Below are 115,343 nucleotides of genomic sequence, written 5' to 3'. Positions count from 1 at the left end.
CATCTCCGGAGGAAAAGGCACGGCAGAAGAAAAAGTCAAAACGATGAACGCCTGCGGAATTGAAGTCGCGGAAACCCCTTCTGTAATGGGTGAAACGCTGATTAAGGTGTTAAAAGAAAAAGGCTTATTTGAAACGTGCAAAACGCACTGATCGAAGCAGGGGCAGCCGTAACGGCTGTTCCTGTTTTTGCTGAAAAAAGAGGAGGTTGCCAGATTTGGATCAAGCATCGCGCTGTTTAATGGTCTGCAGTATTAATCAAATTATTTCCCCGTCTCTTCTATTAAAATGGTGGAAAGCTGATCACTCTCTGTCTTTTTTACCGGATCCGCATCCATTAACTGCTTTATCAGAAGGGAAAACAGTGCCCGAAGCAATTTTTCGGGAAATAGAACGCAAGGATCCGGAACTTGATGAAGTTCTGTCCGATTACCGCCGCGAAGGCATTACTGTCATTCCGATTTCATCAACCCGCTATCCAACATGGCTTAAAGCGATTTATGATCCGCCGGCTGTCTTGTATGCAAAAGGGAACACGCCGCTTCTTGAAAAAGGCAGAAAAATCGGGATTGTAGGAACGCGGAAACCGACGGAAGACGGAATAAAAGCGGCTGGGCATCTTTCCGCCGAACTCTCAAAAAAAGGCTGGGTCATTGTAAGCGGGCTTGCATCCGGTATAGACGGATTGTCTCATAAGGCGAGCATCAGGGCAAAAGGGCTTACGATCGGCGTGATAGCCGGCGGATTCCATCACATCTATCCCCGGGAAAATCTCCTGTTAGCAGAATACATGGCTGAACACCATCTCCTACTCTCAGAACATCCTCCTGAAACAAAGCCGAAAAAATGGCATTTTCCGATGAGAAACCGCATAATCAGCGGACTAAGTGAAGGAATTGTGGTCGTACAGGGAAAAGAAAAAAGCGGTTCATTAATCACAGCTTACCAGGCCCTCGATCAAGGCAGAGAGGTATTTGCCGTTCCAGGTTCCATATTTAATCCATATTCCGGAGGACCTATAAAACTCATTCAAGAAGGGGCGAAAGCTGTATTATGCGCAGAGGATATTGACGGAGAGCTGACCGCCCGATGCGTTCAGTATACGGAACCCTTTTGAAATATCGTTTGACAAACGGTATTGTAATATTTAATAATAGTGAGGATTTAAAGTTGCATATTATTTTCATGTATAAAATGACGTTCATCATAAAGAATGAAATGTTGAAAGCCATAAAAAGGCAGCTCTAAAATGAATTGATACTTGAAAAGAGAGAGAACACCTCTTGAGGGGGATGAAAATGTCTGATTATCTAGTCATCGTGGAATCGCCGGCAAAGGCGAAAACGATTGAACGTTATTTAGGGAAGAAATATAAAGTCAAAGCTTCAATGGGACATGTCCGGGATCTTCCGAAAAGTCAAATGGGAGTTGACATCGAACAGAACTTTGAACCGAAATATATTACGATCCGCGGAAAAGGCCCTGTTTTAAAAGAATTAAAAACAGCGGCAAAGAAAGCAAAAAAAGTCTATCTCGCGGCCGACCCCGACAGAGAAGGGGAAGCGATTGCATGGCATCTCGCACACAGCCTTGATCTGGATCTCAGCTCGGACTGCCGGGTCGTCTTTAATGAAATAACGAAAGACGCCATTAAAGAATCATTTAAACATCCGCGCATGATTAATATGGATCTTGTCGATGCGCAGCAGGCGCGCCGCATACTAGACAGACTCGTCGGATACAAAATCAGCCCGATTCTTTGGAAAAAAGTAAAAAAAGGCCTCAGTGCGGGCCGTGTGCAATCCGTTGCGCTCCGTCTGATCATCGACCGGGAAAAGGAAATCAATGACTTTAAACCTGAAGAGTACTGGACGATTACCGGCTCATTTTTAAAGGGAAAAGAGACGTTTGAAGCCGGATTTTTCGGGAAAAACGGCAAAAAGCTTCCTTTAAAAAGCGAAGAAGACGTAAAAGCCGTCCTTGCTCAGCTGAAAGGCAATAAGTATACAGTTGACAAGGTGACGAAAAAAGAGCGCAAACGAAATCCAGCTCTGCCGTTTACAACGTCCACTCTGCAGCAGGAGGCTGCCAGGAAGCTGAATTTCAGAGCGAAGAAAACGATGATGATCGCTCAGCAATTATATGAAGGAATTGATCTCGGCAAAGAAGGGACAGTCGGACTCATCACGTATATGAGAACGGACTCAACGCGGATTTCCAATACAGCCGTTGAAGAGGCATCAGCTTTTATTGATCAGGCGTACGGAAAAGAGTACTTAGCGGGAAAACGGAAACCGGCAAAGAAAAATGAAAACGCTCAAGATGCCCACGAAGCGATCCGCCCGACTTCAGTACTCAGAAAACCTGCCGACTTAAAAGCGGTGCTTGGAAGAGACCAGCTCAGACTATACAAGCTGATTTGGGAGCGCTTTGTTGCAAGCCAGATGGCGCCTGCCGTACTTGATACGATGAGTGTCGATCTCAGCAACAACGGATTGACATTCCGGGCAAACGGAAGTAAAGTCAAATTCGCCGGCTTCATGAAAGTCTATGTAGAGGGTAAAGACGATCAGCTGGAAGAAAAAGACCGCATGCTTCCGGACCTTAAAGAGGGAGACACGGTTTTATCAAAAGATATTGAGCCTGAGCAGCACTTTACTCAGCCGCCTCCGCGTTATACAGAGGCGCGCCTGGTTAAAACGCTTGAAGAACTGGGGATCGGCCGTCCTTCGACATATGCGCCGACTCTTGACACCATCCAGCGCCGCGGTTACGTGGGATTAGACAATAAACGGTTTGTGCCGACTGAGCTTGGGCAGATCGTGCTGGATCTTATCATGGAGTTTTTCCCGGAAATCATCAACGTTGAATTCACGGCTAAAATGGAAAGAGACCTTGACCATGTTGAAGATGGCCAGACAGAATGGGTTCAAATCATTGACAGCTTCTATACCGATTTCGAAAAACGAGTGAAAAAAGCGGAAGCTGAAATGAAAGAAGTGGAAATTGAACCTGAATACGCAGATGAAGATTGTGAATTATGCGGCTCCCGGATGGTTTATAAAATGGGCCGATACGGTAAATTTATGGCGTGTTCCAACTTCCCTGACTGCCGGAATACAAAACCGATTGTCAAACAAATCGGCGTAAAATGTCCGAAGTGCCATGAAGGAAACATTGTCGAACGAAAATCAAAAAAGAAACGCGTCTTTTACGGCTGTGACCGTTATCCTGAATGCGACTTCGTATCTTGGGACAAACCGATTGAACGAAAATGCCCGAAATGTGAAAATATGCTCGTAGAGAAAAAGCTTAAAAAAGGCATACAAGTCCAATGCGTCGAATGCGATTATAAGGAAGAACCACAGAAGTAGCGGTGAGCAGAGCCTTGCTCACCTTCTTTGTGTGGAAGGGACAAACAACAGGAGATGAAAAGAAATGAACCAGCAAACAGTTAATGTAATCGGAGCAGGCCTTGCCGGAAGTGAAGCGGCATGGCAGCTTGCAAAACGAGGAATTCAAGTAAAACTATACGAAATGCGGCCCGTCAGGCAGACGGCAGCCCATCATACTGATAAATTCGCTGAACTGGTATGCAGCAACTCCCTCCGTTCAAATACACTCGCCAATGCGGTAGGCGTATTAAAAGAAGAAATGCGGGCGCTTGACTCAGCAATCATTCAATCTGCTGATAAATGCTCGGTTCCGGCAGGGGGAGCGCTTGCAGTTGACCGCCATGAATTTGCGCAAAGCGTGACGGATCTCGTGAAAAACCATCCGAACGTAACGGTTCTTACTGAGGAAGTAACAGAGATTCCGGAAGGCCCGACGGTTATCGCGACCGGACCGCTTACGTCAGAATCGCTTTCACAGCAGCTGAAAGAGCTCACGGGAGAAGAGTATCTGTATTTTTATGACGCGGCGGCGCCGATTGTCGAAAAAGACAGCCTTGATATGGAGAAAGTGTACTTAAAATCCCGTTATGACAAGGGAGAAGCGGCATACTTAAACTGCCCGATGACAGAGGAAGAGTTTGACCGTTTCTATGAAGCATTGACGACGGCTGAGACGGTTCCTTTAAAAGAATTCGAGAAAGAAATCTTCTTTGAAGGCTGTATGCCGATTGAAGTCATGGCGAAAAGAGGCAAGAAAACGATGCTGTTCGGACCGATGAAACCGGTCGGACTGGAAGATCCGAAAACAGGCAAGCGCCCTTATGCAGTCGTTCAGCTCAGACAGGATGACGCGGCGGGAACGCTTTATAATATTGTAGGTTTTCAGACACATTTAAAATGGGGAGACCAAAAAGAAGTGCTTAAACTGATCCCCGGCCTTGAAAATGTTGATATCGTCAGATACGGCGTCATGCACAGAAACACATTTATCAACTCGCCGAGCCTTTTGAACCCGACATATCAATTTAAACAGCGGAACGATCTGTTTTTCGCGGGCCAAATGACCGGTGTAGAGGGTTATGTTGAATCTGCCGCTTCAGGTCTTGTAGCGGGAATCAATGCCGCCAAACTTGTGCTCGGTCAGGATCTTGTGACATTCCCGCAGGAGACGGCGATCGGAAGCATGGCTCACTACATTACGACGACAAATCAGAAGAACTTCCAGCCGATGAATGCAAACTTCGGCCTCTTAAAAGAATTGCCTGTAAAAATTAAAAACAAAAAAGAACGAAATGAAGAATACGCTAAACGCGCAATTGAGACTATTCAAACTATTTCGAAAACGATATAGCTTTTCATTGCAACTTCGATGCATTATATGATACCATTTAAAAGCCCTTCGGAGAGGGAGGTCTTCATAATGACTGAGAATGTTAACTTTTTTTTAAAGTTATTCGTTGAATATTTACAAATTGAAAAAAATTATTCACAATATACTATTGTGAATTATGTTAATTCGATTGAAGAATTTGGGATGTTTCTGCATGCTCAAAATATAAATGGAATGAAAGAAGCTGCATATCATGATGTGAGAATATTTTTGACAGAGGCTTATGAAAAAGGCCTGTCAAGAAAAACAATCAGCAAGAAAATTTCAGCTTTGAGAAGCTTCTATAAATTTTTAATGAGGGAAAAGCTTGTTGAAGAGAATCCGTTTCAGCTTGTTCATCTGCCGAAACAAGAGAAACGGATTCCGAAGTTTCTTTATGAAAAAGAACTTGAGGAACTATTCGCTGTCTCAGACAGAAGTCAGCCGTCAGGGATGCGCGATCAGGCCCTGCTTGAGCTTCTTTATGCGACCGGAATGAGGGTCAGTGAGTGCTGTACGCTCACTGTCGGCGATCTTGACCTGTTCATGGATACGGTGCTCGTTCACGGGAAAGGCAAGAAGCAGCGCTATATCCCGTTCGGCTCATATGCCCGTGATGCGCTGGAGCTGTATATCAACAGCGGAAGGCAGTGCCTGCTTGAAAAAGCAAAAGAGCCTCATGATGTGCTGTTTGTCAATCAAAGAGGCGGCCCGCTGACCGCCAGAGGAATCCGGTATATTTTAAGCGGGCTTGTAAAAAAAGCATCCGGCACTTTACATATACACCCGCATATGCTTCGGCACACGTTTGCGACTCATCTGCTGAATGAAGGGGCTGATTTAAGAAGCGTCCAGGAGCTTTTGGGCCATTCCAATCTGTCTTCTACGCAGATATACACGCATGTATCGAAGGAAATGCTGAGAAACACATATATGTCCCACCACCCGAGAGCTTTTAAAGAAAATTAAAAGGAGGCCCTTCTCATGTCATCTTTTCATGCGACAACGATTTTTGCCGTCCAGCATAACGGGAAAAGCGCTATGTCAGGAGACGGCCAGGTCACATTCGGTCAGGCTGTAGTCATGAAACATACTGCGAGAAAAGTGAGAAAGCTGTTTAACGGAAAGGTTCTGGCCGGATTTGCGGGATCTGTTGCAGACGCTTTCACACTTTTTGAAATGTTTGAGGCGAAGCTTGAAGAATACAACGGCAATTTAAAACGTGCGTCGGTTGAGCTTGCGAAAGAATGGCGCAGCGATAAAGTGCTGCGCAAGCTGGAAGCCATGCTGATTGTCATGAACCAGGATACCTTGCTTCTCGTATCGGGAACAGGTGAAGTGATTGAGCCGGATGACGGCATTTTGGCAATCGGCTCCGGCGGAAACTACGCCCTGTCAGCAGGAAGAGCGCTGAAAACCTATGCCGGAGAGAATCTGTCCGCCAAAGATATTGCAAAAGCCGCTTTGAAAATCGCAGGCGAGATTTGTGTGTACACAAACGATCAGATCATTTTGGAAGAACTTGAATAGAAAGGACTTGAGGCGCATGGAAAACAAACCGTTAACACCGAGACAAATCGTAGATCGGTTGGATCAATACATTGTAGGACAGCAGGATGCGAAAAAAGCTGTCGCCGTGGCATTAAGAAACCGCTATCGCAGAAGTCTTCTTGATGAAAAACTGAGAGACGAGATCGTTCCCAAAAACATCCTGATGATGGGCCCGACCGGGGTGGGGAAAACAGAGATCGCCAGACGGATCGCCAAGCTTACCGGTGCGCCATTTATAAAAATTGAAGCGACAAAATTTACAGAAGTCGGCTATGTAGGCAGAGATGTCGAATCAATGGTCAGAGACCTTGTTGAGACATCCGTGCGGCTCATTAAAGAAGAAAAAATCAGCGAAGTGAAAGAACAGGCTGAAGAAAATGCAAACAAACGTATAGTTCGGCTTCTCGTTCCGGGAAAGAAAAAACAAGCGGGTGTGAAAAATCCGTTTGAAATGCTTTTCGGAGGAAGCCAGACGGCAAATGATGATGAAGCCGACCAGCAGGAAGAAGCAAGCCTTGAAGAAAAAAGAAAACGCATGGCGCATCAGCTCGCATTGGGAGAGCTCGAAGACCATTACGTCTCCGTAGAGGTGGAAGAGCAGCAGCCGTCGATGTTTGACATGCTGCAAGGCTCCGGGATGGAGCAGATGGGCATGAATATGCAGGATGCGCTGAGCAATCTGATGCCGAAAAAGAAAAAACGCCGCAAAATGACGGTCAGAGAAGCAAGGAAGGTTCTGACCAATGAAGAGGCAGGCAAATTAATCGATATGGATGAAGTCGGCCAAGAGGCCGTGTTAAGAGCTGAAGAGGGCGGCATTATCTTTATTGACGAAATAGATAAAATCGCAAAAAACGGAGGGGCTTCTTCCTCAGCAGATGTATCGAGAGAAGGCGTTCAAAGAGATATCCTTCCGATTGTCGAAGGATCTACCGTCGTCACGAAATACGGCTCCGTCAAAACAGATCACGTGCTGTTTATCGCAGCCGGGGCATTCCATATGGCCAAACCGTCTGATCTGATACCGGAGCTGCAGGGCCGCTTTCCGATTCGTGTAGAATTGAGCAAGCTGACGGTGGATGATTTTGTGAAGATTCTCGTCGAACCCGATAACGCGCTGTTAAAACAATATCAGGCTTTATTGCAGACAGAAGGTATATCTCTTGAATTTTCTGACGAAGCTATTCGTAAGATCGCCGAAGTGGCTTATCATGTGAATCAGGACACGGACAACATCGGAGCGAGAAGGCTTCACACGATATTGGAACGTCTCTTGGAAGACCTGTCGTTTGAAGCGCCGGACGTGACGATGGAAAAAGTCGCCATCACGCCGCAATACGTTGAAGAAAAGCTCGGAACGATTGCAAACAACAAAGATCTAAGTCAATTTATATTGTGAAAATTTAATAAGAGGAATTCTAGGAGGATTATTTATCATGGCTTTACTACAAAAAACACGAATTATTAACAGCATGCTGCAGGCTGCGGCAGGCAAACCCGTAAACTTTAAAGAAATGGCTGAAACGCTTCGTGACGTCATTGATTCTAATATTTTCGTCGTCAGCCGCAGAGGAAAGCTTTTGGGCTACTCTATTAATCAGCAGATTGAAAATGACCGCATGAAAAAAATGCTTGAAGACCGCCAGTTCCCGGAAGAGTACACGAGAAATCTGTTCAATGTTCCGGAGACGTCTTCAAACCTTGATATCAACAGCGAATACACGGCGTTTCCTGTGGAAAACAGAGACCTGTTCCAAGCGGGCTTAACAACGATCGTGCCGATCATCGGCGGAGGAGAGAGACTGGGCACGCTGATTCTGTCCCGTCTGCAGGATCAATTTGAAGATGATGATCTCATTCTTGCTGAATACGGGGCAACTGTTGTAGGAATGGAGATTTTAAGAGAAAAAGCGGAAGAAATCGAAGAAGAGGCGCGAAGCAAAGCGGTTGTTCAAATGGCGATCAGTTCTCTGTCTTACAGTGAACTTGAAGCGATTGAGCATATCTTTGAAGAGCTTGACGGAAACGAAGGCTTGCTTGTGGCAAGTAAGATTGCGGACCGTGTCGGCATTACGCGTTCAGTAATCGTTAACGCGCTGAGAAAGCTGGAAAGCGCAGGCGTCATTGAATCCAGATCACTGGGAATGAAGGGGACGTACATTAAAGTTCTGAACAACAAATTCCTTATTGAATTGGAAAACCTTAAATCTCATTAAGACAAAAGCAGGATCCCTGAAAATGGGGGTCCTGCTTTTTTTATGGACAATAGGTGAAAAGTTGCAGTTTAAAGTTGCTTATTGGAAGCTGATCTGAGATAATCCATCTTGCTGTGTGAAAAAAGGAGGAAGATACAGAAATTCTGCTATTTTCAGTCTTATATTAAACAAATGCTTGTAGTCCAAATACTCTAGGACTTAATACCTACATGCAAAATAGATATAATTGAGCACTTTTTTTTAGCCTAACTTCATAGACTTTAAGCCTGTTATTTCTTACAATAAGCATATGGTTTTACAATTCTCGACAAGGATTTTTAGGAGAAAAATATCTGAAATGGAGGTAAGTGGATTTGGACTTATTTTCTGGAACTATACAAAATCTTGAGAATGCCTTGGGGAGAGCGGACATTAAGCAAAAAGTCTTAACTAATAACATCGCCAATATAGATACACCGAACTATAAGGCAAAAAAAGTCTCTTTCCGAAATTTGTTAGATCAGGAAACATCCAATCTTGAGGCGGTAAAAACCGACTATCGGCACGTTGACTTTACGGGTTCAGGGGACGATTATTCTATCGTGTCCAGCAGTGATACATCGTACCAGCAAAACGGAAACAATGTCGATATCGACAAAGAAATGACAGATTTAGCCGAAAACCAAATTAATTATCAGGCTTTGGTTGAAAGAATGAGCGGCAAATTCAATTCTCTGAAAACCGTCTTGACAGGAGGAAAATAATGAGTGGCTTTCAAAGCTTAAATATTTCGGGCTCCGCTTTAACTGCACAGCGTGTCCGGATGGACGTCGTATCGTCCAACCTGGCCAATATGGATACAACGAGAGCGAAGCAGGTAAATGGCGAATGGGTGCCTTACAGAAGAAAGCTGGTATCTCTCCAATCGGGAGGCGAATCATTTTCGTCCCTTTTACATTCCAAGATGAACGGAACAGGAAGCGCTGGAAATGGCGTAAAGGTATCTGGCGTTACGGAAGACCCGTCCGCTTTTAATCTCGTTTATGATCCGGAGAATCCTGATGCGAATAAAGACGGATATGTGCAAAAACCAAATGTAGACCCATTAAAAGAAATGGTGGATCTTGTCAGCAGCACGAGATCATATGAAGCAAACGTAACTGCATTAAACGCCTCCAAAGGCATGCTTTTGAAGGCTTTAGAAATCGGAAAGTAAGGTGATGTAAGTGGTTAACGCTATTACTCCTTTTCAGCTTCAACAAACCCAAAACACTCAAAACGTAACGAATCAATTAAACCAAACTCAAAAAACTGATTCTTCAAACCAAACAAGCTTTTCGGAGCTTTTAAAAAACTCTATTGATTCGTTAAATGAGTCACAAGTAAAATCTGACCAAATAACGAACGAACTGGCTGCAGGAAAGGATGTAAACCTTGACGAGGTCATGATCGCTGCCCAAAAAGCAAATATCTCTCTGACGGCCGCTACCGAATTCCGCAATAAAGCCGTAGAAGCCTATCAGGAAATCATGAGAATGCAGATGTAGTGGTCAGATTGAAGAGAATGACTGGAATGACCGGGGGTTAACATGAATCGTACTCTAATGCAAATGAAAACCAAAACGGCAGCGTTTTGGAACAACAGATCAAAAACACAGAAGATACTCATGGTAAGCGGCTTGGCCGCATTCATTATTTTACTCATCGTCGTTATTATTTTTACTTCGTCTGAAAAGATGGTGCCTCTTTATAAAGATTTGTCCGCGGAAGAAGCGGGGAAGATTAAAGAAGAGCTCGATACGAAAAAGGTGTCTTCTGAACTTGCTGACGGCGGCACGGTCATTAAGGTTCCTGAGAGCCAAGTGGATTCGCTTAAAGTCCAGCTTGCCGCGGAAGGCCTGCCGAAAACGGGATCAATTGATTATTCGTTTTTCGGACAAAATGCGGGCTTCGGCCTGACAGATAATGAGTTTGACGTTTTAAAGGTTGAGGCGACTCAGACCGAATTGTCAAACCTGATAAATGAAATGGACGGTATTAAAAGCTCGAAGGTCATGATCAATATGCCGAAAGAAGCCGTGTTCGTCGGTGAAGATCAGCCGGCAGCGTCCGCATCTATCGTTTTGCAGATGAAACCGGGCTACTCGCTTGATCAAAACCAGATCAACGGGCTGTACCATCTCGTTTCTAAAAGTGTTCCGAACTTAAAAGAAGATAATATCGTCATAATGGATCAAAATTCTACATATTATGACAAAAGTGACAGCGGTGCAGGGTCCGTTTCTGACAGTTATGCATCTCAGCAAGGTATTAAGTCGCAGGTCGAAAAGGACATTCAAAAACATGTTCAGTCACTGCTCGGCACAATGATGGGGCAGGATAAGGTCGTTGTTTCCGTAACGGCGGATATTGACTTCACGAAGGAAAAACGCACTGAAGACACTGTCGAACCTGTCGATAAAGATAACATGGAAGGCATAGCGGTAAGCGCCGAAAAAGTTGCGGAAACGTATAAAGGCGACGGCGCAGCCAACGGCGGCACGGCCGGAACGGGAAGCAATGACACCGCGAACTATGCTGAGACAAACGGCGGTTCAAACAGCGGGGACTACGAAAAAAGCAGCAATAAAATCAACTATGAAGTCAACCGTATTCATAAAGAAATCGCGGAAAGCCCGTATAAAGTGCGTGATTTAGGCATTCAAGTCATGGTGGAGCCGCCTAATCCGAAAAATGCCGCTTCCTTATCAGCACAGAGACAGGCTGATATACAGAAGATTTTAGGAACGGTCGTCAGAACGTCTCTTGATAAAAACGAAACGCAAAATCAAAACCTGACAGACAATGATATCAACAATAAAATCGTTGTATCCGTTCAGCCGTTTGACGGAAAAACAAGCCTGAACACAGATTCGGCACAATCTTCAGGTCTTCCGATCTGGGTATACATTACAGGCGGCGTACTGCTTGCGGCCATTATTCTGCTTATTATTCTCCTCATCAGAAAGAAACGCTCACAAGAGGATGAATACGAAGAATATGAATATGAAACACCGCCGGAGCCGGTTCGATTGCCTGATATCAACGAAGAGAAAATTGAAACGGAAGAAACAGTCAGACGAAAACAGCTTGAAAAAATGGCTAAAGAAAAACCGGAAGACTTTGCTAAATTGCTTCGAAGCTGGCTGGACGAGGATTAGGGGGAATGGAAAATGGCGAAACGTGATCAGAACAAGCTTACAGGAAAACAAAAAGCAGCCATCCTCATGATTTCCTTAGGCCTTGATGTATCAGCTTCTGTGTACAAGCATTTGTCTGAAGAAGAAATTGAAAGATTGACTCTCGAGATTTCGGGAGTCAGAAGCGTCGATCATCAAAGAAAAGATGAAATCATTGAAGAATTTCATAATATCGCAATCGCTCAGGACTATATTTCACAAGGCGGTTTAAATTACGCCCGCCAAGTGCTTGAAAAAGCGCTCGGAGAAGACAAAGCGGTAAGCATTTTAAACAGGCTCACCTCTTCTTTGCAGGTAAAGCCGTTTGATTTTGCGAGAAAAGCGGAGCCCGAACAGATTTTAAATTTCATTCAGCAGGAACATCCGCAAACGATGGCGCTGATTTTATCCTACCTTGACCCGGTTCAGGCCGGACAGATTTTGTCTGAGCTGAACCCGGACGTTCAGGCTGAAGTGGCAAGAAGGATTGCGGTTATGGACAGAACGTCTCCCGAAATCATAAATGAAGTGGAGCGGGTCCTTGAACAAAAGCTGTCCTCCTCCTTTACGCAGGATTATACGCAGACCGGCGGCATAGAAGCCGTTGTTGAAGTGTTAAACGGCGTAGACAGAGGAACGGAAAAAACGATCCTTGATTCATTAGAAATCCAAGATCCTGAATTGGCGGATGAAATCAAAAAACGGATGTTTGTCTTTGAAGATATTGTCACCCTTGATAACCGTGCGATTCAGCGCGTGATCAGAGACGTTGAAAACGACGACCTCCTGCTTTCATTGAAGGTTGCGAGCGAGGAAGTCAAAGAGATCGTCTTCAGCAATATGTCACAGCGTATGGTTGAAACGTTTAAAGAGGAAATGGAAATTATGGGGCCTGTGCGTTTGCGTGATGTGGAAGAGGCGCAATCAAGAATCGTGGGCGTCGTCCGCAAGCTGGAAGAAGCCGGAGAAATTGTAATCGCGCGAGGCGGAGGAGACGATATTATTGTCTAATATCATTAAACAGCAATCATCATTTTCTCCTGAACAAAAACGGCGCAAGCTATCCTTGCAGGAAGTCAGGAAAACACATTCCCAGCCAGACCGGGAGGAACCTGAAAATCCGGAGGCTCTCATGGCCTTTGCCAAGGCCGAAGCCGACAGGGTGTCTGAAGAAGCGAAAAATCAATTGGATCACACTCTTCGGCAGATTGAAGAAGAGAAAAACCGCTGGGCGGAAGAAAAACAAAGATTGATGGAAGAAGCGAAGGCAGAAGGATATAAAGAAGGCATGGCATTGGGAAAAGCCGATGCTCAAGCTGAATATGCCAATCTCATCAGCCGGGCCAATGCCGTTATGGAAATGGCGAGACAGTCAGTCGAGGAAAAACTGGAAAGCGCTGAAGAAGAAATTATTGAGCTTTCCGTTGCGCTCGCTAAAAAAGTCTGGCGGCAAAAAAGTGACGATAAAGAGGCTTTCCTTCTACTGGTCAAACAGGTAGTAGCCGAAGTAAAAGATTATGATGACATCTCCATCTATGTGGACCCTGAATATTATGAGACGGTTCATCAGCATATGGACGAAATTCAGCAGCTGTTATACAAAGAATGCAGATTAAGCTTATATGCCGATGAAAAAGCCGCGAAGGGAACGTGCTCGATAGAAACTCCGTTCGGACGTGTTGATGCAGGCATAGACACCCAGCTGATGCAATTAAAGCAAAAACTTTTAACGGCGCTTGAGGCGGGAGCGGAGCAATGAAGACACAGTATTTAATAGACTCAATTGAAACAGCGGATCCGTACAAACGCTACGGCAAGGTTAAACGGGTCATCGGGCTGATGATTGAATCAAAAGGGCCCGAAAGCTCAATCGGAGATGTTTGTCTCATTTATCCGAAAGGCCATGCAAAAAAAGCGATTAAAGCTGAGGTTGTAGGCTTCCAGGATGAAAACATTCTGCTAATGCCTTATCTGGAAGCGGCCAGCATCGCGCCGGGCAGCATTGTGGAGGCCACTGGCGAGTCGCTCCGTATCAAAGTAGGGGCGGGGTTAATCGGACAAGTTGTCGACGCGTTCGGCGAACCTCTTGACGGCCGGGCGCTTCCGAAAGGTTTGTCCCCCGTTTCGACAGAACAGCAGCCGCCAAACCCGATGAAACGCCCGCCGATACGGGAAAAGATGGGTGTCGGCGTCAGATCGATTGACAGTCTGCTGACGGTAGGAAAAGGGCAGAGAATCGGGATTTTTGCCGGAAGCGGAGTCGGGAAAAGCACCTTGATGGGAATGATTGCGAAGCAGACTGAAGCTGATTTAAACATTATCGCACTTGTCGGTGAACGGGGGCGCGAGGTGCGTGAATTCATCGAGAAGGATTTAGGCGAAGAAGGCCTGAAACGCTCGATAGTCGTAGTCGCGACCTCTGATCAGCCTGCGTTAATGCGATTGAAAGCGGCGTATACGGCCACCGCCATTGCGGAGTATTTCCGCGATAAAGGCCGGAATGTGATGTTCATGATGGACTCCGTCACGAGGGTCGCGATGGCTCAGCGGGAAATCGGCCTGGCAGCGGGAGAACCGCCGACAACAAAGGGATATACACCTTCTGTGTTCGCTATTTTGCCTCGTTTGCTGGAAAGAACGGGCGCAAATGAACAAGGAACGATAACCGCTTTTTATACGGTTCTCGTTGACGGAGATGACATGAACGAACCGATTGCCGATACGGTGCGCGGAATATTAGACGGGCATATCGTTCTCGATCGGGCGCTTGCCAACAAAGGGCAGTTCCCGGCCGTGAACATCCTGAAAAGCATCAGCAGGGTCATGTCTAATATTTCAGACACAGCGCACATAGAGGCGGCCAACAAATTCCGCGATCTTCTGTCAACTTATCAAAACTCTGAAGATCTCATTAATATCGGAGCTTACAAAAGAGGGTCATCAAGAGAAATTGATGAAGCGATTCAGTTTTATCCGCAGCTTATTCAATTTTTAAAACAAGGAACGGAAGAACCTGCTCAATTGGAAGACAGCATTGCGGCATTGACGAGTCTGACAGGAAATGAGGAATAAACATCATGGCGTACCAATTCAGATTTCAAAAGCTGCTGGAATTAAAAGAAAATGAAAAAGACCAAACATTGACTGAATACAGACAATCGGTTTCTGAATTTGAGACAGTGGCTGAAAAACTATATGAAAATATGAGCAAAAAAGAATTGCTCGAAAAAGACAAAGAATCAAAGCTGAAATGCGGGATGAGCGTTCAGGAAATGAGACATTATCAGCAATTCGTTTCCAACCTTGAGAACACCATCTACCATTATCAAAAGCTTGTCATTATGAAACGAAATGAAATGAATGAGAAGCAGGAACAGCTCACCGAAAAAAACATTGAAGTAAAGAAATTTGAAAAAATGCGGGAAAAACAATTTAATATGTTCGCACTTGAAGATAAAGCTGCAGAGATGAGGGAAATGGACGACATTTCAATCAAGCAGTTTATGATTCAGGGGCATTAGGAGCGAATGAAATGGCCGATAAAGAAAAGAGATCTGGAAAGTTCGGTTCAATCCTGCTTTTTATCATGATCCCGCTGATTTTTCTGATCATCGTCGCAAGCATCATCCTTTGGGCTGCCGGCGTTGATGTGATGAAGCCGATTCAGGAAACAGCCGCTAAAACGCCTGTTTTAAAAGAATTGGTTCCCGAAACGAAAGAAATGAAAAGCGCGGCGGAAAAGCAGAAGGAAGACAGAACGGCTTCTCTTGAAAAGACCATAAAGGAACAAAAAAGTGAAATTAACATTTTGAATAAAGATTTAGACACAAGCAAGTCCGAAATCGATAATCTGAATCAGAAAATCCGTTCGCTGAAACAGGAAGCTGAACAGCAGCAGAAAACGAAGACGGATGAAACAAAAAAAGACGCTTCGGATTCAGCCGGAAAAGATAAAATGATCAACATCTATAAAAGTATGGACAGCGGTAAAGCGGCAAGCATTATCGTAAAGCTGAAAGAAAAAGAAGCCCTCGATATTTTAAATGGATTAAGTAAAAAGCAGCTTGCTGAAATCTTGACGAAAATGACTCCTGAACAAGCGGCTAAATATACAGAAAAACTATCCGCTGACGGAAATAAGGAGTGATGTAAGTTGAAGCTGCTTGAATTAACGGGTAATCGTACGCAGACTGCGCAAAACAGCAATGTGAAGATGAATGAAAACAGCTTAGGTCTATTTCAGAACTGGCTCCTGTCGGAAATCACTTCTCCCCGGCAGCCCGGAGATGAAACAAAAACAAGTGACGCAGAGCTGAATGATGCCCTATCGAAAATCGGTGATTGGCTGAAAGCCGGCCCGGAAGATAAAGAATTGCAGCTTAAACAGCTGCTTGAGGCGGTAAAAGCTCTTGAAGGAAAGCAGACGGCTGAAACAGCTCTTCCTTTATTGAAACAGCTTGCCGAATCCGTTGAAGACATGTTAGCGGGAAAACAGCAGGGGGCGAAGCCTGAAACGAATGAGCCGGATTCTTCCGCAAAAGACGGGGATTCCGTCAAGGATGCGCTTGAGAAGGGCTTGCTTTTCATTCAAGAAGCCGTATCCCAGCTCTTCACATCTCAGCAGGAACTGCCGGACAGCACGCAGGCAAAGGCGGTTTACCGGGAAGGCGCCCGTTTATTAGAGACATTGAAAAAACAAGGCGTTCCGGACCGCGTGATTCAAGACCTGCGGCAGACATTTTTTCCGAAAAACGAATCTGCATCTAAACTTTACGCCATGACAGCCGCTGAGCTGAAGAGCTTTCAAAGCGTCGCGGAGCAGCTTGCGGGCCTTTCTCAAAAGGGAACAAAGGAATGGGATATGGCTGAAACTGAGCTGAAAGCTTTTGTGTTATCTCAATCATCTGAATCATCCCAAGAGTCAGCCGGGAAAACGGAACAGCAAAACGGCGGCACGGTTTCTCACGCAAAGGCGCCTGACAGCAAATTGTCTGCACATATACTGTTTTCGGGAACGAGAAGCCTTGCCGGCATTCAGCAAGCGTCCGCAGGAGCTGAACAGCAGCCGGCAGAAAATAAACCGTTAACGGATCAGGTCATCAGCGGCTGGAAACAGATGAAATACACGCCTTTCGGGAAAGCAACCGGAAGCTTTACGATTCGTCTTAATCCCGAGAACCTCGGATTTGTCACAATTAAGGTGACAAACGAAAACGGGATGTTTCAAAGCAAAATAATCGCATCCAGCCAGTCCGCTAAAGAGCTGCTGGAACAGCATCTTCCTCAGCTGAAACAGTCGCTTCCGAATATGTCGGTCCAGGTCGACCGTTTTACAGTCCCGCTTCAAAGCGGGGATCAGCAGCCTGTTTACGGGCAGACGGCAGATCACAATAAACAGCAGCATCAGGGACAGAGAGAACAGAAGAACCAGCAGCAGTCAGGCGATTTCGGAGATATGCTGGAGGAGCTTTCTCTCAATGAAATGGAGGAAGAATAGTTGACATCAGTAAACTCGGATTATGCCGCGGCGGGCGCTTCAACCACTTCAAGCGCGAAGAGCACTTCCGCAGTAAACAGCAGTACGAATTTAGGGAAAGACGAATTTCTGAAGATCTTAATGACACAGGTTCAAAACCAGGACCCGCTCAATCCGGTTGATGACAAAGAATTCATCAGCCAGATGGCGACATTTTCTTCATTGGAGCAAATGATGAATATGAATACGACGATGACTAAATTTGTAGAAAATCAAGATCCGTTTACGATGTATGTGAACTGGATCGGCAAAAATGTCACATTCAGCGACAGCGACGGGAAGGATCAGACAAGCCCAGTCAATTCAGTCAAGCATTCAAACGGCAATTACGTGCTCGTGCTTGAAAATGGCAAAGAGGTCAGTCCGTGGAATGTCACGGCCGTCAGCGAAACATCTAAATAAAAAGAAACCCAGGGGGAATTTAACATGTTACGTTCATTATATTCCGGTATCAGCGGCATGAAAAACTTTCAGACAAAACTAGATGTAATCGGCAATAACATCGCCAACGTCAACACAGTGGGATTTAAGAAAAGCCGCGTTACATTTAAAGATATGATCAGCCAGACAGTCGCCGGCGGTTCAAACGTGACCAATTCAAAACAAATCGGCTTGGGTGCCGCGACTTCTTCCATTGATGTCGTTCATTCAACCGGCGCCCCGCAGGCTACACAGAATAAAACCGACCTAGCCATTGACGGAGACGGATACTTTCAGATTAATACAGGTTCGGGAATCGTTTACACACGTGCGGGGAATTTCGGAAAGGACAATCAAGGCAACCTTGTTACGACTGACGGGTACTACCTTGAAAAAATCGGCGGCGGCAAAATCAATATTCCGACTGATGCGAAAGATTACAGCATCGGTGCAGACGGAACCGTTACATACACTGATGCAGGGGATGCGGTTCATGATGCCGGACAAATCGGTCTGGTCACGTTCCCTAACAGCGCCGGTCTGGAAAAAATCGGAGGCAATCTTTACAGAGAATCATTAAGTTCAGGAGCTGCGAGCGCAGTCACCACTCCGGGCGAAAACGGAACGGGTAAGCTTTTGGCAGGCTATCTTGAAATGTCAAACGTAGATCTGACAGATGAATTTACCGAAATGATCGTTGCTCAGCGCGGTTTCCAATCAAACTCAAAAATCATTACGACTTCAGATGAAATCCTTCAGGAGCTGGTTAATCTGAAACGGTAAGGAGGGAGGAGAGGCGGTTAGGCCGCTTCTCCGGATTGCATGATTCAAGTCACCCGTTTAAACGGCCAGCCTTTTACGCTGAATGCGCTGTTTATCGAACAGATTGAGTGCTTCCCCGACACGACGATTACACTGTCCAACGGCAAAAAGTTCGTAGTGAAAGAACCGGAAGAAGCAGTTCTCAAAAAAGTCATATCGTTTTACCATAGCATACAAATATTTTCACTGGATCAGGGAATAGAGGAAGAAGAATGAAGAAAAAATTAGTCATCATTTTGCTGATTATTTTAATTGTCATCGCCGGCCTCGGAACGGCAGCATATTTTGTCGTCAGCGGACACTCCGGCAAAGATAAAAAGCCGACAATTGACGAAGTCGTTGCAGCCACTGTGTCTGTCGACGATATCACGACAAACTTAAAGTCTGACAGCATCATCCGTATCGGCATCAAGCTTGAAACCGACTCGGCTAAAGCGAAGGAAGAACTTGAAAAACGCGATTTTCAGGTGAAAGACAACATCATTTCCATTTTAGCTGACACAAGCGCCGGAGAGATTGAGGGAGATAAAGGAAGAGAAGCGTTTAAACAATCATTAAAAGAGAAAGTAAACAGCTATCTCCAAGAAGGAAAAGTTCAGAAAGTGTACATTACCTCCTTTAATCTGCAATAAAAACAAATTTGACAGAATACGGAGGTGAAGAAAATGTCAGGAGAAGTTCTCTCCCAAAATGAAATAGACGCACTGCTTTCCGCCATTTCCACGGGTGAGGCGGATGCGGAAGAGCTGAAAAAGGAAGTTAAAGAGAAAAAAGTAAAGGTATATGATTTTAAACGGGCTCTCAGATTCTCGAAAGATCAGATACGCAGTTTAACCCGGATACATGATAACTTTGCGAGGCTTCTCACAACACACTTTTCCGCCAAGCTCAGAACGTATATTCATATATCCGTCAGCTCAGTTGACCAGGTGCCGTATGAAGAATTTATCCGTTCCATACCGAACATGACGATTTTAAATTTATTCGATGTTCATCCGATGGAAGGCAGAATCATGATGGAGGTTAATCCCACCATCGCATACGCAATGCTGGACCGCGTCATGGGAGGCATCGGCATCACTCATAACAAAGCTGACAGCCTTACGGAAATTGAAACGAATATTATTTCTAACTTATTTGAAAATGCACTGGGCAACTACAAAGAAGCTTGGCAATCGATTGCTGATATTGACCCTGAAATGACTGAATTTGAAGTGAATCCTCAGTTTGTACAGATGGTTTCCCCAAATGAAACAGTCGTTGTCATTTCTCTCAATACACAGATAGGTGAAATCAGCGGTGTCATTAATCTTTGTATTCCCCATGTCGTACTTGAGCCGATTATCCCTAAGCTTTCCGTACATTATTGGATGCAATCAGACCGGAATGAAGCGAAGCCCGAAGAAACGAAGCTGCTTGAAAAGCGCATCATGACGGCTCAAATTCCCGTTGTGGCTCTCTTGGGCGCTTCTGAACTGACAATAGAAGAATTTTTAAGTTTGGAAGTCGGGGACTGTATAACTCTGGACAAATCAGTGACTGATCCTCTTACTGTATTGGTCGGAAACAAACCGAAGTTTTTAGGGCAGGCCGGCCGGGTGAATCGAAGACAGGCAGTGCAAATTTTAGATCACGACATAAGAGGTGAACAAGATGAACAATAGATTATCTCAAGATGAAATCGATGCTCTTCTTAACGGCACAAGCAGTCAGTCAGAGGATACAGAACAGCCTCAAGGGGCGAACTTGTCTGAACTTGAGCGCGATGCGATCGGAGAAATCGGGAATATTTCGTTCGGCAGCTCGGCTACGGCGCTGTCCACTCTTTTAAATCAAAAAGTGGACATTACGACGCCGAGTGTGACCGTCATTTCAAAAAGCAAAATCAGTGATGAATTTCCTCATCCGTATGTTGCCATTGAAGTGAACTACACAGAAGGCTTTGACGGCAGCAATTTGCTCGTCGTCGAACAAAGCGACGCGGCCATCATCGCGGATTTGATGATCGGCGGAGACGGCCGGGGCGCCGATCCGTCACTCGGTGAAATCCACCTGAGCGCCGTGCAGGAAGCAATGAATCAAATGATGGGCTCGGCTGCTACGTCAATGTCGACCGTATTCAGTAAAAAGATTGACATTTCTCCGCCAAGGGTTGAACTTCTGGATGTGACGGAAGAAAAAGGGACCGACAGAATACCTGAGGATGACCTGCTCGTAAAAGTGTCATTCCGTCTGAAAGTCGGTGAATTAATCGATTCGAGCATCATGCAGCTTTATCCGATTACGTTTGCGAAAGATCTAATCGCAGAACTGATGACTGCAGACCAGCATGAGTCAGAGGCCGCAGAAACCGTCTCAGAACCACAGGAAACATACGAAACGCCGCAGCCGGAACCTGCCATGCAGCCGGAGCCGCAGGCAAAACCTGAGCTTCCGAAGAGACAGGGAACCGCAAAAAAAGCTGCGCCTGTTCAAGTCGCTCCGGTAGAATTCCAGGCGTTTGATCATAACGAAGCGGCGCAAGGATCAAGGAATAACCTTGATATGCTGATGGATATTCCGCTTTCCGTTACGGTTGAGCTCGGCAGAACGAAGAGAAGCGTCAAAGAAATCCTTGAACTTTCTGCGGGAAGCATTATTGAGCTTGACAAGCTGGCTGGTGAACCTGTTGACATCCTGGTCAACCAGCGGATCGTGGCAAAGGGCGAGGTCGTTGTCATAGAAGAAAACTTCGGCGTGAGAGTCACTGATATTTTAAGTCAGGCAGACCGCCTTAACAATTTAAAATAAGCGAACATAGAGGAGAGAAACAGATTATGGCACACAGAATTTTAATTGTAGACGATGCAGCATTTATGAGAATGATGATCAAGGATATTTTAGTGAAGAACGGTTTTGACGTTGTAGCTGAAGCTTCAGACGGAGCGCAGGCAGTCGAAAAATTCAAAGAGCATTCCCCCGACCTAGTGACAATGGATATTACAATGCCTGAAATGGACGGGATTACAGCTCTAAAGGAAATTAAACAGATCGATCCGCAGGCGAAAATCATCATGTGTTCAGCTATGGGCCAGCAGTCAATGGTTATTGACGCCATTCAAGCCGGCGCAAAAGACTTTATCGTGAAACCATTCCAAGCGGACCGCGTGCTTGAAGCCATTAATAAAACATTAAGCTAAAGGGTGTACGACTGTTGAAAAAGAGTCATGGTTTACTAGCTTTGATTTGTTGTTTCGTTTTACTCAATGTACATCCGTTCCCTGCTTTTGCGGCGGAGTCTGACAATTCCACCGTCAACGAATGGTTTGACAAACAATCAACAAACAAAACAGAGAAAAAAAGCGATACATCGAAACAAACGGCTGATCAAGAGATAGGGGATGCTTCTGCATCTTCTGTCTCCGCTTTTGATTTTGTAAAGATGATCGGGGCGTTATTATTCGTCATTCTGCTGATCTATGGATTTGTCAAACTGATGAATAGAAGAAACCGTCTGCTGAAGCCGTTTCAATATGTAGAAAATATCGGCGGAACGTCAGTCGGCCAAAACCGTTCCGTGCAGCTGATTAAAGTGGGAAACAGCGTTCTCGTAGTCGGTGTGGGCGAAACGATACAGCTTTTAAAAGAAATTGAAGATGAAAAAGAGCGCGAGGCGATTCTGAGCCAATACGAAGAGTCGATGTCTTCAAAAGTGGAATGGACCAAGCTCGTAAATCCGCGTAAGGATGGAGAAAAAAAGCCGCAAACGATGCTTCCGTCGTTTTCAAAAGCGCTGAAAGAACAGCTGAACGAGCTGAAACAAAGCCGTTCTGAAGGAAAGAAGAAAGGCCCTTATCATCATGAATGAATTCGTTAATCTTTTTAATTCAAGCAGTCCGACCGAAGTCAGCTCCACTGTTAAATTACTGCTGCTTTTGACTGTCTTTTCAGTAGCGCCGGGGATTCTGATTTTGATGACCTGCTTTACGAGAATCGTCATCGTTCTGTCTTTTGTGAGAACCTCACTGGCGACGCAGAACATGCCTCCGAACCAGGTTTTAATCGGCCTTGCGCTGTTCTTGACGTTTTTTATTATGGCGCCGACTTTTTCAGAGATTAATAAGGAAGCCTTAACGCCGCTGATGGACAACAAAATCAGTCTCGATGAAGCATATACAAAAGCCGAGAAGCCGATTAAAGAGTATATGAGCAAGCATACAAGACAGAAGGATCTGGCGCTGTTTATGAACTATGCCAAAATGAAAAAACCTGAATCGATTCAGGATATTCCTTTGACGACGATGGTCCCCGCTTATGCGATATCAGAACTCAAAACCGCTTTTCAAATGGGCTTTATGATTTTTATTCCGTTTTTAATTATCGATATGGTCGTGGCGAGCGTCTTAATGTCAATGGGAATGATGATGCTTCCGCCGGTTATGATCTCTCTGCCCTTTAAAATATTGCTTTTCGTTTTGGTCGATGGATGGTATTTAATCGTGAAATCTTTGCTTGACAGCTTTTAGGGTAGGTGCTAATTGTGAGTTCAGAATTTGTAATTTCCATGGCGGAAAAAGCCGTATATGTAACACTAATGATCAGCGGGCCGCTGCTTGCGATCGCGCTGATCGTCGGTTTGCTCGTCAGTATCTTTCAAGCGACAACTCAAATCCAGGAACAGACGCTTGCGTTCATTCCGAAAATCGTGGCGGTGATGCTTGGACTGATCTTTTTCGGTCCTTGGATGCTGTCGACGATTCTTTCGTTCACAACTGATCTGTTCTCTCATCTGAACCGATTTGCAGGGTAGAATCAAATGAATTCCATCATTGATTTATTTCCCGCTTTTTTATTGGTCTTTATCAGAATCTCTGCTTTTTTTGTAACGGTGCCGGTGTTCGGACATCGGAATCTGCCGGCGGTTCACCGGATCGGCTTTGCTTTTTTTCTTTCGGTGATCTGCTTCAGCACGCTGAAACATGCGCCGGAAATAGAAATAGGGGAACAGTATATGCTGCTTGTCATAAAAGAGGCCGTTGTGGGCTTGAGCCTCGGGCTGATTGCTTTCATGATGATGACAGCCATTCAGATAGCGGGTTCCTTTATTGATTTTCAGATGGGCTTTTCCATCGCCAATGTTATTGATCCGCAATCAGGAACGCAAAGCCCGCTGATCGGACAATTCGTTTATACGCTGGCGCTGTTATTTATGCTCAGCGTAAACGCCCATTATCTTTTATTGGACGGGATTTATTACAGCTTTCAGTATATCCCGCTTGATCAGGCATTTCCGTCGTTTGGAAATGATCACTTTGGACTTTTTATCGCAAAAAGCTTCAATGCCATGTTCATTATCGCTTTTCAAATGTCTGCGCCGGTTGTGGCCAGTCTGTTTTTAGTTGATTTGGCGCTCGGTATTGTGGCGAGAACGGTGCCGCAGCTGAATGTTTTCGTTGTCGGGCTTCCTCTGAAAATAGCCGTGAGCTTTATTATGCTGATCGTTTGTATGGCGGTGATGTTTGTCGTCGTCCGCAACATCTTCAGCCTTACCGTTGAAACCATGCGGAATCTATTGGCATTGGTCGGTGTGACATGATGAGACTCAGACTGAATCTGCAATTCTTTGCCGGTGAAAAAACGGAGAAAGCCACTCCGAAAAAACGGAAGGATACAAGAAAGAAAGGACAGGTCGCGAAAAGTACGGATGTGAATACAGCCGTTTCTTTACTGATTATCTTTCTTTCGCTGATCGCGCTCGGTCCTTATATGCGGGACAGGCTGCTGTCCTTTATTAAAACGTTTTATACGAAATCGATATCATTACATCTGTCAGCATCTTCCGTGCATGAACTGTTCGTCGATACGGTGAAAGATATCAGCCTCATCCTCGCGCCGATTATGCTGGTCGCGCTTGTGGCAGGTGTCGTGAGCAATTATATGCAGGTGGGTTTTCTGTTTTCTGCGGAAGTCCTCAAGCCTGACTTGAATAAGCTCAGCCCGCTGAAAGGATTTAAGCGGATTTACAGCATGAGGGCGATTGTTGAACTGGTCAAATCCATTTTGAAGATTACTGTGGTCGGTTTTGCCGCCTTTATGGTGCTCTGGCTGCATTATGGCGATATTCTCCGCCTTCCGCTTTTAACGCCTGCGGAAGTGCTCACTTTCGTTTCTAAGCTCACGCTTTGGATGGGGCTTGCGGGATCAGGGGCTCTAATGCTGCTGGCCGGGCTTGATTACTTATATCAGCGTTTTGACTATGAGAAAAATATCAGAATGTCAAAGCAGGATATAAAAGATGAATACAAAAAATCGGAGGGTGATCCGATTATCAAGTCTAAAATTAAGCAGAAGCAGCGGGAAATGGCGATGAGGCGGATGATGCAGGAAGTGCCGAAAGCGGATGTCATCATTACCAACCCGACCCATTATGCGATTGCTTTAAAATATGATGAAAAGAAAATGGACGCCCCTTACATTGTTGCCAAAGGGGTCGACCATCTCGCATTAAAAATCAGGCAGATCGCCAAAGAACACGATGTCATGACGATTGAAAACAGGCCGCTCGCGCGTGCGTTATATGATCAGGTTGACATTGACCAGGCTGTGCCGGAAGAGTTTTTCAAAGTCATTGCGGAAATTTTGGCTTATGTATATAAAACGAAACAAAAAGTATAGTGAATTTCAGATTCAAAAGGAGAGAAAAACAGCATGTCAACAAGAGATTTATCGGTTTTAATAAGTGTTGTCCTCATTGTGGCAATGCTGGTGATTCCATTCCCTCCATGGTTGTTAAGTATTTTGATCATCATTAATATCTCTCTTGCGTTGATCGTGCTTCTCACCACAATGAATATGCAAGAACCGCTGCAATTCTCGATATTCCCGTCATTGCTGCTGTTATTGACGCTGTTTCGGCTTGCGCTCAATGTGTCGACGACACGTTCGATTCTTTCTCACGGAGAAGGGGGAAAGGTAGTTGAGACATTCGGGAATTTCGTTGTCGGCGGAAATGTGCTGGTAGGGCTTGTTGTTTTCATTATCTTGATTATTATTCAGTTTATCGTCATTACAAAAGGCGCCGAGCGGGTATCGGAAGTGGCGGCGAGATTTACGCTCGATGCGATGCCCGGAAAGCAAATGAGTATTGACGCGGATTTAAATGCCGGCATGATTACGGAGCAGGATGCAAAGCACAGACGTGAAAAAGTCGCCCGGGAAGCGGATTTTTACGGCGCCATGGACGGTGCGAGCAAATTCGTCAAAGGGGATGCCATCGCAGGGATCATCATCGTGATGATCAATATTATTTTCGGAATCGTAATCGGCATGCTGCAGCAGGGGATGAGCATACAAGAAGCTGCGTCTCACTTTACAATGCTGACGGTCGGTGACGGTATCGTTTCTCAAATGCCGGCCTTGCTCATTTCAACGGCTACGGGGATTGTCGTGACGAGAGCGGCATCTGAAGGAAACCTCGGTCACGATATTACAGGCCAGCTGTTTGCTTATCCGAAGCTCTTGTATGTAGCCGCGGGAACTGTACTTTTGCTCGGTCTGCTTACACCGATCGGCATTCTGCTGACGGGGCCGATCGCCGGTCTGCTTGCATTCGGCGCTTATATGCTGTCCAAAGCGGATAAGCCGAGCGAAGAAGAGGAAGAAATTCTTGAAGAAGAGGCTCAGGCGGATGAACTGAAAAGCTCGGAAAGCGTTGTGCAGCTTTTACATATTGATCCGATTGAATTTGAGTTCGGATACGGACTCGTGCCGCTTGCAGACGCGGGGCAGGGCGGTGATCTTCTTGACCGCATCGTCATGATCAGACGTCAGCTTGCGCTTGAATTGGGACTTGTCATTCCGGTTGTGCGCATCAGGGATAATATCGCGCTCCAGCCGAATGAATACAGATTGAAAATTAAAGGCAATGAAGTCGCTAAAGGAGAGCTCCTGCTAGATCATTACTTAGCGATGTCACCGACGCCTGAAGATGACGTCATTGAAGGCATTGAAACGATTGAACCGTCGTTCGGACTTCCCGCAAAATGGATCAGCGAAGCTGCAAAAGATGAAGCGGACATGCTGGGGTATACAGTTGTTGATCCGGCGTCAGTCGTATCTACGCATATTACAGAAAAAATTAAGCAGCATGCTCATGAACTGGTCGGCAGACAGGAAACAAAGCAGCTGATCGATCATCTGAAGGAAAATTATCCTGTGCTTGTTGAGGAAGTCACGCCAAACCCTCTTTCTGTCGGCGATATTCAAAAGGTGCTTGCCAAATTGCTGAGAGAAAAAGTTTCAATCAGAAACTTGGTGACCATTTTTGAAACTCTTGCCGATTACGGAAGATTAACGACAGATTCAGACCTTTTGACAGAATACGCGAGACAGTCGCTTGCCAAACAAATCACGGCACAATATGCGAGAGAGCATGAAACGCTGAAGGTCATCACATGCTCAGGACGGGTGGAAAAAGCGATTGCAGACGGGGTTCAGCAGACTGAACAGGGCAATTACCTGTCACTCGATCCTGAGGTTTCAGACAGCATCATCCGTTCTGTCGCTAAAGAGGCCGAGCAGCTTTCCATCCGTCAGGAGTCAGCGATTCTTCTTTGCTCGCCTGCTGTCAGAATGTATGTAAAACAGCTGTTAGAACGGTATTTCCCTGATCTTCCGGTTCTTTCTTATAATGAGCTGGAAGCAAATGTTGAAGTACAGAGCATTGGAGTGGTGGATATTTAATGAAAATAAAAAAATTTACAGCCGCTTCAATGCAGGATGCCGCGAAGCAAATCAAAAAGGAACTCGGCAATGATGCCGTTATTTTACATTCCAAACAAGTAAAGAAACGAAAATGGCTGGGGCTGCGGTCGCAGCAGGCCGTCGAAGTGATAGCGGTTTTAGATCGTGACGTCAGGGAAGCGAGAAAAACGCCGCCGGCTGCCGCTGGAGAAATGAAAAAGACGGAAACGGCGGAGAAAGCTGAGCCTGTTCAGCCGCCGCTTCTTCCGGATCAAAGTATTTCCGGCGAACTGGCGCATTTTAAAGAAGTGCTCCCTGAACCATTAAAAAAAGCCGAGAGACTATTGAAGCAAGCCGGGCTTCCTGATCATACGCAAAACGCCGTACTCAGTGAATTGCTCAGTTCTTCAATTGTTTCCGGAGATTTAACTGAAGATAATGTCAGCTCAAAACTGCAGGATTTGTTAGTGAAAAAACTCCCTTCGGCAGACAGGTGGCAGGAAGGGATTCAATCAAAATACGTCGTGCTTTTCGGTTCAACCGGGGCCGGCAAAACGACTACACTTGCGAAACTCGCGGCCTCATCAATGCTGACAGAGCATAAAAAAATTGCCTTTATGACGACGGATACTTACCGGATTGCCGCGGTCGAGCAGCTGAAGACATATGCGGAGCTGCTTCAGGCTCCTCTTGAAGTATGCTATTCAAAGGAAGAATGTCTGAAGGCACTGGAAAAATTCGCTGAATACGACCATGTTTTCATTGATACAGCCGGCAGAAACTTTAAAGAAGAGCAGTATATTACGGAATTACAAGAGATGATTCCGTTTGAATCAGGATTACAATCCTTTCTCGTATTATCGGCATCTGCAAAATATGAAGATATGAAACAGGTGCTGAAACAGTTTTCCGGTGTGCCGGTCAATCAATTCATTTTCACGAAAACGGATGAAACCGCCACACTCGGCTCCGTGTTTCAAGTGCTGTCGGAATCAAGAATCGGCGCCGCCTATTTGACAAATGGACAGGATGTGCCTGAAGACATCCTATCGGCTTCACCAAAAGAGTTTGTAAGGATGCTTTTGGCATGAAACCCGATCAGGCAGAGTCATTAAGAAGGAAAATGAGAGAGCGGCAAATGATCAAGCCGGAGCTTTATGAGAAAAAAGCGAAGACATTAGCCGTCATCAGCGGTAAAGGCGGCGTCGGAAAATCTAATTTAACATTAAACATGGCAGTTGCCCTGCAGGAAAAAGGAAAAAAAGCACTCATCATTGATCTTGACATCGGAATGGGCAACATTGATGTGCTGATCGGCGCTGCTTCTTCCCGCACCATTATTGATGTGATGGAGAATCGGCATGCATTGGCTCAATCACTTTCCTCCGGTCCGAAAGGCCTTCGCTACATATCCGGAGGAACGGGGCTTGAGGCGATCTATCAAGCAGACAGAGAGAAGTGGTCGGCTTTTATGAATGGTCTTTCCGCTGTATTAAGCGATTTTGATTACGTTCTGTTTGATATGGGAGCGGGACTTTCAAAAGAACAGCTGCCGTTTATTTTATCGGCGGAAGACATTCTCGCCGTGACAACGCCTGAGCCGACGGCCATTATGGATGCCTACAGCGCGATCAAACATCTTTTGCTCGCGGATGAACGGCTGACCGTAAACATTGCTGTCAATCGCGCCCGCGCCCAAAAACAGGCGCTGGACACGTACAACCGCCTTTCTCATGCGATTCACACGTTTTTAGGCGCGGAGGTGCGTTTCGCCGGCTCCATACCCGATGATCCGCTAGTAAGTCAAGCCGTCATTGACCAGGTGCCTTTTTTAATAAAAAGTCCTCAAGCAAAAGCCAGCAGGTCCGTCCGTCTTCTGACGGATGTCTTGTTTCAAACGGAAGAAAACAAACCAAGAGAAGAGAAACCGGCATTTATTGAGAGATTATCTTCTTTTTTATTGAGGAGGACTTTACAGTGATTCGTGTGCTTGTCGTTGATGACTCAGCTTTTATGAGAAAGATGATTACCGATTTTCTGGCTGCGGAAGTGCAGATAGAAGTCATCGGGACAGCCAGAAACGGGGAAGAGGCGCTGAAGAAAATAGAGCTTCTCAAACCGGATGTTGTCACGCTTGATATTGAAATGCCGGTCATGAACGGAACGGATACATTACGGAAGATCATCAGCATATATAAACTTCCCGTCATCATGGTATCGAGCCAGACACAGCAAGGGAAGGACCGAACGATCAACTGCCTGGAAATGGGCGCTTTTGATTTTATCACCAAGCCTTCCGGATCGATTTCACTTGATCTTTATAAAATTAAAGAGCAGCTGATTGAGAGAGTGATTGCAGCCGGGCTGTCCCGCGCCCAAAAACCTGAGGCGGCAGTGAAAGAGCCTTCTATCCCGGAACGTCCGGCTTTGGCGGGATTTGAAAGACCGAAAGCAAAATCCGCCAAGCAGGCCGTATTCATCGCGACCTCTACAGGCGGACCGCGTGCCCTGCAAAAGGTGATTCCGAAACTGCCGAAGGATTTAAAGGCGCCTGTATTTGTCGTTCAGCACATGCCTGAAGGCTTCACCGCTTCACTTGCAGACAGACTCAACCATTTGTCAGATATTCAGGTCAAAGAAGCGGAAAACGGTGAAGAAGCGAAAGACGGATGGGTGTACATCGCGCCCGGCGGAAAAAATATGACGGTTGCAGAGGAAGGCGGAAGGCTCCGCATCATTCTTGACGTTCATGATACGGAAAGCCGGCATAAACCGTCAGCCGATTATTTGTTTCGGTCGGCAAGCCGCTTATCCGATTACGAAAAGGTAGCCGTCATTATGACAGGCATGGGCAGCGACGGAACCGAAGGCGTAAAAGAAATGCTCAGAACAGGCGGCGTTAAAACGATTGCGGAATCGGACGAATCCTGTGTTGTGTTCGGAATGCCGAAGTCAGCGATAAAGGCGGGCCTTATTCATGAGATTAAACATGTGGAAGATATCGCGGCATCCATCACCGGATGTGTGAAAAAAGAGAGGGTGTGAATCAATTGGATATGAATCAATATTTAGATGTCTTTATTGATGAAAGTAAAGAGCACTTACAGACATGTAACGAAAAGCTGCTGCTGTTGGAAAAAGATCCGGCAGACCTTCAGCTTGTGCATGACATCTTCAGAGCTGCCCATACGCTGAAAGGCATGAGCGCAACGATGGGATATACAGATCTGGCGCATTTAACCCACCTGATGGAAAATGTGCTGGACGCCATCCGCAACGGAGAAATGCCCGTTACATCGGATTGGCTGGACGTGCTGTTTGAAGCGCTTGATCATCTTGAAGAGATGGTGCAGTCCATTATTGACGGAGGAGACGGCAAACGTGATATTTCTGAAGTAAGTGCTAAGCTCGACGTAAATGCGGTGCATGAGACTGCGGCTTCAGCCGAAACAGCAGAACCGCCGGCTTCAAAACAACAGACTTCAACTGAATGGAATTATGATGAGTTCGAACGGACTGTTATTGAAGAGGCGGAAGAGCAGGGATTCAGCCGCTATGAAATAACGGTTTCCCTGAATGAAAGCTGCATGCTCAAAGCCGTGCGCGTGTACATGATATTTGAAAAGCTGAATGAAGCCGGGGAAGTCGCAAAAACGATACCCGCCGCGGAAGTACTTGAGACGGAAGATTTCGGAACGGATTTTCAGGTGTGTTTCTTGACAAAGCAGCCTGCTGAAGAAATTAAAGAACTCATCAGCGGCATTTCAGAAGTGGAGAAAGTCGAAATTTCTGCCGGTGCGCCGTTAAAAACGGCCGAAAAACCGCAAGCGGCTGAACCGGTGAAGGAAACTCCGGTTAAAAAGGCTGAAAAAACGCCGAAGCCGCAAGCGAAAACGGAAGAACAGCCGAAGCATCACAGCGGCTCGAAAACGATTCGTGTCAACATTGAAAGACTGGATTCTTCAATGAATCTTTTTGAAGAACTTGTCATTGACCGCGGACGTCTTGAGCAGATCGCCAAAGAGCTTGACCACAATGAGCTGACTGAAACCGTTGAACGCCTGACCAGAATTTCGGGCGACCTTCAGTCTATTATTCTTAATATGCGGATGGTGCCGGTAGAAACCGTCTTTAACCGTTTCCCGAGAATGATCCGCCAGCTTCAAAAGGAATTAAACAAGAAAATCGAATTGTCCATCATCGGAGCTGAAACGGAGCTGGACCGCACGGTGATTGATGAAATCGGCGATCCGCTTGTGCATTTAATCAGAAACAGCATCGATCACGGCATTGAATCGCCTGAAGTGCGGGTGAATAAAGGAAAACCGGAATCGGGTCATGTCGTGCTTAAGGCATATCACAGCGGCAATCATGTCTTTATTGAGGTTGAAGATGACGGGGCCGGCCTGAACAGAAAGAAAATTCTTGAAAAAGCGCTCGAGCGGAGTGTAATCACCGAACGTGATGCTGAAACGCTTGAAGATAATGAGATTTACGAGCTTATTTTTGCTCCTGGCTTCTCGACTGCCGATCAAATTTCTGACATTTCAGGGCGGGGCGTCGGCCTGGATGTCGTAAAAAATAAACTCGAATCACTCGGCGGCTCTGTCAGTGTCAAATCCGCGGAAGGTCAAGGTTCTCTTTTCAGTATCCAGCTTCCGCTGACACTTTCAATTATATCCGTTCTTCTCATTAAACTGGAAGAAGAGACGTTTGCGATACCGATTTCTTCTATTATAGAGACGGCTGTTATTGATAAGAAAGATATCCTGCAGACGCATGACAGAGAAGTGATTGATTTCAGAGGCCAAATCGTTCCGATTGTCTATCTGAAAAAAGAATTCGGCATTACGGATTCAAAACAGGATGCCGATCAGTTCCATGTAATCGTCGTGAAAAAGGGCGATAAATCCACTGCTTTTGTCGTGGACTCTTTTATCGGACAGCAGGAAGTCGTACTGAAATCACTCGGCGACTATTTGACGAACGTCTTTGCGATTTCCGGCGCTACGATTCTCGGAAACGGAGAAGTGGCGCTGATTATTGATTGCAATGCGCTGATCTACTAAAACGACACGAGGAGGTGCCCGCATGACTGCTGAAATCAAAACAGGTGAAAAAATGATTGTGTTTATGATAAACGGGAAAGAATACGCTATCTCAGTTTCCCAGGTGAAATCAATTGAAAAGTGGCAAAAACCGACGAGGGTCCCGGGGGTGGAATCTTATATCCGCGGCGTTATCAATCTGCGCGGAGTGATTACCCCGGTTCTTGATTTAAGAAAACGTCTGAACCAGCCTGAACAGGACATCACAGAAGAGACACGGATTATCATCATTTCTTACCGTGACGCCGATGTCGGATGGGTCGTGGATGAGGCCAATGACGTCATCACCGTGCATGAAAATGAAATTGAATCCGCGCCTGAAAGCCAGACAAAGGAAACGGATGTGTGGATTAAACAGATCGTCAAGCAAGATAACAGGCTCCTCAATATTATCGATGCGCATGCGGTGCTGGATAAAGGTGCTTCGGCATCTGCGTCCGGAGAGCCGAATGCTTAAAGGGGAAAAGACAACATGAGTAAGTTTGAAGCGATCAAAGAAGAGCAGATGGATATTTTGCGGGAAGTCGGAAATATCGGGGCGGGTCACTCGGCTTCTGCCATGGCTCAGCTGCTGAACAGAAAGATAGACATGGAAGTGCCGTTTGCGACTTTATTGACATTTGATGAGCTCGCTGATTTTTTCGGCGGGGCTGAAACGCCGGTCGCCAGTATCTTTTTAAGAATGGAAGGCGACATGACCGGTTCTATCTTTCTCATCATGCCTTTTGATCAAGCGGAACAGTTTATCAGAGAGCTGATCGGAAATCCGGATTTTGATATTGACCAGTTGGGTGAAGATCATTTGAGTTCTTCTGCTTTACATGAGTTCGGCAATATTTTAGCAGGCTCCTATTTAACGGCATTGGCTGATTTGACAAAGCTTGAGATTTACCCGAGCGTGCCGGAAATCTCACTTGATATGTTCGGGGCAGTTATCAGTGAAGGACTGATGGAGCTCAGCCAAGTCGGAGAGCATGCCATTGTCGTGGATACTTCTATTTTTGACCAGGGCAGCCGGCAGGAGCTCAAAGCCCACATGTTTATGCTCCCGGACTATGATTCTTTTGAAAAGCTCTTCGTCTCATTGGGTGCGGCTTTATGAGCCGTGCGGAAGCCGCAGTCGTTAAAGTGGGGATTGCGGATGTTCAAGTCGCGCGTTACCCGGATAAAATCCGAACCTCGGGACTCGGTTCATGCGTGGGGCTGGTTTTATACGATAAAGACAAACAAACGGCAGGACTCGTTCACGTCATGCTGCCGGACTCCGGTTTATCAAAAACGGCGGAGCTCAACCGTGCAAAATACGCGGACACCGCCGTTAAGATGACAATTGATATGCTTTTGAAAGCCGGCTGCCGCAAGTTTGCCCTGAAGGCAAAACTCGCCGGGGGAGCGGAGATGTTTAAGTTTAAAATGACAAACGACCTGATGAAAATCGGTCCGAGGAATGTAGCGGCTATCAAAGAGCAGCTTTCATTGTATAACATTCCGGTCATCAGTGAAGATACGGGCGGCTCAAGCGGCCGGACGATTGAATTTGAGCCAAAGTCCTGCATGCTGCACATTCGAACTGTTAAACAAGGTGAAACAACGATTTAATAAAGGTATGAGGTAGGGGGATAACAATGCAATCCTTGAATTATGAAGATCAGGTGCTTTGGTCGCGCTGGAAAGAGTGGAAAGATCCTAAAGCCGGTGATGATTTAATGCGCCGTTACATGCCGCTGGTCACATATCATGTCGGCAGAATTTCCGTCGGACTGCCGAAATCGGTGCATAAAGACGATCTAATGAGCCTTGGTATGCTTGGTTTATATGATGCCCTGGAAAAATTTGACCCCGGCCGGGATTTAAAATTTGATACCTATGCCTCGTTTAGAATTCGCGGTGCAATCATCGACGGGCTGCGTAAAGAAGATTGGCTGCCCAGAACTTCACGGGAGAAGACAAAAAAAGTCGAAGCGGCGATCGAAAAACTTGAACAGCGCTACCTTCGGAATGTGACGCCTTCAGAGATCGCAGAAGAGCTGGGCATGACGGAACAGGACGTAGTATCAACGATGAATGAAGGATTTTTTGCCAATCTCTTATCAATTGATGAAAAGCTTCACGACCAGGATGACGGTGAGAATATTCAAGTGATGATCAGAGATGACAAAAATGTGCCGCCGGAAGAAAAAATCATGAAGGACGAGCTGATCGCTCAGCTTGCGGGCAAAATTCACGAGCTCTCTGAAAAAGAGCAGCTTGTCGTCAGTTTATTCTATAAAGAAGAACTGACTTTGACCGAAATCGGACAAGTCCTGAACCTTTCGACGTCGCGGATTTCACAGATTCATTCAAAGGCGCTGTTTAAATTAAAGCACCTGCTTGAAAAAGTAATTCAATAATGAACTCATGGTTAGCGAGTGAAAAACATGTCAACACTATTATGGCTTTTAAGCTTTGTGCTTCACGGCGTACTGCTTTATGCCGTCATTATTCTGTACACGAGGTTTTCAGCCCTCAAGGAGACGGAGCGCCAGCAGAAGAAGATTCTTGAAGAGACGGAAAACACTCTTGCAGCGTTTCTGCTTGAGCTGAAAGAAGAAAATGAAAGACTCGAAGACGCAAAAAGCCGGAATGATCAAGCGCCTGACGCAGAAGACGCCGAATCCCGGCCGGAACCGAAAAAAGAGCCTGATATTCCGGACCACATGGAAAAGCTCATCAGTGCAACGGAACGGGCTGAAAGTGATGAAAACAGCGGCGCGCATTCGTTTGAAGAACGTGTTTCAGAATTATATGAACAAGGGCTCACCCCCGCGGAAATCGCCAAACGGGTGCAGAGCGGAAAGACAGAAATCGAGCTGTTTTTAAAATTTCGCGGCAAAGCTGTAAAGGATTCTTGATTGTCGCATAAAGCTGTGTTATATTATGTCTTGGTGTTAAATACACACGCTTAACGATTTATGCAGAGGGTGCTGCAAACGGCAGTTCTGCACAAAAATGACCTAAGCGGAGGAAAAAAACCATTTTATTAGGAGGAAATCACATGTCAGTTATTTCTATGAAACAATTGCTTGAAGCCGGTGTTCACTTCGGCCACCAAACACGCCGCTGGAACCCAAAAATGAAGCGTTACATTTTCACGGAGCGTAACGGAATCTACATCATTGACCTTCAAAAAACAGTGAAAAAAGTAGAGGAAGCTTACAACTTCACGAAAAACCTTGCTGCTGAAGGCGGAAAAATCCTTTTCGTCGGCACAAAAAAACAAGCTCAGGATTCTGTTAAAGAAGAAGCTGTACGCTCTGGCATGTACTATGTCAACCAACGCTGGTTGGGCGGTACACTGACAAACTTCGAAACAATCCAAAAACGCATTAAGCGTCTGAAAGACATCGAGAAAATGCAAGAAAACGGTACATTTGAAGTACTTCCGAAAAAAGAAGTTGTTCAATTGAAAAAAGAATTAGAGCGTCTTGAAAAATTCCTCGGCGGAATTAAAGACATGAAGGATCTTCCTGATGCATTATTCATCATCGATCCTCGCAAAGAGCGCATCGCTGTTGCGGAAGCTCGCAAATTGAACATTCCTATCATCGGAATCGTAGATACAAACTGTGATCCTGATGAAATTGATGTCGTAATCCCTGCAAACGATGACGCAATCCGCGCTGTCAAACTTCTTACTTCTAAAATGGCAGATGCCATTCTTGAAGCGAAGCAAGGCGAAGAAGAAGCGGAAGCTGCTGAAGAGACTGCACCTGAAACAGAAACGACAACTGCGTAACCTAATCAAAAGGTGATAAGAGGGACTGCCTTTTATCACCTTTTTTCAAGAAAAATGTATCTATACATATCTTGTTTACACATATAAGGAGGAATTCAAATGGCTATTACTGCACAGCAGGTAAAAGAACTGCGTCAAAAAACAGGCGCTGGTATGATGGACTGTAAAAAAGCATTGACTGAAACTGACGGAGATATGGACAAAGCAATCGACCTTCTGAGAGAAAAAGGAATTGCGAAAGCGGCTAAAAAAGCTGACCGTATCGCTGCTGAAGGTTCTACTCTTATTAAAACTGACGGCAACAAAGGCGTTATCTTAGAAGTAAACTCTGAAACTGATTTCGTTGCGAAAAACGAAGGCTTCAAAGAGCTTCTGAACACGCTTGCTGACCACCTTCTTGCAAACGCTCCTGCTGATCTTGAAGAAGCGATGGGTCAAAAGATGGAAAACGGTTCTACTGTTGAAGAATACATCACAAGCAACGTTGCTAAAATCGGAGAGAAAATCACTCTTCGCCGTTTTGCTGTTCTTACAAAAGAAGACAGCGAAGCGTTCGGTGCTTACCTTCACATGGGAGGCCGCATCGGCGTATTATCCGTTCTTAGCGGAACAACTGACGAAGATCTTGCAAAAGACATCGCGATGCATGTTGCAGCGGTAAATCCTCGTTATATTTCCCGCGACCAAGTGTCTGAAGAAGAAGCAAACCATGAGCGTCAGATCCTGACTCAACAAGCTCTTCAAGAAGGCAAACCGGAAAACATCGTAGCTAAAATGGTTGAAGGCCGTCTGAACAAATTCTTCGAAGAAATTTGCTTATTAGACCAAGCTTTCGTTAAAAACCCAGACGAAAAAGTGAAACAAGTTGTGGCTGCGAAAAACGCATCTGTTAAAACTTACGTCCGCTACGAAGTTGGAGAAGGTATTGAAAAACGCCAAGAAAACTTTGCTGAAGAAGTTATGAACCAAGTGAAAAAATAATGGCGGAAAGCCTTGGCGAATCTTTCGCGGCTTTTCAGGCAGTATAGGGGACACTACTTGTGTTCCCTATTTTTAAAACTATATTTACAAACCTTTTTTTCTCTTGCATAATAGGAAACGGCAATGTTTACACTTGGAGGTTATTATGGAAAAACCAAAATACAATCGTATCGTTTTAAAGCTTAGCGGAGAAGCATTGGCAGGAGAGCAGGGAAACGGCATTAATCCGACTGTTATCCAATCCATCGCTAAACAGGTAAAAGAAATCGCTGAGCTTGACGTCGAAGTGGCCGTAGTTGTAGGCGGCGGCAACTTATGGCGCGGAAAAACAGGCAGTGACTTAGGAATGGACCGTGCGACGGCCGATTATATGGGCATGCTTGCTACTGTCATGAACTCACTTGCCCTGCAGGACAGCCTGGAAACGCTCGGAATTCAGTCCAGAGTGCAGACATCAATTGAAATGCGTCAGGTCGCTGAGCCTTACATCAGAAGAAAAGCCATCCGCCACCTGGAGAAAAAACGCGTTGTGATTTTTGCCGCGGGAACAGGAAACCCTTATTTCTCTACGGACACAACCGCAGCGCTGCGTGCCGCTGAAATCGAAGCGGATGTGATTTTAATGGCGAAAAATAATGTCGACGGTGTGTATAATGCCGATCCGAGAAAAGATGAGTCAGCCGTTAAATACGAAAAATTATCTTATCTCGATGTGTTAAAAGACGGGCTGGAAGTCATGGATTCTACGGCTTCTTCACTATGTATGGATAATGATATTCCGCTGATCGTCTTTTCTATTATGGAAGAAGGAAATATTAAGCGTGCCGTAATCGGCGAATCAATCGGAACGATCGTAAGGGGGAAATAACGTTGTCAAACGAAGTATTAACACAAACAAAAGAACGCATGGAAAAAGCGGTTGCCGCTTATTCACGTGAATTGGCGTCAGTCCGCGCGGGACGTGCCAACCCATCTCTATTGGATAAAGTGACAGTAGAATACTACGGTGCCCAAACACCTTTAAACCAGCTGTCTTCCATCAATGTGCCTGAAGCGCGTATGCTTGTTGTCACACCGTATGACAAAACGGCAATCGGCGATATTGAAAAAGCGATCCTGAAAGCTGATCTTGGCGTAACTCCGACAAGTGACGGAACAATTATCCGCATCGCGATCCCGGCTCTGACGGAAGAAAGACGTAAAGAACTTGTCAAAGTCGTGAAAAAATACGCGGAAGAAGCGAAAGTAGCAGTCCGTAATGTCCGCCGTGACAGCAACGACGACCTCAAAAAACTTGAGAAAAACGGAGACATTACAGAAGACGAGCTTCGTGCTTCCAGTGAAGACGTTCAAAAGCTGACAGATGAATATGTGTCAAAAATTGACAGTGTCACGAAGGACAAAGAAAAAGAAATCATGGAAGTTTAATGAAAAACTATGTACAATAGATAATGTGAAAAGACCCTCTCATGTTTACAGGGGGTTTTTTTGTTAATACTGTTGATTACATTGATCATCAGCAACGCAACCTTTTTGGGTGACGGAGGAATCTCATGCTCAACATACTCAAAAATTGGAAGAATCAGCAGAATGCGGCTTCCAACTTAGAACGGTATACAAAAGAAGACATACTGAAGGGTGAAATTCCCGCACACATTGCCATTATTATGGACGGAAACGGACGCTGGGCGAAGAAGCGCTCACTCCCGCGGATTGCCGGACATCATGAAGGAATGAAAGTGGTAAAAAGGGTGACAAAGCTCGCAAATCAGCTCGGCGTTAAAGTTCTGACTCTTTATGCGTTTTCAACTGAGAATTGGAAGCGCCCGAAGATGGAAGTCGACTTTTTGATGAAGCTTCCGGAAGAGTTCCTGAATACGTATCTTCCTGAATTGATAGAGGAAAATGTACAGGTGAAAATTATCGGAGATGAATCCGCGCTCCCTTCTCATACGTACAGGGCGATTGAGAAGGCCGTAAAAGATACAGAACAAAATGACGGGCTGATTCTCAATTTCGCTTTGAACTACGGCGGACGCACGGAAATCGTCAATGCGGCAAAAGCATTGGCCGAACAGGTGAAAAGCGGCACGCTGAATATCGAAGACATTGATGAAGCGCTCTTTTCCGGGCATTTAATGACAGAATCAATCCAGGACCCGGAGCTGCTCATCAGAACGAGCGGAGAAATCAGACTGAGCAACTTTATGCTTTGGCAGGTGGCTTACAGTGAATTTGTTTTTACAGATGTCCTGTGGCCCGATTTTAAAGAAGATCACTTTCTGCAGGCAGTGGGAGAATTTCAGCAGCGGGGCCGGAGGTTTGGCGGAATTTAGAGGATGGTGGAAATGAAACAACGATTGTTAACAGGTGTTCTGGCAGCGGCACTATTTTTATTTTTGGTTATTTTCGGAGGATTGCCGTTCACCGTATTTGTTTACGTGATGGGAAGTATAGCGCTTTTTGAGCTTTTGCGGATGAAAAAGCTCAGATTTTTTTCTTTTCCGGGTCTGATCAGCCTTTTGTTGTTATGGCTGTATATGATGCCGGACAAATATCATTTTTTCGATGCGAAAATGGAAGTAACGATTTTTGCCGTATTGATTCTGCTCAGCTATACGGTGCTCGTGAAAAACACCTTTACGTTTGACGAAGTCGGGTTTATCGTTCTCGCGACGGTATATATCGGACTGTGTTTTCATTATTTTATTGAAATCAGAAACATTGAAACAAACGGGCTTTTGTATATCTTTTATGCCTGCGTTGTCATATGGTCAACGGACTCAGGCGCATATTTCGTCGGAAAGTCGCTCGGGAAGCGGAAGCTGTGGCCCGAAATCAGTCCCAACAAAACGGTGGAAGGGTTTCTCGGCGGTATTGTCATCGCCCTTATTTTTACGGCTGTTTTTCAGCTGTTTGCGCACCTTCCGATTTCATACCCGGTTCTTTTGGTCATCACGCTTGTTCTGTCTGTGTTCGGACAGATCGGGGATTTGGTTGAATCAGCGACTAAGCGGCACTATGATGTGAAGGATTCGGGGAAAATCCTTCCCGGGCACGGCGGCATTTTAGACCGATTTGACAGCTTTTTGTTTGTCATGCCGTTCTTATACTTTCTGCTTGCGCTTTTTTCATGAGAAAGGCTAATATGAAAATAAGACCGATCTGGACGCATAGAATGGGAGTGGCATTTTGAAGAATATTTGTCTTTTAGGAGCAACAGGATCAATCGGGGAGCAGACGTTAGACGTATTGCGCATGCATCAAGATCAGTTCCGTCTCGTCTCGATGACTTTCGGTAAAAACGCCGAGAAAGCGATCCCGTTGATCAGAACGTTTCAGCCGAAATATGTAGCAGTCGGCGACATGGATACATATCAAAAAGTGAAAGAAGCGTCTTTTTCTCATGAATGTCAAATCGGCATCGGGGAAGAAGGCCTGATTGAAGCGGCAGTCATGGACGAAGTGGATATCGTGGTCAATGCGCTGCTTGGAAGCGTCGGTTTAATCCCGACTTTGAAAGCGATTGAACAGAAAAAAACAATTGCGCTTGCAAATAAGGAAACTCTCGTCACTGCCGGGCATATAGTGAAAGGACACGCAAAACGATACGGCGTTCCTCTTCTTCCGGTCGACAGCGAACATTCCGCTATTTTTCAGGCGCTGCAAGGCGAACAGAGCAAAAATATCGAGCGCCTGATCATTACGGCTTCCGGCGGCAGTTTCAGAGATAAAACGCGGCAGGAGCTTGAGTCTGTAACGATTGCCGACGCCCTTAATCACCCGAACTGGTCGATGGGCGCAAAGATTACGATTGACTCGGCTACAATGATGAATAAAGGGCTTGAAGTCATTGAAGCGCATTGGCTGTTTGACATTCCGTATGAACAGATTGACGTTGTATTACATAAAGAGAGCATCATTCATTCGATGGTTGAATTTCACGACAGAAGCGTCATCGCCCAGCTCGGAAATCCGGACATGAGGGTGCCGATTCAATACGCGCTGACATATCCGGACCGGCTGCCTCTGCCTGAAACAAAAAGGCTTGAATTATGGGAGATCGGAAGCCTTCATTTTGCGAAAGCTGACTTTGAAAGGTTCCGCTGCTTACAATTTGCCTTTGAATCAGGTAAAATAGGGGGAACGATGCCGACGGTTTTAAATGCGGCCAACGAAGAAGCCGTTGCCGCTTTTCTTGCCGGACGGATTTCATTCTTATCGATTGAGGACCTGATTGAAAAAGCATTGGACCGCCACAGCGTAATTCAGGATCCGAGTCTTGCGGATATCCAAGAAGTGGACAAAGACACCCGGGGATACGTTAATTCAATACTCACATAAGGTGGTATGTTCGTGAATACAGTTATCGCGTTTATTATTATTTTCGGAACGCTCGTTTTTTTCCATGAGCTCGGGCATTTATTGCTCGCCCAAAGAGCGGGAATCCTTTGCCGTGAATTTGCGATCGGCTTCGGCCCTAAAATCTTTTCATTTAAAAAGAATGAAACCGTGTATACGATCAGACTCCTTCCGGTCGGGGGGTTCGTCCGCATGGCCGGTGAAGACCCGGAGATGATTGAAGTCAAACCCGGTTATACCGTCGGGCTTCTTTTTAATAAAGATGACGAAGTGGAAAAAGTCATCATTAATCAAAAGGAAAAATATCCCGACGCTTTAATTATCGAGGTGGAGACGGCTGATCTTGAGCACGAAATGAAGATTACCGGGTACGAGCAGGGGAAAGAAGATGAACTGGCGGGCTTTACTGTCAGTCAGACCTCTTTTTTTATCGTAGACGGAGAAGAAGTGCAGATTGCGCCTTACAATCGACAATTCGGGTCTAAACCCGTATGGAAGCGGATTAAGGCGATTGCTGCCGGTCCGATAATGAACTTCATCTTAGCGTATGTCATTCTCGTCATGCTCGGATTCATTCAAGGCGTGCCTTCAAATCAGCCTGAGCTCGGGAAGCTGACAGACAATGGACGCGCAGCTGCTGCCGGTTTAAAAGAAGGCGACTATATCCAGAGCATTAACGGTGAAAAAATGAGGTCATGGACCGACATCGTGACAGCGGTAAAAGAAAATCCCGGGAAAAAAATCGATGTCGCCGTCAAACGGGACGGCAAATCGTTTCATATCTCGGTTACACCTGAAGCTGTAAAAGATGAAAATAAAAAAACAATCGGCCGCTTCGGCTCTTATGCGCCGACTGAAAAAGGCGCGCTTGCAGCGATTGCTTACGGCGCGACATCTACCGTTGATGTTACAAAAGCGATCCTGACCAATCTGAGCAAACTTGTGACAGGCCAGTTTAAGCTTGATATGCTTTCGGGCCCTGTCGGCATTTATGATATGACGGATCAAGTTGCAAAAACCGGTATTATCAACCTATTCCAGTTTGCGGCGTTTTTAAGCATCAACCTGGGAATCGTCAACCTGCTGCCGATACCGGCGCTTGACGGCGGACGGCTGCTGTTTTTATTCATTGAAGCAATCCGCGGCAAGCCGATAAACCGTGACAAGGAAGCATTTGTCGTATTTATCGGCGTAGCTTTCTTAATGCTTCTTATGCTGGTTGTCACATGGAACGATATCCAGCGTTTATTCTTATAATTGACTAGTAAAAAATCAGAGGTGCGAAGACATGAGACAAAGTTTGACGCTTATTCCGACCCTGAGAGAAGTGCCGGCTGATGCTGAAGCAAAAAGCCATAAGCTTCTGCTGAGAGCGGGATTTATCAGACAAAATACGAGCGGGGTTTACAGCTACATGCCCCTGGCTTACAGGGTCATTCAAAACATTCAGAAGATCGTGCGTGAAGAAATGGAAAAAATCAACGCGGTGGAAATGCTGATGCCGGCCCTTCAGCAGGCTGAAACATGGCAGGAATCAGGCAGATGGTATACGTACGGGCCTGAATTAATGCGTCTGAAAGACCGCCACGGCCGTGAATTTGCTTTAGGCGCGACACATGAAGAAGTCATTACTTCTCTCGTGCGCGATGAGGTGAAATCTTATAAGCGTCTGCCGCTCACTCTTTACCAGATCCAGTCTAAATTCAGAGATGAAAAACGCCCGCGTTTCGGGTTATTGCGCGGACGCGAATTCATCATGAAAGATGCGTATTCTTTCCATGCTTCTGAAGAAAGTCTGGAGGAAACGTACCAAAACATGTACGGCGCATACAGCAGCATTTTCGCACGCTGTGAATTAAACGTCCGTCCCGTTATTGCCGACTCGGGCGCGATGGGCGGAAAAGACACGCATGAATTTATGGCTCTTTCTGAAATAGGGGAAGATACCATCGCTTATTCCGATGGATCCTCTTACGCAGCCAATACGGAAATGGCGGAAGTTGTCATGAACAGCGAGCCGTCAGATGAAACACCCGAGGCATTGGAGAAAATTGATACGCCGAATGTCAAAAGCATTGAAGAGCTCGCTTCGTTCTTGCATATTGAGCCGAGCGCCTGCATCAAATCAATGCTGTTTAAAGCGGATGACCGATTTGTTCTCGTGTTAGTAAGAGGCGATCATGAGGTCAATGACGTGAAAGTGAAAAACCTTCTGAACGCGGAAGTGGTTGAGCTTGCGTCTCATGAAGAAGTAGCGGAGAAACTTGGCGCGGAGCCGGGATTTGCGGGGCCGATCGGCGCTGCCGGCGACATTGAGATTTATGCCGACCAAGCCGTGAAAGTAATGGTAAACGCCGTTTGCGGCGCGAATGAAAAAGACCGTCATTACCGAAACGTAAACATCGAACGTGACGCGTCTGTAAAAGCATACGCCGATCTTCGAATCATTCAGGAAGGCGATCCGTCACCTGACGGAAAAGGCACGATCCGTTTCGCTGAAGGGATTGAGGTCGGACAAGTCTTTAAACTCGGCACGCGTTACTCTGAAGCGATGAATGCGACATACCTTGATGAAAACGGGCGTGCGCAGCCGATGCTGATGGGATGTTACGGAATCGGCGTGTCCAGAACGCTTTCAGCCATCGCTGAACAGCATCACGACGAAAAAGGCTTGATCTGGCCGAAGAGCGTTGCTCCGTATGATCTTCATATTTTGGCGCTGAATATGAAAAACGAAGCGCAAAAAGAGCTTGCTGAACAGCTTTACGGCAAATTCCAGGCGGAAGGTTATGAGGTATTATACGATGACCGCGCTGAACGCGCAGGCGTGAAGTTTGCTGATTCTGATCTGATCGGCCTTCCGATCCGCATCACTGTCGGAAAACGTGCCGACGAAGGCATCGTAGAAGTGAAAATCCGCAAAACCGGTGAATCTGCCGAAGTTTCAGTGGATGAGCTTTCTGAATTTATTAAGACGAAGTAATCACCATAACGAATCGTCCAAAATCATGTTAAAATAGAGAAAAAAGAAGGTACCTCATCACCTGCGGAGGTACCTTCACTTATGATGTTTTAAGGGAGGGATACTGTCTGAATGGAACAGTTATCAGTAAACAGAAGACAGTTTCAGATTCTTCTGCAGCAGCTTAATATGACAGATGATACCTTCATGACATACTTTGAAGACGGAGAGATTGATAAACTGACAATCCATAAAGCAGAAAAAGCCTGGCATTTCCAATTTCGCTTTAAGGCTCTTTTGCCGTATCAAATATATGATTCATTCATGATGAGGTTAACACAATCGTTTGCTCACATCGCCCGTGTCACATCGTCTGTTCAGGTCATCGATCCTACAGTGACAGAGGAGCTTGTACAGGATTATTGGACACGCTGTATTGAAGAGCTTGAAGGAACCTCGCCGCCGATGGTGGCTCTTTTGAATCAGCAGAAGCCGAAGCTCAAGGGAAACAAACTGATCGTGAAAACAAAAACAGATACAGAAGCATCGGCGCTCAAAAATAAATACAGCACACTGATTCAGCACAGCTACCGCCAATTCGGATTTCCGGAACTGCAGCTGGATACCGAAATTTTCGTATCTGACCAAGAAGTCCAGAAATTCCGCGAGCAAAAGCTTGCTGAAGATCAGGAGCGGGCGATGCAGGCGCTTATCGAAATGGAGAAGAAGGAAAAAGAGGGCGATGAGGATCAAGCGCCGTCCGGCCCGCTTGTCATCGGCTATCAAATTAAAGAGAACGAAGAAATCCGGACGCTTGACAGCATCATGGATGAAGAAAGAAGAATTACGGTGCAGGGGTTTGTGTTTGATGCTGAAACACGCGAGCTGAAAAGCGGACGCACGCTCTGCATTTTCAAAATCACGGACTATACAAACAGCATTTTAGTAAAAATGTTCGCCAGAGAAAAAGAAGACGCCGCTTTGATGAAAACGCTGAAAAAAGGCATGTGGGTGAAGGCGCGGGGAAGCATTCAAAACGATACATTCGTCAGAGACCTCGTCATGATTGCAAATGACGTGAATGAAATAAAAGCCAAAACCCGTGAAGACACCGCTCCTGAAGGCGAAAAACGGGTTGAGCTTCATCTGCATTCTCCGATGAGCCAAATGGATGCTGTAACGGGCATCGGAAAGCTTGTCGAACAGGCGAAAAAATGGGGACATGAAGCGATTGCGTTAACTGATCACGCCGTTGTGCAGTCTTTCCCGGATGCCTATTCCGCCGCGAAAAAACACGGCATAAAAATGATATACGGAATGGAAGCCAATATCGTGGATGACGGCGTTCCGATCGCATACAATCCAGCTCACCGTCTCCTGGAAGAAGACACATACGTCGTCTTTGACGTTGAAACGACAGGTCTGTCCGCAGTGTATGACACCATCATTGAGCTTGCCGCAGTCAAAATAAGAGGCGGAGAAATCATCGATAAATTCGAAGCGTTCGCCAATCCGCACCATCCGCTGTCAGCAACGACGATAGAGCTTACCGGGATAACGGACGACATGGTCCGCGACGCTCCCGATGTCGTTGACGTCGTCCGGGATTTTAAAGAATGGATCGGCGATGACGTGCTTGTGGCTCATAACGCCAGCTTTGATATGGGATTTTTAAATGTGGCGTACAAGCGTCTTTTGAAAACGGAAAAAGCGAAAAATCCGGTTATTGATACGCTGGAACTCGCGCGTTTCCTGTATCCTGAGTTTAAAAATCACCGCTTAAATACGTTATGTAAGAAGTTTGATATCGAATTAACCCAGCATCACCGAGCGGTCTTTGACGCTGAAGCAACGGGCTACCTGCTGTTGAAAATGCTCAAAGATGCCGCTGAAAAAGACATTTTTTATCATGATCAGCTGAATGAGAATATGGGACAATCCAATGCTTATCAAAGATCAAGGCCTTATCACGCTACATTGCTTGCCGTAAATGAGACCGGCCTTAAAAATCTGTTTAAGCTCGTGTCCATTTCTCATATTCAATATTTCTACAGAGTGCCGCGCATTCCGAGGTCGCAGCTTAATAAATACAGAGAAGGTCTGTTAATCGGCTCTGCCTGTGACAGGGGAGAGGTCTTTGAAGGCATGATGCAAAAATCACCTGAAGAGGTTGAAGATATCGCATCATTCTATGATTATCTTGAAGTGCAGCCGCCGGAAGTATACAGACACCTTCTGCAGCTTGAGCTCGTCCGGGATGAAAAAGCGCTGAAAGAAATCATCGCCAACATCACGAAGCTCGGGGAAAAATTGAATAAGCCGGTCGTTGCCACCGGAAATGTCCACTATTTAAACGATGAGGACAAAATTTACCGGAAGATCTTAATATCTTCCCAAGGCGGCGCCAACCCGTTAAACCGGCACGAACTGCCTAAAGTGCACTTCAGAACGACAGATGAAATGCTGGATGCTTTCTCCTTTCTCGGTGCGGAAAAAGCGAAAGAAATCGTGGTTGACAATACGCAGAAAGTCGCTTCGATGATCGATGAGATCAAACCGATCAAAGACGATCTGTACACGCCGAAAATTGACGGAGCTGATGAAGAAATCCGTGAAATGAGCTATCAGCGCGCCAGAAGCATTTACGGTGAAGAGCTTCCTGAAATTGTGGAAGCGAGAATAGAAAAAGAATTAAAAAGCATCATCGGTCATGGATTCGCCGTTATTTATCTCATCTCTCATAAGCTTGTAAAACGGTCTCTGGATGACGGTTATCTCGTCGGCTCCCGGGGGTCCGTCGGTTCATCGCTTGTGGCGACCTTAACGGAAATCACTGAAGTGAATCCGCTCGCTCCGCACTATGTGTGCCCGAGCTGCCGATATTCCGAATTCTTTAATGACGGATCAGTCGGTTCCGGTTTTGACCTTCCGGATAAAAGCTGCCCGTCTTGCGGCACACCTTTGAAAAAGGACGGGCATGATATCCCGTTTGAAACGTTCTTAGGCTTTAAAGGTGACAAAGTACCCGATATCGACTTGAACTTCTCAGGTGAGTATCAGCCCCATGCCCATAACTACACGAAAGTGCTGTTCGGTGAAGATAACGTGTATCGCGCGGGAACGATCGGCACCGTTGCGGAAAAGACGGCTTACGGATATGTGAAAGGCTATGCGGGTGATCACAACCTACACATGCGCGGCGCGGAGATCGACCGTCTGGTGCAGGGCTGCACCGGCGTTAAGAGAACGACCGGCCAGCACCCGGGGGGGATTATCGTTGTCCCGGATTACATGGATATTTACGATTTTTCCCCGATACAATTCCCGGCAGATGCGACGGGGTCTGAATGGAAAACGACTCATTTTGACTTCCACTCCATTCATGACAACCTGCTGAAGCTTGATATATTGGGGCACGATGATCCGACAGTCATTCGGATGCTCCAGGATTTAAGCGGAATTGATCCGAAGACGATTCCGACAGATGATCCGGAAGTTATGAAGATTTTCCAAGGTACAGAATCGCTCGGCGTCACTGAAGAGCAGATCGGCTGTAAAACGGGGACGCTCGGTATTCCTGAATTCGGGACGCGATTTGTGCGGCAGATGCTTGAGGATACGAAGCCGACGACGTTCTCCGAGCTTGTCCAGATTTCCGGGCTTTCCCACGGAACGGACGTATGGCTCGGCAATGCGCAGGAACTGATACACAACAATACGTGTGAACTGAGCGAAGTGATCGGCTGCCGTGATGACATTATGGTTTACTTGATCTATCAGGGCCTTGAGCCTTCACTGGCCTTTAAAATCATGGAATTCGTGCGTAAAGGCAAAGGCCTGACGCCGGAATGGGAAGAAGAAATGAAAAAGAACAATGTGCCGAACTGGTATATTGATTCATGCAAAAAAATCAAATACATGTTCCCGAAAGCCCACGCCGCCGCATACGTATTAATGGCGGTGCGGATTGCATACTTTAAAGTGCATCACGCGCTTTTATATTATGCTGCGTATTTTACCGTCCGCGCAGATGACTTTGACATTGATACAATGATTAAAGGCTCGACCGCCATCAGAGCGGTGATGGATGATATCAGCTCTAAAGGGCTTGATGCTTCGCCGAAGGAGAAAAACCTCCTTACCGTGTTAGAGCTTGCGCTTGAAATGTGTGAGCGCGGCTATTCCTTCCAGAAGGTCGATCTATACCGTTCGAGCGCTTCGGAATTTATCATTGACGGCAACAGTCTCATCCCGCCGTTCAACTCAATTCCGGGACTCGGAACCAACGCCGCTCTCAATATTGTGAAAGCGCGGGAAGAAGGGGAGTTCCTTTCAAAAGAGGATCTTCAAAAACGCGGAAAAGTGTCAAAAACCATTTTAGAGTATTTAGACCGTCACGGCTGTCTTGAGTCGCTTCCGGACCAAAATCAGCTGTCTCTGTTTTAAGCTTTGTGCACAGCCTACGAGCGGAGTTTGATTTGCATTAAATATATGGTTATGGTATAGTTTTATTGGAAATGCTAACGATTACCGAGGCAAAGAGTGGGGAAACCCGCTCTTTTGTATTGAACAGGCAATTTTGCCTCGACATGTCCATCGTTTTCTCAATGCCCCTGCTCTTTTGAAGCAGGGTTTTTATGCAGAGGAACGGCTGATATGATATCGACAGCACAAGGAGGAAAAACATGAGCAAAAAAGTGACTGATACCGTTCAAGGAATGGCTCAGCCCATACTGGATGACCTTCAGCTTGAACTCGTAGACATTGAATTTGTCAAAGAGGGTCAAAACTGGTTCCTTCGCGTGTTTATTGATTCCGATAACGGTGTTGATATTGAGGAGTGCGCCAAAGTCAGCGAAGCGTTAAGCGAAAAGCTGGATGAGGCCGATCCGATCACTCAGAACTACTTTCTTGAAGTATCTTCTCCTGGAGCCGAGCGTCCATTAAAGAAAAAAGCCGACTTCGAAAAATCACTGGGCAAAAATGTGTACATGAAAACGTACGAACCGATTGACGGTTTAAAAGTGTTTGAAGGCAAATTGGCTGAATTTGATGGACAAACTGTTACAATAGAGATGACGGTCAAAACAAGAAAGAAACGGGTCAATATTCCGTATGAAAAAATAGCTAACGCGAGATTAGCTGTAACATTTTAATGAATGAAGTATTAGTGTTTAAGGGGGGAGACCGCTAACATGAGCAGTGAACTATTAGATGCTCTCACTATTCTTGAAAAAGAAAAAGGCATCAGTAAAGACATTATCATCGAAGCAATTGAAGCTGCCTTAATTTCCGCGTATAAGCGAAATTTTAACCAGGCGCAAAACGTACGGGTCGATCTGAACCGTGAGACGGGCACGATCCGCGTGTTCGCAAGAAAGGATGTCGTAGACGAGGTATACGATTCAAGACTTGAAATCTCGCTTGACGACGCCCAGCACATCCATCCGAACTACCTTGTCGGAGATGTCGTTGAAATAGAAGTAACACCGAAAGACTTCGGCCGCATTGCTGCGCAGACGGCGAAACAAGTGGTGACGCAGCGTGTCCGTGAAGCTGAGCGCGGCGTGATTTACTCAGAATTTATCGATCGTGAAGAAGACATCATGACGGGAATTGTACAGCGCTTAGACAGCAAGTTTATTTACGTGTCTCTCGGCAAGATTGAAGCGCTGCTGCCCGTCAATGAACAAATGCCGAATGAGAGCTATAAACCGCACGATCGGATTAAAGTATTTATCACAAAAGTCGAAAAAACGACAAAAGGGCCGCAGATCTATGTATCAAGAACGCATCCTGGCCTGTTGAAGCGTCTTTTTGAAATCGAAGTGCCGGAAATTTATGACGGAACGGTCGAACTGAAATCCGTTGCCAGAGAAGCGGGCGACCGCTCTAAAATCTCCGTCCGCACTGATGACCCTGACGTTGATCCGGTCGGTTCATGCGTTGGTCCTAAAGGCCAGCGGGTGCAGGCGATCGTCAATGAACTGAAAGGCGAAAAAATTGATATCGTCAACTGGTCTGATGATCCGGTTGAATTTGTTGCCAATGCGCTCAGCCCGTCTAAAGTGCTGGATGTCATCGTCAGCGAAGAAGAAAAAGCCACGACTGTCATCGTTCCTGATTACCAGCTTTCTCTGGCAATCGGAAAAAGAGGGCAAAACGCCCGCTTAGCCGCGAAATTGACAGGCTGGAAAATCGATATCAAAAGTGAAACGGATGCAAGAGACCTTGGCATCTATCCGAGAGAGCATGAAGAAGATGACGATTTAGAGCCGCTCTTTATGGAGCCTGAAACAGCCGAATCGGATGAATAAGAGGTGACTTTAGGTGAATAAGCGAAAAAAAATTCCTCTGCGCAAATGCGTGGTAACGGGGGAAATGAAGCCTAAAAAGGAACTGATCCGAATTGTCCGTTCTAAAGAAGGAGAGATTTCAGTCGATCCGACCGGAAAGAAGAACGGGCGGGGTGCCTATATCACCCTTGAGAAAGAATGCATCTTAGCTGCGAAAAAGAAAAACACATTGCAAAATCAATTTCAATCACAAATCGATGACCAGATTTTCGAAGAATTGCTGGAACTGGCGGAAAAGGTGAAAAAATAACATGTCTGGAATGGAATGGTTTCCCTTGCTGGGTCTGGCCAATCGAGCTCGTAAGGTCGTGTCGGGCGAGGACTTGGTTATAAAAGAAATTAGAAATGCGCGTGCAAAACTTGTTCTGCTGACAGAAGATGCATCTGCGAATACTGCAAAAAAAGTATCCGATAAATGCAATTATTATAAAGTGCCTTATAAAAAAGTCGAAAGCCGCGCGGATCTCGGCCGCTCTATCGGCAAGGAATCACGTGTCGTTGTCGCCGTCACTGACCAAGGTTTTGCGAATAAGCTGATCAGCTTGCTCGATTAATATTTTTGGGGGTGAACGAATGGCTAAAATGAGAGTTTACGAATATGCAAAAGCCATCAATGTTTCAAGCAAGGAAATTTTGACTGCGCTGAAAAACATGGATATAGTAGTAAATAACCATATGGCAATGCTTGAAGAAAAGACCATTAAGCAGCTTGATGCGAAATTTAAAAAAGGCGGCGCCGGCGTTACATCTCAGAAGCCTGCGGAAACGAACAAAAACAAGCCGCAAGGGATTTATCAGCAGCCTGCTGGGAATCAACCAAACAAAATTCGAGACGGAAAGAAGAATGACGTGCAGAATAATCAATTTAACAAAAACAAGAAGAACAACAACAACAAAAACAAAAACAAACGCAATCATAACAACAAAAATCAGTATCAGCAAAAACCGCTGAAACCGAAAAAAGAGCTTCCTGAGAAAATTACGTTTTCCGGCTCTTTAACAGTCGGGGCCTTAGCCGAAGAACTGGGCAAAGAGCCGTCTGAACTCATTAAAAAACTGATGCTTCTGGGCGTAATGGCTACGATTAACCAGGAGCTTGACAAAGACACAATCGAACTGATCGCATCTGAATACGGTGTGGAAACAGAAGAAGTGATTGTGCTCGAAGAAACTGAGCTTGAAAAGTATGAAGAGGCTGACAAAGAAGAAGATCTTCAAATCCGTCCGCCTGTCGTGACGATCATGGGCCACGTTGACCACGGGAAAACGACCCTTCTTGACAGCATCAGAAAAACAAAGGTTGTTGAAGGTGAAGCCGGCGGAATCACCCAGCATATCGGGGCGTACCAGATCGAAGAAAACGGCAAAAAAATCACGTTCTTAGATACTCCGGGACACGCGGCGTTCACAACAATGCGTGCGCGCGGTGCGGAAGTAACTGATATTACCATTTTAGTCGTAGCGGCTGATGACGGCGTTATGCCGCAAACAGTCGAAGCCATCAACCATGCGAAAGCGGCTGAGGTTCCGATTATCGTTGCCGTGAATAAAGTGGATAAAGAAAGCGCGAACCCTGACCGTGTCATGCAGGAGCTGACTGAATACGGACTCGTTCCTGAAGCATGGGGAGGAGAAACGATTTTCGTTCCTCTGTCCGCTCTTACAGGCAAGGGAATTGACGAACTTGTCGAAATGATTCTGCTTGTCAGTGAAGTGGAAGAGCTGAAAGCCAATCCGAACCGTCAGGCAAAAGGAACGGTTATTGAAGCTGAGCTCGATAAAGGAAGAGGATCTGTCGCGACACTTCTCGTTCAAACGGGAACATTGCATGTCGGAGATCCGATCGTTGTCGGAAATACATTCGGCCGCGTGCGGGCCATGGTCAATGATCTCGGCCGCCGCGTGAAAACAGCCGGACCGTCCACACCTGTAGAAATCACGGGCTTAAACGACGTACCGCAGGCTGGCGATCAATTCCTCGTCTTTAAAGATGAAAAAACAGCCCGTTCTGTCGGTGAAGCACGCGCTTCCAAGCAACTGGAAGAACAGCGCAGCGACAAAGCGAAGCTGAGCCTCGATGATCTGTTTGAACAAATTAAACAAGGCGATGTCAAAGACATCAACTTAATCGTAAAAGCTGACGTTCAAGGTTCAGCCGAAGCGTTAACAGCCGCTCTTCAAAAAATTGAAGTAGAAGGCGTAAAAGTGAAAATCATTCACACAGGCGTCGGTGCGATTACGGAATCAGACATCATTCTCGCATCTGCTTCAAATGCAATCGTTATCGGGTTTAATGTGCGCCCAGACGGAAATGCTAAGAGCACGGCTGAAGCTGAAAATGTAGATATCCGTCTTCACCGTATCATTTACAAAGTCATCGAAGAAATTGAAGCGGCGATGAAAGGAATGCTTGATCCTGAGTACGAAGAAAAAGTCATCGGTCAGGTTGAAGTGCGCCAAACATTCAAAGTGTCGAAAATCGGCACGATTGCCGGCGGATATGTAACAGACGGCCACATTACACGTGACAGCGGACTCCGCCTGATCCGTGACGGCGTGGTCATCTTCGAAGGGGAAGTAGACGTTCTGAAACGCTTCAAAGATGATGTGAAAGAAGTTTCACAAGGATATGAATGTGGTATAACGATTAAGAAATACAATGACATTCGCGAAGGCGACGTCCTTGAAGCGTATGTCATGCAGGAAATCGAAAGAAAGTGATCGGATTTGCGGAATGTGAATGCATCATTTATGATGCGGGATCATTAAAGGAGAAACGAGCCGTTCTGAAGCGGATTATAACGAGGGTTCAGAATAAGTTCAACGTGTCGGCCGCAGAAATCGGCTATCAGGACACTTGGCAGCGGACCAGCTTCGGAATCGCCGTCGTCTCCTCCTCTCACGTTCAGGCGGAAAAGGAGATCCAGCGTGTACTCGCGTTTATTGACTCCTTTCCCGAGATAGAACGGACGATCACTAGAACAGAGTGGTTTTAACTTAGAGGTGATTGAATTGAGTATGAGAGCAAACCGTGTCGGCGAGCAGATGAAAAAAGAGCTCGGGGATATTATCAGCCGAAAGCTGAAAGACCCGAGAATCGGATTTCTCACTGTAACAGACGTACGTGTTTCAGGTGATTTACAAATAGCGAAGGTGTATATCTCCGTCCTCGGCGGAGAGAAAAAGAAAGAGGAGGCGCTGAAAGGGCTTGAGAAAGCGAAAGGATTTATCCGTTCCGAAATCGGTAGCCGAATCAGACTCCGCAAAACGCCTGAGCTTGAATTTGAATTTGATGAATCAATTGAGTACGGCAATCGTATTGAAACATTGATTCACGAACTGCATTCAGATAAACCGTCTGAATAACGGGAAAGAGGATGGGCGAGTGTCGTCTGTCCTCTTTTCTGCGTTTTACGGGATACAATTGATAACAAAGGAGCGAAAGACAGATGGTTAACGGAGTTCTCCTTTTACATAAACCGGTCGGCATGACTTCTCACGACTGTGTAATGAAAATAAGAAAACTGTTAAAAACAAAGAAAGTCGGGCATACGGGAACCCTTGATCCGGAAGTGTCAGGCGTACTGCCGATCTGTGTCGGACGGGCTACAAAGATCGTTGAGTACGTCACCGACAAGTCAAAAACGTACGATGCTGAGATCACTCTCGGTTTCTCCACATCGACCGAAGACCAGACGGGAGAAACGGTCAGCGTAAAACCTGTCAGGGAGCCGCTGAAAGAAGCGGATATCAAAGCCGTTTTAGACGAATTGAAGGGACCGCAGGAGCAAGTGCCGCCGATGTATTCCGCGGTAAAGGTCAACGGGAAAAAGCTCTATGAATACGCCAGAGCGGGTATTGAAGTGGAGCGGCCGAAGCGGAATATCACGATTGAAGATATCGCGCTCACTTCCCCTGTCACTTATAACGAAGACACAGCATCATTCCGCTTTACAGTCACGTGCTCAAAAGGCACTTACGTCAGAACGTTGGCGGTGACAATCGGTGAAAAACTCGGCTATCCTGCGCATATGTCGCATCTCATCCGCACTGCTTCCGGCGATTTCAGCCTTGATGAATGTTTCACGTTTGAGGAACTTGAACAGCAGGTTTCGGACGGAACGGTTGCAGAGCATGCCGTGCCGATCGATAGAGCGCTCAATCATTTGCCGAAATGGGTCATAAGTGATACATTAGCTAAGAAAGCTGAAAACGGGTCAGTGTTTGACATCCCGGCGGAATTTTCTGCAATGACAGCTGACGCCCGTATAGCGGTCTGTACTGAAGACGGAGAATGTGTGGCCATTTATATGCCGCATCCTTCAAAAAAAGGACTGCTGAAACCGGCTAAAGTGCTCATGCAAAAAAGCGAACAATAAGAAAAAAGGTGACCGTTCTGTGAAGACGATACATATTTCTCATCCGCATCATTTACAAAAAGAAGAGCAGCCGGCGTCTGTCATGGCGCTCGGCTACTTTGACGGCGTTCATTTGGGACACCGGAAAGTAATCGGAACAGCCAGACAAATTGCCGAAGAAAAAGGCCTGTCGCTGGCCGTTATGACGTTTCATCCCCACCCTTCCCATGTGTTGGGCAGGGACAAAGAGCCAAAGGATCTGATTACGCCGCTTGAAGATAAAATCAGCCAGATCGGGCGTTTAGGCGCTGATGTGCTGTATGTCGTAAAGTTTGATGAAGCGTTTGCGTCTCTGTCTCCAAAACAGTTTGCCGAGGAGTATATTTTAGGGTTGAACGCGCGGCACGCTGTGGGAGGCTTCGATTTTACGTACGGAAAATACGGAAAAGGCACGATGGAGACGCTGCCGGACGATTTAAACGGCAAGGCCGGATGCACGACTGTTGAGAAACAGACCGAGCAGGACAGAAAGATCAGCTCCACTTATATCCGGTCAGCGCTGCAGGATGGTGACGTTGAACTTGCGCACACTCTTCTCGGCCAGCCGTATTTTATCCGGGGCACTGTGATTCACGGAGACAAAAGAGGCCGCACCATCGGTTTTCCGACCGCGAATGTCGGCCTGCACAACAGCTATATCGTGCCGCCGACAGGCGTGTATGCAGTGAAAGCCGAAATAAAAGGCGAGGTGTATGAAGGCGTCTGCAACATCGGCTACAAACCGACCTTTTATGAAAAGCGTCCCGATCAGCCGTCAATTGAAGTTCATTTGTTTAATTTTCAACAGGATGTATACGGAGAAGACGTTAAAATCGAGTGGTACAAACGAATCCGAAGCGAACGGAAGTTTAACGGCATCGATGAACTGACGGCTCAGATCGGTAAAGACAAACAAGAAGCGATCCGTTTTTTCAGCAAATAACGGAAAAAACATCAAAAGTACACAAATTTTATTCTAAAAGATTTGCATATGGGCGCGATTTTTAGTATCATATGTTTCGTAGTCTTAAAACCATTGCTTGGCAATCCGAAGTCACCGACGGTTGCTAGGTAACTGGGGCTAATTATGATATGGAGGTGAAACAGGATGGCAATTACTCAAGAGCGTAAAAATCAACTCATCAGCGAGTTCAAAACACACGAATCTGATACTGGTTCTCCAGAAGTTCAGATCGCTATCCTAACAGACTCAATTAACAACTTGAACGAGCATTTGCGTACTCACAAGAAAGATCACCACTCACGTCGCGGTCTTCTTAAAATGGTAGGTAAACGTCGTAATCTTCTTACGTATCTGCGTAATAAAGACGTAACTCGTTACCGTGAGTTAATTAACAAACTAGGCTTACGTCGATAATCGTAAAAAGCGGGAGGATTCCCGCTTTTTTATCGTATTAAAGCGAAAAAAATAATAATAAAAAAACAATGAAATCCTTTTACATACTACTTTGACATTGATATGTTCAATTCATTTCGTTCATAATAGGAGTAATTGATTATTTCACACATTAAGAGAGGAGCTCGTAATCGAATGGGACAAGAGAAACATGTCTTTACCATAGATTGGGCCGGCAGACAGCTTACAGTAGAAGCCGGCCAGCTTGCCAAACAGGCAAACGGCGCTGTCATGGTCCGCTACGGCGATACTGCAGTGCTCAGCACAGCAACCGCATCAAAAGAACCGAAACCGCTAGATTTTTTCCCGCTTACCGTTAACTATGAAGAAAGATTATACGCAGTAGGTAAAATTCCGGGCGGTTTTATTAAAAGAGAAGGCCGTCCAAGTGAAAAGGCCGTTTTAGCCAGCCGTCTGATCGACCGTCCGATCCGCCCGCTTTTCGCAGACGGATTCCGTAACGAAGTACAGGTCATCAGCATTGTCATGAGTGTTGATCAGGACTGCTCATCTGAAATGGCTGCAATGTTCGGTTCATCACTCGCTCTTTGCGTTTCCGATATCCCGTTTGAAGGCCCGATCGCGGGTGTGACGGTAGGCCGCATTGAGGGGAAATTCGTCATCAATCCGACGGTTGACCAGCTTGAAAAAAGTGATATCAACCTCATCGTTGCAGGCACAAAAGATGCCATCAACATGGTGGAAGCCGGAGCGGATGAAGTTCCTGAAGAAATCATGCTTGAGGCGATAATGTTCGGTCACGAAGAAATTAAGCGCCTGATCGCATTCCAAGAAGAAATCGTCGCAGCAGTCGGCAAAGAGAAAACAGAGATCGAACTGTATGAAATTGACGAAGAGCTCAGCGCAAAAGTAAAAAGCCTTGCGGAGCCGGATCTGCTCAGCGCCATTCAGGTTCACGAAAAACATGCTCGCGAAGACGCGATCAATGAAGTGAAAAATGCAGTTGTCGCGAAATTCGAAGAAGAAGAGCATGATGAAGATACGATTAAAAAAGTGAAACAGACACTGTCTAAACTCGTGAAAAACGAAGTGCGCCGTTTGATCACAGAAGAAAAAGTCCGTCCGGACGGCCGCGGCGTTGATCAAATCCGCCCGCTTTCTTCAGAAGTCGGCCTTCTGCCGAGAACACACGGATCCGGGCTGTTTACGAGAGGACAGACGCAGGCGCTCAGCGTATGTACATTAGGCGCCCTTGGAGACGTTCAGATTCTTGACGGTTTAGGTGTGGAAGAGTCAAAACGCTTTATGCATCATTATAACTTCCCGCAGTTCAGCGTAGGGGAGACAGGCCCGATGCGCGGACCGGGACGCCGTGAGATCGGTCACGGTGCTCTTGGAGAGCGTGCGCTTGAGCCGGTCATTCCGAATGAAAAAGACTTCCCGTATACGGTCCGCCTCGTATCTGAAGTGCTTGAATCAAACGGTTCCACTTCACAGGCCAGCATCTGCGCAAGTACGCTTGCCATGATGGACGCAGGTGTTCCGATTAAAGCCCCTGTTGCAGGTATCGCGATGGGACTTGTGAAATCAGGCGAGTACTATACGGTATTAACAGATATTCAAGGGATGGAAGACGCCCTCGGTGACATGGACTTTAAAGTAGCCGGCACGGAAAAAGGCGTGACAGCGCTGCAAATGGACATTAAAATTGAAGGCCTTTCAAGAGAAATTCTTGAAGAAGCGCTTCAGCAGGCGAAAAAAGGAAGAATGGAAATCTTGGACAGCATGCTCAGCACGCTTGGTGAATCAAGAAAAGAACTTTCTCAATATGCGCCGAAAATTTTAACGATGACCATTAATCCGGATAAAATCCGTGACGTTATCGGACCGAGCGGTAAACAAATCAATAAAATCATTGAAGATACCGGTGTTAAAATTGACATTGAACAAGACGGCACCATCTTTATTTCTTCTACTGATGAAAGCAGCAACCAAAAAGCGAAAAAAATCATCGAAGATCTTGTCAGAGAAGTCGAAGTCGGCCAGCTTTACCTCGGTAAAGTGAAACGGATTGAGAAATTCGGCGCTTTCGTTGAAATCTTCAGTGGAAAAGACGGTCTGGTTCACATCTCTGAACTAGCGCTCGAACGGGTCGGCAAGGTTGAGGATGTTGTGAAAATCGGTGACGAAATCCTTGTGAAGGTAACTGAAATTGACAAACAGGGACGAGTGAATCTGTCGCGTAAAGCAGTGCTGCGCGAAGAGAAAGAAAAAGAACAGGAACAACAACAATCTTAAATGAAAACCTAACAAGGAGCCTGGGAGACCCGGCTTCTTTATTTTGAGAAAGACAACAGACGGGTTCTACCTTGTCCTCCTCATACATAATGTGTGATGAGGGGGGAAGGACATGTTGAAAAAATTCGTGCCGTTTGCCGTTTTTTTATTTCTTTTTTTTGTTTCGTTTGAAATGTTAAAAAACCCGTATACAGTTGATTACATAGACGCAATGAAAAAAGACGCGGTAACTGTGTCAGCATCAAAAGATCCGCTCTATGAAGAATTACTGCAAAAAGCGTCAGAGTATGAAGTGAAGCCGCAAGACGCGCGGATTGACAAAATATGGAAGAGTATACCGGGATATAACGGTTTAAAAGTCAATGTGGAAAAATCCTATAAACAAATGAAAAAGGACGGAGAATTTCACGAAGACGACCTTGTCTATGAGCAGGTAAAGCCGAAAGTCCATCTTGATTCTCTCGCGCCCGAACCCATTTATAAAGGAAATCCCGACAAACCGATGGTCGCTTTCCTGATAAATGTCGCCTGGGGGAATGAATACGTGGAGCAAATGCTGCCTATTCTGAAGCGGCACCAGGTCAAAGCAACTTTCTTTCTTGAAGGGAAATGGCTGAAAAACAATCAGGAACTGGGGAAAAAAATAGCGGCAGACGGACATGAAATCGGAAATCATTCATACAATCACCCTGATATGAGCAAACTGACTTCAGGAAGCATTTCCGAACAGCTTGACAAAACCAATGCACAAATCAGCGAGACGCTCGGCATGAAGCCGAAATGGTTTGCGCCGCCAAGCGGCAGCTTCAGAAAAGCCGTGGTCGACCTTGCGGCGGAAAAAGGAATGGGCACCATCATGTGGACCGTTGACACCATTGACTGGCAAAAACCGTCTCCCGCTGTTTTACAAACAAGGGTGTTGAGCAAAATACATAACGGAGCCATGATTTTAATGCATCCGACTGATCCGACTGCGAAAAGCCTGGATACACTGATTGCAAAAATCAAAGAAAAAGGCTACGCGCTCGGCTCAGTGTCTGACTTAATGGATGAAAACAGGCTGATGAAGTAGCAGGCGGCAGTTGCCTGTCTTTGAATAGGAGGAACAGACTTGATAAAACGCTATACATGCCAAAACGGTGTAAGAGTTGTGCTTGAAAATAATCCAACGGTGCGGTCTGTGGCAATCGGCGTCTGGATCGGGACGGGATCACGTCATGAAACGCCGGAGACAAACGGTATTTCGCACTTTCTTGAGCATATGTTTTTTAAAGGAACAAATACCAGGTCCGCACGTGAAATCGCAGAATCCTTCGATCGGATAGGCGGCCAAGTGAATGCCTTCACTTCAAAAGAATATACGTGCTATTACGCCAAAGTGCTGGATGAGCATGCAAACTACGCACTTGATGTGCTGGCTGATATGTTCTTTCATTCCGCTTTTGACGAAGATGAGCTCAAAAAAGAAAAGAACGTCGTATATGAAGAAATCAAAATGTATGAAGACGCGCCGGATGACATTGTCCACGATCTGCTGAGCAAAGCGACATACGGCAATCATTCGCTCGGATACCCGATTCTCGGGACGGAGGAAACGCTTTCATCGTTTAACGGCGATTCTCTCAGACAGCATATGGATGACTTTTACACGCCGGACCGCGTCGTCATTTCTGTCGCCGGAAATGTAACGGAACAATTCATTAAAGACGTGGAGAAATGGTTCGGTACATACGAAGCGAAGGGCAAAGCAAGCGGCATCAGCGAGCCTGAGTTTCATTATGAAAAGCTGACCAGAAAAAAAGACACCGAACAGGCGCATCTCTGTCTCGGTTTCAAAGGCCTGAAAGTCGGAGATCCGGACATTTACGATTTGATCGTCTTAAACAACGTGCTTGGCGGAAGCATGAGCAGCCGTCTTTTCCAGGATGTGCGCGAAGATAAAGGACTGGCCTATTCTGTATACAGCTATCACAGTTCCTATGAGGACAGCGGTATGCTGACGATTTACGGAGGCACCGGCGCGAATCAGCTCGGACTTCTGTCTGAAACCATTCAGGAAACGTTATCGGTTCTAAAACGTGACGGTATCACCCCGAAAGAGCTGGAAAACAGCAAAGAGCAAATGAAGGGGAGCTTAATGCTCAGCTTAGAAAGCACAAACAGCAAAATGAGCCGGAACGGGAAAAACGAACTCCTGCTCGGAAAGCATAAGACCATGGATGAAATTATCGCTGAACTAAATGCGGTCAGCCTGGAAAGCGTCAACGGCCTCAGCCGCCGCTTATTTACGGATGATTACGCACTATCGCTCATCAGCCCGAGCGGCAATATACCGGCCTCGTCTTAAGCTGCAAAGCAGTCTGCCTCTATACGGGGCAGGCATTTTTTTTTGCTCCGGGTCATATAGTACAAGGGGGTGGCTATCATGAGGCTCAGTGAACTGTCAGGTAAAGAAATTGTGGATATTAAACGTGCAGAGCGGCTCGGCGTGCTCGGCCAGACCGATTTGGAAATTAATGAACAGGACGGACAAATTACCGCGCTGTTGATACCGACGGTAAAATGGTTCGGATTGCGAAAACAAGGCCACGACATCCGCGTCCCCTGGAACCATATCCAAAAAATCGGGTCAGACATGATCATTTTAGACGTTCCGGGGGAGATCACGCCTCCCGAAGAGTAGATCTTATTCATTTTTTGCAAGCACCGGCTCATACAGCCGGTGCTTTTTTTATGAAAAAGACGCTGTACATTCACCGCCCTTTCTCTTTGCACATACGATGAAGAGGAGGATGACACTTAAAAGATCCAGTAACTGTAAAGAAGGTGAACGTTTCAGATGTTAACCGGATTAACAATTGCGATCATTGGCGGTGACGCAAGACAGCTTGAGATTATAAGAAAGCTGACAGAACAGCATGCCGATATTTATCTTGCAGGGTTTGACCAATTGGATGACGGTTTTACAGGAACCGTCAAATGCAAAATTGATGAGATTCCCTTTCAAAAAATAGACAGTATCATCCTGCCTGTATCGGCAACGACCGGAGAAGGCGTTGTTTCCACGGTTTTTTCAAATGAAGAAGTGGTATTAAAGCAGAGCTATCTTGAGCGGACACCGGAGCATTGCGTCATTTATTCAGGCATCTCCAATGCATATCTTGAGGGGATCGCCAGCGAAGCCGGCCGTAAGCTTGTGAAATTATTTGAGCGGGACGACATCGCGATATTCAACTCGATTCCCACTGTTGAAGGAACAATCATGATGGCGATTCAGCATACGGATTATACCATTCACGGATCAAATGTCGGCGTTCTCGGCATGGGGCGCACCGGTATGACGATCGCCCGGACGTTTGCAGCGTTAGGGGCGAAAGTAAAAGTGGGCGCGCGGAGTTCGGCTCATTTAGCCCGTATATCGGAAATGGGGCTTTCTCCTTTTCAACTTGAAGAGCTTACTGATCATGTAAATGATATTGATATCTGCATTAACACCGTACCGAGCTTGATTCTGAATCAAAGCGTTTTATCGCGCATGACGCCGAAGACCTTGATTTTGGATTTAGCATCCCGTCCGGGCGGAACGGATTTCAAATATGCTGAAAAACAAGGCATTAAAGCGCTGCTTGCTCCGGGTCTTCCGGGAATTGTGGCCCCGAAAACAGCCGGACAGATTATTGCGAACGTATTGAGCAAGCTTTTGGCAGACTTAAAGAAAGAGGGGAAATAGCCATGTCTCTGAAAGGGAAAAGAATCGGATTCGGATTAACCGGCTCGCATTGCACATATGAGGAAGTGTTTCCGCAAATAGAGGCGCTTATCAGTCAAGGAGCTGAAGTCCGGCCGGTCGTGACGTCAACCGTTCAATCGACCGATACCCGCTTTGGGGAGGGGGGAGATTGGGTCAGAAAAATTGAAGAAGCAACAGGCTTTGAGGCGATTGATTCCATCGTAAAAGCGGAGCCTCTCGGGCCGAAACTTCCGCTCGACTGCATGGTCATCGCCCCTTTAACCGGAAATTCAATGAGCAAACTCGCAAATGCGATGACCGACAGCCCCGTCCTTATGGCTGCGAAAGCCACGATCCGCAACGGCCGGCCGGTCGTGCTCGGAATTTCAACAAATGACGGACTCGGTTTAAACGGAACGAATTTAATGAGGCTGATGTCCGCAAAAAACATATATTTCATCCCGTTCGGCCAGGATGACCACGTGAAAAAACCGACATCGCTCGTCGCCAGAATGGATCTCCTTCCAATTACGGTAGAAAAAGCTCTTTTGCACCAGCAGGTTCAGCCGGTGCTCGTACACCATCATGAATAAAAAATCATGATGACAGAAAATCATTCCGGAATAAAAAAATTCGGTCAATCCGTGACTATTCTATGGTAAAATAAAACGTAAAATGCAAAGTCAATTCAACAAATGATGCTTAATTGGCGGAAGGAGTTTTACAGATGGGAAGAGGATTACACGTAGCAGTTGTCGGAGCGACGGGAGCCGTAGGACAGCAAATGCTGAAAACACTGGAAGACAGAAACTTTGAAATCGAAACACTCACACTACTATCCTCAAAGCGTTCTGCTGGTACGAAAGTAACGTTTAAAGGCGAAGAATATACAGTGCAGGAAGCTGTTCCTGAAAGCTTCGAAGGCGTTCATATCGCGTTATTCAGCGCCGGCGGAAGCGTATCACAAAGCTTGGCGCCTGAGGCTGTAAAACGGGGAGCCATCGTGATTGACAATACGAGCGCATTCCGTATGGACGAAAATACACCGCTCGTGGTGCCTGAGGTGAACGAAGGTGATCTGCACAAACATAACGGCATTATCGCCAATCCTAACTGTTCAACGATTCAGATGGTGGCTGCGCTTGAACCGATCCGCAAAGCGTACGGTTTGAAAAAAGTCATTGTATCTACTTACCAAGCTGTTTCCGGAGCCGGCAATGAAGCGGCGAAAGAATTGTACAGCCAGACAAAGGCGATTTTAAACAATGAACCCGCAGAACCGTCCATTATGCCGGTTAAAGGCGACAAAAAGCATTATCAAATCGCATTTAACGCCATTCCGCAAATTGATAAATTCCAAGACAACGGCTATACGTTTGAGGAAATGAAAATGATTAATGAAACGAAAAAAATCATGCATATGCCGAAGCTGGAAGTGGCTGCGACATGTGTCAGACTGCCGATTGAAACAGGGCACTCAGAATCTGTTTACATTGAGCTTGACCGTGATGACGCAACCGTTGAAGATATTAAACAGCTTTTAAAAGAAGCTCCGGGTGTTACGCTTCAGGATGATCCGGCGGAGCAGCTTTACCCGATGCCTGCTGATTGCGTCGGCAAACGCGATGTATTTGTAGGAAGAATCCGGAAAGATTTGGACAGAGCAAACGGTTTTCATTTGTGGGTTGTTTCTGATAACCTGTTAAAAGGCGCCGCTTGGAACTCAGTTCAAATCGCGGAAAGCCTGCAAAAACTGAACCTCGTATAAAACAAACGTATTTTCTATAGGCGAACAGAAGAGAGTAAGGCTCTGCCTGCTCTCTTCTGTTACGTCAGACTAATTTGGAGTGAAAATAGTGAAGATCATAGTTCAAAAATTCGGCGGAACATCCGTAAAAGATGACAAAGGCCGCAAGCTTGCGCTAGCACACATTAAAGATGCCATAAGTGAAGGTTATAAGGTTGTCGTTGTCGTATCGGCGATGGGAAGAAAAGGAGACCCGTACGCGACAGATTCTTTAATCGGGCTCCTTTACGGCAGCCAGTCCGACATTTCTCCGAGAGAGCAGGATATGCTTCTGTCTTGCGGAGAAACGATTTCGTCCGTTGTTTTTTCCAGCATGCTGAAGGAAAACGGCATAAAAGCCGCAGCTTTAACAGGAGCCCAGGCCGGCTTTTTAACCAATGCCCAGCATACTGACGCCAAAATTATAGAAATGAAAACAGAGCGGCTTTTCGCTGCACTCGCCAGCCATGATGCCGTCGTTGTCGCAGGGTTTCAGGGAGCGACTGAAAAAGGCGACACGACGACGATCGGCAGAGGAGGAAGCGATACATCAGCGGCAGCGCTCGGCGCGGCGGTTGATGCTGAGTTTATCGACATTTTTACGGACGTGGAAGGTGTTATGACAGCCGATCCGAGAATCGTGGAAAATGCTAAGCCGCTTCCGAATGTCACATATACGGAAATCTGCAACCTTGCCTATCAAGGCGCGAAAGTCATTCATCCGCGCGCGGTGGAAATCGCCATGCAGGCAAAGGTGCCGATCCGCGTGCGCTCCACTTATTCAAAAGACAAAGGCACTTTGGTGACGTCCCATCATTCGTCCAACGTCGGCAGCGATGTATTCGAACGGCTGATCACGGGGATCGCCCATGTGAAAGATGTGACGCAATTTAAGGTTCCCGCCAAAATGGGGCAATACAACGTTCAGACTGAAGTCTTTAAAGCAATGGCAAATGCCGGAATCAGCGTAGATTTCTTTAACATTACGCCGAGTGAAATCGTATATACCGTAGCCGGCAGTAAAACGGAAGCCGCGCGCAGCATCTTGGCTGAATTAGGATATGAGCCGACAGTGACGGAAAGCTGTGCGAAAGTGTCAGCGGTCGGCGCCGGAATAATGGGTGTTCCGGGTGTCACGTCAAAAATCGTCTCCGCACTTTCTGATAAAGGCATTCCGATTCTGCAATCTGCCGACAGCCATACGACGATCTGGGTGCTCGTTCATGAAAAAGATATGGTAACGGCCGTAAATGCGCTGCATGAAGTGTTTGAACTTTCAAAGTAAATGTGATTGAATCATGATGAGGTGAAAAAAATGAATGTCGGAAATATATCTACAGCGATGATTACCCCCTTTGACAGTAAAGGGAATGTAGACTTTCAAAAACTGTCTACATTAATCGACTATTTGTTGAAAAACGGCACGGATTCTTTAGTCGTCGCAGGCACGACCGGCGAATCCCCGACACTTTCAACGGAAGAAAAAATTGCACTCTTTGAATTTACAGTCAAAGAAGTGAACGGACGCGTGCCTGTTATTGCGGGTACAGGAAGCAACAATACGAAAGACTCCATTAAACTGACAAAAAAAGCTGAAGAAGCCGGCGTCGATTGCGTTATGCTTGTCACGCCGTATTATAATAAGCCTTCCCAAGAGGGGATGTACCGTCATTTTAAAGCCATAGCTGAAGAAACGTCTCTTCCTGTGATGCTTTACAACGTGCCGGGCAGAACGGTCGCTTCGCTTGCGCCGGAAACGGCCATCAGACTTGCGGAGATTCCGAATATCTCTGCGATTAAAGAAGCGAGCGGCGATCTTGATGCCATTACGAAAATCATTGCCGAAACACCGGAAGATTTTTACGTCTATTCAGGTGATGACGGGTTAACGCTTCCTATTCTTGCAGTCGGCGGAAGAGGAGTCGTGTCAGTGGCCAGCCATATCGTGGGTTCTGACATGCAGCAGATGATTAAAAACTATACGAACGGGCAGACGGCAACCGCGGCACTGATTCATCAGAAGCTTCTGCCGATCATGAAGGAGCTCTTTAAAGCGCCTAATCCGGCTCCGGTCAAAACGGCGCTGCAGCTGAAAGGCCTTGATGTCGGATCTGTGCGTCTTCCTCTTATCCCGCTGAATGAAGATGAACGTCTGAGCCTGAGCAGCGTCATCAGCGAACTGTAAGAAAAAATTTATACAGTTGAAATACGCGGTCATTCTCATTTTTATCGTGAGTTTGACCGTTTTGTATACATATTGGTTTTCCCTAAACCTTCCGCTTCTTCTTGTTTTCTAAAATTGATATCAGTTATAATAGGAACAAGTGATGATGGACGGGTATGAGACTAGGAGGATACAGATTTTGAAAAAGAAAAATACAGAAAACGTCAGAATTATCGCCCTTGGCGGCGTCGGAGAAATTGGGAAGAACCTATATGTCATTGAAATTGACTCAGACATATTTGTAGTGGATGCAGGTCTGATGCACCCTGAAAATGAAATGCTCGGTATTGATGTCGTCATTCCGGATATTTCCTACTTAGTAGAACGGGCTGACCGCGTGAAGGCCATCTTTCTGACACACGGGCACGATGAAAACATCGGGGGCGTCTTTTATTTATTGAACAAGCTGTCGGTGCCGGTATACGGAACGAAGCTTACGCTTGCATTACTGAGAGAAAAACTCAAGCAGTACGGGCATAATCGAAAAGCTGATTTACGTGAAGTTCACTCTAAATCAGTCATTACATTTGAATCAACGAAAGTATCGTTCTTTAAAACGATTCACAGTATTCCGGATTCAGTGGGAGTCAGCTTCAAAACATCACTTGGCTCTATTGTATGCACGGGAGACTTCAAATTTGACCAGACGCCTGCATATCACCAATCATGTGATATTGGCGAAATTGCCAAAATCGGAAACAGCGGCGTGCTCGCCCTGCTTTCTGACAGCGCCAATGCGGAGCGCCCGGGGTATACTCCGTCAGAAGCATATGTAAGCGGTGAAATTTCCGATGCGATGAACAATTCAGAAAACCGTGTCATCATTGCTGTATTCGCGTCTAATATCAACCGGATCCAGCAAGTGATACAGGCTGCCGTCCAGAACGGCCGCAAACTTGCAATCGCCGGAAAAAATCTGCAAAACGTGCTTCAGCTTGGGCGCAAGCTCGGCTATATTGAAGCCGAAGATGAAATGTTTATTCCTGTGCAGGATGTGAAAAAATATCCGAAGCGGGACGTGGCAATTGTTACAGCCGGAAGCCATGGTGAGCCGCTGGCCGCTCTTACGCGGATGGCCAAGCAGGCGCACAAGCAGCTTAACATTGAAGAAGGAGACACCGTTGTCATTGCATCAACACCGATTCCGGGGCATGAATTGATATATTCCAAAACCGTCAACCTGCTTGCCCGCGCCGGCGCTCAAGTCATTTTCGCCCAAAAACGAGTGCATGTGTCCGGTCACGGTTCGCAGGAAGAATTGAAACTCATGCTTAATTTGCTGAAACCGAAATATTTAATTCCGGTTAACGGTGAATTCAGAATGCAAAAAGCGCATTCCAAAATCGCAGAAGAGATCGGCATGAAACGCAGCGATATTTTCTTGATTGAAAAAGGTGACGTCGTTGAATTCCGCGGCCAGAATGTGAAAATCGGGGATAAAGTCACATACGGAAACGTTCTGATTGACGGCCTCGGAGTCGGCGACATCGGCAACATCGTGCTGAGAGACCGCCGCTTATTGTCACAAGACGGCATTCTCATCGTCGTGATTTCACTCGATAAGCAGAAGAAGAACCTTGTTTCAGGCCCTGAGATCATTACGCGCGGTTTCGTGTATGTCAGAGAATCAGAGGGGTTAATTGTACAAGCTACTGAGCTCGTCCGCTCTATCGTGACTGAAGCGACGGAAACATCTGCCGTAGAATGGTCCACGCTGAAACAAGCAATGCGTGATGCGCTGAATCAATTCCTTTATGAAAAAACAAAACGCAAGCCGATGATCATTCCGATCATTATGGAAGTATAATGTATACAAAGCCGGAGCGCATCATGCTCCGGCTTTGTTTTTGTTCATGTCCCGGATGGAAATCATCATCTTTGTTCATAATACAAAGAGACATTCGGAAAGGGTGAAAGATAAAATGGATCATCGTATGGAAAACACCGAGGAACAGCAGCCCGAAAAATCAGATGCGAAAGACAGCATTATGAGCAAAATTCAGCAGCTGGGAGAGACATCTCTGCCGCAAATGTCCCAAGATACCAATATTCACTGCCTGACGATCATCGGCCAAATTGAGGGGCACGTCCAGCTCCCGCCGCAAAATAAAACAACCAAATATGAACATGTCATTCCGCAAATCGTCGCCATTGAGCAAAATCCGAAAATCGAAGGACTTCTGATCATCTTAAACACCGTCGGAGGCGATGTGGAAGCGGGGCTTGCGATTGCGGAAATGCTCGCATCCTTATCAAAACCGACCGTCTCAATCGTACTCGGCGGGGGCCACTCCATAGGTGTGCCGATCGCCGTGTCATGTGATCATAGTTTTATCGCGGAGACAGCGACAATGACCATTCACCCCGTTCGGCTTACAGGTCTGGTTATCGGTGTTCCGCAAACGTTTGAATACCTGGATAAAATGCAGGAGCGGGTTGTCAACTTTGTGACCCATCATTCAAATATTTCCGAAGAAAAATTCAAAGAGCTGATGTTTTCAAAAGGAAACTTAACCAGGGACATCGGAACGAACGTAGTCGGCAAAGATGCGGCTGATTACGGACTAATTGATGACGTGGGCGGCGTCGGACAGGCGATAAAAAAGCTGAATCAGCTGATTGAGGAACGAAAGGGCGAGGAAGGAAGGATGATTCAATGATCCTTTATACCGTCATGCCCCAAGAAGTCGTTTACGGTCAGGATATAGAGCAAAGCGTGCATGAACAGGTAGATTACGCCGGTGTGCCGCTGCTAGTTGAGATGAAGGGAAATGAAGCTGAAGTCGTACAGATTTTAAGTACGAACCCGATGGATTTTCTGAATCCGGACATCGCTCCGGGACAAAAAATCAAGCTGAAAATCTAACCGGCATTCAGTCCGCTTCTCGGGGGCAAAATATGCTATAATAGGGGAATCCTACAGAAAAATGCAGCCGGCAAAAGGCTGCTTTTCTTCATGATGTATGATTTTACATTTTTTAACGCAGTAAGGTGATGAGTGTGGCAAAGAAAAAACGGAAATCTAAAAAGAAACAAGAGAGTAAGCTCAATCTAAAATACGAACTAAGCGGACTGCTCTGTGTTGCAATCTCGATTATTGCTGTTTTGCAGCTCGGCGTTGTGGGACAGACATTTGTGTACTTGTTCCGTTTTTTTGCCGGAGAGTGGTTTATTTTATGCTTAATTGCGCTCTTCCTTCTCGGAATTTCGCTGTTTTGGAAAAAGAAGAGTCCAAGCCTTTTAACGAGAAGAAAGGCAGGGTTGTACTGTATTATCGCCAGTATTTTGCTGCTGTCTCACGTGCAGCTCTTTAAAAATCTGTCTCATCACGGGTCGATTCGGTCGGCAAGTGTCATCGGCAACACGTGGGAGCTGTTTATGATTGACATGAAACAGCAGGCTGCTTCCCCTGATTTGGGCGGCGGCATGATCGGCGCGGTACTGTTTGCAGCTTCCCACTTTTTATTTGCATCAACGGGTTCACAGATCATGGCGATCGTGCTGATCTTAATGGGGCTGATTCTTGTAACGGGGCGTTCACTGCAGGAAACGCTCAAAAAGTGGACGAGCCCCGTCGGCCGGTTTATCCGCGGCCAATGGCAGGCATTTCTTGAGGATATGAAGACGGTCAGAACGAATATGTCTTCGCCGAAAACAAAAACCAAATCGGGCAAAAAACAAAAACGGGTTCAAAAGAAAAAAGAAATGCCTGAGCCCGAAGAAGAGGATGAGGAAATCATTTCGCCGATCATCCATTCAGAGCCGATTATTTCAAGCTTTTCAGACCGTCAGGAAGAACGCGTCGAACCGCTGATTCCGGAAAAAACGCAGGAGACGGCGCAAGCGGCAAAAGATGAGCCTTCCGGCGGCGCTCAAGACAGTGACGAAACGGCTGCGGCTCCGCCGATGACGTTTACAGAGCTTGAAAATAAAGATTATCAAATGCCTTCATTGGACATCTTGGCTGACCCGAAACATACCGGCCAGCAGACCGATAAGAAAAACATTTACGAGAATGCAAGAAAACTCGAACGGACCTTTCAAAGCTTCGGGGTAAAAGCGAAAGTGACCCAAGTTCATCTCGGCCCGGCGGTCACAAAATATGAGGTGTATCCGGACGTCGGGGTCAAAGTCAGTAAAATCGTGAATCTGAGCGATGACCTTGCGCTCGCGCTTGCCGCCAAGGATATCCGGATAGAAGCGCCGATTCCGGGTAAATCAGCAATCGGCATCGAGGTGCCCAATGCTGAAGTTGCGATGGTTTCGTTAAAAGAAGTGCTTGAATCCAAGCTCAATGACAAGCCGGACGCGAAGCTTCTGATCGGCTTGGGACGAAATATTTCCGGGGAAGCCGTGCTTGCCGAACTGAACAAAATGCCCCACCTGCTTGTAGCGGGGGCAACGGGAAGCGGAAAAAGCGTCTGTGTCAACGGTATTATTACGAGCATTCTGATGAGGGCCAAACCGCATGAAGTGAAGATGATGATGATTGATCCGAAAATGGTTGAGCTGAATGTGTATAACGGCATTCCTCATCTGCTTGCGCCGGTCGTGACAGATCCGAAAAAGGCCTCGCAGGCTTTGAAAAAGGTCGTCAATGAGATGGAGCGCCGCTATGAGCTGTTCTCCCATACGGGTACGAGAAATATAGAAGGCTATAACGACCATATTAAGCGGTCAAATGCCGAAGAAGAAGTCAAGCAGCCCGAGCTGCCGTACATCGTCGTCATCGTTGACGAGCTTGCCGATCTGATGATGGTTGCTTCTTCCGACGTGGAAGATTCAATTACGAGACTTTCACAGATGGCGCGGGCGGCGGGAATTCATTTGATTATCGCGACTCAGCGGCCTTCAGTCGACGTTATTACCGGTGTTATTAAAGCCAACATTCCGTCAAGAATTGCCTTCAGTGTCTCATCTCAGACTGATTCACGGACAATTTTAGACATGGGCGGCGCTGAAAAGCTTCTGGGGCGCGGAGACATGCTGTTTCTGCCTGTAGGCGCGAATAAGCCTGTCCGGGTCCAGGGAGCATTTTTATCGGATGAAGAGGTTGAGCATGTCGTCGATCATGTGATTACGCAGCAAAAAGCGCAGTATCAAGAAGAGATGATTCCGGAAGAAGTGTCGGAAACACACAGTGAAGTAACGGATGATCTCTATGACGAAGCGGTCGATTTGATTATCGGCATGCAGACGGCATCAGTCTCCATGCTTCAAAGGCGGTTCAGAATCGGATATACGAGAGCAGCCCGTCTGATTGACGCAATGGAGGAACGGGGCGTCGTCGGGCCGTATGAAGGAAGCAAACCGAGGGAAGTACTATTATCTAAGGAACAATATGATGAGCTCTCTTCTTAAAAAGGAGAGAGTTTTCACTGAAAATGATATCACCAAAATCATTCCTATTTATTTTTTTATTAAAACATGATATAGTTGTCCCAATTGTTCAATAATTTATGAAAGTGGTTTACGGAGGGGAAACATGTCTACAAAAGCTGACAATCGTCACTTGTACCTAAAAGTGATTGAGCGAATCAAAGAGGATATACAAAACGGAATTTACACCGAAAAGGAAAAGCTTCCTTCTGAATTTGAGCTTTCAAAATCTATGGGTGTCAGCCGGGCAACTCTGCGTGAAGCTTTGCGTATCCTTGAAGAGGAGCATGTGATTATCAGAAGGCACGGTGTGGGCACTTTCGTCCATACAAAACCGCTGTTTCTTTCAGGTATTGAACAGCTCAACAGCGTGACGAAAATGATTCAGCAGGCGAACATGGTGCCGGGTACGATTTTTTTGTCGTCTCAGGTCATCACGCCGTCTGATGAAGATATCGCTAGATTCCGGCTTGAGCCTGAGCAGGAGCTTTTTTATTTGGAACGCGTGAGAACGGCAAGCGGCACTCCGGTCGTTTACTGTTTAGATACGATTCCGATGCACATTCTGCCGAATTCTTTCTGTCATGAACAGGAATCTATTTTTGATCTTTTGGAAAAAAACTCCGGGTCTGTGATCAGCTATGCCGTTGCTGATATCGAACCGATCGGATATCACGATACGATTTCACCGGTTTTGGAATGCGAGCCGGAGACGGCGCTTTTATTGCTGAAGCAAACCCACTATAATCAGAATGATGAACCTGTGCTGTATTCATTAAATTATTTCCGGGCTGATAAGTTCAGTTTTCATGTTGTAAGAAAACGTTTTTAAGACAGACGCGTCATGTGTCTGTTTTTTTATTTGCCGCTTCAATACATACTTTGTTTTCCGCAAGGCACAATAAAACAGGAAACAACCAAGTATAGTGAATGGGTGAATAAGTTGAGTAAGAAGAAAAATGGAACAAAAAATATCATTGCTCTGGCTTCTGTACCGCTCGTGATGACACTCGGGAATTCCATGCTGATTCCTGTGCTTCCGATGATTGAAAAGAAGCTGTCCATATCGTCTTTTCAAGTATCGTTAATTATAACGGTCTATTCGATTGTGGCGATTATTTGTATTCCGATTGCCGGATATTTGTCCGATAAATTCGGAAGAAAAAAGGTTCTTCTGCCTTGTCTTCTCATAGCCGGTGCGGGCGGAGCGCTTGCCGCGATAGCTTCCACCGCGTTCAAGCATCCTTATCCCATTATCTTGGCGGGGCGGGTGCTGCAGGGAATCGGTTCGGCAGGGGCGGCTCCTGTAGTGATGCCGTTTATCGGTGATTTATTCAAAGGGGATGATGAGCGGATTACCGCGGGGCTCGGCGACATTGAGACGTCAAACACGGCCGGGAAAGTATTAAGCCCGATTCTCGGGTCGCTCTTGGCTGCATGGTTTTGGTTTATGCCGTTTTGGTTCATTCCGTTTTTTTCGCTCATCAGTTTTTTTCTCGTATTGTTTTTGGTGGCAAAGCCGGAGAAACAAAAAGAAGCGCCTTCTATTTCCGAATTTGTGAAAAATGTCGGCCGCATATTTAAGCGTGACGGACGCTGGCTCTTTACGGTATTTATCATCGGCTGCGTGATTATGTTTTTGCTGTTCGGGGTTCTTTTTTATTTATCAGACTCACTGGAGAAGAAATACGGAATTGACGGTGTGGCTAAAGGATCGCTTTTGGCAATCCCGCTTTTATTTCTATCCGTCAGTTCATATATATCAGGCAGAAAAATCGGGAAAGACCAAGGCAAAATGAAGTTTTGCATTGTTTTCGGAATGAGTGCCGTGACACTGTCGTTTATCGGCCTATGGTGGAATCACAGTTTTTATTTATTATTTATCTTTTTGTGTGTCAGCGGTATCGGTATCGGAATAGCATTACCGGCATTAGACGCTGTCATCACAGAAGGCGTAGACAACGAGGAATCGGGAACCATCACCTCATTTTATAACAGCATGCGGTTTATCGGAGTAGCGGCGGGACCGCCGATCTTTGCTGCCCTGATGTCAAATGCAGGCTGGCTGATTTTTATTTTATCCGCTTTTTGCGGCATTGTGTCTGTATTTTTAGCGCTGTTAAATATCTCATCACAAGCAAAAGAAAAAAAGGAATCATTAAAGACGGTGTAATCTGCACTGTCTTTTTTTATTTTATTTTGAAGATTGACATGATATCGTCAAGTCGTTATCCTTTTTAATAGTTAAACATTTTAACTATTGGAAGGAGGGGGAAAAGGTGCATGAAGAAAAAGTAAAGCAGCTGATTCAGCGTTATTCCGATGTATACCTGCACGTCTTAAAAAAAATTGACAGCATTATCGCTGAAAAAGTGAACAAAGAGCTGACATTGGATCAATATTACATACTCCGCTATATTATGCTCAATCCGGATTGCAAATCAATTGAACTGGCCGCGGTGTGCCACGTCAACAAAAGCGCCATTACATCGATGACGAACCGCCTGTATGATAAAGGCTACATCAATAGAGAACGCAGCCAAAGCGACCGCCGGAGCATACTTTTAAATGTCACGGAAAAGGGGACGGAAGTATTTCACCGTGTGGAGCGGCGGATTGAGGAACTCGTCCGTTCATACATTATGTATTTTGATGAAGACGAGGCGGAGATGTTCGTTAATACATATGAAAAATTATATCGATTGATGATGACAGAGGAGGATCAGCAGACATAATGAAAAACATTATCCGAGCCCGCTGGATCATCGCCGCGTTATGGATCGCCGCAACGGTGATATTTATGCTTACAGCGCCTGATATGGCTGAATTGACACGGGAGAAAGGGCAGATTTCCGTACCGGACGGATATTCCTCTTCTTATGCCCATGAATTGCTTGATGAAATGTCTGATTCAGATGCACCGTCTTCTTCTGCCGTCATCGTATTTCACGAAAAAGGATTAATGACAGACAAAAAAGATCGTCTGGAAGAAGCCGTCAGCACTTTGTCTGAACAGAAAAAAGCGCTTCAGATTAAAACCGTGACTTCATACTTCGGGGAGAAAAATGACGACATCAAAAAACAGCTGCTGTCAAAAGACAGACAAACGATGCTCGTTCAGCTGCAGCTTGATACATCCAAAAACGATATCCTCGAAATAAAAAATAAAATTGATAAAGAGCTGAAACCGTACGGCGTATCATACGGCATTACAGGCCAGTCGCTGATCGACGAAGATGTGTTAAAAAGCTCACAGGACGGCTTGAAAAAGACTGAATATATAACGGTCGCTTTTATCCTGATCGTGCTGGTCCTTGTATTCCGGTCAGTGGTCGCTCCGTTTGTGCCGCTTTTATCTGTATTGATATCTTATTTAGTCAGCCAGTCGATTGTCGCATTTTTAGTCGACCAGCTGAATTTTCCGCTCTCAACTTTTACGCAGATTTTTATGGTTGCGATTATGTTCGGAATCGGTACAGACTACTGCATTCTGCTTCTCAGCAGATTTAAAGAAGAACTGTCGCATGGCGCTGATATAAGAGAAGCGATCGTCGTCACCTACAAAACGGCCGGAAAGACGGTTTTGTACAGCGGCGGTGCGGTGCTGATCGGATTTGCCTGCATCGGATTTGCGACATTTAAGCTGTATCAGTCGGCAGCCGCCGTTGCGGTCGGTGTCGCGGTGCTGCTGCTTGCGCTCATGACGATCGTGCCGTTTTTTATGGCTGTTTTAGGAAAAAGACTGTTTTGGCCCGTTAAGGGCGATATTTCCCATCCTCAAAGCAAAGCTTGGGAAACGGCAGGGCGGTTTTCATTTAAAAGGCCGCTCATCAGTCTTGCAATCGTTGCGGTATTCACCGTCCCGCCTATCCTTCTTTACAAAGGATCGCTATCTTACAACAGCCTTGACGAAATCGGGGATAAATATGAATCCGTCCGCGCGTTTAATACGATTTCAGGCGCATTCGGCCCGGGAGAACTTCTTCCGGCCACAGTCGTCATCAAAAATGATGAGCCATTAAATACCGAAAAACACCTGATTGATATCGAAAAAATCAGCAGAGAACTTGAAAAAACAGAGGGTGTAAAAACGGTCAGAAGCGCCACGCGCCCTGCCGGAAACGGATTGAATCAATTATTTGTCACAAATCAGGCAAAGCAGCTTCAAGAAGGGCTTGATAAAGGCAATACAGGACTTGAAAAAATCACGGACGGATTAGGGCATGCCGCAAAGTCGTTAGCTGATTCACAGCCGCAGATCGAAGAGTCGGGGAAAAGCGTCAATCAGCTTATTAACGGAACATTGTCTCTGAAATCCGGGCTTTCTGATATAGGAGAAAACCTGAATAAACTGCAGGCTGGCGTGAATGAGAATAAAGCCGGCGTCGCCCAGATGAGAAATCAGATTGAAGAGCAAAAACAAATGCTGACTTCACAGCTCAAACAAAACAGCGGTCTCGCTTCAGAAACGCAAAACGCTTTAAAATTGGTAAAAACCGTCCTGCCGATGAAAGATGAAGCCAGCAGACAGCTTGCCGATTTGAACAAGCAGCTTGCCCGGCTGCCGTTTGCAAAATTGGAAGCGTCAATACCGTCAGTCAAAACCGATCCCTCTTACAAAGAAATCAAATCGGCCTTTACGGGTGTACAGTCAGCCGTTTCCAAGGCAAACGCGGATGCAGAAGCGTTTTCTAAACAGGTCGACAGTCAAAAGGATCATCTGCAGCAAGCGGAAAAACAATTTGCCCGGCTGGCAGCCGCACAGAAGAAGATTGACACTCAAATTAACGCAATGATCAATGGACTGACCAGTATTGAAAACGGTCTGCAGCAAGTGTCAGACGGACAGGGGGCTCTTGCAGGACAAATGCCCCGCCTTGAATCGGCGGCAGGACAGCTCGCGGAGGGTCAGAAAAAAATGAAGAGCGGTCTCGGTGATTTTTCTTCCCGGCTCTGCGATCTTTCTTCAGGCCTTAACGATAGTGTAAAAGGGCTTAAGAAAGTATCAAGCGGCATGATGGGGGCGAATGATTACCTGGGTGAGCTTCACAAGGCGTCAGATAAAGAAATGACAGGCTGGTTTGTGCCGAAAGACGCGTTGACAAACAGTGATTTCACAAGCGTGTTTAATACGTACATGTCAGATGACAGAAAAACGACAGAATTGACCGTCGTTCTTGATAACAATCCTTACTCAAATACGGCCATTCAAGATATTCAAGCGATCAAAGCGAGCGTAAAAAGGGCCATTCCGAACACGGATCTGAAGAATGCCTCTTTCGGCGTTTCGGGAGTCTCCAGCATGAATGCCGATCTGAAAGAAGTATCGGATTCAGACTTCAAACGGACGGCAATGTTTATGCTGGCGGGAATTTTTCTGATTCTCATCATAATGCTGCGCTCTCTCATTATGCCTGTTTATTTAGTGGCGTCGCTCGTACTGACGTATTTCGCATCCATCGGCGTGACGGAATACATCTTTACACACTTCTTCGGGTATCCGGGCGTAAACTGGGCCGTGCCGTTCTTCGGCTTTGTCATTTTGATGGCTCTAGGTGTGGATTATTCCATCTTTTTAATGGACCGCTTTAATGAGCTGAAAAAAGAAGGAACGGGGCCCGCAATGATCAGCAGTATGAAAAATATGGGTTCCGTCATCATTTCTGCGGCGATTATTTTAGCGGGAACCTTTGCGGCCATGCTGCCGTCAGGCGTTCTTTCCTTATTACAGATTGCAACCGTGGTATTAACAGGCCTTCTCATGTACGCAATTGTCGTCCTTCCGTTTTTTGTACCGGTCATGGTGAAAATATTCGGAAGAGCCAACTGGTGGCCTTTCAATTTGAAAAAATAACGTACAATGCCTCTGCCTGTTTTCGGGCAGAGGTTTTTTGTTTCCTTATAAATCCTCCAGTTGATATAATTACATCTGCGCACTCTTTTTTGCGAATGCTGAAATTTGGTCATAATACATACTATTAAAGAATGAACGAAGGAGGTTTCACATGACTTATGTAAATGAAATGAAGTCAAAGCACGGCGGGATCACCGCCCATATCGTAAAGACTGAGAAATTTAAAACCGTTTCGCTGACGTTTAAAATGCTGGCTCCTTTAACGAAAGAGCTCGTAACAAAAAGGGCGCTGTTTCCGCATGTGCTTCTGCGCGGAACAGAAAGCCGCCCGAAAACCGCTGATCTGCGTTCTTATTTTGATGAGCTGTACGGCACATCCGTTTCAGCTGATCTGACAAAAAAGGGAGAACGTCATGTCATTACGTTCAGACTTGAGATTCCTAATGAAAAGTATCTGAAGGACCGCACACCGTTATTGGAAAAAGGCCTTCAGCTTTTATCAGAGCTTGTCTTTTCGCCCGCTTTGGAAAACGGCGCCTTCCTGCCCCTTTATGTCACGCAGGAAAAACGGACGCTGAAACAGCGGATTCAAGCCGTATATGATGATAAGATGAGATATTCTAATCTGCGTCTCGTTCAGGAAATGTGCAAAAGCGAACCGTATGCCCTTCACGTCAACGGCGAGTTCGATGATGTTGAACACATTACACCGCAAGATTTGTATGAAGCCTATCAAAAAGCCATACGCGAAGATCAGCTGGACCTGTATGTCATCGGCGATGTTGATTCAGATCAGGTGAAAACGGCCGTTGATACGTATTTTAAAACGGAAGAACGGGAGCTGCAGCCTTTTGAAAGAAGCGCGGCGAATGAACAGCCCGATCCGAAGGAAGTCATTGATGAAGAGGACGTCAAGCAGGGCAAGCTGAATATCGGATTCCGGACCAATACGACATATACAGACCCGGATTATCCGGCATTGCAGGTGTTTAACGGGCTGTTCGGGGGGTTCTCTCATTCAAAGCTGTTTATAAATGTCCGTGAAAAAGCGAGCCTCGCCTATTATGCAGCCTCAAGGGTGGAAAGCTTCAAAGGGCTTTTGATGGTCATGTCGGGCATTGAGGTGAAAAATTATAAGCAGGCCGTCACCATAATCGAAGAACAATTTCAGGCTATGCAAAACGGTGACTTTTCAGAGGACGATATCGCCCAAACGAAAGCCGTTATTAAAAACCAAGTGTTAGAAACGATTGATACGGCATACGGCTTATCGGAATTTCTGTATCAGCAGGCTTCAGCCCAAGTGGAGATACCGATCGAAACTTTCCTCGACAATATCGAGAAAGTGACAAAAGAGGACATTATCAATGTCGGAAAGAACATTAAGCTGGATACGACTTATTTCTTAAAAGGGACGGGGGGAGCATCTTGACTAAACCGATAAACTTCGAACAGCTTCAGGAAACGCTGTATCATGAAAAAATGGCAAACGGCCTTGATGTCTATGTGCTGCCGAAACAGGGTTTTAATAAAACATACGCCGTGTTTACGACAAAGTACGGTTCCATTGACAATCAATTCGTTCCTTTAAATAAGGAAGAAATGGTACACGTCCCTGACGGAATCGCGCATTTTCTGGAGCATAAACTGTTTGAAAAAGCGGACGGCGACGTGTTTCAGGACTTCAGTAAGCAGGGGGCGTCGGCAAATGCCTTTACATCATTTACACGAACCGCTTATCTGTTCTCCAGCACTTCTAATGTAGAGAAAAACCTGGAAACACTCGTGGATTTTGTTCAGGACCCGTATTTCACGGAAAAATCAGTTGAAAAAGAAAAAGGCATCATCGGCCAGGAAATCAATATGTATGATGATAATCCGGATTGGCGGCTGTTTTTCGGCCTTATTGAAAATATGTATAAAGACCACCCCGTGAAAATTGACATTGCCGGAACGGTGGAGAGCATCTCTCATATTACGAAAGATCTGCTGTATGAGTGCTACGAAACGTTTTATCACCCGAGCAATATGCTGCTCTTTATCGTCGGTCCCGTAGATCCTGAAGCGGTCATCAGCCAGGTGCGGAAAAACCAGGAGAAAAAGCCGTTTACAGACCAGCCTGAAATCAAACGTAAAGAGGTTCAGGAGCAGGAAGCGGTTTTCCGCCGGGAGCAGGAATTAAAAATGAACGTGCAAGGCTCAAAATGTCTTGTCGGCTTAAAGGCGAAAGACCCTTATAAAACGGGGCTGGAGCTGTTGAAGCACGAGCTCAGCATGAACCTCATGCTTGAATGTCTCTTCGGAAAAAGCTCACCGCATTACGGCAACTTGTACGATAAAGGCTACATTGATGAAACCTTCAGCTTTGATTACACGGCTGAATACGGATTCGGTTTTGCCTCTGTCGGAGGAGATACACCGGAGCCGGATAAGCTCGCTGACGAATTAAAACAGATGCTGCTTGATGCAGAATCAGCCGTGACTGCGGAAAAACTTGACCTTGCGAGAAAAAAGAAAATCGGGTCATTTTTAAAAGCGCTCAATTCACCTGAATATATCGCCAACCAATTCACACGCTACGCCTTTTTAGATATGAGTCTGTTTGATGTCGTAACCGTACTGGAGCAGATCACCCTGGAAGACGTAAAGCGGGTCATTAAAGAAGAAATATCAGAAGACAGGCTGACAGTCTGCAAAGTCGTGCCAAAATCATAACAAAACTTCCCTCACGCCCTGAGGGATGTTTTTCTGGGGAAAGAAGGAGTATTGATTGATGAAACAGACAGCGCTCGTAACCGGAGCAAGCGGCGGAATCGGACAAAGTATAAGTGAAGTCCTCGCAAAAAACGGATATGACGTCCTTTTGCATTATCATTCTCATAAGGAAGCCGCACACAGGCTTGCGGAAAGGCTGAGCGCATCATTCGGCGTAAAAGCCTCCGTTATACAGGCGGATCTGTCCTCACCGGATGGCGCGGAGACACTCAGCCGTTCCGTTAAGCAGCCTGTGGATGCTCTGATATTAAACAGCGGCAAAAGTCATTTCGGCCTGATTACGGACGTTACGGATGACACGGCGCGGGAGATGGTGCAGCTGCATGTGACGAGTCCGTTTCTTTTGGCGCGTAATCTGGTGCCCGGCATGATCCGGAAAAAAAGCGGGGGCATCGTCGCGATCGGTTCCGTCTGGGGAGAAACAGGCGCATCGTGCGAGGTATTATACAGCATGGTCAAAGGAGCGCAGCATTCGTTCGTCAAAGCGCTTGCCAAAGAGCTCGCTCCGAGCGGCGTCCGCGTGAATGCAGTCTCGCCGGGTGCCGTTGATACAAATATGCTTGATCAGTTCACGTCTGATGAAAAAGAAGCGTTGGCAGAGGAAATTCCCGCGGGCCGGCTGGCGAAGCCGGAGGAAATCGCCGAAGCGGCGGCCTTTTTATTATCGGACAAGGCTTCCTATATTACGGGGCATATATTATCCGTAAACGGCGGCTGGCACTGCTGAAAAAAATGTGTGTATAGTTTGCATCTGCACGGACAAAATAATTTTGTAACAACAGATGAAATGGAGGAACCCAACATGTCAGTATTAGAAAACTGGGATAATTGGAAGAATTTCCTTGGCGACAGATTGAACTATGCGCAGGAAAAAGGGATGAGTGATGAAACAATCACTGACCTCGCTACAGAAATCGGCGGTTACCTTGCGAACGAAGTCGACTCGAAAAACCATCAGGAAAAAGTGCTTGCTGATCTTTGGAGCGTTGCTTCTGAAGATGAACAGCGCGCCATCGCAAATATGATGGTGAAGCTTGTTGAAAATAACAGCACTCATTAAGAGGGGGGATTTCTCCTCTCTTTTTTTATGTTTTCCTCTATAGAGCAACATTCTTCTTTCTAATTAGAGAAAAATGTTTTATGATAAAGGAAGGTAAAAATTTGCCACAATGGAGGGGGTATATCATTTGGCAAAGCTCGAATGGTATTTTGAATATGAAATTCAAGTGAACCGCCCCGGCCTGCTCGGGGATATTTCATCTCTTCTCGGGATGCTGTCAATTAATATTGTCACAATTAACGGTGTCGACCTTTCCAGAAGGGGAATGCTGCTCAGATGCCGGCATATAGATCAAATTAAACGATTGGAATCAATTTTAAAAACAATGGAGACCATTAAAGTAACGAAGCTGAGAGAACCGAGGCTTCGCGACCGTCTCGCAGTCCGTCACGGAAGATACATTCAGCGTGATGCCGATGACAAAAAAACCTTCCGTTTTGAAAGGGACGAGCTCGGTCTTCTGGTTGACTTTATGGCCGAGCTGTTTAAAAAAGAAGGGCACAAACTGATCGGAATCCGAGGAATGCCGAGGGTCGGAAAAACGGAGTCCATCGTTGCGTCAAGCGTTTGTGCCAGCAAAAGATGGCTTTTCGTATCATCAACGCTGCTAAAACAAACGATCCGGAGCCAGCTGGTTGCCGATGAATACAGCACGGAAAACGTGTTTATCCTCGACGGCATCGTTTCGACAAGACGGGGATCTGAGCGCCATCTTCAGCTCGTCAGTGAAATTATGCGGCTTCCGGCGACAAAGGTCGTGGAGCACCCCGATATTTTTGTTCAAAATTCGGAGTATACGCTCGATGATTTCGATTATATTATCGAACTCAGAAATGATCCTGACGAAGTCATTACATATGAACATGCAGAAGAACCGCAAATGTTTGATCAGACCGGTTTTTCAAGCTTTGATTTTTAATATTGGAAGGTGTTTGTTGTGACAGAATTAGCAATCCGGCTTAAAGAAGCCAGAGAGGAAAAAGGGATGTCATTGGATGAACTCCAGGCGGCGACGAAAATTCAGAAAAGATACTTAACCGCTCTGGAAGAAGGCAATTATGACGTCATTCCCGGCAATTTTTATGTGCGGGCGTTTATCAAGCAATACGCTGAAGCTGTCGGGCTTGATTCAGATCAGTTATTTGAAGAATATAAAAAAGACATCCCTAACACGTACCATGACGATGTGTCGGAAAAAATCTCCGGTCTCGCCATGCAAAGGGAGCTTCCTAAGTCCGCTTCAAAGGCGGCGGAATGGCTTCCGACCGTCCTTGTCGTCATCGGTGTCATTCTCGTCATCGCGATCATTTATGCGATTATTCAGTTCGGAATGAGCAAATCCGGGCAGACAGACGGAGATAAGGCCGTCACCCAAAGTGAGAGCAAGTATGAGATTCCTAAGGATTCTGCGCTGAAAAACGACGGCAATACAAACGACGAAGCGCAATCTGATAGCAAAAAAGACAAAAAGGACACAAAAGCGTCAGAGCAGAAAAAGAAAGAAAAAAGCAGTGATAAGACGGAGATCAAAGCGGCCGGAACGGAAGGCTCGGCTTCTTCATACAACGTCTCCGGGGCAGATAAGTATAAGCTTGAACTGATTGCTTCTGACAGCGCATGGATCCGCGTCCGGGATGACAGCGGCGGTTCTTTAAAAGAAGGAACGCTGCAAAAAGGCGAAACCTTTAAAAAAGACGTCACGGATCAAAAGCAGATTGAAATCCGCACGGGCTATGCCCCTAACCTGAAAATTAAAATCAACGGAGAGGTTCTGTCCTATGAACTCAATCCGCATGATGTGATGGCGCAGACCATCACAATCAAGATGAAAAAATAAAAGGGGAAAAGTCATCTGAACGATTAAGATGACTTTTTCTTCACGTCCGAGTACATATTATTGGAGGGGCTTTATGTTTAACTTACCGAATAAAATCACACTGGCAAGAATCGCTTTAATTCCTGTATTTATGATTATCATGCTTGTTCCTTTTCATTGGGGCAGCGTTCATATAGGGGATGAATCGATTCCGGTCGCGCATCTTACGGGAGCTGTTTTATTCATTATCGCATCAACGACTGACTGGGTGGATGGCTACTACGCCAGAAAACTGAACCTCGTGACAAACTTCGGGAAATTTTTAGATCCGCTGGCTGACAAACTGCTGGTGTCCGCGGCATTAATTACGCTTGTGCAATTTGACCTTGCGCCGGCGTGGATGGTCATCATCATCATCAGCCGCGAATTTGCCGTAACGGGATTAAGACTTGTGCTGGCGGGAACGGGGGAAGTTGTAGCCGCCAATATGCTGGGGAAAATTAAAACATGGGCCCAGATCATCGCTGTTGCCGCGCTTTTGCTGCATAATCTTCCGTTTGAGCTCGTTTCTTTCCCGTTCGGCGATATCGCTTTATGGGTGGCCGTGCTCTTCACAGTCATTTCCGGCTGGGATTATTTTGCGAAGAACTGGGATGCGTTAAAAACATCTAACTAAGGAAGAAGGACTTAAAGATGGAAATAGCAAAAAAAGCAGAAATCATTGCGGTCGGCTCGGAGCTTCTGCTCGGCCAGATCGCCAATACGAACGCGCAGTTTATCAGTAAAGAGCTGGCGGAAATCGGTGTAAACGTGTTTTACCATACCGCTGTCGGTGACAATCCGGAGCGGCTTAAGCAAGTCATCCGCATTGCCGAAGAGCGCTCAGACCTGATTATTTTTTCAGGCGGCCTCGGGCCGACCAAGGACGATTTAACGAAAGAAACCATTGCAAACACACTGGGGCGCCCGCTCGTTCTGAATGACGAAGCATTCCGGTCGATCGAAGAATATTTCGTGAAAACAAAACGGACCATGTCGCCGAATAACCGCAAACAGGCGCTCGTCATTGAGGGCTCGGACGTTTTGGCGAATCATTTCGGCATGGCGCCGGGAATGCTTGCAGAGCACGACTCAAGGCTTTATATGCTGCTTCCCGGACCGCCGAGCGAGCTGCGTCCGATGTTTGAAAATGAAGCTAAACCGCTGCTTCTTAAAAAGCTCGGTTCTAATGAGAAAATCGTTTCAACCGTGCTGCGGTTTTTCGGAATCGGTGAATCCCAGCTTGAAGCTGATTTAGAAGATATCATTGACGCGCAGACGAATCCGACGATTGCGCCGCTTGCTGCTGACGGCGAGGTCACGCTCCGTTTAACGGCGAAACATGCTGACGAAAAAGAAACAGAACGGCTTTTAAAAGAAACGGAAGCCGCCATTTTAGAACGTGTCGGTGAATTTTTCTACGGATATGATGATACGTCCCTGGTGAAGGAGCTTTCAAAAGCATGCAGACAAAACAAAATCACGATTTCTTCTGCCGAAAGCTTTACAGGCGGCCTGTTTTCAGAGTGGGTGACTGATTTAAGCGGTGCGTCTCAACTATTTGCAGGGGGCGTTGTCTGCTATTCCGACAGCGTGAAACAGCATGTGCTCGGCGTGAAAGCTGAGACGCTCGCAGAAAGCGGAGCGGTCAGCAAAGAGTGTGCGAAAGAGCTTGCAGCCGGTGTGAGAAAGCTGACCGGAAGCGATATCGGCATCAGCTTTACCGGGGTTGCGGGTCCCGACCCGCAGGAAGGGCATGCGCCGGGCCGCGTCTTTATCGGCATTTCAGCGGAAGGAAAAGAAGAGGTGCACGAATTTCACTTTGCCGGCTCAAGAACCGGAATCAGAAAGCGCGCCGCTAAATACGGCTGCCATCTCATTTTAAAAATGCTGGATCAAAAATAAAGTTTTAAAGAGCCGTTTTCTCTGATTTTTAAGTTTTATAAGGGAAATTATGCTCTTTTGCAGAAAAGCGAACGCGGAAAAAATCCGAATATGCGTTCGCTTTTTTCTTGGCAAATGTCAGTAAACAAGGTATAGTATATGTAGTGGCAAGATAAAGGAGGAAAAAATAAATGAGTGATCGTCAGGCAGCCTTAGATATGGCTCTTAAGCAAATAGAAAAACAATTCGGCAAAGGTTCCATCATGAAGCTCGGAGAAAAAACGGATACAAGAATTTCAACGGTGCCAAGCGGCTCCCTTGCACTTGATACCGCTCTCGGAATAGGCGGATACCCGCGCGGACGGATTATTGAAGTATACGGACCTGAAAGTTCAGGTAAAACGACTGTAGCGCTTCACGCAATCGCTGAGGTTCAGGAAAAAGGCGGACAGGCCGCATTTATTGATGCTGAGCATGCTCTTGATCCTGTTTACGCGCAAAAGCTCGGTGTCAATATCGAAGAGCTTCTGCTTTCTCAGCCGGATACGGGAGAGCAGGCGCTTGAGATTGCTGAAGCGCTGGTGCGAAGCGGAGCTGTTGATATCGTAGTCGTTGACTCTGTTGCGGCGCTTGTTCCAAAAGCTGAAATTGAAGGTGACATGGGTGATTCACACGTCGGTTTACAGGCGCGTCTTATGTCTCAGGCGCTCCGTAAGCTTTCCGGCGCTATCAATAAATCTAAAACAATCGCAATCTTTATTAACCAGATTCGTGAAAAAGTCGGCGTTATGTTCGGAAATCCGGAGACGACACCGGGCGGCCGCGCGCTGAAATTCTATTCTTCCGTGCGTCTTGAAGTGCGCCGTGCCGAGCAATTAAAGCAGGGCAACGACGTGATGGGGAATAAAACGAGAATTAAAGTCGTAAAAAACAAAGTCGCTCCTCCGTTCCGTACGGCTGAAGTGGACATTATGTACGGTGAAGGAATCTCCAAAGAAGGGGAAATCATCGACCTTGGAACTGAACTGGATATCGTGCAAAAAAGCGGTTCGTGGTATTCTTATGAAGAAGAACGCCTCGGTCAGGGCCGTGAAAACGCCAAGCAGTTCTTAAAAGAAAATAAAGACATCATGCTGATGATTCAGGAACAAATCCGTGAATATTACGGTTTAGACAATAACGGTGTAACGGACAAAGCGGAAGAAGTTCAGGAAGAGATGGAATTAGAAGAATAAAAACACGATCAAAAGAGCGGAGTAAGCAATTTCCGCTCTTTTTTTGTGTGTTTCAAAAAACACTGCTGTTTCGGAAAATTTTATCTGGAATGTTACAACTTTTTTCACCCTTCACTCGTCTAACATCATGGCGAAAGTTGAAATTATATCTGAGGAGGAAAAAAGATGACGAGCCCCCGCCGCATAAGAATAAATAAAAAAAGAAAGAAGAAGCTGATGAAAACGGGAGGGCTGTTTCTTTTTCTGCTGCTTGTCACTGTTTTTATTATGATCTGGACCGTCACAGCGCATCATCGGGAGAAAGAATCCGTTAAAAACGCTCCCGCCGCTCAATCTGATACTTCAAAAGACCAGACTCAACAGAAAAAAGAAAAGACGCAAAAAGAGAAAACACCTAAATCAATCGATCACAATAAACAGATCAGCAATTACTTGCAACAGATCGGGTTCAGCGGCACAGCAATGATCGTAAAAGATGGAAAAGTTGTGCTGAAAAAAGGCTTTGGCTATGCGGACCGAAAACAAAAAATTAAAAACAATCCGGAGACATCATATTATATCGGTTCTTCACAAAAAGCGTTAATCGCGACGGCTGTCCTGCAGCTTGAAGAAAAAGGGCTGCTGCAGACGAGTGACCCCGTCAGTACATACTTGCCGAATTTTCCTAACGGCACGCGCATTACATTGAAAAACCTGCTCAATCATACGTCCGGCATAAACGGGCATATTGAGGGTCGGGGACCGATTTCTCCAATTGATTTAATCAAGGATATAGAATACCGCGGAATTAAACGGCAGCCCGGGGTTTGGGATTACAGGGATTCCAACTATTCAGTGCTTGCTTATATCGTATCTCAGGTCAGCGGGGAGTCTTATGAACAATATATAAAAGAACACGTGTTCAAACCGGCCGGAATGAAGCATGCCGGATTTTACAAAACATTTGCTGAAGCTAAATATCCTGCCGTCGGCTACAAAGTCGATGAGAGCGGCAGTCTTGTAACGCCGCGCCTTTTGGATTTATCGCAGCTGTACGGGGCGGGCGATATGTATATGAGCGCTGAAGATCTCTATAAATTTGATAAAGCGATCGTAAACGGCACGCTCCTTTCAAAAGAAAGCTTCACAAAAATGTTTACAGCAGGAAGCAGTGCCGCTTACGGGATGGGGTTTTACATTGATCCGGGAAGCTATTCCAATCACGGTGTTATGCCCGGTTACAACATTTTGAACAGCTTCAGCCATTCGGCAAGCAAATATGTCATATTACTGTCAAACATTCAGAATAACGCCAAATTAGGACAGGTAAACAATAGAATTTACCAATTGCTTAACCAGGCGGACTGACAGAGCCGTCATTCACGAAAAGCGGAGGAAGGTATGGTATGATATATACATGGGCGACGATCCGAGCTGAAGGCGAATCGTTAAGCTGGCAAGCTTGACAAGTATTTCCGACACAATTACAATGAAGTTGTAACATTTGTTTTTTTAACATGATTGTTAAACCATTTAAACTTGACAAGGGCATGAGAGACTCATTCCCTGTGAAGGTTCTGTATGTTGAGAAAATCAGACAATGTACATGCCGGCACTTATTTAAGCAAAAACCAAGTTCATAGCAAGAGGAGGTGAAAGTATGACCCCAATGACGGTTCTCATCTCCATTTTGCTGACTCTGCTCGGTTTAGTTGTTGGCTACTATGTTCGTAAAACCATTGCCGAAGCAAAGATTGCGGGCGCACGCGGTGCTGCCGAGCAAATCCTTGAAGATGCAAAGCGTGATGCTGAAGCACTGAAAAAAGAAGCTCTGCTTGAAGCAAAGGACGAAATCCATACACTTCGAATAGATGCTGAACAGGAAGTTCGTGAAAGACGAAATGAGCTTCAAAAACAAGAAAACCGTTTACTTCAAAAAGAAGAAAATCTTGACCGTAAACACGAAGGAATTGATAAACGGGAAGCGATGTTGGAGAAGAAAGATCATTCTCTGAATGAACGACAACAACATATTGAAGAGATGGAAAGCAAAGTGGATGAGATGATTCGTATGCAGCAGTCAGAACTCGAACGCATTTCAAGCCTGACACGGGATGAAGCGAAACAAATCATTCTTGACCGGGTTGAAAATGAGCTTTCACATGACATCGCCATCATGACAAAAGAAACCGAAAACCGTGCGAAAGAAGAGGCAGATAAAAAGGCGAAAAACATTCTGTCGCTTGCTTTGCAGCGCTGTGCAGCAGATCATGTTGCCGAAACGACGGTATCGGTCGTCAATCTTCCGAATGATGAGATGAAAGGACGTATCATCGGCCGTGAAGGGCGTAACATTCGTACGCTTGAAACGCTTACAGGTATCGACCTGATTATTGATGACACACCTGAAGCAGTCATTCTTTCCGGATTTGATCCGATCAGACGGGAGACGGCAAGAATTGCTCTTGATAAACTCGTTCAGGATGGCCGTATTCATCCGGCGCGCATTGAAGAAATGGTTGAAAAATCCCGCCGTGAGGTTGATGACTATATCCGGGAAATGGGTGAGCAGACGACGTTTGAAGTCGGCGTTCACGGACTCCACCCGGATCTGATCAAGATCCTCGGCCGGTTGAAATTCCGTACAAGCTACGGGCAGAACGTACTGAAACATTCTATGGAAGTTGCGTTTTTAGCCGGTTTAATGGCTTCCGAGCTTGGAGAAGATGCAAAGCTTGCCAAGCGGGCCGGTCTTCTGCATGACATCGGAAAAGCAATTGACCATGAAGTGGAAGGAAGCCACGTGGAAATCGGAGTGGAGCTTGCGACCAAATATAAAGAGCATCCAGTCGTCATTAACAGTATTGCGTCACACCACGGAGACGAAGAGCCGACTTCCATTATCGCCGTTCTGGTCGCTGCCGCTGATGCACTGTCAGCCGCAAGACCGGGCGCGAGAAGTGAAACGCTCGAAAACTATATCCGCAGACTTGAAAAGCTTGAAGAAATCTCCGAGTCTTACGAAGGTGTTGAAAAATCATTTGCGATTCAGGCCGGCCGTGAAGTTCGCATCATGGTGAAGCCGGACTCCATTAATGATTTAGAAGCCCATCGTTTGGCGCGTGATATCCGTAAACGAATTGAGGACGAGCTTGATTATCCGGGCCACATTAAAGTGACCGTAATCAGAGAAACTCGAGCCGTAGAGTATGCAAAATAAAGTGATGCTTAGCGCATCACTTTATTTTTTTGAGTCCCTGAAAAGGAAGGAATGGAATGTATGAGAATTTTATTTATCGGAGATGTTGTCGGTTCCCCGGGCCGCGACATGGTAAAAGAATATGTCCCGAAACTGAAAGCGAAACATAAACCGCATTTTACAATTATTAACGGAGAAAATGCAGCACACGGAAAAGGACTGACGGAAAAGATCTACCACAGCCTGATGGAAGCGGGAGCAGATGCCATTACAATGGGAAACCATACGTGGGATAAAAGAGAGATCTTCGACTTTATTGATGATGTGCCGCATCTTGTCCGGCCGGCGAATTTCCCGGAAGGTACGCCGGGCAAAGGCATTACTTATATTAAATCGAACGGAAAAGAGCTTGCCGTCATTAATTTACAGGGACGGACGTTTCTTCCGCCGCTTGATGATCCGTTTGCTAAAGCGGATGAATTAATAGAAGAAGCGAAAAAGCGCACGCCGTACATTTTTATTGATTTTCACGCCGAAGCGACAAGCGAAAAAATTGCGATCGGCTGGTACACAGACGGAAGAGCCTCTGCCGTGGTAGGCACCCATACACACGTGCAAACGGCAGATAACCGCATTTTGCCGAAAGGAACGGCATATATTACTGATGTAGGCATGACGGGTCCGTACGACGGAATTCTCGGTATGGACAGAGAAACGGTCATCAAGCGGTTTAAAACCAATCTTCCCGTCCGGTTTACGGTGGCGGAAGGTAAAACTACGCTGAGCGGAGTGCTCATTGACATCGACGATCAAACGAAAAAGGCCGTAAATATCGAACGGATATTAATCAATGATGACCATATGTTCTTTGAATAGGTGATCATGTGTTTATTTTATAAAAATATTAAAAGGAAAAGCAGGAATATAGCAACTTCTTAGTGAATATAGTAGAAATGGAAGGTAGCCCGCTATTTTTGAAAAGCATTGTGGGGATGGCTTTTTGGATAGCAACATCTAATAATGATTGTTCTAATGAACACTCACTTATCCATTGTAAAACTAAGGGGGAGCAGAAATGGAAATCTTAAAAGTTTCAGCAAAATCAAGTCCAAATTCAGTAGCAGGCGCGCTTGCCGGCGTATTGAGGGAACGCGGAGCCGCCGAAATTCAAGCAATTGGGGCGGGTGCCTTAAACCAGGCTGTTAAAGCGGTTGCGATTGCCAGAGGCTTTGTCGCGCCAAGCGGCGTAGATTTGATTTGTATTCCGGCTTTTACAGATATACAGATTGACGGAGAAGAAAGAACGGCGATTAAGTTAATCGTCGAACCCCGTTAAAAACAAAAACATGACATTCTCAACCTGCTTGCGTAAGGCGAGCAGGTTGTTTTTATTGCTGTCATATTTTCTCACAATATTATATTAATAGTACGAAGAGATGATAAATGGCTTTATTCATATAATATTCAAAAAAAATCCCGCCCATTTTTCCGGACGGAAGCAGTTGTTTTCTTGGAGTGGACACTGGTATTTACCTCCTTTTTAACTCATGTTACAATCCAGTTATTACAGTGTTTTTTCGAGGAGGAGTGTACATGTTGGGAGGAAAGATGAAAGCTATCGTCAAAAATGAAAACGCTTTCGGAGCAACTCTGAAAGAAATTCCCATACCTTCCATTAATGAGAATGAAGTTCTCATTAAAGTACAGGCCGCATCTATATGCGGTACAGATGTGCATATTTATAATTGGGATCAATGGGCGCAGAAACGAATCAAAACACCTCAAGTATTCGGACATGAATTCAGCGGTATCGTAGCGGAAACAGGCAAGCACGTCACAAATGTCAAAATAGGTGACTACGTTTCGGCTGAAACCCACTTCGTCTGCGGTACTTGTGTCCCGTGTTTAACAGGAAAACATCATGTGTGCACCCATACAAAGATCCTCGGCGTAGATACAGCCGGCTCCTTCGCTGAATATGTCAAAGTGCCGGCCCGAAATGTTTGGAAAAACCCCGCTGATATGGACCCCGCCGTTGCCTCTGTTCAAGAGCCGCTTGGCAACGCGGTGCATACGGTGCTGGAAAGCAGCCGGCTTGCGGGCGGTTCCGCTGCAATTATCGGCTGCGGACCGATCGGGCTGATGGCGGTGGCGGTGGCTAAAGCGGCCGGTGCATCCCGTATTGCGGCCATTGATAAAAATGATTACAGGCTGGCTCTTGCGAAGAAATTGGGAGCTGCGATCACCATTTCAGCTGACGAGGAAGATCCGCTTGAGGTGATCGACACCTTAACAGGCGGAGAAGGGATCGACCTTGTCTGCGAAATGTCAGGCCACCCGGCAGCCATAACACAAGGATTAAAGATGGCGGCCAACGGGGGAAGGTTCCACATGCTGAGTCTGCCGGAACGTCCGGTGACGGTTGACCTGACAAATGACGTGGTGTTTAAAGGACTTACCGTCCAAGGCATCACAGGCAGAAAAATGTTTGAAACATGGCGGCAGGTATCGCACCTGCTTGAATCCGGCCTTGTTGATCTGACGCCGGTGATCACGCATCAGTTTCCGCTTGAAGACTTTGAAAAAGGGTTTGACCTGATGAGAAAGGGACAGTGCGGCAAAGTCATTTTGATTCCATAAGGGGAGGGTTCTATAATGAAAGAATTTGAATTTCTAAAAGCAGAGCTTGATAAAATGAAAGAAAATAAAACGTGGCAGCAAATGAAACAAATTGAAACGAAGCAGGGTCCGTCGGTGGAAGTCAAAGGGGAAAACGTGATACAGCTTTCATCGAACAATTATCTCGGTTTGACGTCGCATCCGAGACTTGTCGAAGCGGCCAAACGCGCCGCGGAAGAATTCGGAGCGGGTACGGGGTCCGTCCGTACAATCGCCGGAACATTCACAATGCACAATGAGCTGGAGAAAAAATTGGCAAACTTTAAAAAAACAGAAGCGGCACTTGTTTTTCAATCGGGGTTCACAACGAATCAGGGCGTCTTATCAAGCATTCTTACAAAAGAAGATATCGTGATCTCTGACGAACTGAACCATGCTTCCATTATTGACGGAATCAGGCTGACAAAAGCAGATAAAAAGGTGTACCGCCATGTTGATATGGACGATTTGGAAAGGGTGCTGAAAAAATCAATGAATTACCGCATGCGCCTGATCGTCACCGACGGCGTATTCTCAATGGACGGCAACATCGCTCCTTTGCCTGACATCGTCAAACTTGCAGAGGCGTACGATGCCTTTGTGATGGTCGACGACGCGCATGCTTCCGGCGTACTCGGAAAAAACGGAAGGGGAACGGTTAATCACTTCGGGCTTGACGGAAGAGTCCACATACAAGTGGGCACATTAAGCAAAGCCATCGGAGTGCTTGGCGGTTACGCCGCAGGGTCGCAGGTTCTGATCGATTACCTGCGCCATAAAGGGCGCCCTTTCTTATTCAGCACTTCTCATCCGCCTGCGGTAACGGCCGCATGCATAGAAGCCATTGACGTCCTGCTGGAAGAGCCGGAGCATATGGAAAAGCTATGGGAGAACACGGCGTATTTCAAAGACAAACTGGTTCAAATGGGGCTGACCCTCACAAAAAGCGAAACACCGATCGTGCCGATATTAATAGGGGAGGAAGAAAAAGCCCAGGCATTATCAGACCTTTTATTGACCCGCGGCGTGTTTGCGCAAAGCATCGTGTACCCGACGGTCGCCAAAGGAAAAGCGAGAATCCGCACCATTATTACGGCGGAGCATACAAAAGAGGAGCTTGACCGGGCCCTGGAAGTAATCCGTTCAGCCGCAAAAGAGCTTCAGCTTGTGTAAGGGGGAAATGATTCCCTCTTTTTTATTTCTTATTGATTCTTATTCTCAATAAGGTGTACAATAATAGGCTGGCGGTTGTGCCAAACGCTTTTAACCAGTATACTTGAGGGTGGAAGTTTCGGTTGAAAGGAGACATTCGAACATGAATGAAAAGCAAAAGCAGGAAAGCGGACAAGTGAATCCGGCGGACAAAAAATCCGAAAAGGATTACAGCAAGTATTTTGAAGCCGTATATATTCCGCCTTCTTTAAAAGATGCGAAAAAACGGGGCAAAGAATCCGTTCAATATCATAACGATTTTAAAATCTCAGAAGAATTTAAAGGCCTCGGTGAAGGCAGGAAATTTTATATCCGCACGTACGGATGCCAAATGAACGAGCATGATACGGAAGTCATGGCGGGTATTTTTATGGCGCTCGGTTATGAAGCGACAAATTCGGTTGATGACGCGAACGTTATTTTATTAAACACTTGCGCCATCCGGGAAAACGCTGAAAACAAAGTGTTCGGAGAGCTCGGCCATTTAAAGGCGCTTAAAAAAAACAACCCGGACTTGATTCTCGGCGTCTGCGGCTGCATGTCACAGGAAGAATCAGTCGTAAACCGCATCCTTAAGAAGCACCCGTTTGTCGATATGATTTTCGGCACACACAACATTCACCGTCTGCCGGAACTGTTATCAGAGGCATATTTATCAAAAGAGATGGTCATTGAAGTGTGGTCGAAGGAAGGGGATGTCATTGAGAACCTTCCGAAAGTCCGCAACGGAAAAATTAAAGGCTGGGTCAACATTATGTACGGCTGCGACAAGTTCTGCACATACTGCATCGTACCGTATACCCGCGGAAAAGAACGAAGCCGCCGTCCTGAGGAAATTATCCAGGAAGTCAGAAGACTTGCAAGCGAAGGCTATAAAGAAATCACGCTGCTCGGTCAAAACGTGAATGCGTACGGAAAAGATTTTGAGGATATGACGTACGGTCTCGGTGATTTAATGGACGAACTGCGTAAAATTGATATTCCGAGAATCCGGTTCACGACGAGTCATCCGCGTGACTTTGATGATCATCTGATCGAAGTGCTAGCCAAAGGCGGCAACCTTTTAGACCATATCCATCTTCCGGTTCAATCAGGAAGCTCAGCGATGTTAAAAATGATGGCCCGTAAATATGACCGAGAACGCTATCTGGAGCTTGTCGGAAAAATTAAAGCGGCGATGCCGAACGCTTCACTGACGACCGATATTATTGTCGGTTTTCCGAATGAAACGGATGAACAATTTGAAGAAACCCTTTCGTTATATCGCGAAGTGGAATTTGACAGCGCATATACGTTTATTTACTCTCCTCGTGAAGGCACACCAGCGGCGAAGATGAAAGACAATGTTCCGATGAGGGTCAAGAAAGAACGTCTTCAGCGCCTCAATGATTTGGTGAAAGAAATTTCAGCCAAAAAAATGAAGGAATATGAAGGCAGGACTGTCGAAGTATTAGTTGAGGGAGAAAGCAAAAATAACCCTGACATTCTTGCCGGCTATACGGAAAAAAGCAAGCTCGTCAACTTCAAAGGGCCGAAAGACGCCATCGGCAAGATTGTACGCGTCAAAATCGAACAGGCGAAAACATGGTCGCTTGACGGTGTGATGGCAGGAGAAGCAATCGAGGTGAAATAATAATGACGCTTTACTCAAAGAAAGACATTGTACAGCAGGCTAGGAACCTTGCGAAAATGATTTCTGAAACAGAAGAAGTTGATTTTTTCAAACGCGCTGAGGCGCAGATTAACGAAAATGAAAAAGTCTCTGCGATTATTAATCAGATTAAAACCCTGCAAAAGCAAGCCGTTAACCTGAAGCACTACGAAAAGCTTGAAGCGCTGAAACAAGTGGAAAGTAAAATTGACGCCCTGCAGGAAGAGCTTGAAGGGATTCCGATCATTCAGGAATTCAGAGATTCCCAGATTGAGGTCAATGACCTTCTTCAGCTTGTCGCACATACGATCTCAAATCAGGTGACAAACGAAATCATTACATCTACCGGAGGCAACCTGCTGACGGGAGAAACCGGTTCAAAAGTAAAACATTCGAATAACAGCTGTTCTATTTAAACACGGGGCCTTCATCGGCCCGTGTTTTTTTGCTGTTTTAGAACTAATTGTAATATGTACTAAATTTTCATTGTCTCAACGTTTTGTCCTATTTTTACTGGAAAGTTTTATCATACTTAAAAGTAAAGTTTCTGGGCAGGGCTGCATACAATGAAACAGAAACTTTGTATTTTTATATTTTTATTATAAAAATGCACATGAGACAAATGCCCAGCATAAGATAACACGAAGAAGAACAAGGAGGCCTGCCGGAATGTCTGAATACAGGGAAATTATTACGAAAGCGGTAGTTGCGAAAGGAAGAAAATTCACCCAATGCACCAACACGATCTCGCCTGGAGAAAAACCGTCAAGTATATTGGGCGGCTGGATTATCAACCACAAGTACGATGCCGAAAAGATCGGGAAGACTGTAGAAATTGAAGGGTATTATGATATAAACGTCTGGTACTCTTACGCCGATAATACAAAAACGGAAGTTGTAACCGAGAGAGTAAAGTATGTCGATGTGATTAAACTCAGATACAGAGACACAAATTACTTAGATGACGAACACGAAGTCATTGCCAAAGTGCTGCAGCAGCCGAATTGTCTTGAAGTCACCATTTCTCCTAACGGAAATAAAATCGTGGTTCAGGCAGAGAGAGAATTTTTAGCAGAAGTGGTCGGTGAAACGAAAGTCGTCGTCGAAGTCAATCCTGACTGGGAAGAAGACGATGATGATGATTGGGAAGACGATCTTGATGAAGAATTAGAGGACATTAACCCTGAATTTTTAGTCGGAGATCCTGAAGAATAAGTTGAGGCTAGGGGAGTTTAACACCCCAAGTCTCTTTTTTATATATAAAGATATCACTCTTTTGTTTATGTTATAATGGGATTCGGATAAGAGAAGATACATAGTGAGGGATTAAATGATGGCTAGTTACACGCCTATGATACAGCAATACTTGAAGATAAAGGCAGAGCACCAAGATGCCTTTTTATTTTTTCGGCTTGGTGACTTTTATGAAATGTTTTTTGAAGATGCAAAAAAAGCGTCGCAAGAGCTTGAAATTACACTGACAAGCAGAGACGGAGGTTCGGCTGATAAAATTCCGATGTGCGGCGTGCCGTATCATTCCGCGGCGGCTTATATTGAACAGCTGATTAAAAAGGGCTATAAAGTGGCGATCTGTGAGCAGACGGAAGATCCGAAGGCGGCTAAAGGCGTTGTAAAAAGAGAAGTCGTCCAGCTGATCACCCCGGGAACCGTGATGGATGGAAAAGGAATCCATGAGTCGGAAAACAACTTTATCGCTTCCGTTTCCGAATTTCGTAACGGATACGGTCTCGCTTTATCGGACTTAACGACCGGAGAAAACCTGGCCGTATTTATTGAGCGGATTGAAGATGTCATGTCAGAAATTTACTCAGTCGGCGCAAAGGAAATTGTCGTATCAAGCAAGTTTAACGAACATACAGCTGCTCAGCTGAAAGAACGGTGCAGCGCAACGATTTCCATCGAAGACGGGGAAATAACAGAACGCATTGAAATCGCAAAGCACTTGCCGGGCGAAGAGCTGACAGAGACGTTTATGCGTTTATATACGTATTTGCAGAAAACGCAAAAACGGAGCCTGGATCATCTGCAGCCGGTTCAAGTATATGAATTGGAAGAAGCGATGAAAATTGACCTGTATTCAAAACGGAATCTTGAGCTGACGGAAACGATCCGTTCGAAAAGCAAAAAAGGGTCATTGCTTTGGCTTTTAGACGAGACGAAAACAGCAATGGGCGGCCGGCTTCTCAAACAATGGATTGACCGCCCGCTGATCAGGGCATCCCAAATCGAAGAACGCCAGGAAATGGTCGAGACGCTGATCAATCATCTGTTTGAGCGTGAAGATCTGCGCGAGCGCCTGAAGGAAGTATACGATTTAGAACGTCTGGCGGGCCGGGTCGCATTCGGAAACGTCAACGCAAGGGATTTAATCCAGCTGAAAGAATCTTTAAAACAAGTGCCGAGCATTAAAGAGCTTGTAGGGTCTCTTAACCATAAAAAAGCAAAAGAACGCGCCGGCTTGATTGATCCGTGCGGAGATTTGCTTGACCTGTTAGAAGAAGCTCTCCATGAAAATCCGCCGTTATCGTTAAAAGAAGGCAACTTAATTAAAGACGGCTATCATCAGAAGCTCGATGAGTACCGTGACGCCAGCAAAAACGGTAAAGACTGGATTGCCAGACTGGAGCAGCAGGAACGCGCTTATACGGGCATCCGTTCATTAAAGGTCGGTTTCAATAAAGTGTTCGGCTATTATATTGAAGTCACAAAAGCAAACCTTCATCTGCTTGAGGACGGGCGGTATGAGCGGAAGCAGACCCTCACAAACGCCGAACGGTACATTACGCCGGAATTGAAGGAAAAAGAAGCGCTTATTTTAGAAGCGGAAAACAACATCTGCGAGCTGGAATATGAGCTTTTTGCCGGACTGCGTGAAAAGGTGAAACAATTTATTCCGCGTCTGCAGCGTCTTGCCAAACAAATGAGTGAGCTGGATGCGCTGCAATGCTTTGCTACGATCAGTGAAAACAGGCATTACACAAAGCCCGTCTTTTCTGATAATGAAGTAAAAGTCATTGAAGGGAGACACCCCGTCGTTGAAAAGGTGATGGACAGTCAAGAATACGTGCCGAACAACTGCCTGATGGGCGATTCGCGGGAAATGCTCCTGATTACGGGTCCGAATATGTCAGGTAAAAGCACGTACATGAGACAGATCGCACTTCTATCGATCATGGCTCAGATCGGCTGTTTTGTGCCCGCAAAAGAAGCGGTTCTGCCGATTTTTGATCAAATCTTCACGAGAATCGGGGCGGCGGATGATTTGATTTCAGGACAAAGCACCTTTATGGTGGAAATGCTGGAAGCGAAAAACGCGATTGTGAACGCCACAAAAGACAGCCTGATCCTGTTTGATGAAATCGGCCGCGGGACATCAACGTACGACGGAATGGCGCTGGCACAGGCGATTATTGAATATGTTCATGATCATATCGGCGCTAAAACACTGTTCAGCACGCATTATCATGAGCTGACGGTGCTTGAAGATAAGCTTCCTCAGCTGAAAAACGTTCATGTGCGCGCAGAGGAATATAACGGAACGGTCGTGTTTCTCCATCAAATCAAAGAAGGAGCCGCAGATAAAAGTTACGGCATTCATGTCGCCCAGCTTGCCGAGCTCCCGGATGATCTGATCAGCCGGGCACAGGAGATTTTAAAACAGCTTGAGCAGATGGGAGATAAACCGGAGCTTCCGGCGGCACCTGAGAAAAAGCCCGCCGTCAAAGAAGAACCGGCACAGCTGTCCTTTTTTGCTGACGGTGAAAAAGAACAGAAGGCACCGGCTGTTTCTAATAAAGAAAAACAAGTGCTTGAAGCTTTTAAGTCAATCAATATTCTCGATATGACGCCGCTTGAGGCGATGAATGAAATGTACAAGCTGCAAAAAAAATTAAAATAGAAAGAGGTGACGGACTTGGCAAAAGTCATCCAGCTGTCAGATGAACTCTCAAATAAAATAGCGGCCGGTGAGGTGGTCGAACGGCCTGCCTCAGTCGTTAAAGAATTGGTGGAAAACGCCATCGACGCAAACAGCACAGTCATTGAAATCGACATAGAGGAAGCGGGGCTTTCGTCGATTCGGGTGCTCGATAACGGCGAAGGTATGGAAACCGATGATTGCAAGCGGGCTTTCCGCCGCCACGCGACCAGCAAAATCAAAGATGAAAACGACCTGTTCCGGGTGAGAACACTCGGTTTCCGCGGAGAAGCTTTGCCAAGTATCGCGTCTGTTTCTCATCTGGAAATCAAAACGAGCATCGGCGAGGGAGCGGGAACCCATCTCATTCTTCAGGGCGGGAATATCATTTCTGAACAGAAATCCTCCAGCAGAAAAGGAACAGAGATTATCGTTACCAACCTGTTTTTCAATACACCCGCCAGATTGAAATATATGAAAACCGTGCATACGGAGCTCGGCAATATTACGGATGTCGTCAACCGGATTGCTCTTGCGCATCCGGAAGTATCCATCCGTCTCCGCCATCAGGGGAAAAATCTGCTGCAGACAAACGGTAACGGGGACGTGCGCCATGTGCTGGCCGCAATTTACGGGACGGCGGTTGCGAAAAAAATGATACCGCTCCATGTCAGCTCGCTTGATTTTGAAGTCAAGGGCTACATTGCACTTCCGGAAATCACGCGTGCATCCAGAAACTACATGTCATCTGTCATTAACGGAAGATACATTAAGAATTTCCCGCTTGTAAAAGCGGTGCATGAGGGCTATCACACACTTCTCCCGATCGGCCGCCATCCGATTACGTTTATCGAAATTACGATGGACCCGATTTTGGTCGATGTCAATGTCCATCCGTCGAAGCTTGAAGTCCGCCTCAGCAAAGAGACGGAGCTGCATGAGCTGATCCGTGACGGGATAAAGGAAGTGTTTCAAAAGCAACGGCTTATTCCGAGCGCCCAGCTACCGAAAAAATCAGCGCCGGCACCGGCCAAAAACGAACAGCAATTTATGACATTCGAGGAAAGCGCGCCTGAGCGGAAACTTCCTGAAAAAACGCCTGAGCCGTCTTACTCACCGATGAAGCTGAGTTCGGTCGTAAAAGAGCCTGAGCCGGTCATAGAAGAAGAGTCCCTCCCGGATGAAGCAGGTCACGGAGTGCCGCCGAAGATCGGCATGCCGGTAACGGAAGCGCCTGTTTCCGATATTCCGGAGCCTGAAGTGGAGGCTGACTCTGAAGAAATACGGGAAGAAAGAGTTCCGGTGATGTATCCGATCGGCCAAATGCACGGGACATATATTTTAGCCCAAAACGAAAACGGCTTGTATATCATTGACCAGCATGCGGCGCAAGAACGGATTAAATACGAATATTTCCGGGAAAAAGTCGGGCAGGTTGAGCCTGAAGTGCAGGATATGATCGTGCCGCTCACCTTTCATTATGCGGCAAATGAAGCGCTGATCATTGACCAGCATCAGCATGAGCTTGAAAGCGTCGGAGTATTTTTAGAAGCATTCGGCACGAACAGCTACATCGTCCGCTGCCATCCGGCCTGGTTTCCAAAAGGGGAAGAAGCTGAACTGATTGAAGAAATCATTCAGCAGGTGCTTGACGCCAAACAGATCGATATTAAGAAACTGCGGGAGGAAGCGGCCATTATGATGAGCTGCAAAGGCTCAATCAAAGCGAACCGCCATTTGCGCAACGACGAAATCAAAGCGCTCTTGGACGACCTGCGCCGAACGACAGACCCGTTCACATGCCCGCACGGCCGGCCGATCATTATCCACCACAGCACGTATGAGATGGAGAAGATGTTTAAGCGTGTGATGTAATAACAACGTTTATGTGAGACTAAACCGTTATTTACCCGCAAGCAGCCTTACTAGTTTGAATGACCCAGCCTTTCAGAGATAACTTTTGAGTTTTTTAATTTCTGGCATAATTGTTGCATGGTATACCGTAAATCATGAAGATAATTTGTTTAACATCCAGCTGTTTTTCTGTCATATAAAAATTGTTTATGGGTAGTAATTGGGGTTGGCGATGTAGTATCCTGTGTTTGGTGGAACCGTCTATATCGTCAATTGACTGCATTAATAGTGAAATAATGGAGAAAACGATTCCTGAAAAATCTCATGCTATTTGTGAAGAATTTAAATAAAATTGGAATTTGGCGGGTTATACTATCCGCAAGTTAGTCAAGGGGGACTAGTAATTAGCCCCCCTTATATTTAGTTCTTCCCGCATTTTTTTCTATTTTTGATTAAACTGAAAACCACTAAGAGAACTACACCGACAGCAACAATATAAAATGAAATTTCCGCTGCGGCGGTGTTAATATTCTTAAGGACAAGGATAAGCCCTATTAAAATTATAGGAATGATATAAGTTAGAATTCTTATAGCTTTTGGGCTCGGTTCAGCATTACTTTTATCTTCCATAGTTACCTCCGATCTTAAACACTTTAGAAAATAATCACTTTAAAGCTTAACACAGGATAAATTTGTTAAACACCAACAATAGCCCCGTTTAAAGGAAAAGCATAAGAGTTTTAGTAATCCACAAAGTTGCTGCCGGGTTGCCAGTTACTTTTAGAGCATCCGCATAGCACGCATCTTCAACTGCACCAGTAAAATTGCCAATGATATTAAGAATTATTTCAAAACTACCGATTCCACCCATAGCAGCTTTAACTTTAGTGGGTATTGCGTCCCAATCTGCTCTCAGTGCTTTTATAGCTCAGGACAAATCACCTTGAACAGTAAACTCCGACCCATATCACATAGTCTATTTGTCTAAATCTTAATATTTACTTTTTACACTTAATGATTTTATGTTAGTTTTGTTTTTGCACAGTAAAAGATAACTTTATTTAGCCCTAACAAAAACATCTGAGCTCCTTGTCAATAATCACATATAAATCGTCTTCAACTGACGTCTTTTTTCATGCACGACGCTTTTGTGAATTGTTGCAGCTAGACTGGTTTTTGAACGGTTTTCTCGCAAAAGAAAAGAGTGTAAATTACGCCGTACTTTTCTCAGTTCAATTATGTTAATGTCAACATAACGTTGAATTCGGTGTAAGAACTAAGGTATTCTGATATATTTCGAGAGCCCGTGTGGTTTAGTTTATCTTGAAGAAAAGGATTGAAATAATAATCTTAATTGCGGGTCATTTCTAAAAACTGATTATCTCCTCCGGCTGCTTCGCAATTGCTTTTCAAAACAAAAGCTCAATTTGTTTTATTTTTATCCGAAAATTATACCATCCTTCATTTTCTGAATAAAATTACCTAAAGAATTCATCTAAATGAACATCCTGATTTCCTGATATATCAGCATAGCAATTTGTAAAAATGGCCCAGACTGGTGCTTTTGGCGGGAGCAGAAAGTTTTTTTAACTTTACCGGAAAATCCATGGAAAAACGTGGTGTCATCTGGTAAAGTGGTTACAGTCGGCTGGGCGGCGGCAGCAGTCTGCCCGGATCTTTTAAATGGGAATGGTGACAATGGATCATACATATGAAGTGCATCAAATCAAAACTTATCACCAGATGTGGTCCAACTATTGTTATATCATCGCAGACCGCTCAAAAAAATCTGCGATAGCGGTGGACCCGTCCTGGGAAATCGATAAAATAACCGATAAACTGCATGAATTGGATGTTGATTTATCAGCTATTTTATTAACACATTCGCATTATGACCATGTAAACTTGGCGGAGCCGCTTCAGCAAATCTATCATTCTGATATATACATGTCGTCGGCGGAAATCGATTTCTATCAATTCCGGTGCAGAAACTTAATAGCGCTTGAAGACGGCCAAACCTTTGCGGCCGGAGGGTTTATCATCAGAAGCATACTGACCCCGGGACATACGGCCGGAGGAATGTGCTATTTACTATCTGATCACCTTTTTACCGGTGACACCGTGTTTACAGAAGGGTGCGGTATATGTGAGGACAGGGGCAGCTCAGCTGAAGATATGTTTCACAGTATACAGAGGATCAAAGCCTCTATTCCGCCGCATGTGCGTGTGTATCCGGGGCACTCCTTCGGGGAGAAGCCGGGTCAAAAAATGGAGAGTCTTTTGAAAAACAATATTTACTTTCAGATTGAAAAAAAAGAACATTTTGTGAATTTCCGCAACAGAAAAAATCAAAAAGGGCTGTTTCATTTTAAGTAGCGTATAATTTGGTTCTATATAACTAGTTTTTCTTTTGGGGTACGGAACTTCTGAAATGAAATGATAGTTATTGCTCGCTTTTTGGTGATGAATGGCTGAGTAACGGTAGTTTGCGGATAAAAGCGCCGGGCAGGCCGAATGGGACATTCTGCTTACGTCTGTTCCAAAAGCCCTGAGTCCGCCTTCTGGCAGGGAAAAATAGGCATTATTCAGGAGTTCGCATAGGATAAATTAACTTGACATGGTATTTTTGTGAAGTTACTATCAACTTGAACATGCTTCTTAACTGAATCCGAGAAAGGATGGCTGAGAAAATGATCACATACTTATTCCCCGGACAAGGTTCTCAAAAGCAGGGAATGGGGAGCTCATTGTTTGATGAATTTAAAGACTTAACGGAGCAGGCTGATGAAACACTCGGATATTCCATGAAACGGCTTTGTCTTGAGAATCCGTATTCCAACCTTCACAAGACGCAGTTCACCCAGCCTGCTTTATATGTTGTAAACGCGTTAAGCTATTTGAAAAAAACCCAAGACAATGGCATAAAGCCGGATTATGTGGCCGGCCACAGTTTGGGAGAATATAATGCGCTGTTTGCAGCAGGTGCTTTTGATTTTATTACCGGCCTTCAGCTTGTCCGTAAAAGAGGCGAATTAATGAGTATGGCCACTGACGGAAAAATGGCCGCCATTATGGGGTTAACTGCAGCTCAAGTGTCAGACGCCCTTCAAACGAACGGATTACATACGATTGATATTGCCAATATGAATTCTCCTCACCAAGTTGTCATATCCGGACGCAAAGAAGACATTGAAAGAGCCAAAAGCGTATTCGAAGGATTAAAAGACGTTACGATGTTTCATCCGTTAAACGTCAGCGGCGCTTTTCACTCGAGATATATGAGAGAAGCAAAACAAGAGTTCGAAAAATTTTTACAGTCATTTCATTTTTCTGCTATATCAATTCCTGTCATTTCTAATGTGCATGCCAGACCTTATGAGCAAGACGGAATCCACTCCGTTCTGGCCGATCAGATCGACCATTCAGTGCGATGGAACGACAGCATCCGCTATCTGCTGGACAAAGGGCGGATGGAATTTGAAGAAGTCGGCCCGGGCCATGTGCTGACAGGACTTATTCACCGCATCAAAAAAGAAACTGAAGCTTCACCCGCCATGTAGCGGAACGTAAGTCAAAATTCTTATCTCACACAATAGTGCCAGCCATACAACATCACGACCACTTCACCTGCACACGACATCACGAAAAACGTACAAATCAATATTTTAAAAAAATAAAGAGCAAAAAGGAGAACAAATGAACCAGCCAATTGTTTTCATGTTTTCTGGACAGGGTTCCCAATACTATCAAATGGGGAAAGAGCTGTTTGCACATAACGCCGCTTTTCGGCAGAAAATGCTTGACTTGGACGATTTTGCAGTCAGCCGTTTCGGTTACTCTGTCCTGAAAGAGGTTTATCATACAGGCAATCGTCTGTCTGATCCATTTGACCGCCTTCTTTTCAGCCATCCTGCCATTTTTATGGCTGAGTACGCACTTGCATATGCTTTGGAGCAAAGAGGCATACGTCCCGATTATGTGATCGGAGCAAGCCTCGGAGAGTATGCAGCGGCCGCTGTATCGGGTGTGCTGAGCGCCGAGGATGCTTTAGATTGCGTGCTGGAACAGGCCCGAATCATTACGGAAACTTGCCGTAACGGCAGCATGCTTGCGATACTGGGTGATCCGGCTTTATATCAAGATGATCCGCTGCTCGGCGAACATAGTGAATTGGCATCTGTAAACTATCATTCTCACTTTGTCATCTCGGGAGAGCGGGAACATATCAAAAAGATCATGGACGATCTGAGAGAGAAGCAGATTCCTCATCAGCTATTGCCGGTATCTTACGGGTTTCACTCAGCGCTGGTTGATCAGGCGGAACAGCCGTACAAGCGTTTTTTAGCTCAGAAATCAATCCGGACTCCGTTTATACCGTACATCTCCAGTGCGACCGGAGAGGCTGAGACCGATATACAAGCGGACTTTTTCTGGGATATTGTAAGAAAGCCGATTCGATTCCGCGAAGCGCTTCAATTCGCAGACAGCCGCCAAAAAGGATTGTATATCGATGCCGGGCCTTCCGGAACGTTGGCCGCATTTGCCAAACAGATTCTTCCCGCAGGATCGGCTGAACGCATCCGTGCCATTATGACGCCGTTTCATAAAGAACAAACCCATTTGCAGCAAATAGAAGACAGTATTTTATCACCGCCCGGAAGGAGACTGTAAGATGATCAGCTTTGTTTTTCCAGGCCAAGGCTCGCAAAAAATAGGGATGGGAGAGGACCTGTTCGGCCGCTATCCTGAATTAACCGCAAAGGCCGATCACATTCTCGGATATTCCATTCAGGAGCTGTGCCGGGACGGAGAACGTCTCAATCAGACTCAATTCACTCAGCCGGCGCTCTATGTCGTCAATGCCCTCAGTTTTTTGAAAAAAACAGAAGAAACCGGCTTGAAACCGGATTTTACCGCCGGACACAGTTTAGGCGAATATAACGCGTTATACGCCTCGGGCGCCTTTGATTTTGAAGAAGGCCTACAGCTGGTCAAAAAAAGGGGCGAACTGATGAGCCGCGCAAAAGGAGGCGGCATGGCAGCGGTGATCGGTCTGACTCATGAGCAGGTGACGGATGTTTTAAAAGAGTATCACTTGCATATGATTGATATCGCCAACATGAACACACCGCAGCAAATTGTCATTTCTGGATATAAAGAAGATATTGAAAAAGCCGCATCCGTTTTTGAAGCCGTAAACGGCGTAAAAATGGTTCACCGCTTAAATGTCAGCGGCGCCTTTCATTCCAGATATATGATGGAAGCGAAGGAGGAGTTTTCACGGTTTGTTGAATCTTTCCAGTTTAAACCGCTGTCCATCCCGGTCATTTCAAATGTGACGGCAAGACCATATGAGCAGACCGAGCTGAAAGAGACACTCACCGGACAAATAACGGGATCGGTGAACTGGACAGACAGTATCCGTTTCTTAATGGGAAGAAAGAACATGAGCTTTGAGGAAATCGGTCCCGGAAAAGTGCTGACAGGGCTGATTCAAAGAATTACGGCTGAAGCGGAGCCGATAACAGATGAAATCAAAGTCCCGGCTGAGGCTGGAAAAAGCTCAATTACGGCGGAGTCTTTAGGAAATGAAGAGTTTAAGCGCGATTATCAATTGAAATACGCCTACTTGGCCGGCGGCATGTACCGCGGAATTTCTTCGAAGGAAATGGTCGTCAAACTGGCCGAAAAAGGAATGATGGGCTTTTTCGGAACGGGCGGTTTGAACATCGCGCACGTTGAGGACGCCATTTTGTCAATTCAGCATGAGCTTCGTGACGGCGGTTCCTTCGGTATTAATGTTGTACATAACATGAAGCATACAGATTCAGAAGAAAAAATGATTGATCTTTTACTGAAGCATGGGGTTCAGAACTTGGAAGCATCAGCATTTTTAACGGTTACTCCCGCTTTAGTAAGGTTTCGCGCTAAGGGGTTAAAACGCGGTGCCGGCGGACAAATAATAGCGCGTCAGCGGATTATCGCCAAGCTGTCCCGTCCGGAAGTAGCGGAAGCATTTCTCAGCCCGGCGCCTGATCACATTCTGCAAAAACTTGCAGCCGAAAACAAAATTACCGCTGAAGAAGCAAGTCTGATGAGAGAAATACCCGTTGCGCATGACATCTGCGTAGAGGCTGATTCAGGCGGCCACACTGACGGCGGAGTTGCTTACAGTCTCATGCCGGCGATCATCCGTTTACGAGATGAGATGATGAAAAAATACCGATACGGCAAAACCGTCCGCATCGGAGCCGCAGGGGGAATCGGGACGCCTGAGGCTGCTATGGCCGCATTTATGCTCGGCGCTGATTTTATTGTGACCGGATCCATTAACCAATGCACCGTTGAAGCAGCGACGAGCGGCCTCGTAAAGGATCTCCTGCAGCAGATGAATGTACAGGACACGGCCTACGCGCCGGCCGGCGATATGTTTGAATCAGGCAGCAAGGTGCAGGTATTAAAGAAAGGGCTGTTCTTTCCGACCCGGGCCTCTAAGCTGCATGAACTGTATCAGCGTCACCGCTCAATTGAAGAAATTGATGAAAAGACACTCAGACAAATAGAAGAGAAGTATTTTAAGGCAAGTGTAAGCAGTATTTATGACAAAGTGAAGGCTCATTATTCGAATGAAGACATTTCAAAAGCCGAACGGAATCCGAAACAGAAAATGGCGCTCATATTCAAATGGTATTTCAGGCAAAGCTCTGCTTCGGCGATTAAAGGAGACCCGGATGCCAAGGTAGACTTCCAGATTCATTGCGGCCCGGCATTAGGCGCCTTTAATCAATGGGTGAAAGGTACGGAGCTGGAGTCCTGGAAAAACCGCCATGCCGATGGTATCGGCCTTCGTCTTATGGAAGAGACGGCCTCGCTTTTGAATCAGAAGTTAGGCTCATTTCTGCAAACGTGTTGACAAGACGAAATGATAGATTGAAAACATGGAATATTCATAAAAGATGAAACGGGGAGGAACTGACAATGAGTGAAGAAAGAATCTTTGAATTGCTGCAGAACACAATCTACGAGGTTTTGCCTGATTTAGAAGGCGAACAGCTTTCACAGGAAGACCGGTTAGTTGATCTGGGGGCGGACTCAGTGGACCGCGCCGAAATTATCACGATGATGCTTGAAGAATTATCACTGCAGATCCCGCGTGTTGAGCTGACGGGAGTGTCAAACATCGGCGAATTGGCGGCAAAGCTTTATGAAAAGGTACAGGCTGTCTGATAAAACGGTGAAACAATCGGAAACTCAAAATTCATATTGGAGGCGAAGTTCATGGCGGCTGCCGGAATAGAAGCGATAAATGTGTTTGGCGGGACGGCATACCTTGATGTCATGCAGCTGGCGGAGTACAGAAACTTAGACCCTGCCAGATTTGAGAATTTACTGATGAAAGAAAAAGCGGTGGCGCTTCCGTACGAAGACCCCGTCACATTCGGCGTTAACGCGGCAAAGCCGATTATCGACCGATTGACAGAGGCTGAAAAAGACAGAATCGAGCTGCTGATTACCTGCTCGGAGTCCGGCATTGACTTCGGAAAATCACTCAGTACATATATTCATGATTACTTAGGTCTCAACCGGAACTGCCGTTTATTTGAACTGAAGCAGGCCTGTTATTCAGGAACGGCGGGTTTGCAGATGGCGCTTAACTTTATTTTGTCGCAGACATCCCCCGGAGCGAAGGCGCTTGTCGTCGCGACGGATATTTCCCGGTTTTTAATTGCCGAAGGCGGCGATGCGTTAAGCGAGGATTGGTCTTACGCCGAACCGAGCGCCGGAGCGGGTGCCGTCGCCTTATTGATCGGTGAAAATCCAATTGTATTTCAGGCGGATGCGGGCGCTAACGGCTATTACGGCTATGAAGTGATGGATACATGCCGTCCGATCCCGGACAGTGAAGCCGGTGACGCCGACTTGTCATTGATGTCTTATCTCGATTGCTGTGAACAGACATTTCGCGAGTACAAAAAACGTGTGCCGGGCGCTGACTATAAAGAGACGTTTCACTATCTTGCCTTCCATACACCGTTTGGCGGCATGGTCAAAGGAGCTCACCGGACGATGATGCGCAAGCTTGCAAAAGCGAAAAACGCTGAGATCGAACAGGATTTTCAAACCAGGGTAGAGCCGGGGCTCCGCTACTGCCAAAGAGTCGGAAACATTATGGGGGCAGCCTCTTTACTGGCTCTTGCAAGCACGATTGACCAAGGGGCATTCGACACTTCTAAGCGGATCGGCTGTTTCTCGTACGGCTCCGGATGCTGTTCAGAATTTTACAGCGGCGTTGTGACGCCTGAAGGACAAACGCGGCAGCATTCTTTCAAAATAGAAGAGCATCTGAACAACAGATACAGGCTGTCCATGGAAGAGTATGAAGAACTGTTTAAAGGCAGCGGTTTGGTGAAGTTCGGAACCCGGAATGTCAAATTGGATATGAATATGATTCCGAACATTTTAGACCATCATGCCGGGAGCCCTCGTTTATATTTGGAAGAAATCACGGAATTTCATCGGAAATACAGGTGGATCCCGTGACCTATGAGACGATCAACGTCCGTTTTCAGCAAAATGTCTGCTTCATCACCTTTGATCGGCCTGAAGCCAACAATACGATTAATGAGCGTTTAGTGGAGGAATGCCTGCACGTTCTTTCTGAATGTGAGGACTCCGTGACCTCCGTAGTGCTTGAAGGGCAGCCGGAGGTATTTTGTTTCGGGGCGGATTTTGATGAGATGTACCGAAAAATGAGGCAGGGAATGCAGCATGCGGAATCGCAGGAGCCGCTTTACCGTTTGTGGCTGGCATTAAAATCCGGGCCGTACATCACAATCGCCCGCGTCCGCGGAAAAGTAAATGCGGGAGGTGTCGGTTTTGCCGCCGCGTGCGATATCGTCATTGCAGAGGAGAGTGCTTCGTTCAGTTTATCTGAACTGTTATTCGGACTTTATCCAGCCTGCGTTCTGCCGTTTTTAATTCAAAGAATCGGATTTCAAAAGGCGCATTATATGACGATTATGACAAAGCCCGTGCCGGCGCGCCAGGCGCTTGAATGGGGACTTTGTGACGTATGCGTCCCGGACTCAGCAACAGAGCTGAGAAAGCATTTGCTGCGCCTTCGCCCGCTGTCGAAAAAAGCAGTCATCCGCTATAAAAAATACATGGATTCCTTAAACGACCTTGTTCATCGTTCGAAATCCATTGCTCTAGCCGAAAATCAAGCGATGTTTTCAGATCCGGATAACCAATCAGCCATTTTCCGTTATGCAGAAACGGGGCGGCTTCCTTGGGAAACGGAGAACAGTTAGGAGGATATCATGCCGAACGCCGCAGTTGAACTGCTCGAAATTGAACCGGATATTATCCAAGTGACAATGCAGGATAAAGCCCATAAAAACGCCTTCTCCAAAGAACTGACGGATGGATTGATGGAAGCATTCACCCGTATAAAAAAATCGTCAGTCTATAAAGCTGTGATTTTAACAGGATACGGCCATTACTTTGCTTCCGGAGGCACACAGGAAGGTCTGCTCAGGATTCAGCAGGGCATCACGAAGTTTACGGAAGACCGCATGTACTCTTTGGCGCTGGAATGTGATATCCCCGTCATTTCCGCCATGCAGGGCCACGGAATCGGAGGCGGGTTTGTCATGGGGCTTTTCAGTGATTTTGTCATTTTAAGCAAAGAAAGCGTGTATACCGCAAACTTTATGAAATACGGTTTCACCCCCGGAATGGGGGCTACTTTTATCGTTCCGGAGAAGCTTGGGGCAAGCCTCGGCCATGAAATGCTGTTAAACGGCGGCCACTACCGCGGCGGTGATCTGGAGAAAAGAGGGGTGCCATTTCCGGTGCTTCCGCGGCAGGAAGTATTAGACTATGCGCAGGAATTGGCCCGTGAGCTTGCGGAAAAACCGAGAAACTCTTTAATTACATTGAAAAGGCACTTGGTGACGCCGTTTCGCGAGCAGCTTCCGGCTGTCATTGAGAAGGAGTTAATCATGCACGATGAGACGTTTCATGATGATGAAGTGAAAAAACGAATCACGACGATGTACGGAGTATAAGACATACATCTTACATACAGATGAAATGGAGGCAGCTCTATGAAAAGTGATATGAAGGCAAGCGGGTTACTCAAGCCATCTGTCAGCTATGGAAAACCATTGCGGCTTTCAGCGGATCAGCCGATGACGATTCCTGAAGTCCTGCACAAAACCGCCGCGGCAGCGGGAGATCAAAAGGGCATCACATATATACAGCCTGACGGCACCAAAGTGTATCAGACTTACAGCGGCCTGAAAAAGATCGCTCTTTCGATTGTGAAAGGGCTCCGCCAATCAGGAGTGAAGGCTCAGGATGAAGTCATATTACAGCTCAGTGACAATTCCCAGCTGATTCCTGCTTTTTGGGGCTGTGTTTTTTTAGGAGCGATCCCGGTTCCGCTTGCGGCCGCTCCGGCTTATACAGAAATGAACAGCGGGACGCAAAAACTGAAAGACGCCTGGACGCTTTTGAATCAGCCGTATGTCATCACAAGCCGTGAAGTGCTGCCGGAGATGACTGAATGGGCGGAGGAGCAGGAGCTTTCCGGGTTTTGCGCTTTGGCGGCAGAAGATCTCAGTGCGCATGAAATGGATACGGACTGTCATCATCCCCGTCCGGAAGATTTGGCGATGCTGCTTTTGACCTCGGGAAGCACGGGCACGCCGAAAGCCGTGATGCTCAGCCATGAAAACATCGTCTGCATGGTCAAAGGAAATATTCAGATGCAGGGCTATACAAGTGAGGATGTCACGTTTAACTGGATGCCTTTTGACCATGTCGGCGGCATCGGAATGCTTCATCTGCGTGATGTTTATCTCGGATGTGAGGAAATCAACATACCGAGCGAATCCATTTTGATGGATCCTTTAAAATGGCTCGACCTGATTGATCATTACCGCGCTTCGGTCACCTGGGCCCCCAATTTTGCCTTTGGGCTGCTTGCCGATTTCGCAGAAGAGATTCAAACACGGAAATGGGACTTATCTTCCATGCGTTACATGCTGAACGGCGGGGAGGCCGCGGTTGCGAAAGTCGGACGCAGAATTATGGAGCTTTTAGAGCCGCACGGTCTGCCGGCTAATGCCATCCGTCCCGCATGGGGAATGTCCGAAACGTCTTCGGGCGTTATTTTCTCAGATGAGTTTACACTGGAAAACACGAGTGACGACGATCGTTTCGTCGAGATCGGTCTGCCGATCCCGGGGTTTAATATGAGAATTACGGATGACCGCAATCAAGTGGTGGAAGAAGGAGAAATCGGCCGCTTTCAAGTGTCCGGTCTGACTGTAACGAGCGGATATTATGAGCGCCCGGACTTAAATGAGAGTGTCTTTACAGAAGACGGCTGGTTTGAAACGGGAGATCTCGGATTTCTGCGTGAAGGCCGCCTGACGATAACGGGGCGCACGAAAGATGCCATCATTATCAACGGTGTGAATTATTACAGCCACGCCATTGAATCAGCGGTTGAGGAATTGCCGGAAATTGAAACGTCATATACAGCGGCATGCGCCGTCCGGCCGAATCAAAGCACGACAGATGAGCTGGCGATTTTCTTTGTGACATCTGTTCCATTGGATGAGAACCGCATGACGAAGCTTCTTCATCACATTCACCAGCACGTGACACAGAGAATCGGCGTTACCCCTGATTATCTGCTTCCGGTCGCAAAAGAAGACATTCCTAAGACGGCGATCGGGAAAATCCAGCGTACTCAGCTGAAACATTCATTCGAACAAGGGCAATTTGATTCATTACATAATAACAGACAAGAAGGCGGCAATTCAGACACGGCTTCTGCAGAGAAAGAAATTGAACGGGATTTTATCCGTTTTCTGAAAGAGGAACTTTCCATCGCGGATGAGCTTGTTGATCCAAATACACCGTTTCAAAGTCTTGGCGTCAACTCCATCAAGATGATGAAACTCGCCAGATCAATTGAAAAAACGTATCACATCCGGCTGACGGCAAGAGAGCTGCACAAAAACCCGACGATTGGCGCTTTAGCGGCTTATACTGCTGAAAAAGCGGCAAACATGTCAGCGGAGCATCATTCCCAAAAAGCCGAACCGCCGGCAGAACGGGAGAAACGGCAAACGGCGCCGGCGCTTTCAGAAGTCCAAAAAGGGCTGTGGACATTGCAGAAAATGTCGCCTGAAACGACTGCATACCATGTCCCGCTCTGTTTCCGATTCACAACCGGAATCGACAAAGAGAAACTGAAACAGGCGTTTCAGCTCGTATTAAAGCAGCATCCGATGCTCAAAAGCGCCGTGAATGAAACAGACGGCGGGTTTTATTTCAGAGAATCGGCAGATCCTTTTGTATTCTCGGAGGAAGATATTTCTGACGTCAATGAATCACAAATCTCCGCTCTGATACGGAAAAAAGTGAAAGAGCCGTTTGTCAAAGAAGGCGGGCCTTTGCTGCGCGTGCAGCTGCTTTCAAAATCCGCCGCGGAACATTATCTTTTGACGGTGATTCACCACATCGTGTTTGACGGTATTTCATCCATTACATTTATTCACAGTCTGCTGGATCATTATCAGGCGCTGCTGGAGGGAAAAGAAGAGTTTGCGGCCGCCGTTCCCGGCATTCATCCCGATTTCGCGGCTTGGGAAAAGCGGTATTTAGCGGGTGAAGAAAGCAAAGCTGCCCGCGCTTACTGGATGAAACAGCTCGGGGGCGATCTGCCTGACCTTCAGCTTCCGTCGATGCGCACGGACAGCAGCGTTCCGGAGTTTACAGAAGATACGCTGACACGCCGTCTTTCCGAACGGCTGCTGAATAATCTAACGGCGTTTGCCGCATCCCGTTCGATTCATTTGTCTACCGTTATGCTGAGCTGCTATATGGTGCTTTTAAGCAAATATACGGATAAGGAAGATATTGTGACAGGCATGCCTGCAATGGTCAGACCTGAAGAACGCTTTGACGGAGTGGTCGGCCATTTCCTCAACATGCTTCCTATACGGAGCAGAGCCGGACGAAAAGAAACATTTGCTGACTTTGTTCAAAAGGTGCAGGATGCCGTTCTGGACGGACTGGATCACTCCTTTTATCCGTTTCCGAAAATGGTGCGTGATGTGCGTGCGAAACCCCTGCAGAACGGTTCGCCTGTTTTCAGCAATGCCTTTTTCTATCAGAACTTTCTGCAGCATTCAAGCTATCAATCGATGCTGGATGAATACAAGGAATTCTCCTGTGAGTTTGTAAAAGACATTCATCAGGAGGGGGAATATGATCTTGTATTTGAAATGTGGGAAGAAGCATCAGGCATGGATCTTACGATTAAATACAGCACCGAATTATTCGACGAAGCAGGGGCGGCCAGACTTTTCAGCCAATTTGTACAGGCCGCTGAAGCTTTGACGGCGAATCCGGATATGCCGCTTGAGAACGTTTCTCTCATGACAAAAAGAGAGGAGCACATGATTCTTAAGACTTGGAATGAGACAAGCCGTGAATATCCGGATGCCTGCTTCCATGAATTATTTGAACGTCAGGCGGCAGAAACGCCGGACGCTTGTGCGGTCGTGTATGAACAGCAAAAGCTGACGTACCGTGAGCTTGATGAAAAAAGCACGAAGCTGGCGCTCTATTTGCAGGCGCACGGTGCAGGCCCTGATGATCTCATCGGCATTTATACAGACCGTTCATTGCATATGGCTGTCGGCCTTCTCGGCATTTTAAAAGCCGGGGGAGCGTATGTGCCGCTTGATCCTTCTTATCCCGCTGACAGATTGGAATATATGATCGCCGACAGCAGAATTTCAATGTGTCTGACGACAGCTGATTTAGAGTACTCCTTGAACTGGGGAGGCGTGCAGACAACTGCCATTGACCGCGATTGGTCTCGTATTGAAAGTACAGCCGCGGAAAGAACGTCGCTGAAGCGGTTAGTGACACCTGACGATCTGGCGTACGTCATTTACACGTCGGGCAGCACGGGCAAACCGAAGGGCGTGATGATTCCGCACCGGGCGCTGACCAATTTCTTAATCTCGATGGCGAATGAACCGGGGCTTACGTCCGAAGACAAACTGCTTGCCGTCACGACATATTGCTTTGATATCGCGGCACTGGAGCTTTACCTCCCTTTAATCAAAGGAGCGGAGTGCAACATCTGTAAGACAGAAGTCACAAAAGACGCACGGAAGCTGAAAGAGCTGATTCAAG

107 protein-coding genes (2 of these 107 running past the window's edge) are annotated in these 115,343 nt (G+C 46.1%); 106 read left to right on the top strand and 1 reads right to left on the bottom strand.

All coding sequences use genetic code 11. From position 1 onward, the window contains the following. From sucD to mutL, 97 genes are all read left to right on the top strand, one after another. On the top strand, positions 1 to 151 hold the 3' end of the coding sequence (sucD, locus tag ACWJJ5_RS06260) for a succinate--CoA ligase subunit alpha (RefSeq protein ID WP_003154281.1). The gene continues 752 nt to the left of window position 1, outside the view; only the last 151 of its 903 coding nucleotides appear in the window; its start codon lies beyond the left edge, outside the window; it ends in the stop codon at positions 149 to 151. A gap of 64 nt (positions 152 to 215) precedes the next feature. Continuing rightward, positions 216 to 1,115: a DNA-processing protein DprA gene (dprA, locus tag ACWJJ5_RS06255; protein WP_454022292.1), complete on the top strand. Its 900-nt coding sequence runs from the start codon at positions 216 to 218 to the stop codon at positions 1,113 to 1,115. Between the two features lie 181 nt (positions 1,116 to 1,296). After that, entirely contained in the window at positions 1,297 to 3,372 is a 2,076-nt protein-coding gene (gene topA / locus ACWJJ5_RS06250; RefSeq protein WP_025649465.1) for a type I DNA topoisomerase, read from the top strand. Positions 3,373 to 3,436: 64 nt separating this feature from the next. Continuing rightward, positions 3,437 to 4,744 carry an FADH(2)-oxidizing methylenetetrahydrofolate--tRNA-(uracil(54)-C(5))-methyltransferase TrmFO gene (trmFO, locus tag ACWJJ5_RS06245; RefSeq protein ID WP_012117550.1) on the top strand — a complete coding sequence of 436 codons (1,308 nt, stop codon included), beginning with the start codon at positions 3,437 to 3,439 and terminating at the stop codon, positions 4,742 to 4,744. A 69-nt stretch (positions 4,745 to 4,813) separates the two neighbouring features. After that, complete coding sequence (gene xerC / locus ACWJJ5_RS06240) at positions 4,814 to 5,731, top strand: tyrosine recombinase XerC (protein ID WP_007409774.1); 918 nt, start codon at positions 4,814 to 4,816, stop codon at positions 5,729 to 5,731. Positions 5,732 to 5,746: 15 nt separating this feature from the next. Continuing rightward, a complete protein-coding gene (gene hslV / locus ACWJJ5_RS06235; protein WP_003154267.1) occupies positions 5,747 to 6,292 on the top strand; it encodes an ATP-dependent protease subunit HslV in 546 nt (181 codons plus the stop codon). Between the two features lie 16 nt (positions 6,293 to 6,308). Continuing rightward, positions 6,309 to 7,712: an HslU--HslV peptidase ATPase subunit gene (hslU, locus tag ACWJJ5_RS06230; protein ID WP_014305002.1), complete on the top strand. Its 1,404-nt coding sequence runs from the start codon at positions 6,309 to 6,311 to the stop codon at positions 7,710 to 7,712. A 37-nt stretch (positions 7,713 to 7,749) separates the two neighbouring features. Continuing rightward, the gene (gene codY, locus ACWJJ5_RS06225; protein ID WP_003154263.1) at positions 7,750 to 8,529 is read left to right on the top strand and encodes a GTP-sensing pleiotropic transcriptional regulator CodY; all 780 of its coding nucleotides are present in this window, start codon (positions 7,750 to 7,752) and stop codon (positions 8,527 to 8,529) included. A 353-nt stretch (positions 8,530 to 8,882) separates the two neighbouring features. Continuing rightward, on the top strand, positions 8,883 to 9,272 hold the full coding sequence (flgB, locus tag ACWJJ5_RS06220; protein ID WP_003154260.1) for a flagellar basal body rod protein FlgB: 390 nt from the start codon (positions 8,883 to 8,885) through the stop codon (positions 9,270 to 9,272). After that, a complete protein-coding gene (flgC, locus tag ACWJJ5_RS06215; protein WP_003154259.1) occupies positions 9,272 to 9,724 on the top strand; it encodes a flagellar basal body rod protein FlgC in 453 nt (150 codons plus the stop codon). The genes flgB and flgC overlap by 1 nt, the downstream gene beginning before the upstream one ends. A 10-nt stretch (positions 9,725 to 9,734) precedes the next feature. After that, positions 9,735 to 10,055, top strand: coding sequence for a flagellar hook-basal body complex protein FliE (gene fliE, locus ACWJJ5_RS06210; RefSeq protein WP_007409777.1), 321 nt, complete (start codon positions 9,735 to 9,737; stop codon positions 10,053 to 10,055). 42 nt (positions 10,056 to 10,097) lie between these two features. Beyond that, a complete protein-coding gene (gene fliF / locus ACWJJ5_RS06205) occupies positions 10,098 to 11,708 on the top strand; it encodes a flagellar basal-body MS-ring/collar protein FliF (RefSeq protein WP_003154257.1) in 1,611 nt (536 codons plus the stop codon). A 12-nt stretch (positions 11,709 to 11,720) separates the two neighbouring features. Further along, the gene (fliG, locus tag ACWJJ5_RS06200; RefSeq protein WP_003154256.1) at positions 11,721 to 12,737 is read left to right on the top strand and encodes a flagellar motor switch protein FliG; all 1,017 of its coding nucleotides are present in this window, start codon (positions 11,721 to 11,723) and stop codon (positions 12,735 to 12,737) included. Next, positions 12,730 to 13,485, top strand: a complete 756-nt coding sequence (gene fliH / locus ACWJJ5_RS06195) for a flagellar assembly protein FliH (RefSeq protein WP_146276768.1) — start codon at positions 12,730 to 12,732, stop codon at positions 13,483 to 13,485. The genes fliG and fliH overlap by 8 nt, the downstream gene beginning before the upstream one ends. Continuing rightward, positions 13,482 to 14,798: a flagellar protein export ATPase FliI gene (gene fliI, locus ACWJJ5_RS06190; RefSeq protein WP_031379121.1), complete on the top strand. Its 1,317-nt coding sequence runs from the start codon at positions 13,482 to 13,484 to the stop codon at positions 14,796 to 14,798. Before fliH ends, fliI begins: the two co-directional genes overlap by 4 nt. 5 nt (positions 14,799 to 14,803) lie before the next feature. After that, positions 14,804 to 15,247: a flagellar export protein FliJ gene (gene fliJ / locus ACWJJ5_RS06185; protein WP_003154253.1), complete on the top strand. Its 444-nt coding sequence runs from the start codon at positions 14,804 to 14,806 to the stop codon at positions 15,245 to 15,247. 11 nt (positions 15,248 to 15,258) lie between these two features. Next, positions 15,259 to 15,873, top strand: coding sequence for a MotE family protein (locus ACWJJ5_RS06180; RefSeq protein ID WP_015388236.1), 615 nt, complete (start codon positions 15,259 to 15,261; stop codon positions 15,871 to 15,873). A 6-nt stretch (positions 15,874 to 15,879) separates the two neighbouring features. Continuing rightward, positions 15,880 to 17,223 carry a flagellar hook-length control protein FliK gene (locus tag ACWJJ5_RS06175; RefSeq protein WP_454022291.1) on the top strand — a complete coding sequence of 448 codons (1,344 nt, stop codon included), beginning with the start codon at positions 15,880 to 15,882 and terminating at the stop codon, positions 17,221 to 17,223. Then, the gene (flgD, locus tag ACWJJ5_RS06170; RefSeq protein WP_007409782.1) at positions 17,224 to 17,664 is read left to right on the top strand and encodes a flagellar hook assembly protein FlgD; all 441 of its coding nucleotides are present in this window, start codon (positions 17,224 to 17,226) and stop codon (positions 17,662 to 17,664) included. A 24-nt stretch (positions 17,665 to 17,688) separates the two neighbouring features. Beyond that, positions 17,689 to 18,465: a flagellar basal body rod protein FlgG gene (gene flgG / locus ACWJJ5_RS06165; protein WP_003154244.1), complete on the top strand. Its 777-nt coding sequence runs from the start codon at positions 17,689 to 17,691 to the stop codon at positions 18,463 to 18,465. A 39-nt stretch (positions 18,466 to 18,504) separates the two neighbouring features. After that, entirely contained in the window at positions 18,505 to 18,720 is a 216-nt protein-coding gene (locus ACWJJ5_RS06160; RefSeq protein ID WP_003154243.1) for a flagellar FlbD family protein, read from the top strand. Further along, entirely contained in the window at positions 18,717 to 19,136 is a 420-nt protein-coding gene (fliL, locus tag ACWJJ5_RS06155; protein ID WP_003154241.1) for a flagellar basal body-associated protein FliL, read from the top strand. Before ACWJJ5_RS06160 ends, fliL begins: the two co-directional genes overlap by 4 nt. A gap of 33 nt (positions 19,137 to 19,169) precedes the next feature. Then, positions 19,170 to 20,168 carry a flagellar motor switch protein FliM gene (gene fliM / locus ACWJJ5_RS06150; protein WP_003154240.1) on the top strand — a complete coding sequence of 333 codons (999 nt, stop codon included), beginning with the start codon at positions 19,170 to 19,172 and terminating at the stop codon, positions 20,166 to 20,168. Then, the gene (fliY, locus tag ACWJJ5_RS06145) at positions 20,158 to 21,294 is read left to right on the top strand and encodes a flagellar motor switch phosphatase FliY (RefSeq protein WP_070081822.1); all 1,137 of its coding nucleotides are present in this window, start codon (positions 20,158 to 20,160) and stop codon (positions 21,292 to 21,294) included. Before fliM ends, fliY begins: the two co-directional genes overlap by 11 nt. A gap of 26 nt (positions 21,295 to 21,320) precedes the next feature. Further along, positions 21,321 to 21,683: a chemotaxis protein CheY gene (cheY, locus tag ACWJJ5_RS06140; protein WP_003154238.1), complete on the top strand. Its 363-nt coding sequence runs from the start codon at positions 21,321 to 21,323 to the stop codon at positions 21,681 to 21,683. 14 nt (positions 21,684 to 21,697) lie between these two features. After that, positions 21,698 to 22,351 carry a flagella biosynthesis regulatory protein FliZ gene (fliZ, locus tag ACWJJ5_RS06135; RefSeq protein WP_003154237.1) on the top strand — a complete coding sequence of 218 codons (654 nt, stop codon included), beginning with the start codon at positions 21,698 to 21,700 and terminating at the stop codon, positions 22,349 to 22,351. After that, complete coding sequence (fliP, locus tag ACWJJ5_RS06130) at positions 22,344 to 23,009, top strand: flagellar type III secretion system pore protein FliP (protein ID WP_003154235.1); 666 nt, start codon at positions 22,344 to 22,346, stop codon at positions 23,007 to 23,009. The genes fliZ and fliP overlap by 8 nt, the downstream gene beginning before the upstream one ends. 14 nt (positions 23,010 to 23,023) lie before the next feature. Continuing rightward, a complete protein-coding gene (fliQ, locus tag ACWJJ5_RS06125; protein ID WP_003154234.1) occupies positions 23,024 to 23,293 on the top strand; it encodes a flagellar biosynthesis protein FliQ in 270 nt (89 codons plus the stop codon). 6 nt (positions 23,294 to 23,299) lie between these two features. Beyond that, positions 23,300 to 24,079: a flagellar biosynthetic protein FliR gene (fliR, locus tag ACWJJ5_RS06120; RefSeq protein ID WP_003154233.1), complete on the top strand. Its 780-nt coding sequence runs from the start codon at positions 23,300 to 23,302 to the stop codon at positions 24,077 to 24,079. Further along, on the top strand, positions 24,079 to 25,158 hold the full coding sequence (flhB, locus tag ACWJJ5_RS06115; protein ID WP_003154232.1) for a flagellar biosynthesis protein FlhB: 1,080 nt from the start codon (positions 24,079 to 24,081) through the stop codon (positions 25,156 to 25,158). Before fliR ends, flhB begins: the two co-directional genes overlap by 1 nt. Before the next feature lie 33 nt (positions 25,159 to 25,191). Then, positions 25,192 to 27,225: a flagellar biosynthesis protein FlhA gene (gene flhA / locus ACWJJ5_RS06110; protein ID WP_454022290.1), complete on the top strand. Its 2,034-nt coding sequence runs from the start codon at positions 25,192 to 25,194 to the stop codon at positions 27,223 to 27,225. Beyond that, complete coding sequence (flhF, locus tag ACWJJ5_RS06105; RefSeq protein ID WP_454022289.1) at positions 27,225 to 28,316, top strand: flagellar biosynthesis protein FlhF; 1,092 nt, start codon at positions 27,225 to 27,227, stop codon at positions 28,314 to 28,316. Before flhA ends, flhF begins: the two co-directional genes overlap by 1 nt. Further along, the gene (locus tag ACWJJ5_RS06100; RefSeq protein ID WP_020955825.1) at positions 28,313 to 29,206 is read left to right on the top strand and encodes a MinD/ParA family protein; all 894 of its coding nucleotides are present in this window, start codon (positions 28,313 to 28,315) and stop codon (positions 29,204 to 29,206) included. Before flhF ends, ACWJJ5_RS06100 begins: the two co-directional genes overlap by 4 nt. After that, positions 29,203 to 30,270 carry a protein-glutamate methylesterase/protein-glutamine glutaminase gene (locus ACWJJ5_RS06095; RefSeq protein WP_017417783.1) on the top strand — a complete coding sequence of 356 codons (1,068 nt, stop codon included), beginning with the start codon at positions 29,203 to 29,205 and terminating at the stop codon, positions 30,268 to 30,270. The genes ACWJJ5_RS06100 and ACWJJ5_RS06095 overlap by 4 nt, the downstream gene beginning before the upstream one ends. A gap of 5 nt (positions 30,271 to 30,275) precedes the next feature. After that, positions 30,276 to 32,294 carry a chemotaxis protein CheA gene (cheA, locus tag ACWJJ5_RS06090; protein ID WP_017417784.1) on the top strand — a complete coding sequence of 673 codons (2,019 nt, stop codon included), beginning with the start codon at positions 30,276 to 30,278 and terminating at the stop codon, positions 32,292 to 32,294. A gap of 22 nt (positions 32,295 to 32,316) precedes the next feature. Continuing rightward, positions 32,317 to 32,790: a chemotaxis protein CheW gene (cheW, locus tag ACWJJ5_RS06085; protein ID WP_003154225.1), complete on the top strand. Its 474-nt coding sequence runs from the start codon at positions 32,317 to 32,319 to the stop codon at positions 32,788 to 32,790. A 15-nt stretch (positions 32,791 to 32,805) separates the two neighbouring features. Continuing rightward, entirely contained in the window at positions 32,806 to 33,435 is a 630-nt protein-coding gene (cheC, locus tag ACWJJ5_RS06080) for a CheY-P phosphatase CheC (RefSeq protein WP_014417781.1), read from the top strand. Further along, positions 33,432 to 33,932, top strand: coding sequence for a chemoreceptor glutamine deamidase CheD (gene cheD / locus ACWJJ5_RS06075; RefSeq protein WP_003154219.1), 501 nt, complete (start codon positions 33,432 to 33,434; stop codon positions 33,930 to 33,932). The genes cheC and cheD overlap by 4 nt, the downstream gene beginning before the upstream one ends. 26 nt (positions 33,933 to 33,958) lie before the next feature. Further along, the gene (gene sigD, locus ACWJJ5_RS06070) at positions 33,959 to 34,723 is read left to right on the top strand and encodes an RNA polymerase sigma-28 factor SigD (protein WP_003154217.1); all 765 of its coding nucleotides are present in this window, start codon (positions 33,959 to 33,961) and stop codon (positions 34,721 to 34,723) included. A gap of 27 nt (positions 34,724 to 34,750) precedes the next feature. Further along, a complete protein-coding gene (locus ACWJJ5_RS06065) occupies positions 34,751 to 35,224 on the top strand; it encodes a DUF6115 domain-containing protein (RefSeq protein WP_070081826.1) in 474 nt (157 codons plus the stop codon). 143 nt (positions 35,225 to 35,367) lie between these two features. Beyond that, positions 35,368 to 36,108 (top strand): 30S ribosomal protein S2, encoded by a 741-nt coding sequence (gene rpsB, locus ACWJJ5_RS06060; RefSeq protein ID WP_003154215.1) that lies wholly within the window; start codon positions 35,368 to 35,370, stop codon positions 36,106 to 36,108. 99 nt (positions 36,109 to 36,207) lie between these two features. Then, positions 36,208 to 37,089, top strand: coding sequence for a translation elongation factor Ts (tsf, locus tag ACWJJ5_RS06055; protein WP_003154214.1), 882 nt, complete (start codon positions 36,208 to 36,210; stop codon positions 37,087 to 37,089). Positions 37,090 to 37,234: 145 nt separating this feature from the next. After that, complete coding sequence (pyrH, locus tag ACWJJ5_RS06050; protein ID WP_003154213.1) at positions 37,235 to 37,957, top strand: UMP kinase; 723 nt, start codon at positions 37,235 to 37,237, stop codon at positions 37,955 to 37,957. Positions 37,958 to 37,959: 2 nt separating this feature from the next. Further along, positions 37,960 to 38,517: a ribosome recycling factor gene (frr, locus tag ACWJJ5_RS06045; RefSeq protein ID WP_003154212.1), complete on the top strand. Its 558-nt coding sequence runs from the start codon at positions 37,960 to 37,962 to the stop codon at positions 38,515 to 38,517. Between the two features lie 125 nt (positions 38,518 to 38,642). Further along, entirely contained in the window at positions 38,643 to 39,425 is a 783-nt protein-coding gene (locus tag ACWJJ5_RS06040; protein ID WP_003154211.1) for an isoprenyl transferase, read from the top strand. A gap of 3 nt (positions 39,426 to 39,428) precedes the next feature. Then, positions 39,429 to 40,226, top strand: a complete 798-nt coding sequence (locus tag ACWJJ5_RS06035) for a phosphatidate cytidylyltransferase (RefSeq protein ID WP_326359850.1) — start codon at positions 39,429 to 39,431, stop codon at positions 40,224 to 40,226. Positions 40,227 to 40,281: 55 nt separating this feature from the next. After that, positions 40,282 to 41,433: a 1-deoxy-D-xylulose-5-phosphate reductoisomerase gene (gene dxr, locus ACWJJ5_RS06030; RefSeq protein WP_003154208.1), complete on the top strand. Its 1,152-nt coding sequence runs from the start codon at positions 40,282 to 40,284 to the stop codon at positions 41,431 to 41,433. A gap of 6 nt (positions 41,434 to 41,439) precedes the next feature. After that, the gene (gene rseP, locus ACWJJ5_RS06025; RefSeq protein ID WP_007611459.1) at positions 41,440 to 42,708 is read left to right on the top strand and encodes an RIP metalloprotease RseP; all 1,269 of its coding nucleotides are present in this window, start codon (positions 41,440 to 41,442) and stop codon (positions 42,706 to 42,708) included. A 31-nt stretch (positions 42,709 to 42,739) separates the two neighbouring features. Continuing rightward, positions 42,740 to 44,434, top strand: a complete 1,695-nt coding sequence (locus ACWJJ5_RS06020; protein WP_176283319.1) for a proline--tRNA ligase — start codon at positions 42,740 to 42,742, stop codon at positions 44,432 to 44,434. Positions 44,435 to 44,545: 111 nt separating this feature from the next. Next, positions 44,546 to 48,859 (top strand): PolC-type DNA polymerase III, encoded by a 4,314-nt coding sequence (locus ACWJJ5_RS06015; protein ID WP_176283320.1) that lies wholly within the window; start codon positions 44,546 to 44,548, stop codon positions 48,857 to 48,859. Between the two features lie 239 nt (positions 48,860 to 49,098). After that, positions 49,099 to 49,569, top strand: coding sequence for a ribosome maturation factor RimP (gene rimP, locus ACWJJ5_RS06010; RefSeq protein WP_003154197.1), 471 nt, complete (start codon positions 49,099 to 49,101; stop codon positions 49,567 to 49,569). Positions 49,570 to 49,608: 39 nt separating this feature from the next. After that, positions 49,609 to 50,730 (top strand): transcription termination factor NusA, encoded by a 1,122-nt coding sequence (gene nusA, locus ACWJJ5_RS06005; RefSeq protein ID WP_003154195.1) that lies wholly within the window; start codon positions 49,609 to 49,611, stop codon positions 50,728 to 50,730. 13 nt (positions 50,731 to 50,743) lie between these two features. Further along, positions 50,744 to 51,019, top strand: a complete 276-nt coding sequence (gene rulR, locus ACWJJ5_RS06000; protein ID WP_003154193.1) for a glucose-induced regulator RulR — start codon at positions 50,744 to 50,746, stop codon at positions 51,017 to 51,019. Between the two features lies 1 nt (position 51,020). Further along, complete coding sequence (locus ACWJJ5_RS05995) at positions 51,021 to 51,323, top strand: YlxQ family RNA-binding protein (protein WP_003154192.1); 303 nt, start codon at positions 51,021 to 51,023, stop codon at positions 51,321 to 51,323. A 19-nt stretch (positions 51,324 to 51,342) separates the two neighbouring features. Further along, positions 51,343 to 53,490 (top strand): translation initiation factor IF-2, encoded by a 2,148-nt coding sequence (infB, locus tag ACWJJ5_RS05990; protein WP_182068859.1) that lies wholly within the window; start codon positions 51,343 to 51,345, stop codon positions 53,488 to 53,490. Continuing rightward, positions 53,487 to 53,765, top strand: coding sequence for a DUF503 domain-containing protein (locus ACWJJ5_RS05985; protein ID WP_003154188.1), 279 nt, complete (start codon positions 53,487 to 53,489; stop codon positions 53,763 to 53,765). Before infB ends, ACWJJ5_RS05985 begins: the two co-directional genes overlap by 4 nt. Positions 53,766 to 53,781: 16 nt before the next feature. Further along, positions 53,782 to 54,135, top strand: coding sequence for a 30S ribosome-binding factor RbfA (gene rbfA, locus ACWJJ5_RS05980; protein WP_003154185.1), 354 nt, complete (start codon positions 53,782 to 53,784; stop codon positions 54,133 to 54,135). Between the two features lie 83 nt (positions 54,136 to 54,218). Further along, positions 54,219 to 55,148 carry a tRNA pseudouridine(55) synthase TruB gene (gene truB / locus ACWJJ5_RS05975; protein WP_069013689.1) on the top strand — a complete coding sequence of 310 codons (930 nt, stop codon included), beginning with the start codon at positions 54,219 to 54,221 and terminating at the stop codon, positions 55,146 to 55,148. 19 nt (positions 55,149 to 55,167) lie between these two features. Then, a complete protein-coding gene (ribF, locus tag ACWJJ5_RS05970) occupies positions 55,168 to 56,109 on the top strand; it encodes a bifunctional riboflavin kinase/FAD synthetase (protein ID WP_007611467.1) in 942 nt (313 codons plus the stop codon). Between the two features lie 165 nt (positions 56,110 to 56,274). After that, positions 56,275 to 56,544, top strand: a complete 270-nt coding sequence (gene rpsO / locus ACWJJ5_RS05965) for a 30S ribosomal protein S15 (protein ID WP_003154182.1) — start codon at positions 56,275 to 56,277, stop codon at positions 56,542 to 56,544. 174 nt (positions 56,545 to 56,718) lie between these two features. Then, positions 56,719 to 58,842 (top strand): polyribonucleotide nucleotidyltransferase, encoded by a 2,124-nt coding sequence (gene pnp / locus ACWJJ5_RS05960; RefSeq protein ID WP_172614695.1) that lies wholly within the window; start codon positions 56,719 to 56,721, stop codon positions 58,840 to 58,842. A 112-nt stretch (positions 58,843 to 58,954) separates the two neighbouring features. Beyond that, positions 58,955 to 59,914, top strand: coding sequence for a polysaccharide deacetylase family protein (locus ACWJJ5_RS05955; protein WP_146276790.1), 960 nt, complete (start codon positions 58,955 to 58,957; stop codon positions 59,912 to 59,914). A 39-nt stretch (positions 59,915 to 59,953) separates the two neighbouring features. Continuing rightward, a complete protein-coding gene (locus ACWJJ5_RS05950; protein ID WP_070081831.1) occupies positions 59,954 to 61,189 on the top strand; it encodes a M16 family metallopeptidase in 1,236 nt (411 codons plus the stop codon). A gap of 78 nt (positions 61,190 to 61,267) precedes the next feature. After that, positions 61,268 to 61,525: a YlmC/YmxH family sporulation protein gene (locus ACWJJ5_RS05945; RefSeq protein WP_003154176.1), complete on the top strand. Its 258-nt coding sequence runs from the start codon at positions 61,268 to 61,270 to the stop codon at positions 61,523 to 61,525. Positions 61,526 to 61,681: 156 nt separating this feature from the next. Further along, entirely contained in the window at positions 61,682 to 62,572 is an 891-nt protein-coding gene (dpaA, locus tag ACWJJ5_RS05940) for a dipicolinic acid synthetase subunit A (RefSeq protein WP_327968179.1), read from the top strand. Between the two features lie 2 nt (positions 62,573 to 62,574). Beyond that, positions 62,575 to 63,165, top strand: coding sequence for a dipicolinate synthase subunit B (dpaB, locus tag ACWJJ5_RS05935; protein WP_007409809.1), 591 nt, complete (start codon positions 62,575 to 62,577; stop codon positions 63,163 to 63,165). Between the two features lie 134 nt (positions 63,166 to 63,299). Continuing rightward, a complete protein-coding gene (gene asd / locus ACWJJ5_RS05930) occupies positions 63,300 to 64,340 on the top strand; it encodes an aspartate-semialdehyde dehydrogenase (RefSeq protein WP_003154169.1) in 1,041 nt (346 codons plus the stop codon). Between the two features lie 88 nt (positions 64,341 to 64,428). Continuing rightward, positions 64,429 to 65,643 (top strand): aspartate kinase, encoded by a 1,215-nt coding sequence (dapG, locus tag ACWJJ5_RS05925; RefSeq protein WP_025649453.1) that lies wholly within the window; start codon positions 64,429 to 64,431, stop codon positions 65,641 to 65,643. A 30-nt stretch (positions 65,644 to 65,673) separates the two neighbouring features. Then, positions 65,674 to 66,543, top strand: coding sequence for a 4-hydroxy-tetrahydrodipicolinate synthase (gene dapA / locus ACWJJ5_RS05920; protein ID WP_003154166.1), 870 nt, complete (start codon positions 65,674 to 65,676; stop codon positions 66,541 to 66,543). Between the two features lie 178 nt (positions 66,544 to 66,721). Further along, positions 66,722 to 68,389 (top strand): ribonuclease J2, encoded by a 1,668-nt coding sequence (gene rnjB, locus ACWJJ5_RS05915; RefSeq protein WP_003154163.1) that lies wholly within the window; start codon positions 66,722 to 66,724, stop codon positions 68,387 to 68,389. 115 nt (positions 68,390 to 68,504) lie between these two features. Beyond that, positions 68,505 to 69,242: a ClpP family protease gene (locus ACWJJ5_RS05910; RefSeq protein ID WP_025851243.1), complete on the top strand. Its 738-nt coding sequence runs from the start codon at positions 68,505 to 68,507 to the stop codon at positions 69,240 to 69,242. Next, a complete protein-coding gene (locus tag ACWJJ5_RS05905; protein WP_003154161.1) occupies positions 69,239 to 69,448 on the top strand; it encodes a YlzJ-like family protein in 210 nt (69 codons plus the stop codon). The genes ACWJJ5_RS05910 and ACWJJ5_RS05905 overlap by 4 nt, the downstream gene beginning before the upstream one ends. A 134-nt stretch (positions 69,449 to 69,582) precedes the next feature. Beyond that, entirely contained in the window at positions 69,583 to 71,943 is a 2,361-nt protein-coding gene (locus tag ACWJJ5_RS05900) for an FtsK/SpoIIIE family DNA translocase (protein ID WP_025649451.1), read from the top strand. Between the two features lie 124 nt (positions 71,944 to 72,067). Next, positions 72,068 to 72,793 carry a GntR family transcriptional regulator gene (locus ACWJJ5_RS05895; protein ID WP_015388224.1) on the top strand — a complete coding sequence of 242 codons (726 nt, stop codon included), beginning with the start codon at positions 72,068 to 72,070 and terminating at the stop codon, positions 72,791 to 72,793. Between the two features lie 111 nt (positions 72,794 to 72,904). Then, positions 72,905 to 74,134 (top strand): MFS transporter, encoded by a 1,230-nt coding sequence (locus tag ACWJJ5_RS05890; protein WP_070081835.1) that lies wholly within the window; start codon positions 72,905 to 72,907, stop codon positions 74,132 to 74,134. A gap of 106 nt (positions 74,135 to 74,240) precedes the next feature. Further along, the gene (locus tag ACWJJ5_RS05885) at positions 74,241 to 74,696 is read left to right on the top strand and encodes a MarR family winged helix-turn-helix transcriptional regulator (RefSeq protein WP_454022288.1); all 456 of its coding nucleotides are present in this window, start codon (positions 74,241 to 74,243) and stop codon (positions 74,694 to 74,696) included. After that, on the top strand, positions 74,696 to 77,815 hold the full coding sequence (locus ACWJJ5_RS05880) for an MMPL family transporter (RefSeq protein ID WP_454022287.1): 3,120 nt from the start codon (positions 74,696 to 74,698) through the stop codon (positions 77,813 to 77,815). The genes ACWJJ5_RS05885 and ACWJJ5_RS05880 overlap by 1 nt, the downstream gene beginning before the upstream one ends. 151 nt (positions 77,816 to 77,966) lie before the next feature. After that, the gene (gene yfmF / locus ACWJJ5_RS05875) at positions 77,967 to 79,247 is read left to right on the top strand and encodes an EF-P 5-aminopentanol modification-associated protein YfmF (RefSeq protein WP_094246928.1); all 1,281 of its coding nucleotides are present in this window, start codon (positions 77,967 to 77,969) and stop codon (positions 79,245 to 79,247) included. Then, positions 79,244 to 80,530, top strand: a complete 1,287-nt coding sequence (gene yfmH, locus ACWJJ5_RS05870) for an EF-P 5-aminopentanol modification-associated protein YfmH (protein WP_182068861.1) — start codon at positions 79,244 to 79,246, stop codon at positions 80,528 to 80,530. The genes yfmF and yfmH overlap by 4 nt, the downstream gene beginning before the upstream one ends. A gap of 58 nt (positions 80,531 to 80,588) precedes the next feature. After that, positions 80,589 to 81,317: an elongation factor P 5-aminopentanone reductase gene (gene ymfI, locus ACWJJ5_RS05865; protein ID WP_173612755.1), complete on the top strand. Its 729-nt coding sequence runs from the start codon at positions 80,589 to 80,591 to the stop codon at positions 81,315 to 81,317. Positions 81,318 to 81,392: 75 nt separating this feature from the next. Next, entirely contained in the window at positions 81,393 to 81,650 is a 258-nt protein-coding gene (locus tag ACWJJ5_RS05860; protein ID WP_003154150.1) for a DUF3243 domain-containing protein, read from the top strand. 127 nt (positions 81,651 to 81,777) lie between these two features. After that, a complete protein-coding gene (locus ACWJJ5_RS05855) occupies positions 81,778 to 82,569 on the top strand; it encodes a DUF3388 domain-containing protein (protein ID WP_003154149.1) in 792 nt (263 codons plus the stop codon). Positions 82,570 to 82,587: 18 nt separating this feature from the next. After that, positions 82,588 to 83,487, top strand: coding sequence for a helix-turn-helix domain-containing protein (locus ACWJJ5_RS05850; RefSeq protein WP_070081839.1), 900 nt, complete (start codon positions 82,588 to 82,590; stop codon positions 83,485 to 83,487). 73 nt (positions 83,488 to 83,560) lie between these two features. Next, positions 83,561 to 84,142, top strand: a complete 582-nt coding sequence (gene pgsA / locus ACWJJ5_RS05845; RefSeq protein WP_003154147.1) for a CDP-diacylglycerol--glycerol-3-phosphate 3-phosphatidyltransferase — start codon at positions 83,561 to 83,563, stop codon at positions 84,140 to 84,142. Between the two features lie 17 nt (positions 84,143 to 84,159). Beyond that, positions 84,160 to 85,410: a competence/damage-inducible protein A gene (locus tag ACWJJ5_RS05840; RefSeq protein WP_278071855.1), complete on the top strand. Its 1,251-nt coding sequence runs from the start codon at positions 84,160 to 84,162 to the stop codon at positions 85,408 to 85,410. Between the two features lie 170 nt (positions 85,411 to 85,580). Beyond that, positions 85,581 to 86,624, top strand: coding sequence for a recombinase RecA (recA, locus tag ACWJJ5_RS05835; protein WP_003154145.1), 1,044 nt, complete (start codon positions 85,581 to 85,583; stop codon positions 86,622 to 86,624). 165 nt (positions 86,625 to 86,789) lie between these two features. Beyond that, entirely contained in the window at positions 86,790 to 87,971 is a 1,182-nt protein-coding gene (locus tag ACWJJ5_RS05830) for a serine hydrolase domain-containing protein (protein WP_454022286.1), read from the top strand. Positions 87,972 to 88,263: 292 nt separating this feature from the next. After that, entirely contained in the window at positions 88,264 to 89,823 is a 1,560-nt protein-coding gene (rny, locus tag ACWJJ5_RS05825; RefSeq protein WP_003154140.1) for a ribonuclease Y, read from the top strand. A 60-nt stretch (positions 89,824 to 89,883) separates the two neighbouring features. Then, the gene (locus tag ACWJJ5_RS05820) at positions 89,884 to 90,678 is read left to right on the top strand and encodes a TIGR00282 family metallophosphoesterase (RefSeq protein ID WP_003154137.1); all 795 of its coding nucleotides are present in this window, start codon (positions 89,884 to 89,886) and stop codon (positions 90,676 to 90,678) included. Positions 90,679 to 90,877: 199 nt separating this feature from the next. Continuing rightward, complete coding sequence (spoVS, locus tag ACWJJ5_RS05815) at positions 90,878 to 91,138, top strand: stage V sporulation protein SpoVS (RefSeq protein ID WP_003154135.1); 261 nt, start codon at positions 90,878 to 90,880, stop codon at positions 91,136 to 91,138. Between the two features lie 257 nt (positions 91,139 to 91,395). Next, positions 91,396 to 92,442: an L-threonine 3-dehydrogenase gene (tdh, locus tag ACWJJ5_RS05810; RefSeq protein ID WP_043867101.1), complete on the top strand. Its 1,047-nt coding sequence runs from the start codon at positions 91,396 to 91,398 to the stop codon at positions 92,440 to 92,442. A gap of 12 nt (positions 92,443 to 92,454) precedes the next feature. Next, positions 92,455 to 93,633 carry a glycine C-acetyltransferase gene (locus ACWJJ5_RS05805; RefSeq protein ID WP_454022386.1) on the top strand — a complete coding sequence of 393 codons (1,179 nt, stop codon included), beginning with the start codon at positions 92,455 to 92,457 and terminating at the stop codon, positions 93,631 to 93,633. A gap of 142 nt (positions 93,634 to 93,775) precedes the next feature. Continuing rightward, positions 93,776 to 95,305: a tRNA (N6-isopentenyl adenosine(37)-C2)-methylthiotransferase MiaB gene (gene miaB, locus ACWJJ5_RS05800; RefSeq protein WP_003154116.1), complete on the top strand. Its 1,530-nt coding sequence runs from the start codon at positions 93,776 to 93,778 to the stop codon at positions 95,303 to 95,305. Positions 95,306 to 95,307: 2 nt separating this feature from the next. Then, entirely contained in the window at positions 95,308 to 95,739 is a 432-nt protein-coding gene (locus tag ACWJJ5_RS05795; protein WP_003154113.1) for a RicAFT regulatory complex protein RicA family protein, read from the top strand. A 253-nt stretch (positions 95,740 to 95,992) separates the two neighbouring features. Then, positions 95,993 to 96,538, top strand: a complete 546-nt coding sequence (cotE, locus tag ACWJJ5_RS05790) for an outer spore coat protein CotE (protein WP_003154111.1) — start codon at positions 95,993 to 95,995, stop codon at positions 96,536 to 96,538. 118 nt (positions 96,539 to 96,656) lie between these two features. Continuing rightward, a complete protein-coding gene (mutS, locus tag ACWJJ5_RS05785; RefSeq protein WP_101563151.1) occupies positions 96,657 to 99,242 on the top strand; it encodes a DNA mismatch repair protein MutS in 2,586 nt (861 codons plus the stop codon). 15 nt (positions 99,243 to 99,257) lie between these two features. Continuing rightward, on the top strand, positions 99,258 to 101,135 hold the full coding sequence (gene mutL, locus ACWJJ5_RS05780) for a DNA mismatch repair endonuclease MutL (protein WP_070081846.1): 1,878 nt from the start codon (positions 99,258 to 99,260) through the stop codon (positions 101,133 to 101,135). Positions 101,136 to 101,534: 399 nt separating this feature from the next. Here the strand turns inward: mutL and ACWJJ5_RS05775 are convergent, their stop codons facing one another. Further along, positions 101,535 to 101,744 carry a hypothetical protein gene (locus ACWJJ5_RS05775; RefSeq protein ID WP_070081847.1) on the bottom strand — a complete coding sequence of 70 codons (210 nt, stop codon included), beginning with the start codon at positions 101,742 to 101,744 and terminating at the stop codon, positions 101,535 to 101,537. Positions 101,745 to 102,812: 1,068 nt separating this feature from the next. Here ACWJJ5_RS05775 and ACWJJ5_RS05770 point away from each other — a divergent pair. From ACWJJ5_RS05770 to ACWJJ5_RS05730, 9 genes are all read left to right on the top strand, one after another. Further along, positions 102,813 to 103,490, top strand: a complete 678-nt coding sequence (locus ACWJJ5_RS05770) for an MBL fold metallo-hydrolase (RefSeq protein ID WP_003154103.1) — start codon at positions 102,813 to 102,815, stop codon at positions 103,488 to 103,490. A 314-nt stretch (positions 103,491 to 103,804) separates the two neighbouring features. Next, the gene (gene fabD, locus ACWJJ5_RS05765; RefSeq protein ID WP_102422491.1) at positions 103,805 to 104,674 is read left to right on the top strand and encodes an ACP S-malonyltransferase; all 870 of its coding nucleotides are present in this window, start codon (positions 103,805 to 103,807) and stop codon (positions 104,672 to 104,674) included. A 136-nt stretch (positions 104,675 to 104,810) separates the two neighbouring features. Further along, on the top strand, positions 104,811 to 105,785 hold the full coding sequence (locus ACWJJ5_RS05760; protein ID WP_003154101.1) for an acyltransferase domain-containing protein: 975 nt from the start codon (positions 104,811 to 104,813) through the stop codon (positions 105,783 to 105,785). A 1-nt stretch (position 105,786) separates the two neighbouring features. After that, complete coding sequence (gene fabD / locus ACWJJ5_RS05755; protein ID WP_454022285.1) at positions 105,787 to 108,027, top strand: ACP S-malonyltransferase; 2,241 nt, start codon at positions 105,787 to 105,789, stop codon at positions 108,025 to 108,027. Between the two features lie 65 nt (positions 108,028 to 108,092). Then, positions 108,093 to 108,341 carry an acyl carrier protein gene (locus ACWJJ5_RS05750; protein ID WP_017417810.1) on the top strand — a complete coding sequence of 83 codons (249 nt, stop codon included), beginning with the start codon at positions 108,093 to 108,095 and terminating at the stop codon, positions 108,339 to 108,341. Positions 108,342 to 108,392: 51 nt separating this feature from the next. Next, positions 108,393 to 109,655, top strand: a complete 1,263-nt coding sequence (locus ACWJJ5_RS05745) for a hydroxymethylglutaryl-CoA synthase family protein (protein ID WP_071391810.1) — start codon at positions 108,393 to 108,395, stop codon at positions 109,653 to 109,655. Beyond that, entirely contained in the window at positions 109,652 to 110,425 is a 774-nt protein-coding gene (locus tag ACWJJ5_RS05740; protein ID WP_060674185.1) for an enoyl-CoA hydratase/isomerase, read from the top strand. The genes ACWJJ5_RS05745 and ACWJJ5_RS05740 overlap by 4 nt, the downstream gene beginning before the upstream one ends. 9 nt (positions 110,426 to 110,434) lie before the next feature. Further along, positions 110,435 to 111,184, top strand: coding sequence for a polyketide synthase (locus tag ACWJJ5_RS05735; protein WP_003154094.1), 750 nt, complete (start codon positions 110,435 to 110,437; stop codon positions 111,182 to 111,184). Positions 111,185 to 111,223: 39 nt separating this feature from the next. After that, positions 111,224 to 115,343, top strand: partial view of an amino acid adenylation domain-containing protein gene (locus tag ACWJJ5_RS05730; RefSeq protein ID WP_454022284.1) — the start only. 10,832 nt of this gene lie beyond the right edge of the window; 4,120 of the gene's 14,952 nt are visible here — the first part of the coding sequence; the start codon lies at positions 111,224 to 111,226; its stop codon lies beyond the right edge, outside the window.

This window comes from Bacillus sp. JK74 (assembly GCF_053663395.1).
Note: the sequence above shows the minus strand (reverse complement) of the source record. Positions and strands in the feature narration are given on the sequence as shown.

Bases quoted from the DNA above. Each gene is read 5' to 3' on its own strand.
- fliJ (WP_003154253.1), top strand. From the start codon at position 14,804: ATGGCGTACCAATTCAGATTTCAAAAGCTGCTGGAATTAAAAGAAAAT.
- ACWJJ5_RS06020 (WP_176283319.1), top strand. From the start codon at position 42,740: ATGAGACAAAGTTTGACGCTTATTCCGACCCTGAGAGAAGTGCCGGCT.
- ACWJJ5_RS05945 (WP_003154176.1), top strand. From the start codon at position 61,268: ATGAGGCTCAGTGAACTGTCAGGTAAAGAAATTGTGGATATTAAACGT.
- tdh (WP_043867101.1), top strand. From the start codon at position 91,396: ATGTTGGGAGGAAAGATGAAAGCTATCGTCAAAAATGAAAACGCTTTC.
- cheC (WP_014417781.1), top strand. From the start codon at position 32,806: ATGAGTAAGTTTGAAGCGATCAAAGAAGAGCAGATGGATATTTTGCGG.
- fliY (WP_070081822.1), top strand. From the start codon at position 20,158: ATGAACAATAGATTATCTCAAGATGAAATCGATGCTCTTCTTAACGGC.
- ACWJJ5_RS05880 (WP_454022287.1), top strand. From the start codon at position 74,696: ATGAAAAACATTATCCGAGCCCGCTGGATCATCGCCGCGTTATGGATC.
- ACWJJ5_RS06160 (WP_003154243.1), top strand. From the start codon at position 18,505: ATGATTCAAGTCACCCGTTTAAACGGCCAGCCTTTTACGCTGAATGCG.
- ACWJJ5_RS05820 (WP_003154137.1), top strand. From the start codon at position 89,884: ATGAGAATTTTATTTATCGGAGATGTTGTCGGTTCCCCGGGCCGCGAC.
- nusA (WP_003154195.1), top strand. From the start codon at position 49,609: ATGAGCAGTGAACTATTAGATGCTCTCACTATTCTTGAAAAAGAAAAA.
- ACWJJ5_RS05750 (WP_017417810.1), top strand. From the start codon at position 108,093: ATGAGTGAAGAAAGAATCTTTGAATTGCTGCAGAACACAATCTACGAG.
- rpsO (WP_003154182.1), top strand. From the start codon at position 56,275: ATGGCAATTACTCAAGAGCGTAAAAATCAACTCATCAGCGAGTTCAAA.
- hslV (WP_003154267.1), top strand. From the start codon at position 5,747: ATGTCATCTTTTCATGCGACAACGATTTTTGCCGTCCAGCATAACGGG.
- fliP (WP_003154235.1), top strand. From the start codon at position 22,344: ATGAATGAATTCGTTAATCTTTTTAATTCAAGCAGTCCGACCGAAGTC.
- fliF (WP_003154257.1), top strand. From the start codon at position 10,098: ATGAATCGTACTCTAATGCAAATGAAAACCAAAACGGCAGCGTTTTGG.
- sigD (WP_003154217.1), top strand. From the start codon at position 33,959: ATGCAATCCTTGAATTATGAAGATCAGGTGCTTTGGTCGCGCTGGAAA.
- codY (WP_003154263.1), top strand. From the start codon at position 7,750: ATGGCTTTACTACAAAAAACACGAATTATTAACAGCATGCTGCAGGCT.
- cheY (WP_003154238.1), top strand. From the start codon at position 21,321: ATGGCACACAGAATTTTAATTGTAGACGATGCAGCATTTATGAGAATG.
- rseP (WP_007611459.1), top strand. From the start codon at position 41,440: ATGTTCGTGAATACAGTTATCGCGTTTATTATTATTTTCGGAACGCTC.
- ACWJJ5_RS05895 (WP_015388224.1), top strand. From the start codon at position 72,068: ATGTCTACAAAAGCTGACAATCGTCACTTGTACCTAAAAGTGATTGAG.
- tsf (WP_003154214.1), top strand. From the start codon at position 36,208: ATGGCTATTACTGCACAGCAGGTAAAAGAACTGCGTCAAAAAACAGGC.
- fliR (WP_003154233.1), top strand. From the start codon at position 23,300: ATGAATTCCATCATTGATTTATTTCCCGCTTTTTTATTGGTCTTTATC.
- ACWJJ5_RS05860 (WP_003154150.1), top strand. From the start codon at position 81,393: ATGTCAGTATTAGAAAACTGGGATAATTGGAAGAATTTCCTTGGCGAC.
- ACWJJ5_RS05910 (WP_025851243.1), top strand. From the start codon at position 68,505: ATGGATCATCGTATGGAAAACACCGAGGAACAGCAGCCCGAAAAATCA.
- ACWJJ5_RS05795 (WP_003154113.1), top strand. From the start codon at position 95,308: ATGACGCTTTACTCAAAGAAAGACATTGTACAGCAGGCTAGGAACCTT.
- ACWJJ5_RS06180 (WP_015388236.1), top strand. From the start codon at position 15,259: ATGGCCGATAAAGAAAAGAGATCTGGAAAGTTCGGTTCAATCCTGCTT.
- asd (WP_003154169.1), top strand. From the start codon at position 63,300: ATGGGAAGAGGATTACACGTAGCAGTTGTCGGAGCGACGGGAGCCGTA.
- pnp (WP_172614695.1), top strand. From the start codon at position 56,719: ATGGGACAAGAGAAACATGTCTTTACCATAGATTGGGCCGGCAGACAG.
- fliL (WP_003154241.1), top strand. From the start codon at position 18,717: ATGAAGAAAAAATTAGTCATCATTTTGCTGATTATTTTAATTGTCATC.
- ACWJJ5_RS06015 (WP_176283320.1), top strand. From the start codon at position 44,546: ATGGAACAGTTATCAGTAAACAGAAGACAGTTTCAGATTCTTCTGCAG.
- cheD (WP_003154219.1), top strand. From the start codon at position 33,432: ATGAGCCGTGCGGAAGCCGCAGTCGTTAAAGTGGGGATTGCGGATGTT.
- ACWJJ5_RS06035 (WP_326359850.1), top strand. From the start codon at position 39,429: ATGGTGGAAATGAAACAACGATTGTTAACAGGTGTTCTGGCAGCGGCA.
- rny (WP_003154140.1), top strand. From the start codon at position 88,264: ATGACCCCAATGACGGTTCTCATCTCCATTTTGCTGACTCTGCTCGGT.
- yfmF (WP_094246928.1), top strand. From the start codon at position 77,967: ATGACTTATGTAAATGAAATGAAGTCAAAGCACGGCGGGATCACCGCC.
- flgG (WP_003154244.1), top strand. From the start codon at position 17,689: ATGTTACGTTCATTATATTCCGGTATCAGCGGCATGAAAAACTTTCAG.
- ymfI (WP_173612755.1), top strand. From the start codon at position 80,589: ATGAAACAGACAGCGCTCGTAACCGGAGCAAGCGGCGGAATCGGACAA.
- flhF (WP_454022289.1), top strand. From the start codon at position 27,225: ATGAAAATAAAAAAATTTACAGCCGCTTCAATGCAGGATGCCGCGAAG.
- ACWJJ5_RS06040 (WP_003154211.1), top strand. From the start codon at position 38,643: ATGCTCAACATACTCAAAAATTGGAAGAATCAGCAGAATGCGGCTTCC.
- ACWJJ5_RS05770 (WP_003154103.1), top strand. From the start codon at position 102,813: ATGGATCATACATATGAAGTGCATCAAATCAAAACTTATCACCAGATG.
- ACWJJ5_RS05830 (WP_454022286.1), top strand. From the start codon at position 86,790: ATGACGAGCCCCCGCCGCATAAGAATAAATAAAAAAAGAAAGAAGAAG.
- dapA (WP_003154166.1), top strand. From the start codon at position 65,674: ATGAATGTCGGAAATATATCTACAGCGATGATTACCCCCTTTGACAGT.
- infB (WP_182068859.1), top strand. From the start codon at position 51,343: ATGGCTAAAATGAGAGTTTACGAATATGCAAAAGCCATCAATGTTTCA.
- pgsA (WP_003154147.1), top strand. From the start codon at position 83,561: ATGTTTAACTTACCGAATAAAATCACACTGGCAAGAATCGCTTTAATT.
- rimP (WP_003154197.1), top strand. From the start codon at position 49,099: ATGAGCAAAAAAGTGACTGATACCGTTCAAGGAATGGCTCAGCCCATA.
- ACWJJ5_RS05760 (WP_003154101.1), top strand. From the start codon at position 104,811: ATGAACCAGCCAATTGTTTTCATGTTTTCTGGACAGGGTTCCCAATAC.
- fabD (WP_102422491.1), top strand. From the start codon at position 103,805: ATGATCACATACTTATTCCCCGGACAAGGTTCTCAAAAGCAGGGAATG.
- cotE (WP_003154111.1), top strand. From the start codon at position 95,993: ATGTCTGAATACAGGGAAATTATTACGAAAGCGGTAGTTGCGAAAGGA.
- flhA (WP_454022290.1), top strand. From the start codon at position 25,192: ATGTCAACAAGAGATTTATCGGTTTTAATAAGTGTTGTCCTCATTGTG.
- ACWJJ5_RS05775 (WP_070081847.1), bottom strand. From the start codon at position 101,744: ATGGAAGATAAAAGTAATGCTGAACCGAGCCCAAAAGCTATAAGAATT.
- fliI (WP_031379121.1), top strand. From the start codon at position 13,482: ATGAAGACACAGTATTTAATAGACTCAATTGAAACAGCGGATCCGTAC.
- fliG (WP_003154256.1), top strand. From the start codon at position 11,721: ATGGCGAAACGTGATCAGAACAAGCTTACAGGAAAACAAAAAGCAGCC.
- ACWJJ5_RS05995 (WP_003154192.1), top strand. From the start codon at position 51,021: ATGTCTGGAATGGAATGGTTTCCCTTGCTGGGTCTGGCCAATCGAGCT.
- ACWJJ5_RS05905 (WP_003154161.1), top strand. From the start codon at position 69,239: ATGATCCTTTATACCGTCATGCCCCAAGAAGTCGTTTACGGTCAGGAT.
- ACWJJ5_RS06100 (WP_020955825.1), top strand. From the start codon at position 28,313: ATGAAACCCGATCAGGCAGAGTCATTAAGAAGGAAAATGAGAGAGCGG.
- pyrH (WP_003154213.1), top strand. From the start codon at position 37,235: ATGGAAAAACCAAAATACAATCGTATCGTTTTAAAGCTTAGCGGAGAA.
- trmFO (WP_012117550.1), top strand. From the start codon at position 3,437: ATGAACCAGCAAACAGTTAATGTAATCGGAGCAGGCCTTGCCGGAAGT.
- recA (WP_003154145.1), top strand. From the start codon at position 85,581: ATGAGTGATCGTCAGGCAGCCTTAGATATGGCTCTTAAGCAAATAGAA.
- fliM (WP_003154240.1), top strand. From the start codon at position 19,170: ATGTCAGGAGAAGTTCTCTCCCAAAATGAAATAGACGCACTGCTTTCC.
- fabD (WP_454022285.1), top strand. From the start codon at position 105,787: ATGATCAGCTTTGTTTTTCCAGGCCAAGGCTCGCAAAAAATAGGGATG.
- ACWJJ5_RS05735 (WP_003154094.1), top strand. From the start codon at position 110,435: ATGCCGAACGCCGCAGTTGAACTGCTCGAAATTGAACCGGATATTATC.
- ACWJJ5_RS05745 (WP_071391810.1), top strand. From the start codon at position 108,393: ATGGCGGCTGCCGGAATAGAAGCGATAAATGTGTTTGGCGGGACGGCA.
- ACWJJ5_RS06065 (WP_070081826.1), top strand. From the start codon at position 34,751: ATGTCAACACTATTATGGCTTTTAAGCTTTGTGCTTCACGGCGTACTG.
- spoVS (WP_003154135.1), top strand. From the start codon at position 90,878: ATGGAAATCTTAAAAGTTTCAGCAAAATCAAGTCCAAATTCAGTAGCA.
- ACWJJ5_RS05840 (WP_278071855.1), top strand. From the start codon at position 84,160: ATGGAAATAGCAAAAAAAGCAGAAATCATTGCGGTCGGCTCGGAGCTT.
- flgC (WP_003154259.1), top strand. From the start codon at position 9,272: ATGAGTGGCTTTCAAAGCTTAAATATTTCGGGCTCCGCTTTAACTGCA.
- topA (WP_025649465.1), top strand. From the start codon at position 1,297: ATGTCTGATTATCTAGTCATCGTGGAATCGCCGGCAAAGGCGAAAACG.
- ACWJJ5_RS05955 (WP_146276790.1), top strand. From the start codon at position 58,955: ATGTTGAAAAAATTCGTGCCGTTTGCCGTTTTTTTATTTCTTTTTTTT.
- miaB (WP_003154116.1), top strand. From the start codon at position 93,776: ATGAATGAAAAGCAAAAGCAGGAAAGCGGACAAGTGAATCCGGCGGAC.
- hslU (WP_014305002.1), top strand. From the start codon at position 6,309: ATGGAAAACAAACCGTTAACACCGAGACAAATCGTAGATCGGTTGGAT.
- rpsB (WP_003154215.1), top strand. From the start codon at position 35,368: ATGTCAGTTATTTCTATGAAACAATTGCTTGAAGCCGGTGTTCACTTC.
- mutS (WP_101563151.1), top strand. From the start codon at position 96,657: ATGGCTAGTTACACGCCTATGATACAGCAATACTTGAAGATAAAGGCA.
- flhB (WP_003154232.1), top strand. From the start codon at position 24,079: ATGAGACTCAGACTGAATCTGCAATTCTTTGCCGGTGAAAAAACGGAG.
- dpaA (WP_327968179.1), top strand. From the start codon at position 61,682: ATGTTAACCGGATTAACAATTGCGATCATTGGCGGTGACGCAAGACAG.
- xerC (WP_007409774.1), top strand. From the start codon at position 4,814: ATGACTGAGAATGTTAACTTTTTTTTAAAGTTATTCGTTGAATATTTA.
- truB (WP_069013689.1), top strand. From the start codon at position 54,219: ATGGTTAACGGAGTTCTCCTTTTACATAAACCGGTCGGCATGACTTCT.
- dpaB (WP_007409809.1), top strand. From the start codon at position 62,575: ATGTCTCTGAAAGGGAAAAGAATCGGATTCGGATTAACCGGCTCGCAT.
- cheW (WP_003154225.1), top strand. From the start codon at position 32,317: ATGACTGCTGAAATCAAAACAGGTGAAAAAATGATTGTGTTTATGATA.